Source organism: Pseudomonas sp. Ost2 (assembly GCF_018326065.1).
GTDB classification, from domain to species: domain Bacteria; phylum Pseudomonadota; class Gammaproteobacteria; order Pseudomonadales; family Pseudomonadaceae; genus Aquipseudomonas; species Aquipseudomonas gingeri.
On the sequence record NZ_AP021904.1, the window covers coordinates 6,878,923 to 6,991,363 of the forward strand.

Consider the following 112,441-nt stretch of genomic DNA (forward strand, 5'->3'; position numbering starts at 1 on the left):
GTTCGACCTGTCAGGCTCGGATGGGGCGTTGTTCGCTCAGGTTCACCTGCACGGACACTAAACGCACAACGGCGCCCATTCGCATACTACGAATGGAGGCTCTTCATGAGCGCTGTCAACACGCCTGCAGATTTCACCGACTACAAAGTCGCCGACATGTCCCTGGCTGCCTGGGGCCGTCGTGAAACCATCATCGCCGAATCGGAAATGCCGGCCCTGATGGGTCTGCGTCGCAAGTACCTGGCCGAGCAACCGCTCAAGGGTGCCAAGATCCTCGGCTGCATCCACATGACCATCCAGACCGCCGTGCTGATCGAAACCCTGGTTGCCCTGGGCGCCGAAGTTCGCTGGTCGTCCTGCAACATCTTCTCGACCCAGGACCAGGCCGCTGCCGCCATCGCCGCCGCCGGTATCCCGGTGTTCGCCTGGAAAGGTGAAACCGAGCAGGAGTACGAGTGGTGCCTGGAGCAGACCATCCTGAAGGACGGCGCGCCTTGGGATGCCAACATGATCCTCGACGACGGCGGTGACCTGACCGAGCTGCTGCACAAGAAATACCCGGCCGTCCTGGAAAAAGTCCACGGCGTCACCGAAGAAACCACCACCGGCGTACACCGCCTGCTGGACATGCTGGCCAAGGGCGAACTGAAGATCCCGGCCATCAATGTCAACGACTCGGTGACCAAGAGCAAGAACGACAACAAGTACGGCTGCCGTCACAGCCTGAACGATGCCATCAAGCGTGGCACCGACCACCTGCTGTCCGGCAAGCAGGCGCTGGTCATCGGCTACGGTGACGTGGGCAAGGGTTCGGCCCAGTCCCTGCGTCAGGAAGGCATGATCGTCAAGGTTTCCGAAGTCGATCCGATCTGCGCCATGCAAGCCTGCATGGACGGCTTCGAACTGGTTTCGCCGTTCATCGACGGTATCAACAACGGCACCGAAGCCAGCATCGACAAGGCCCTGCTGGGCAAGATCGACCTGATCGTGACCACCACCGGCAACGTCAACGTCTGCGACGCGAACATGCTCAAGGCCCTGAAGAAGCGCGCCGTGGTCTGCAACATCGGTCACTTCGACAACGAAATCGACACCGCTTTCATGCGCAAGAACTGGGCATGGGAAGAAGTGAAGCCACAGGTGCACAAGATCCACCGCACCGGCCACGGCGATTTCGATCCACAGAACGATGACTACCTGATCCTGCTGGCCGAAGGCCGCCTGGTGAACCTGGGCAACGCCACCGGTCACCCGAGCCGCATCATGGACGGTTCGTTCGCCAACCAGGTCCTGGCCCAGATCTTCCTGTTCGGCCAGAAGTACGCCGACCTGTCGCCAGCCCAGAAAGCCGAGCGCCTGACCGTTGAAGTACTGCCGAAGAAACTCGACGAAGAAGTGGCCCTGGAAATGGTCCGCGGCTTCGGTGGCGTGGTCACCCAACTGACCAAGACCCAGGCCGACTACATCGGCGTGACTGTCGAAGGCCCGTTCAAGCCGCACGCCTATCGCTACTGATCGGCCTGGTTGCCTGCTCTCCCCGTGGGAGCAGGCTTTTGTGGAAGCCGGCTTGCCTGCGACACGCTCTTGCTGAACGAGCAAGGTGCCTGCATCGCGGGCAAGGCCGCTCCCACACCGGTATTCTGAGCTTCCATAGGTATTACCATGTCTCAAGATCGTCGCTACAGCTTCGAGTTTTTCCCGACCAAGACCGACGCTGGGCATGAAAAGCTGCTTGCCACTGCCCGTCAGTTGGCCAGTCACAACCCCGACTTCTTCTCCTGCACCTACGGTGCCGGTGGCTCGACCCGCGACCGCACGATCAACACCGTGCTGCAGCTCGAGAGCGAAGTGAAGATTCCCGCCGCACCGCACCTGTCCTGCGTCGGCGACAGCAAGGACGACCTGCGCGGCCTGCTGACCCAGTACAAGGCCGCGGGCATCAACCGCATCGTCGCCCTGCGCGGCGACCTGCCGTCCGGCATGGGCATGGCCAGCGGCGAACTGCGCCACGCCAATGACCTGGTCAGCTTCATCCGTGAAGAGACCGGCGCCCATTTCCATATCGAAGTCGCCGCCTACCCGGAAATGCATCCGCAGGCGCGCAATTTCGAAGACGACATCCAGCATTTCGTGCGCAAGGCCAATGCCGGTGCCGACAGCGCGATCACCCAGTACTTCTTCAACGCCGACAGCTACTTCTACTTCGTCGAGCGGGTACGGGCGATGGGCGTGAATATCCCGATCGTGCCGGGTATCATGCCGATCACCAACTACAGCAAGCTGGCGCGCTTCTCCGACGCCTGCGGCGCGGAGATCCCCCGCTGGATCCGCAAGCAACTGGAAGCCTACGGCGATGACAGCCAGAGCATCCAGGCGTTCGGCGAACAGGTGATCAGCGAAATGTGCGAACGCCTGCTGCAAGGCGGCGCCCCGGGGTTGCACTTCTACACCCTGAACCAGGCCGAGCCGAGCCTGGCGATCTGGAACAATCTGAAGTTGCCGCGCTGACTTCCAGCCCGGACAGCGACAAGGGTCCTCGCGCAAGCAGGACCTTTTTTTATGGGTAAAACCTTGAGCCAGAGCCTTTCCGATCTAGCCATTGGCCGGGTTCTCGTCGTAATCTCCAACGATGCCCGTCATTGCCCAGCTTCTGACAGCCGTACTCTTCGCTTGCCTGAGCTTTGCGGCTCGAGGTGAAAAGCTGCGTATTGTCACAGAACCCTGGGCGCCCTACGTGTACGAAGAGAACGGCCGGGCGGTGGGACTCGATTACGAAACCACGGCGATCGTCTTCCAGCGCCTGGGCATTGAAGTGGAGTGGCAGTTCCTGCCCTGGAAGCGCTGCCTGGCGATGCTCGAACAGGGCCAGGCCGATGGCGCCCTGGATATCTTTCACAACAGCGAGCGCGACGCGACGCTGCTGTATCCCGAAGAACCCCTCTCCGAAGTGGAGTTCGTGCTTTTCTACGCCAAGGCCCGTCCGCACCCCGTCAGCACCCTCGACGACCTCAAGGGACTGACCGTGGGGACCTCTCCCGGCTACTTCTACGGTGAATCATTCAACGACTCGCCCCAGTTCCGGCGCGAACCGGCGCCCACCCACGAGGCCAATTTCGGCAAACTGGACCTGGGCCGCATCGACCTGTTGATCACCGACCGCCGGGTGGGCCAGCGCATACTTGAGGAACTGCACCTGCAAGAGCGGATTGCCCAGTACCCGACGGTGATCCGCCAGGGCAGCCAGTACCTGGCCCTGCGCCGCAACGCCGGCATGGACCTGCTGGTGCAGCGCTTCAACGCCGAACTCAAGCGCTTCAAGCGCGAGCCGGCCTATGCCGAACTCGCTGCCCGCTATGGCGGAATCACCCCGACGGCAAAACCGCCGGCGACCTCGGGAAAGCAAAAGCAGTAAACCGTTGAGCAGCAGGAAAGCGGCACGCGTCGATTGCTCTGTTATACTCCGGCGTTCCCGCCAGGCTTACGCCCGGACGCTCGACCTTGCATCAGGTATTCCGACACTGTGACCAGCGCCGCCCAATGGCCCGCGCGCGCCGTGCGTAGAGCCTCAAGATCCAGCAGGACCGGACGGGATTGCGTCCTCCAGGACTGAACGAAAAAGCGCCGTGCGATATGCCGGCCGCTCTCGTCCAGCCCCCAAACGCCATTCGCGCCAGGCAAGATTCCCATCGGGCTATGCCCTAACTGAACAGGATTACTCATGTCCTTTGCTTCCCTCGGTCTCTCCGAGGCTTTAGTCCGCGCCATCGAGGCAGCGGGCTATACCGAGCCTACTCCGGTGCAACAGCGGGCCATTCCCGCCGTGTTGCAAGGTCGCGACCTGATGGTCGCGGCACAGACAGGTACTGGTAAAACCGGCGGCTTCGCCCTCCCGATTCTGGAGCGGTTGTTCCCCAACGGTCACCCGGACAAGTCCCAACGTCACGGCCCGCGCCAACCCCGCGTGCTGGTCCTGACCCCGACCCGCGAACTGGCCGCCCAGGTGCACGAGAGCTTCAAGCTCTATGCCCGCGACCTGAAGTTCGTCAGCGCCTGCATCTTCGGCGGTGTCGGCATGAATCCACAGGTCCAGGCCATGTCCCGTGGTGTCGACGTACTGGTTGCCTGCCCGGGTCGCCTGCTCGACCTGTGTGGCCAGGGCAGCGTCGACCTGTCCCACGTGGAAATCCTCGTGCTGGACGAAGCCGACCGCATGCTCGACATGGGCTTTGTCCATGACGTGAAGAAGGTCCTGGCGCGGTTGCCGGCCAAACGGCAGAACCTGCTGTTCTCGGCGACCTTCTCCAAGGACATCACCGACCTGGCCGGCAAGCTGCTGCACAACCCCGAGCGCATCGAAGTCACGCCACCGAACACCACCGTCGAGCGTATCGAACAGCGCGTGTTCCGCCTCGCGGCCAGCCACAAGCGTTCGCTGCTGGCGCACCTGATCACCGCCGGCGCCTGGGAACAGGTCCTGGTGTTCACCCGCACCAAGCATGGCGCCAACCGCCTGGCCGAGTACCTGGACAAGCACGGCCTGAGCGCCGTCGCGATCCACGGCAACAAGAGCCAGAACGCCCGCACCAAGGCCCTGGCCGACTTCAAGGCCGGCGACGTGCGGATCCTGGTCGCCACCGATATCGCCGCCCGCGGCCTCGATATCGACCAGTTGCCCCATGTGGTCAACTTCGAACTGCCGAACGTCGATGAAGACTACGTGCACCGTATCGGTCGTACCGGTCGTGCCGGTCGTTCGGGCGAGGCGATCTCGCTGGTCGCGCCGGACGAAGAAAAACTGCTGAAAAGCATCGAGCGCATGACCAAGCAGAAAATCGCCGACGGCGACCTGATGGGCTTTGACGCCAGTGCGGTGGAAGCCGAGAAACCGGAAGTCCGCGAGCGTCCGGATGTGCGTAACCCGCGCAACCCACGTGGCCCGCGCGGCGACGGTCCGAATGGCGGCGGTGGTGGTGGCGGTCGCAAGGACAAGGGCAAGGACAAGGGCGGCAAGGAAAAACCGGCGGCCAACGCTCGCGGTGAGCGCCCGGCCCGCGAGCAGAAGCCCCGTGAAGGCACGCCTCGCGAGCAGCAACGTCCAGTGCCACGTCCGGCAGCCGACCGTGCTCCGGACGAGTTCCTCGACGACGATGTGGATAACTTCGGTAACCGCGTCGACTACGTGCCCCAGGCCAAGCCGGCACCGGGCCGTGGTCGTCGTCCTGGTGCCCCGGCCCAGGGTGCGGGTGCTCCGCGCACGGGTCAGTCGCAAGGTCGCCAGAATGGTCCGCGCAACAGCAACGGCGCGACCACCGGCACCCCGCCGGCCAAGCGCAACGGTCCACGCAACGGTGCTCCACGTGACGGCCAGGCCCGTCGCGAAGACTCGCGCAACCGCCGTCCATCCCGTGATGATCAGCCACGTGAAGAGCCGGCCGTGCAGAACCCGCGCGGCCCGGCCCCGAAGATCATTCACAAGGAATCCAAGAGCGATCGCGCCCTGACGCCTGAGCAGCTGGATCAGTTGCCGAACCGCCCTCGCGGCGAGAAACCGGCGCTGCTGACACGCAATCGCTGAGTTCCAGACGGCAATGAAAAACGCCCCCGGTTCGTGAGAGCCGGGGGCGTTTTTCATGGGGGTATCACGGATGATGCCCGCTTATTTCGCCTGCACACCTTCAAACGAGATATCCAGGTCCAGGGTCTGGGAAGTAGGACCTGGGCCCTTGATGCCGAAATCGTTCAGGTTGAGGGTGGTGGTGCCGTTGAAGCCGGCACGGTAGCCGCCCCATGGATCCTTGCCTTCGCCGTTGAACGTGGCCTTGAAGGTGACCGGCTTGGTCACGCCGTGCAGGGTCAGGTCGCCGGTCACGTCAGCTGTTTTCTCGCCAGTGGACTTGACGGCGGTGGAGACGAACTTGGCTTCCGGGTACTTGGCCACGTCCAGGAAGTCTTTACTGGAGATGTGCTTGTCACGCTCGGCGTGGTTGGAGAACACGCTGGCGGTTTTCAGTTCGACTTCGATCTTGCTCGCTTCAGGGGTCTTGGCGTCGAAGCTGAACTTGCCGCTCCAGTCCTTGAAGGTACCGTGTACGAAGCTGTAGCCCAAGTGGCTGATTTTCCAGTCAACGAAGGCGTGCTGGCCTTCCTTGTCGATCACATAGTCAGCGGCCATCGCCTGACCGGCAGACAGAAGAGCGGTACCGATTGCCAGAGCGGCGAGAGTCTTTTTCAACATGCTTCTATTCCTTTTGAGTCGAGGTTGAACATCAGGCTTTGCGACCCAACATGCGGGTCAGCGTCGCATCACGGTCGATAAAATGGTGCTTGAGGGCAGCCAGGCCATGGAGAACGGCAAAGATCACCACCGTCCAGGCCAGGTACAGATGCACCGTACCCGCCACATCCGCCTGGTCGGGGATGCTGGAAATCCAGGCAGGCACATCGAACAGGTTGAACACCGGAATCCCGACACCTTCTGCGGTGGAAATCAGGTACCCGGAAAACATCAGGGCGAACAGGCCGAGATAGAGAAAGCCATGGCCCAGCTTGGCAGCCACGCGGGTCAGCCGGCCGTGGTTGGACGGTGCCGGCGGCGGCGGGCTGACAAAGCGCCAGAGCAGTCGCAGGACCATCACCGCGAACAGGGTCAGGCCAATACTTTTATGCAGGTCCGGAGCAGCCTTGCGCCATTCGCTGTAGTAGTCGAGACCGACCATCCACAAGCCCAGCGCAAAAAGACCGAAGACCACCAGAGCCACGCCCCAGTGCAGGAACATGCTGACTGCACCGTAGCGAGAAGAGGAATTACGTAGCTGCATGGCCGGATCCTGTAAGTATTGCGTCAAAGACTAATGGTTTACCTATCGAATTAAAGCGGAAAATTTCGCTTTGAAATATCGAGAAATACGATCATAAGTCTGAGACGAGCGGGTTAAGAAAATATTAAGGTCGTCGCTCAGGTAGAACAGCCCGGCAAGCGGTTTTATTCGAGTCGCCAGGGCCATGATCGCAAAAATCGTCCATGCCGCCGCCGGACGACCTCATCGTTCGATTCCTGGTCGGGTAAATGCCCCAATGGGTTGTCCCGCGGCCACGCATTGCATAGGCTTGCGGATTGTTTGCCCGCGCCTGTAGCGAGCCGCCCGTGGGAGAGTGGAAATGAGCCTGAACAACCAGTGGATGAAACGCGACCTCGAGGTCGTGTGGCACCCCTGCACCCAGATGAAAGATCACGAACTGCTGCCGCTGATCCCGATCCGGCGCGGCGAAGGCGTCTGGCTGGAAGACTTCGACGGCAAACGCTATCTCGACGCCGTGAGTTCGTGGTGGGTCAACGTGTTCGGCCACTGCAATCCGCGCATCAACCAGCGTATCAAGGACCAGGTCGATCAACTGGAGCATGTGATCCTCGCCGGCTTCAGCCATCAGCCGGTGATCGAGTTGTCCGAACGCCTGGTGAAGATGACGCCCGAAGGCCTGACCCGCTGCTTCTATGCCGACAATGGCTCGTCCTGCATCGAAGTCGCGTTGAAGATGAGCTTTCACTACTGGCTCAACCGTGGCCGGCCGGAAAAGAAGCGTTACGTCACCCTGACCAACAGCTATCACGGCGAGACCGTCGCGGCGATGTCGGTGGGCGATGTGCCGTTGTTCACCGAAACCTACAAGGCGCTGCTGCTGGACACCATCAAGGTGCCCAGCCCGGACTGCTACCTGCGCCCGGAAGGCATGGGTTGGGAAGAGCATTCGCGCAACATGTTCCTGGTCATGGAGCAGACCCTGGCCGAGCATCACGACAGCGTCGCCGCGGTGATCGTCGAGCCGCTGATCCAGGGCGCCGGCGGCATGCGCATGTACCATCCGGTCTACCTCAAGCTGCTGCGCGAGGCCTGCGACCGCTACGGCGTGCACCTGATCCACGATGAAATCGCCGTGGGCTTCGGCCGCACCGGAACCATGTTCGCCTGCGAACAGGCCGGTATCCGCCCGGACTTCCTGTGCCTGTCGAAAGCCCTGACCGGCGGCTACCTGCCGCTGGCGGCCTGCCTGACCACCGAAGAGGTGTACAGCGCCTTCTACGACGACTATCCGACCCTGCGCGCGTTCCTCCACTCCCACAGCTACACGGGCAACCCCCTGGCCTGCGCGGCGGCCCTGGCGACCCTGGATATCTTCGAGCAGGACAACGTCATCGAGAACAACAAGTCCCTGGCCCGGCGCATGGGCAGTGCTACCGCGCACCTGGCGGACCATCCCCATGTGGGCGAAGTACGGCAGACCGGCATGGCCCTGGCCATCGAGATGGTCCAGGACAAGGCGGGCAAGACCACCTACCCATGGCAGGAACGCCGTGGCCTGAAGGTCTTCCAGCATGCGCTGGAGCGCGGCGCCCTGCTGCGCCCCCTGGGCAGCGTGGTGTATTTCCTGCCGCCGTATGTGATCACAGCGGAGCAGATCGACTTCCTCGCCGAAGTCGCCAGCGAAGGGATCGATATAGCGACCCGCAGCGATATCAGCGTGGCGGTGCCGGCCAACTTCCATCCGGATTTCCGCGATCCGGGCTAGGATATTGCGGCGTCCGTGATACCGCCTTCGCGGGCAAGCCCGCTCCCACGGGTCCGAGGTCGTGCCTCGGACGCTTGGCCAGGCACGGACACCATGGGAGCGGGCTTGCCCACTCCCGGGTCCGAGGTCGTGCCTCGGAAGCCTGGTCAGGCACGGACACTGTGGGAGCGGGCTTGCCCGCGAAAAGCCCCTCCCAGGCAAAACATCATTCAGTTATTCAGAGACTCACCATGCGCCTGTCCCGCTTCTTTATCGACACTCCCCTGAGCCTCGGCGAACACGAACTGCCAGAGGCCCAGGCGCACTATATCGGCCGCGTGCTGCGCATGAGCGAAGGCGACGTGCTGCAAGTGTTCGACGGCTCGGGCAGCGAATTCCTCGGCACCCTTCTGGAAGTCGGCAAGAAGCGCGTGCGCGTGCAATTGAATGAACGCTTCGCCGGCCAGGCGGATTCCGCGCTGCATATCCACCTCGGCCAGGGCCTGTCCCGTGGCGAACGGATGGACTGGGCGATCCAGAAAGCCACCGAGCTGGGCGTCAACGCGATCACCCCGATCGTCAGCGAGCGCTGCGAGGTTCGTCTCAAGGATGAACGCGCCGACAAGCGCCTGGCCCACTGGCGGCAGATCGCGATCAGCGCCTGCGAACAGTGCGGTCGCTCCACCCTGCCGGTGATCCACCCACCGCTGTTGCTGGCCGAGTGGCTGAAACAGACCGAAGCCGACCTCAAGCTGGTGCTGCATCCGGTGGCCGAACCCCTGACCAGTCACCCGAAACCGGGCACCCTGGCGTTTCTGATCGGTCCGGAAGGTGGCCTGTCCGACAGCGAAGTCGAGCAGGCGGCCAAGGCCGGCTACCTGCCGGCGCGCCTCGGCCCGCGAGTCCTGCGTACCGAAACCGCGCCGGTGGTGGCGCTGGCGGTCGCCCAGCAGTTGTGGGGCGACTTCTGACAGACAGCGCAAAACCTGAGCTGGCTTGCCAGCGATGAGGCCAGCCGGCCTTGCATCGCCCGATCGCCCGCCTTCGCCGGCAAGTCGGCTCCCACCAAGGTCCGCGCTCGACCTTAGGTCAGATCACGAACCACGAGATCGCCACGAAATGCAGGACACTGCCGGCGATCACGAACAGGTGCCAGATCCCATGGGAATGGCGCAGCCGGTGATCGAGGGCAAAAAAGATGATCCCCAGCGTATACAGCGCGCCGCCCGTGGCCAGCCAGATAAAGCCGGCCATACCCAGCGCGGCCAGCAGGGGCTTGATGGCCACCAGCACGATCCAGCCCATTACCGCATAAATCACGATCGACAGGATCCGGGCCTCGGAGCGCGGCTTGATCTCCTGCAACATGCCGATCACCGCCAGCCCCCAGACGATGCCGAACAGGGTCCAACCCCAGGGACCGCGCAAGGTGACCAGGCAGAACGGCGTATAACTGCCGGCAATCAGCAGGTAGATCGACAGGTGATCGACCTTCTGCATGATCACCTTCGCTCGTCCGCGCACACTGTGATAGACCGTCGACACGCTATACAGGGCCAGCAGCGTGACGCCGTAGATCGCCACGCTGACAATCTTCCACGGGCTGCCGTCCAGGCTCGCCATCACCAGCAGCCAGATGGCGCCGATGCACGCCAGCACCGCCCCCACCAGGTGGGTCCAGGCGTTGAATCGTTCCCCGTGATACATCTGCCGCCTACCTCCGTTGATCAGAATACCGCCCACTAGGCTCAGGCCTCGCGGCGCGGAATGCAATGCCCGGCGCCCGGCAATTTCTCGACCGGCCTCTGGTGTGCCGGGCCCGAACCGGCTTTACTGATGGCCCACCGCCAAACCCGCAACGGCCCCCGCCTGTTCCAAGGAGCCCATCGATGTCCGCCACGGCGCCAACCACCGCCCTCGCCCCTTCGCCCAGCCTCTGGCAACTCTTCTACAACTTCGCCATGGTCGGCCTGTTCGGCTTCGGCGGCGTGATGCCCTGGGCCCGGCAGATGATGGTGGACCGCCGGCGCTGGGTCGACGAACAAGGCTTCAACGAACTGCTGACCACCGGCCAGTTTTTCCCGGGACCGAACATCGGCAACGTCAGCATCATCTACGGCCGCCGCCAGCAGGGTCTGCCGGGGGCCTGCGTGGCGCTGCTCGGACTCTATCTGTTCCCCTCGATCATCACCGTGCTGGCAGGCTTCGCCTACGCCCGCTGGTGGAACAATGACGCGGTGCAACAGGTGTTCGGCGCCATCATGCCGATCGCCACCGGGCTGATGCTCGGCAGCACCCTGCGCCTGCTCAGGGCCATGCCGCGCAACCTCGCCAACTACTGCGCCTTCGGCCTGACCTTTATTCTGATGGGCGTGCTGGTCCTGCCGCTATGGAGCGTCCTGCTGATCTGCATCCCGCTGTCGATCGCCCTGCGTTTTGTCGACCCGCGGGCCTGAACCATGCAGACCGTACTGTTTCATCTGATGATCCAATGCGCGCTCTGGTCGTTGATGGCCATCGGCGGCAACACCGTGGCCCTGGGCGACATCCATCGCTACACCGTGACCCAGATGAACTGGATCAGCGACGCCCAGTTCGTCGCCTTCTTCGCCCTGTCCCAGGCACTGCCGGGCCCCAACGGCATGTTTCTGGTGTTTATCGGCCAGCAGGCGGCCGGCCTGCCCGGAGCGCTGGTGGCGCTGACGGCCAAGCTGCTGCCCTGCTCGATGCTCACCTGGTTCGGCGCCGGCTGGCTGGAGAAACACACCGCAACGCCGTGGGTCCAGCGGATCAAACGCGCCCTGCTGCCGATCTCGGTGGGGTTGATCCTCGCCGCCAGCTACATCCTGATCCGCAGCATGGAAACCAGCGCCTTGAGCCTGCTGCTGACACTGGTCAGCGCCGCCGTGGTGTATTTCAGCCGGGTCAACGCCATCTGGCTGATCATCGCCGGCGTCGCCCTCGGCTTGCTGAGCAGCACCCTGGGAGCCAACTGGTTCTGAAAAAGCCCCAGCCAAAACCCCGGGACTTGGGCACAATCGAGGCATTCGAAAAAGAGCCCGCGCCATGCTGATCGACGAAGAGCTGACCCTGAAAAAACTGGAAGTGTTCCTGGCCTTCATGCGCACCGGCAACCTGGCGCGGGCGGCGGCCGAGTTGCAGACCAGCAATGTCAGCGTGCATCGGGCCATCCACTCCCTGGAAAACGCCCTGCGCTGCCCGCTGTTCAAGCACGAGGGCCGCAACCTGACACCGCTGGAAAGCGCCTACGTGCTGGAAGAGCGCGCGCAGAAGCTGATCCAGGACGTCGTCGAAAGCGTGCGCATGACCCGCGAGGCCGCCGGTTTCTCCGCCGAGCGGTTCAAGCTCGGCTCGCTCTATTCGCTGACGGTGAAAACCGTGCCGCAACTGATCATGGGCCTGAAGATCCGCCGCAGCGAACTGAACATCGACCTGATCCTGGGCTCCAACTTCGACCTGCTGTACAAGCTCAAGAACATGGAAGTGGACGCGATCCTGGTGTCACTGGACGACACCACCAACGACCCGGACTGCGAACACCTACCGCTGTTCGCCGACGATATCTTCCTGGCGACACCCGCCGACTCGCCCTTCGCCCAGCAGGACGAAGTCGACCTGGCGGACCTGCGGGACATGACCTTCATCACCCTGACCCAGGGCTTCGCCACGCACCGCGACGGCAACCGGGTGTTCGAGCAGGCGGGGTTCGAGCCGAAGGTGGCGATGCAGGTCAACGATATCTTCACCCTGCTGAGCATGGTCAGTTCCGGCGTCGGATACGCCTTGCTGCCAGGGCGGATCGCCGCGGTGTACGAGAACCGGGTGAAGCTGATCCCGCTGCAGGTGCGCTATCACCTGCAACAGCATATCGGCGTGGTGTTTCTCAAGGCCAAGGAACGTGATCCCAACCTGTTGGCACTCCTGGCGGAATGCCGGATGTATGCCAACAGGTTGAATTGATGGCTCAGCCCACCAGGCCGCGCACGATGAAGAACAGCACCGAAGGTCCGAGCAGGCAGCCCAGCCCGGTGTGGAAGGTTGCCGTCAGCGCGCCATAGGGCACCAGCCGCCGATCCGTCGCCGCGAGGCCGGCGGTCACGCCGCTGACCGTGCCTGCCAGGCCGCCGAAGACCATCGCCGAACGCGGGTTGTCGAGGCCCATCCAGCGCGCCGCCACCGGCGTGCCGACCATCACGATGATCGCCTTGATCAACCCCGTCGCGATCGACAGCGCCACCACATCGGAACTCGCGCCAATCGCCGCACCGGTCACCGGCCCGACGATATAGGTCACCGCGCCAGCCCCGATGGTGGTCATGCTCACCGCATCGCGATAACCGAAGGCCCAGGCCATGCTCGCCCCGACGATAAACGGCAGCACCGTGCCCAGCAGCAGCGCCAGGGCACCGATCAACCCGGCTTTCTTCGCCTCGGTGGCCTGCACTTCAAAGGCCGTGGCAACGATGGCGAAGTCCCGCAGCATCGCCCCGCCCATCAGGCCGATGCCGGAGAACAGCGTCAGATCCGCCAGGCCCTTCTGTCCGCCGGTCAGGGTGCCGCCGACCCAGGCCAGCACCAGGCCGATCACGATGGCAATCGCCGAGCCGTGGATCCGGCCAAAGGTCAGGCGCCTGGACAGCACCACCGACACCCACATCACCACGCCGACAAAGGCGAACGCGGTGATCAGGCCATTGTGTTCCAGGCCTTTCTCGATGAGATCCCACATATCAGCGACCTCCCGCGACAGGAGTGACCGGCACGATATCGGCCGGTTCGTCCGGCAATGGCTCGCCCTTGTGGGTCCGACTGATCAGGGCAATGGTGCAGCCACAGACCACCACCGAACCGATCGCCGCCAATACCGCCACCGGACCGCCGTGCAGCGCCGTGACCACGTTCTGGTTGGCGGCCATGGCGACCACCACCGGAATGTACATGGCGCCCCAGAAACCGACACCCATCTCGCAGTCCCTGGTCATGCAGCCGCGCCTGTGCATCCACAAACGCGCGCAGATCAGCAGGATCATCGCGATCCCGACCCCGCCGACATTGGACTTCACCCCCAGCAACACGCCCAGCATGTCACCCAGAATCACCCCTGCCAGCGTACAGATCGCCAACAGTGCCACACCGTAAATAATCATTCTTGTTGTCCTCGCATCGCATTGTCGAAGTTGTTGTTTTTGTCCTTCGAAGCAGCAGCCGGTGTTTATCGGTGACGGCGTCCCTCCTCATCCATCAGCGCCTTGAGGCTGTCCAGCCGGGCACCGTCGAAGGCAATGACGGTGCCTTGCTCGAACACCCGGCGCGCCAGGCCGGTCAATACCGAACCCGGTGGCAGTTCGATCTGCAGGCGGCTGCCGCGCTCATAGGCGCTTTGCACGGTGCCGCGCCAGTCGACGACCCGGCACATGTTGAACGCCAGGTCATCGCGGATCTGTTCAGCGGTACGCAGCAGCCGCGCGCTGCTGCCGCTGAGGTAGCCCAGCCGCGGCGCGCGCAGCGCCACCGTGGCGAACGCGGCGGCCAATGCCCGGGCCGGTTCGTCCAGCAGCGGACAATGAGAAGGCACGCTGACCGCCAGGCGCCGGGAGGCGCCGTCCTTTCTCATCAGGGCAACCAGCGCGTTCATACCCGCCTCGCTCCCGGCGATCACACACTGGTTGTCGGCGTTGATGTTCGCCAGGTAGACCGGGGTGCGCTCGCTGTGCACCTGGGCCAACAACTTATCCACAGCCGCCAGTTCCAGCCCGATCAGGGCGGTCATGCCATAGCCCTGTGGATAAGCCCGTTGCATCAGCTCACCACGCAGGCTCACCAGCCGTACGGCATCGTCGAAGTCCAGCGCCCCGGCCACCACCGCCGCCGGATAGGCGCCGATGGACAGGCCGGCGACATGGCTCGGCGCCTCCGTGTTCTCCAGCAACAAGCGGGCAGCGGCCACCCCGGCGAGCAGCAGGCAGAGCTGGACCGCACGGGTCGAGGCCAGGGCCTGTGGCGTATCCAGGGTCGCGACCTCCTCGCCCAGGACTTCGCTCGCTTCGCGCAGGCAATCGCGGACCACGGCGGCATCGGGCAGCCGCTGCAACATGCCGGGCTGTTGTGCACCCTGGCCGGGAAACACCAGCAGGCTGCTCATGCCGCCTGCTCCTGGTCGGCCCAGGGATCGAGCACCAACAGCGCGCCCTCGGCCCGCTTGAGCAGGACCCGGCGTGCCGGGCCCGCCCACTCGGCCAGCGCCACCGCGCCTTGTGGCGTCTGCACCTGCAGGTCGACGCGGCAGAACGGATTGTCCAATTGCTGCAACAGGCCGGCGGCCTGACGACGCGACAAGGCTTGCGGCGCCCGCAGGATCAGGTCCAGGTCACTCTGCTGATGCAGGGTCGGCAAGCCGGTGGCCAACTCGAAACCGGCACTGCCGCCGACGCCCCAGGCCAGGCCCGAAGCGTTCAGCAAGGGCCGCAGATAATGCAGCGCCTGCAAGGCCGGCCAGTCGCGTCCCCAACCGATACTCGCGATCAGGGCTTCGGGGCGTACCCGACGCTCGACCAGCCGCCGGGGCATCAGCGTGGCAAAACGCTGTTCACGCAGAACCCCGCGCACCCCCACCGGCACCTGGCCAGCAGACGCCAACGCACGCCGCACCACCACCGGCTGGCCGTGGCTCAGCGCCTCGGCAACCCAGCCCGGTGCGTCCTCCGGCAACTGCGCCGGGGTCAGTCCCCAGAGCAAGTCATGAGGAAGGAGTTCGTCGTCAGCCTGCATCGCCATTCACCACTGCTCGCGCAACAGTTGCCGAACCCGGCTCGACGCCGCCCGATTGCTCGCGCCCAGGCGCCCGCTCAGGTCCGTGCCCTTGTGCGCCACATCGTGGATGGCTTCGACCAGACAGTCCTGCACCTGCGCCATGTCGACGGCCGTCGGCTGTTCGATCTGTTCCACGCCCAGGGTTTTCCACAGCAGGCCAAGACTGGCGTAGCTGTCGATGTCATAGGCCATCGGCGGCACACTGGCGGCCAGGGCTTCCAGCTCTTCGACGCTGCGCAAGGTCACCCGTGCCGCCGAGGCCTTGCCCATGGCGTGGACCATCACCCCCGGATCGCGCAGGGCGATCAGCCGGTTGGCCTGGTAACCGTGGGCGAGAAAGGCCCCGGACATCGCCTTGCCCACCAGCAGGGCAATCACCGCGTGCCCCGCGAGGCGGGCGCGGGCATAACTGTCCGCCGCTCCGGCCAGGGCCTGGTGGATGCCCAGGGCTTCCTCACGACGCCCGTAGGCCTGGCTCGGTACATCGACAATGGCGATCAGGGCCCGTTTGTCCGTGCGTCCGCTGTCAGCCTCGATCACTTCATCCACGGCCTTGGCCAGGCCCCAGCCCTCCAGCAGGCCGACCTCACCATTGCGGGCACGGACAAAGCGATTGGCCGGGTCCGCCACCACTGCCAGGAAGCGCACCGGGTGGCCGCCGAGCTCGGCATCCGCGACCTTCAGTGAAGGCGGCAGGCCGGACACTTCGCCGACACCGGCGGTCAGGGCCTGGAACCAGTGCAAACCGCGCAGGGAATAAGCGCTCATGGGCGATCTCCTTGGAAAAGACGACGAACCGTGGCGGGATCGATCTGCGGCCCGGCATCCAGTTCGGCCAGCCTCTGCAGGTACCAGTGCGCCTGCCGGCTGCGTTGCGCTTCGGGCACACCGGCCTCGAGCAAGGCCGCGACCTGCTCCCGGACCTGTGCCACATCATCGGCCACGTAACGATCCACCAGGCCGCTGGCGAAACGCTGTTCGCCGCCGGTCAGGCTCCAGATGAACGGACGGTCGCGGGAGTCGTATTCCTCCAGTCCGGCTTCCTGTTCGATCACCTGCGGGCCGTTGAGGCCCAGCCGCGCCTCCTGGGTCACCAGCAGATAACTGCACAACGCCGCCGCGATGGACATGCCGCCAAAGCAACCAACGCTGCCGGCCACCACGCCGATCACTGGCTGATAACGCCGCAGGTCGACAATCGCCGCATGGATATCGGCAATGGCCGCCAACCCCAGGTTGGCCTCCTGCAACCGCACGCCGCCGGTTTCCAGCAGCAGCACGGCGCGGGTCGGGATGCCCTTGCGGTTGTCTTCGGCGGCCAGTTCCAGGGCACCGGCGATTTTCGCCCCGCCCACTTCACCGAGGCTGCCGCCCTGGAAGGCGCCCTCGATGGCAGCTACCACCACCGGCAGGCCATCGATGCTGCCCTTGGCGATCACCACCCCGTCATCGGCCTGGGGCACCACGCCCTGGCGTTCGAGCCAGGGCGACATGACCCGCGCAAAGGGGTCGAGCAGTTCGCGAAAACTGCCACTGTCGAGCAACGCTCGCGCACGCTGGCGGGCGCCGAGTTCGACGAAGCTGTGCTTGTGCAACAACTGCTCGCTGTCAGTCATGGCCGATCTCCTCGAAGCCTTGTTCCAGGCGCAGGCGGACCACACCGGGAGTCGCCCCGAAATCGTGGATATCGATGCTCAGCGCGGGCGGCAGCTGGCCATCGAACAGTCGCTCGAACAGATGCTGCCAGCGCGCCGAACTGCCGTTCACCGAAGTCGTCACCTCGATCGACAGGCGGCCCGGATGGCCGGGTTCCAGTAGCACTTCCAGATCGCCCGAGCCGACGCAACCCACCAGGGCACGGCCTTTGGGCGGTTGCCCGGCGGGGAATTCAAAGGACAATTTTTCCATCACAAGGCTTCCTGTTCGAGGCGGTCGATCAGCAGGCAGGCGGCGAGCAGATCCGCCGCGCCACCCGGTGAAGCGTTCATCGCCAACAGCTGTTGATCCAATTCATGCAGGCTGCGCCGTCCGGCCAGGCTGGCGCTGCCGCCCGCCTCCAGCACGGCGCGGGCGCCCTGTTGCATGGCCTGCAGACCCGGCACGCCGGCGCGGTAGAGCACGCAGGTGTCGGCCAGGCTGGTCATGATCGCGAGCAGGGCATCCAGCCGGGCGTTCTGTTCGCCGTGGCCGGCCAGCCGGCTGCGCTTGAGTTGTGGCAGGCCGAGACGGGTCACCGCCGGAAAGCCCAGTTGCGCTTCTTCCCGGGCCCCGCGCGCGCCGTAGCGCTGGGCGACCTGGCTGCCGTGGCTGCTGCCGTTGGGCGCATGACGGTCTTCCAGCAAGGCCAGGCGCGCGGCGCGCAGGGTCAGGGCATTGGCCATCACCGCGCGCGGCTCGAGCGCCGCCGCCGCCACCAGCAAGCCCAGGGCCCAGATCGCGCCGCGATGGGTATTCACCCCGCCGGTGGTCTGCAGCATGGCCTGCTCGCCTTCACGGCCGATACGGCCGAGGGCTTCACGCAGCGGCAGGTCGACGGTGCCGCTGGCGGCCGCGGCTTCCGCCATTTCCCTGAACATCGGCCACAGCGACAAGGCCGAGGCATGCATCAGCCCCAGGTGCAGATCGCTGTGGGCACCGTTGCCGCGGCGATCCACCAGGGCCGGCTTGGGCGACAGGTCGGCTTCGTCGATCAGCGCTTCCACCGCGAAGTCCGCCAGGCGCTCGGCCAGGGACAGGGGTTGGGCTTGCAGATTGAAGGCGTGCATTTACCAGCTCCTGAACTTGGCGGGCGGGTTGTAGAGGCCACCCGACCACTCCACCAGGTCGGCCACACTCTTGGCCGCCAGCAGTTCGCGGCTGGCATCGGTGCGACGGATACCGAGGTCTTCGGGCAAGGCGATCAGGCCTTCGCGACGCATCCGCGCGGTGTCCTTGGGGTTATGCCGCAAGCCGATGGCTGTGACACCGGCCACGGCGGCGATCATCGCCTGGCGCTCCTCCAGGGAACGGGCCTTGTACAGGTAGGCGATACCCTCTTCGGTCAGCAGGTGGGTGACGTCATCGCCATAGATCATGATCGGCGCCAGCGGCATCCCGCTTTTCCTCGCCACATCCACGGCATCGAGGGTCTCGACGAAGGTCGGTTTGCCGCCCTCCTGGAAGGTCTCGACCATCTGCACCACCAGCTTCTTGCCGCGTTCGAGCAACGCTTCGGGCGCATCGCCGCCATCGAGGCGCATATCGAGCCAGGCCGGGGTGCCATGGCGACGGCCGCGTGGATCATGCCCCATGTTCGGCGCCCCGCCGAAACCGGCCAGGCGACCGCGGGTCACCGTGGAAGAATGACCGTCGCCGTCGACCTGCAGGGTTGCGCCGATAAACAGGTCCACCGCGTATTGCCCGGCCAACTGGCAGAACATCCGGTTCGAACGCAACGAACCGTCGCGCCCGGTGAAGAACACATCCGGCCGGGCGGCGATGTAGTTTTCCATGCCCAGTTCAGTGCCGAAACAATGCACGCTCTCGACCCAGCCACTCTCGATGGCGGGAATCAGGGTCGGGTGCGGGTTGAGAGTCCAGTTGCGGCAGATCTTGCCCTTGAGACCGAGGGATTCGCCGTAGGTCGGTAGGATCAGCTCGATGGCGGCGGTGTTGAAACCGATCCCGTGGTTGAGGGACTGCACATTGTGTTTCTCGTAGATCCCGCGGATCGCCATCATCGCCATCAGCACATGCACCGGCTTGATATGGCGCGGGTCGCGGGTGAACAGCGGCTCGATATAGAACGGCTTGTCGGCCACCACCACGAAGTCGACCCAGGACGCCGGAATATCCACCCGGGGCAGTTCGCTGACGTCATCGACCAACTGATTGACCTGGACGATGACGATGCCGTCGCTGAACGCCGCCGGCTCGATCAGGGCCGGGGTGTCCTCGGTGCTGGCGCCGGTGTAGATATTGCCGGCACGGTCGGCCATGAAGCCGGCGCTGAGTACCACGTTGGGGATCAGGTCCACCACCAACCGGGCGTAGAGTTCGATATAGGTGTGAATCGCGCCGATTTCCAGCAGGCCGTCTTCCAGCAGCTGGCTGATGCGCAGGCTCTGGGTGCCGGCGAAGGAGAAGTCCAGCTTGCGGGCGATGCCGCGCTCGAACAGGTCCAGGTGCTCGGCGCGGCCGACGCTGGGCATGATCATGTGCAAATCGTGGAGTTTGGCCGGGTCGGCTTTCACCAGCGAGCGCGAGAGGAAATCCGCCTGCTTCTGGTTGTTGCCTTCCAGCACCACCCGGTCGCCGGGCATGATCAGGGCTTCCAGGGCGGCGACGATCTTGTCGGTGGGCAACACCACGCCATCGGCGAGGGCCCGCACCTGCTCGAGACGGCGCTGCTTCTCGGCACGCCGCCGGGTCCAGCGCGAGTCGGGGGAATTGGGGGTTGTCATGCTCACTCCACGGGTTCGCTTTCGTGGAGTAGACAGTAGGAGCGAATCGCCGGGGCATCAATCAAGCCCGGCGCTGGACTGTTACGCTCAGGTTAATGGTTCTACTAAATTCAACTGTAATAGAGCCCGACCATTGTTTGCTCGACGACCGACTTCAACGCAGTGGCGTTGTCGATCAACTCCGCCAGCAATCCCTCGTCTTCATCCATGTAACCTTCATATTCCGCCAGATTCCGTCGTTCATGACACAACGCAAACAAGCGAACCTGCAACTTGTTGACTCCGGCGGTATGAGCAAGACACTGGAACACCAGATAACGTCGATCCGAGCGGTATCCGCTGAGGCGTAGCGCCGTGAGCGCAATGCCATGGGCAGCGTTGTAGGCCAGGTCGAAACGACTGGCAAAGGACAGTTGTGTGGCACGCGCATCGCGCAAACGGTCAGTCGCCGAACGCATCAAGCCTTCGCACTCCTTGTGGTCAGGGGGCTCCGCCTTCAGGCCACCACTACGTTGCAGGTTTTCCAGACTCTCGTTTCTGTCCATCCTTAGACTCCAGGGGATTGCGTCCCATGATGTTGAGCTTGTCCTGCGTCACCACCCGCTGAACGAAGCTGTTGCCGGCGGCGAGCTTTTCACTCCAATCCTCCAGGCTGTAAAGCGTCGGGTTGATAGCGCGGCCCAGTTGTTCCTCAATGGGCAATAGTCGCTCCATCACCTCGCTATAGTGCAGGGCACTACCGATCAGCATCAGATCGATATCGCTACCGGCATGGGCCTCATCCTTGGCGATAGAACCGTAGACAAATGCCCAGTTCAGTTGATCCGCAAATGGTTCGAGCGCCACGCGCAAAGGTTCGCTAATACCGAATGTCTTGCGCACGATACCCAGCAGTTCCTGGTAGATAGGGCACGCCGGATTGGCCTGATAATGCGTCTGGTTGCCTTGCCGACTGAGGGTCAGGACGCCTGCCAATTGCAGGCGTTCCAGTTCACGCATCAGACTGCCTTTGCCAACCTTTGCCCAACGGGCTATCTCATTGGCATAGAAACTATGGTCCGGCTTGCCGAAGAGCAAGCCCAGGATTCGCTGTTGTGTTGCAGTAAATAACGCATCACTGAGGGAGAGGGTTTGCATGGTTGCGCCAAAGAGTCCCAAAAAGGGAACGATAGGTCCCTTTTTGGGACTTATCAAGAGCTAGTGATAGAGAGCGCGCTGGACGAGCGGATGACGATCAGTTGAGCAGAATCTGCGAAGTCTGACCGGTTCTATTGGCTTCGGTGCGGCGCCCCGACAAGCCACTTCCTACAGGTTCAGGACTGTCTCGCAATCGTGGAAAAGACACGGACATTGTAGGAGCTGGCTTGCCAGCGAAGAGGCCGGCCGCCGCCACGCAATCGCTCAGGCCAGCCCCGACTCCAGCACCAGGCGCTCCAGCCCCAGCAGATCCGGCACTTTTGCCACCAGGTCGGCGACCTGGACCGCGGCCTTTTCCAGGTGGCACAGCGGCACGTCGACAAAGCTCAGCTGGCTGTCGAGCTTGTACGAGCGAGGAATGCCCTGGATCACCAGGGCGATGAACTTCAGTTCCGGCCGCCCGCCCAGGGCATTGAGAACGACGATCCGCGACCGGTCGCCGACTGCAATGGCCCCGCCACAGGCGGCCTCGAAGCTGATCAGCGGCAACTGCCGGTCACGCCAGGTGACTTGCCGCAGGTACCACGGCGGCGCATCGCTGGCCGGTTCGCCGCGCTGGTAATCGATCAGTTCGGCCACCGCCACGTTCGGCAGCAGCAGGTAGCGGTCGGCCAGTGGCAGCATCAGCCCGGTCAGGCTGCTCGCACGATGTTCATGCATGCACATGGCTCCAGTGGGCGATGCTCTCCAGCAGCACCGATTCCTGGTACGGCTTGCCCAGGTAGTCGTTGACGCCGATGGCCATGGCCCGGTCGCGGTGCTTCTGGCCGGTACGGGAAGTGATCATGATGATCGGCAAGTCCTTCAGGCGCGGATCGTTGCGGACCTGGGTCGCCACTTCGAAGCCGTCCATGCGCGGCATTTCGATATCCAGCAGCATCAGGTCCGGGGTGTGTTCCTGCAGCAGGGTCATCGCGTCCACGCCGTCCTTCGCGGTGATCACGTTCATGCCGTTGCGCTCCAGCAGCCGGCTGGTGACCTTGCGCACGGTGACCGAGTCGTCCACTACCATGACCAGCGTCGGTCGCATCGGCGTGAAGTCCACCGCCAGGTCGCTCAGCGCCCGCGGCACCGGCACCCAGGCCTGGGAAGTGCGCACATGGGCCAGCAGGTCGAGAATCAACACCACCCGGCCATCGCCGAGAATCGTCGCGCCGGACAAGCCCGACACGGCGGCAAACTGCGGCCCCAGGCTCTTGACCACGATTTCCCGGGTGCCGGCCAGGGTGTCCACCTGCAACGCCACCCGCTGCTCGTTGCAATGCACCAGCAGCACCGGCAGCGCCTGGCTCAGCCCGAGCAGCTTGGGCTTGCTGACGGTTTGCAGCAGTTCGCCCAGGTAGCGCAATTCGTAGGTCTGCCCGGCGTATTCGTAACGCGGCGGGTTCATCTGGTAATAACCTTCCAGCTCGCCGGGCAGGACCCGCACGATGCCTTCGACGGTATTCAACGGGATCGCATATTGCTCCTCGCCACACTGCACCATCAGCGCGCGGTTCACCGAGACGCTGAATGGCAGGCGGATCTGGAAGTGCACGCCCTGTCCCTTGATCGAGTCGATGGTCATGGTCCCGCCCAGTTGCCGCACTTCCTCGTGGACCACGTCCATGCCGACGCCGCGCCCGGAAATCTGGGTGATGCGCTCGGCGGTGGAGAAGCCCGGCTGGAGGATGAACTGCAACACGTCGCGGTCGCTGATCAGCGTGTCTTCCTCGATCATCCCGCGCTTGATCGCCTTGCGCCGCACGGCATCGAGGGGAACACCGGCGCCGTCGTCGCGGATATCGAAGACGATGTCGCCGCCTTCATGGGACAGGTCCAGGGTGATCCGTCCCTGTTCCGGCTTGCCGGCCGCCAGCCGCACCTGGGCACTTTCCAGGCCGTGGTCAACGGCGTTGCGCAGCATGTGTTCCAGGGGCGCGATCATGCGTTCGAGGACATTGCGGTCCATCTCGCCTTCGGCATTGCCGACAATGAAATCGACGTCCTTGCCCAACTCTCCGGCCACCTGCCGGACGATGCGCTTCAGGCGTGGCACCAGGCGTTCGAACGGCACCATGCGCGTGCGCATCAGGCCTTCCTGCAACTCGGTATTGACCCGCGCCTGTTGCAGCAACAGGTTCTCCGCGTCCTGGTTACGGCCGGCCAGGGTTTCCTTGAGGTCGAGCAGGTCGGAGGCCGACTCGAACAAGGCCCGCGACAGTTGCTGCAACTGCGAGTGGCGATCCATTTCCAGCGGGTCGAATTCTTCGTAGCCCAGGCGCTCGGCTTCCACCTGCTGACGGCTGAGGATCCGCCCCTGGGTTTCGATATCCATCCGCCGCAGTTGGTCGCGCATCCGCGAGAGGGTGGTTTCCATTTCGTTGAGCGCGACCTTGGCGTCATTCACCTGCTGCTCGATGCGCCCACGGAAGATCGAGGTTTCCCCCGCCAGGTTGACCAGGTCCTCCAGCAGATCCGCGGAGACCTTGACCATGTCCTGGGGCGGACGCTCGGCTTCGGGCAGCACCGCCTCGCTCTTGGACGGCAGCGAAGGCGCAGGCTCCGGCGTCACCGGCAGCTCGACCACGGGCTGGCGACCAAAGGCCTGGATCTCGGCAATCAGGGCATCGGCCGGGACCACCGGCTGTTCGTCGCGCACCGCATCGAGCATCTGCGCCAGACGGTCATGGCCGCTCTGCAACAGCTCGAACAGCGCCTCGCCAGGCTGCAGCAGCAGGGTCGACACGCCTTCGTAGAGAAACTCCAGTTCATGGGCCAGGTCGCCGATGGGCGCAATCTCGACCATTCGCGCACCGCCCTTGAGGGTGTGCAGGTCGCGCAGCAGGGTTTCCACTTCCTGGCGGCTCGACGGCTCGGCCTGCCAGCGCTGCAGCGCGGCGCCGGAGCTTTCGATGATGTCGAAGCCTTCCTCGAGAAAGACCTCCAGCAATTCCGGATCGCTGACCGCTGTCGGCAACTCGGCCGGCTCTCCCGGTTCGAGCGGTTCCGCCGCCTGCTGGCGAAACGCGCGGATGCCGTCGATCAGCGCCGCCGGATCGCTCAGGGGTTGCTGGCCTTGCAGTTGCTCCAGCAACACGGCGAGGTGGTCATGGCTCTTTTGCAGCAGCAGCGCCAGGGCCGGGGAGTGGCTGAAACGCCGGTCCACCAGGCCTTCGTAAAGATTTTCCAGTTCGTGGGCCAGGTCGCCGACCGGACCGATCTCGGCCATCCGCGCGCCGCCCTTGAGGGTATGCAGGTCGCGTTGCAGGGACAGCAGCGGCGCGGCGTTGTCCGGCTCGTCGAGCCAGCGCTGCAGGGCCAGCCCGGCGCTGTCGAGAATATCCGCCGCCTCTTCGAGAAAGATCGTCACGATCTCGTCATCCAGATCGACGCCGCCGGCCACCCCGGCCGCGTCAACCCGGGCCGCCTCGGCGGTGGCCGTGGTCAGCTCGGTGATGCTCAGGGTGCGGCTGCCGTCGGTCTTGATCAGCCCGGTGGCGGACGGGTCGAGGGCTTCGTCGAGCAACTCGCGCAGTGCCTGGACGCGGGCCGGCTGCGGGTTGATTGCCTGGCCGGCGGCCAGTTCGTCGAGCATGTTGATCAGCGCTTCATGGGCCTGCTGGGCCTCATGGAAAAACCGTTCGCTGACCGCCAGGCTGCTCTCTTCGACGGCGCCGTAGAGATCCAGCAAGGCTTCGCACAACTCGTCCACCGGCTCCAGGTCGGCGATATGCGCGCCCTGGCCGAGGGTGGTCAGTTCGTCCAGCAGGTCGTTGAGTTCCTGGCGCTCGCCGGGATGCTGCTGCCAACGCAGCAACAGGTTCTCGGCGTCCAGCAGGATATCCATGCCCTGGGCAAGGAAGTTGTTGATCAGTTGCGGGTCACGCCGGGGCCGCAGGGCACTGCTGGGCTCGCTCAGCAACGCGTCGAGACGGCTCGCCAGCAGGGCCTCGGTGCGCTGGATCAGCTCCGGCGCGCCGCTGATGGCGGCCAGCGGATCGTTGTCCAACTGCTTCAGGCCACGGCGAAACAACCCTTCGGCCTCGAACAGCAGTTCGATCTCGTCCAGGTCCAGCGCCAGCAGGTGAGCCTTGAATTCCCGGGCCAGATGGTCAAGCGGCGCGGCCAGTTCGGCCATCGGCAGGACCCCGGCCATATAGGCACTGCCCTTGAGGGTGTGCAGGGCCCGTTGCAGTTCGTCGCTGGCCTGCAGCGGCAGGTGTTCGGCGGCCTGCTCGAGAAAGCGGTTGAGGCTGTCGAGATGGGTTTCGCCCTCGTTGCGGAAGATTTCCAGCAACTGCGGGTCAAGGCCCTCGGCCTCGCCAGCGACGTCAGCCTCGTCGTCATCCGAACTGGCCAGCTCATGGGCCCGGGCGGCTATCCAGTCGACATCGTCACGCTGGCGCTGGGCATTGGCGGCGAACTCGCCGATCAGCTCCGGCAGCAAGGCCACCACATCGGCGATCAGTTGCTGCACCGCCGGCTCCGGTTCGACGCTGCGCTCCAGCACTCGGTTGAGCAGGTTTTCCACGGCCCAGGCCAGTTCGGCCAGCACCAGCGCACGCACCATCCGACCGCTGCCCTTCAGGGTATGGAAGGCCCGGCGCAACTCGGCCAGGGCCGATTTGCTCTCGAGATCGGCGAGCCAGCGTGGCAGGTAGTCGCGCAAGGCATCGAGGACTTCCTCGGTTTCCTCGAGGAAGACTTCGCGCAATTCGTCATCGACCGGCGCTTCATCGGACGGCGGCGGCAGCAGGCTCCCCGGCATCTGCCGGGCCGGCGGGTTGAGCGCCGAGACCGGGCTGGCCAGGACATCGGCCAGGGACTGCACCACCTGGGGGTCGTCCAGCGCCTGCAAATCGTGCATGACCTGGGCCTCACTGGGGCTCAGGATTTCTTCGAGCAACGGCACGTCCAGTTCGACCGGCGCATAGCCCAGCGCATCGAGGCTTTCCTCGGCCTTGTCCAGCACCCGCTCGCCAGGCGCCTCATGGTCTTCGGCCAGGCGCTCGAGGTAGTACTCGATGCTGGTCAGCGCGTCGGCAAGCCGATCGAGTTGTTGCCAGGACGGTGGTGCCGGGTCTACCAGCAGGTGTTCGCGGACATAGCGGTTGCAGGTTTCCAGCAGGCTCGCGGCGCGGCCCAGGGGAATCATCGCCAGGGCGCCACGGACCTGGGTCAGCAGCTCGGGCAGCGGCATCAGGCGCTCGCGGTCCCAGTCGGCATCGATGTAGTCGACGATCAGGTCCTTGGCCTGCTGCAGGCAGATCCGCGCTTCCTTGATCACGATCTGGTGAATCTGGGTCAGGTCGGTGGTCGGCAGGCGGCTTTCTTCGCGGCTTTCCGGCTCCACCGTGCCGATCATCCCGGCCAGCGTCGCCTCGACATAGAGCAAGGCCCCGGCGACATCCATCAGCACCGCGTCATTGGGTTCGCGCTGCCCCTGGGCCAGGCCCTGGACCACCGCCAGTTGATCGATGATGACCTTGCGCGGCTGGCCGAAACCGAGCACCGCCAGGGTATCAGCGATCTGCCGCAACGGCGCCAGCAGGCTGGCCAGGTCGTCGGTGTGCTGGCGGTCGCTGCGCACGAACAGGTCGAGCCGCTCCTTGACCCGCACCAGCTCTTCACAGAGCGCCGAGACCACCGAACGCATGGCATCCCGGTCGGGGCCGGCCAGGCGCGCGCGCTCTTCGTCGACCACGGAAGTCGCGGGCAAGGCCTCGTCGAGACCGTAGCGCGCCTTCAGGGCGAGCATCTGCGCGGTGGGCCGCTCGGCCTTGGCGATATAGAACAGCAGGCTCTTGAGCAATTCGTCCGGCGCGGCCTGGTTGATGCCGGCCATGCCCTGTTCCAGCAGGCGCTTGAGTTCCTTGTCGGAATCCTTGAGCAGGCTGCGCAGGGCCGGGCTGTTGCCGATGGCACCGCTGAGCATGCCTTCGACCAGCGCCGAGCCGACCTGCCAGAGCTGGCCCAGCGGAGCGTTCTGGCACAGGCTTTCGAGACGGGCGAAGACCTTGGCCATGTAGCCGAGGTTGGTCTGATCGTCCTGTTCGCGCAGCAAGCCGACCAGCGCGGTCTGCAGCATCTGCCGCAGTTTGCGCAGCAGGTTGGGCAGTTCCGCCGGGGCCTGGCGGGCCAGGGCCGCGTCGTCGAGGGCGGGCAGTTCGAGCAGGGTCGGACTGAACAGGCTGGTTTCCGAGAGCAGGCTTTCGCCGCGGGCACTGCGCAGGTCGTTGAGCAGCGGCAGCACCACCAGCGGCAGGTCGCGGCGGGCGCTGTGCACACGGTCCAGGTACAGCGGCAGTTGACCGAAAGCCTGGTGCAACAGGCTGATGGCCTCTTCCTGCTCGCCGACCCGGCCCTGCTGCATGGCCAGCACCAGTTGTTCCATCTCTTCGGCCAGCAGGGCCGCGCCGTAGAACTCGACCATCTGCAAGCTGCCATGCACCTGGTGGATGCAGGCCAGGCATTCGGCGATGTCCTGGCTCGAATGCCCCGGTTCGTCGAAGGCATCCAGGGCCTGGCGGGCCTGCTTCAGGGTGTCGGCGATTTCGCCCTTGACCCATTCGAGGGCCACATAGTCGTGGTGGTCGCTCATGCTTGCACTACCGGGTTTCACGCGCATCTTGCGCCTGGGGCAAGGTGAAGCCGGAGACCGAGCGCCGCAGCTGGCTGGCCATTTTCGCCAGGTTGCCAATGCTGTCGGCGGTGGCGGTCGAGCCGGATGAGGTCTGGGTGGTGATCTGCTGGATCACGTTCATGGTCAGCGAGATCTGCCCTGCCGACGAGGTCTGTTGCTGGGCTGCGTTGGAAATGCTCTGGATCAGCGCCGCCAGGGTCTTCGAGACGCCTTCGATTTCCTCCAGGGCCACACCGGCGTCCTGCGCCAGGCGGGCGCCACGCACCACTTCGGTGGTGGTCTGCTCCATGGAAATCACCGCTTCGTTGGTATCGGCCTGGATCGCCCGCACCAGGGTCTCGATCTGCCGGGTGGCGGCGGAAGAGCGTTCGGCCAGGCGCTGGACTTCGTCGGCGACCACCGCGAAGCCACGCCCGGCATCGCCGGCCATGGACGCCTGGATCGCCGCGTTGAGGGCGAGGATATTGGTCTGGTCGGCAATGTCGTCGATCAGGTTGACGATATCGCCGATCTCCTGGGAAGACTCGCCGAGCCGCTTGATGCGCTTGGCGGTGTCCTGGATCTGCTCACGGATATTGTCCATGCCGTGAATGGTGTTGTGCACCACCTCGTTGCCCTTGTTGGCGATTTCCACCGAGCGCTCGGCCACCGCCGAGGATTCAGCGGCGTTGGCCGATACCTGGTCGATGGACTCGGCCATGTCGCTGATGGCGGCGGACGCCTCGCTGATCTGCTGGGCCTGGTGCTCGGAGGCTTCGGCCAGTTGCATCGCGGTGGCCTGGGTTTCCTGCACGGCGGCGGCCACCTGGCCGGCGGTGAGGTTGATGGTCGCGACCAGATCGCGCAACTGGTCCACCGAATAGTTGATCGAGTCGGCGATAGTCCCGGTGAAGTCTTCGGTCACCGAGGCGGTCACGGTCAGGTCACCGTCGGCCAGGTCCTCTATTTCATCCAGCAGGCGCATGATCGCGTGCTGGTTGCGCTCGTTCTTTTCCGCGGTCTCATGCAGTTGCCGGTTGGTCTCGCGCACCATCACCAGGCCGATCAGGATGATCGAGGCCAGCGCCAGCAGGCCCAGGACATAACCGCCGATGGTGTCGAGGGAACGCCCGCCCGCCAGGTTTTCAAAACCGTTGGCCAGGTGCGAGGCCTCGTCCAGCAGGGTCTGCGAAAGGCTGAAGATATTGCTGGCGGACTCGCGGACCTGGAACAGTTCCGGCGACGTCTCGAGAATTTCGTCGACGGAACCGGAGACGAACTGGAAGAGTTCGGCAATATCGCCGAGACGGGCGCGGGCGTCCTTGTCTTCGACCTGGGAAATCTTCAGCGCCGCATTGCCCTGCAGCATGCCATTGAGCACCTGGCCGAAGCGCGCCGCGTCACGCCCGAAGGCATCGGCGGCCTGGGACGCGGTTTCATCCCCGGCCAGCACGGTATTCACCGCGCCGAGAATGCGCTCGGCGAGCAACGACTGGCGCTGGGCCATGGCCACCTGGGCCGCCGGCGCACCGCGTTGCAGGAGGATTTCCACGACCTTTTCGTACTCGACCTGCAGCTGCGGCACCGTTTCGGCCAGGGTCGCGGCCACCTGGTGCAGGGACAACACGGTCTGTTCGCTGGCAAGGATCGCATCGGTGTTCTTCAGCAGGCTTTCCCAGTCCTGCTGCACCGCGTGCATTTCGCTGCGCACCACCGGTGGCGCGGCGGGCAGGCCGGTGGCCGGGTCGCCTTTCTTCAGGTAGCCCCAGCGCTGGGCGAAGTCGTTGCGTGCATCGCTGAGCAGCTTGAACGCCGCGGCCTTGCCGGAAGCGGCCTCGGTGGCGTTCTTGGCGATACGCTGGGACAGCACCCGCAGTTCGCCGGCGTGGCTGATGTACTGCTTGTCGTAGTTGGACTGGGTGTTCAGGTACGCGAAGTTGGCGAACAACAGCATGATGAACACGATCAGCGCGATAAACAGCACGATGATCTGCGAACGACTGCGCGAAGCCTCTTCCGGCTTGCTGGTTTTGGCTTTAATCATCGATCAGACCGCCACTTCGAGAAAACCCGGCGCCTGTGCCAGGACAAACGGGCTGAACACCCACCAGCTGCGCCCACGTTCGAAACAGCCCTGCACAAAGGGCGCCACCACCAGTTCCGGGCGCTCGACCGAATGCATCTGCCGGCTGCCCTGGGGAAAGTGCTGCATGCCCGCCACCTCATCCACCAGCAGGCCGGCGAACACCTCCTTGTACTCCAGCACCAGTACCCGCCGCTGCTTGCGCAACGGCGACAACTCATGCCCGAAGAAACCGCACAGGTCCATGATCGGCAACAACCGCCCGCGCAGGTTGGCGACGCCCCTGACCCAGGGCTTCACCCCCGGCAGCAGGGTGTAGCGCGGCTCATGGAGAACCTCGGCCACTTCGCCCATCGGCGCCACGTACCATTGCTCGCCGAGCCGGAAACCGATGCCGCTCCAGGTGTCCTGGCGGGTTTCCTGGGACGGCAGGTCCGCCGCCAGCAGCCGGCAGCGCTGGTCGATTTCCAGCAACAGCTGGAAGGCGGTCTGCGATTCAGCCATGGGCGCCGGCCGTCAACCGGCCAGGACGTTGTTCAGGGTCTTGAGCAGGGTCTCTTCGTCGACCGGCTTGGTCAGGTAGTCCCTGGCCCCCTGGCGCGTACCCCAGACCTTGTCGGTTTCCTGATCCTTGGTGGTGATGATGATCACCGGGATCGCCGCGGTTTCCGGGTCCTTGGTCAACTGGCGGGTCGCCTGGAAACCGTTGAGGCCGGGCATGACGATGTCCATCAGGACCGCGTCGGGCTTTTCCTGGCGGGCCAGGGCCACGCCGTCGGCGCCGTTCTCGGCCTTGAGGACCTCATGGCCGTGCTTTTCCAGCATGCCGGTCAGTTTGTACATTTCAGTCGGCGAATCATCGACGATCAGGATGCGTGCCATGGTGTTCCCCATTTCTTATAAAGAGGGCGGCCCACCGGCCACCCGTCAATGTGCTTGTTCCACTGCCGCGAATCCCGGCACATGGGCCTTGATCGCATCCAGCAGCTCTTCCTTGCTGAAGGGCTTGGTCAAGAAGCGGTCGGAGCCGACGATGCGCCCCTTGGCCTTGTCGAACAGGCCGTCCTTGGACGACAGCATGATCACCGGCGTCGACTTGAACGCACTGTTGTTCTTGATCAGGGCGCAGGTCTGATAACCATCCAGGCGCGGCATCATGATGTCGACGAAGATGATGCCCGGATGATGATCGGCAATCTTGGCCAGCGCATCGAAACCGTCGATGGCCGTGATGACTTCGCAACCGACATGCTTGAGCAGCGTTTCGGCCGTGCGACGAATCGTCTTGGAGTCATCGATGACCATGACTTTCAAGGCTGTGGAATGCTGTTCCATATCTGCTCTACCATCGCCACAGCGACTCGTTTTCTACGGATACCCGGTTTCCGGGCGCGAAACCCTTGATGTGGAAGGATTTCGTACAGGATGCGAACCTTTTTAGCACAGTCTCCCCACGCAATCCATGAGCGGCCTCGGCGCGGCTGCCAGAGGCGGTTTTTCCTTGACCGGGAATCGGTGTAGCGCCACTCTGACGCCACTTTTTCAAGCCATCGCGGCCTTCACGGCCAACAGAGGATATAGCCCATGAGCGTTCGTCTCGGGATTGTCATGGACCCCATCGCCAGCATCTCCTATAAGAAGGACAGCTCGCTGGCCATGTTGCTGGCCGCCCAGGAGCGCGGCTGGACGCTGTTCTACATGGAACAGCAGGACCTTTATCAAGATGCTGGCGTGGCCCGGGCACGGATGAAACCCTTGAAGGTGTTCGCCAACCCCGAGCACTGGTTCGAGCTGGAAGCCGAGACCGACGCAGCCCTGAGCGATCTGGACGTGATCCTGATGCGCAAGGACCCGCCGTTCGACATGGAGTTCGTCTACTCCACCTACCTGCTGGAACAGGCCGAGCGCGCCGGCGTGCTGGTGGTGAACAAGCCCCAGAGCCTGCGCGACTGCAACGAAAAGCTGTTCGCCACCCAGTTCCCGCACTGCACGCCGCCGACCCTGGTCAGCCGTCGGGCCGATGTCCTGCGCGAATTCGCCGCCAGGCACGGTGACGTGATCCTCAAGCCGCTGGACGGCATGGGCGGCACCTCGATCTTCCGGCACCGTGTCGGCGACCCGAACCTGTCGGTGATCCTCGAGACCCTGACCGCCCTCGGCACCCAGCAGATCATGGCCCAGGCCTACCTGCCGGGGATCAAGGACGGTGACAAGCGCATCCTGATGATCGATGGCGAACCGGTGCCGTATTGCCTGGCGCGGATCCCGGCTGCCGGCGAAACCCGCGGCAACCTGGCGGCCGGCGGTCGTGGCGAAGCCCGTCCGCTGACCGACCGCGACCGCTGGATCGCTGCCCAGGTCGGCCCGACCCTGCGCGAAAAAGGCCTGCTGTTCGTCGGCCTCGACGTGATCGGCGAGCACCTGACGGAAATCAACGTCACCAGCCCTACCTGCATCCGCGAAATCGACAATGCCTTCGGCACCAATATCGGCGGCCTGCTGATGGATGCCATCGAGCAGAAGCTCAAAAGCCGTTGATGTAGAACAGCCGAGATGAAACCAACATTGCGTTATCATGCATCGCCTCTGATACGCGTGATGTTGGTTTCCTGGTCATGACACTCCCCGCCGATCTGCCCCCCGAACTCTCCCGCACCGGCGTGCGCCCGGCCGATCGGCTCGGCTTTACCCTGTTTCTCGCCGCCCTGATCCACCTGGCGCTGATCCTCGGCATCGGTTTCAGCTTCGTCGAGCCCAAGCAGATCAGCAGGACCCTGGAAATCACCCTGGCCACCTTCAAGAGCGAAACCAAGCCTGCCAAGGCCGACTTTATCGCCCAGGAAAACCAGCAGGGCAGCGGCACCCTGGACAAGAAGGCGATCCCCACCACCACCGAGGTCGCGCCGTTCCAGGACAACATCGTCAACAAAGTGACCCCGCCGCCACCGGCCAAGCAGGAAATCAAGGAAGCCGCGCCCAAGGCCGCTGTCGCCACCGTGGCGCCAAAACCCAGGAAAACCGTGACCAAACGCGAGGAAACCCGGACCGAAGTCACGCCCAAGGCCGAAACACCGACCTTCGACAGCTCGCAGCTGTCCAGCGATATCGCCAGCCTGGAGGCGGAACTGGCCAAGGAACAGCAGTTGTACGCCAAGCGCCCGCGCATCCACCGCCTCAGCGCCGCCTCGACCATGCGCGACAAGGGCGCCTGGTACAAGGACGAGTGGCGCAAGAAGGTCGAGCGGATCGGCAACCTCAACTATCCCGAGGAAGCACGGCGCCAGCAGATCTACGGCAACCTGCGGCTGATGGTCTCGATCAACCACGACGGTTCGCTGTATGAAGTGCTGGTCCTGGAATCCTCCGGCCAGCCCCTGCTGGACCAGGCGGCCCAGCGCATCGTGCGCCTGGCGGCCCCCTTCGCGCCCTTTACCGGCGATCTGTCGGATATCGACCGCCTGGAAATCATCCGCACCTGGCGTTTTGCCCGGGGAGACAAGCTGTCCAGCAACTGAGAACCCGTGAGAATCTGCAGGAAAACCTGTGGGAGGGGGCTTGCCCCCGAAGCTGTCGGCGCCTGCAAGGTCCTGCGTGGAGCAACAAGTCCGCGCACGCCGCTTGTCAGCTTGCCCGCCCAACGCCACACTAGGGCTCATGAAAAACCTCACCCCGACTTACCTCAAGCATCACTTCCTGATCGCCATGCCGCATATGGCCGACCCGAATTTCGCGCAGACCTTGACCTACATCGTCGAGCACACCGCGAACGGTGCCATGGGACTGGTTATCAACCGCCCACAATCGCTGAACCTGGCCGATATCCTCGAACAGTTGCGCCCGGACATTGATCCGCCCGGCCTCTGCCAGCATGTGCCGATCTACTCCGGCGGCCCGGTGCAGACCGATCGCGGCTTTGTCCTGCATCCGATCGGCAAGACCTACCAGGCCACCGTCGAACTCGAAGGCCTGGCGCTGTCGACGTCCCAGGACGTGCTGTTCGCCATCGCCGACGGCATCGGCCCGGAGCGCAGCCTGATCGCCCTCGGCTATGCCGGCTGGGAAGCCGGGCAACTGGAAGCCGAACTGGCCGATAACGCCTGGCTGACCTGCCCGTTTTCCCCGGACATCCTCTTCGAAACCGACAGCGATGCACGCCTGGCCGCCGCCGCCGCCCGGCTGGGCGTCAATCTCAGCCTGCTCACCAGCCAGGCGGGCCACGCCTGATGGCCAATATCCGCCTGCTGCTGGGCTTCGACTACGGGACCCGGCAGATCGGTGTCGCCGTCGGCCAGATGATCACCGGCCAGGCCCGCGAGCTTTGCACCCTCAAGGCGCAGAACGGCATTCCCGACTGGAACCAGGTCGAAGCCCTCATCAAGGAGTGGAAACCCGATGCCGTAGTGGTCGGCCTGCCCCTGAACATGGACGGCACCCCCAGCGAAATGTGCGCCCGGGCGGAAAAATTCGCCCGCCGGCTCAACGGTCGCTACAACGTGCCGTTCTTCACCCAGGATGAACGCCTGACCACGTTCGAGGCCAAGGGCGAGCGCATGGCCAAGGGCGGACAGAAAGGCACCTATCGCGACAACCCGGTGGACGCCATCGCCGCCAAGCTGCTGCTGCAAAGCTGGATCGAAGAAAACCCTGCACCCCCAGAATCCTGAAGGCGTTTCACGCCCCACCGTTTCAGCCCTCGCCGCGCTTGCCGGGCGGGGCCCTTGAAGGAGCCACCATGAGCCTGCCCAATCCCGCCGAACTGATCGACCAGATGGCCATCCGCCTCAAGGCCCACCTGCAACAGCGCGCCATCGACACCCCGCGCTATATCGGCATCCGCACCGGTGGCGTGTGGGTCGCGCAGGCGCTGCTCAAGGCGCTGAACAGCGATTCGCCGCTGGGCACCCTGGACGTTTCCTTCTACCGCGACGACTTCAGCCAGAACGGCCTGCACCCGCAGGTACGCCCCTCCGAGCTGCCGTTCGAGATCGAAGGCCAGCACCTGGTGCTGATCGACGATGTGCTGATGAGTGGCCGGACCATCCGCGCCGCCCTCAACGAACTGTTCGACTATGGCCGCCCGGCCAGCGTGACCCTGGTCTGCCTGCTGGACCTGCACGCCGCCGAGTTGCCGATCCGGCCGAATGTGGTGGGCGCGACCCTGTCACTGGCGCCCACGGAACGGGTAAAATTGTCCGGCCCCGCACCGCTCCAACTTGAACTTCAAGACCTGGCCCTTTAAGCACCTAAAAAGAGTCCCTTGCGATGACGCCTCCAGACGCCAAGCGCCCCCTGCAGCTCAATGATCAGGGCCAGCTGCGCCACTTCCTGTCGCTTGACGGTTTGCGCCGCGAGCTGCTGACCGAGATCCTCGATACCGCCGACTCCTTCCTCGAAGTTGGCGCCCGGGCGGTGAAGAAAGTCCCGCTGCTGCGCGGCAAGACCGTGTGCAACGTGTTCTTCGAGAACTCCACCCGTACCCGCACCACCTTCGAACTGGCGGCCCAGCGGCTGTCGGCGGACGTGATCACGCTGAACGTGTCGACCTCGTCCGCGAGCAAGGGCGAAACCCTGCTCGACACCCTGCGCAACCTCGAGGCCATGGCCGCCGACATGTTCGTGGTACGCCACGGCGACTCCGGCGCCGCGCACTTCATCGCCGAACACGTCTGCCCGCAGGTGGCGATCATCAACGGCGGCGACGGCCGCCATGCCCACCCGACCCAGGGCATGCTCGACATGCTGACCATCCGCCGGCACAAGGGCGGCTTCGAAAACCTCTCCGTGGCGATTGTCGGCGACATCCTGCACTCGCGGGTCGCGCGCTCGAACATGCTCGCGCTGAAGACCCTGGGCTGCCCGGATATCCGCGTGATCGCCCCGAAAACCCTGCTGCCGATCGGCATCGAGCAATATGGCGTGAAGGTCTACACCGACCTCGCCGAGGGCCTGAAGGATGTCGACGTGGTGATCATGCTGCGCCTGCAGCGTGAACGCATGACCGGCGGCCTGCTGCCCAGCGAAGGCGAGTTCTACCGCCTGTTCGGCCTGACCACCGCGCGCCTGGCCGGTGCCAGGCCGGATGCCATCGTGATGCACCCGGGCCCGATCAACCGCGGCGTGGAGATCGAGTCGGCGGTGGCCGACGGTCCGCGCTCGGTCATCCTCAATCAAGTCACCTACGGTATCGCCGTGCGCATGGCCGTGTTGTCCATGGCCATGAGCGGACAGACCGCCCAGCGCCAATTCGAGCAGGAGAACGCCCAGTGAAGCTCAGCATTCTCGGCGCCCGCGTCATCGATCCAAGCAGTGGCCTGGATCAAGTTACCGATCTGCACCTGGAAGCCGGCAAGATCATTGCCATCGGCGCCGCCCCGGCGGGCTTCGCCGCCAGTGAAACCATCGACGCCAAGGGCCTGGTCGCCGCCCCCGGGCTGGTGGACCTCAACGTCGCCCTGCGCGAGCCGGGCTACAGCCGCAAGGGCAGCATCGCCAGCGAAACCCGGGCCGCCGCCGCCGGTGGTATCACCAGCCTGTGCTGCCCGCCCCGGACCAAACCGGTGCTGGACACCTCGGCCGTGGCCGAGCTGATCCTCGACCGTGCCCGCGAGGCCGGCAATACCAAGGTGTTTCCGATCGGCGCACTGAGCAAGGGCCTCGACGGCGAGCAACTGGCAGAGCTGGTTGCCCTGCGCGATGCCGGCTGCGTGGCCTTCGGCAACGGCCTGGACAGTTTCCGCAACAGCCGCACCCTGTGCCGGGCGCTGGATTACGCGGCAACCTTCGACCTGACGGTGGTGTTCCATTCCCAGGACCATGACCTGGCCGAAGGCGGCCTGGCCCACGAAGGCGCGACCGCCAGCTTCCTCGGCTTGCCGGGGATCCCGGAAACCGCGGAAACCGTGGCCCTGGCCCGCGACCTGCTGCTGGTGGAACAGACCGGCGTACGGGCGCACTTCAGCCAGCTGACCAGCGCCCGCGGCGTGGCGCTGATCGCCCAGGCGCAGACGCGGGGCCTGCGGGTCACCGCCGATGTGGCGCTGTACCAGTTGATCCTGACCGACGAAGCGCTGATCGATTTCTCCAGCCTCTATCACGTGCAACCGCCGCTGCGCACCCGCGCCGACCGCGACGGCCTGCGCGAAGCGGTGAAATCCGGGGTGGTCCAGGCGATTTCCAGCCATCACCAGCCCCATGAGCGGGACGCCAAGCTGGCCCCGTTCGGCGCGACCGAGCCGGGTATCAGCAGCGTCGAGCTGCTGTTGCCGCTGGCGTTGACCCTGGTGGAAGATGGCCTGCTGGACCTGCCGACCCTGCTCGCGCGCCTGAGCGCCGGCCCGGCCGACGCCCTGCGCCTGCCGGCGGGCAAGCTGACGGTGGGTGCGGCGGCCGACCTGGTGTTGTTCGATCCGAGCGCTTCGACCGTGGCCGGCGAACACTGGCTGTCTCGCGGCGAGAACTGCCCGTTCATCGGTCACGCCTTGCCGGGAACCGTGCGCTACACGCTGATGGACGGACGGATCACCCACCAGGCCTGACACCGGAGCAGCGCTGCGGCGCAGAGGTCGATCGTTCCCACGCTCTGCGTGGGAGCGCCTCTCAGGACGCTCTGCGTCCGCTTGTGTGACGCAGAGCATCACGATCTGCATTCCCACGCGGAGCGTGGGAACGATCCCAGGCCCGGCTGCCACGGACTCCCGGGGTCAGCCCCGCCCGCTGTTCTTCAGCGACACCTGGTCGTTCAGCGTCCAGAAGTCATACAAGACCCCCAGGAAGAACAACCCGCCCGTCACCAGGTACAGCAAGCCGGTCAGCCACTTGCCCTGGTACATCCGGTGCACGCCCAACACACCAAGGAAGGTCAGCAGCAACCAGGCGACGTTGTAGTCCAGCTGACCCGGGGTGAAGCGCAGGTCGGCTTCACGATCCATGGCTGGAATCAGGAACACATCGATCAGCCAGCCGATACCCAAGAGACCCAGGGTAAAAAACCAGATCGTGCCGGTGATCGGCTTGCCGTAATAGAAGCGGTGAGAACCGGTAAAACCGAAAATCCACAGCAGATACCCGAGTAAAACGTTGTGGGTACTCGCCGGCGCGCCATCCTGCCGATAGCTGTTCATAAGTGACCTCTCTGAGCCCGATAGATAAATTTTTCGTCATTTCGTGTGACTTTTTTACTGTCTCAAAACATGTAACAAACTCTTGCTGAAAATGGCTGAAAGCCTTGTGGGGCCTGACTTGCGCGTGACCCACCGGTCTGTTTTCGCTGTCCCGGAGCGGTTTTGCCCCCTGTATAGAATCGACAAACGGCCTCGGAAATGACCAAAAAGCTGTTATAAAGTTGCGCGCTAACCCATATGAGCCTTGCCTAATGCGACCATTTTTCAAGACATGGCTGACCATTTGCCTTTTGATGCCACTGGCCGCCCACGCCACCAATCGTGAGCAACGTCTTCCCAACGTCAACGGTCATACCGCAAAGTCACCTGCAACCGTTGCCACGCTGTCCGAGATCAGCGTTCCCTCCGCCAAGCACCCGGGCAAGCATGCCAGCTCGCTCAAGGTGAAGCACGGCGTGGTCACCACCACGGCTGTGGCCGGGGCACCGAACGCCAAACAGAGCAGCGCCGTGCTGAGCCGCGCGGTGAACGTGCTGGGCACCCCTTACCGCTGGGGCGGCAGCAGCCCGAGCAAGGGCTTCGACTGCAGCGGACTGGTCAAGTATGCCTTCAACGGCGTGGCCGCCGGCGACCTGCCGCGCACGTCCAACGCCATGGCCGCCGGCCACGGCCTGAAAGTCGATCGCAAGGACCTGAAGCCGGGCGACCTGCTGTTCTTCAACATCAAGAGCCGCAAGGTCAATCACGTCGCCATCTACCTGGGCAACGACCGCTTCATCCATGCCCCGCGTCGCGGCAAGGCCGTGACCATCGACACGCTGAAGAAACCCTACTGGGACAGCCACTACGCGATCGCCAAGCGAGTGATCCCGAAAGAACAGAACAGCCACCTGCGGGTTGTTCAGCGCTGATCCCATGATCGTTCCCACGCTCCGCGTGGGAACGCAGCCCGTGACGCTCCGCGTCACAGATCCAGGGCGGACCCAGAGCGTCCCGTGAGATATTCCCACGCAGAGCGTGGGAACGATCAATACGCTCAATGCCTCATCACCTCGCTTACTCCGGGTTCAGGCTCAAGTCAGCCGATGTCTCGCTACCCGCGCCCTTCTCCAGCTTGATCATCAACCGCAGGTCATTGGCCGAATCCGCATAGGCCAGCGCATCGCGGTAGCTGATCGCGCCCTCCTGGTACAACACGTACAACGCCTGGTCCAGGGTCTGCATGCCCTGTTCGGTCGAGCGTTTCATCAGCGACTTGAGCTCCTTGATCTCGCCCTTGCGGATCAGGTCGGCCATCAGCGGCGTGTTCAACAGCACTTCCACCACCGCCCGCCTGCCGGTGCCGTCCCGCGTCGGAATCAGTTGCTGGGCGACGATGGCGCGCAGGTTGAGGGACAGTTCCATCCAGATCTGCGGATGCCGGTCCACCGGGAAGAAGTTGATGATCCGCTCCAGCGCCTGGTCGGCATTCGGCGCGTGCAGGGTCGCCAGGCACAGATGCCCGGTTTCCGCGAAGGCCAGGGCATGGCCCATGGTTTCGCGGGTGCGGACTTCACCGATCATGATCAGGTCCGGTGCCTGGCGCAGGGTATTTTTCAGCGCCACCTCGTAGGAATCGGTATCGATGCCCACTTCGCGCTGGGTGATGATGCAGTTCTGGTGTTCGTGGATGAATTCGATGGGGTCTTCGACGGTGACGATATGACCGCTGCCCTGCTGGTTGCGGTGACCGATCATCGCCGCCAGGGACGTCGACTTGCCAGTGCCGGTGGCGCCGACGAACATCACCAGCCCGCGCTTGAGCAGCGCCAGTTGTTCGATGACCTCCGGCAGCTTCAGGTCGGCCAGTTGCGGAATCTGCGTTTCGATCCGCCGCAGCACCATGCCCGGTTGGTTGCGCTGGTAGAAGGCGCTCACGCGGAAGCGGCCGATGCCCTTGGGATGGATGGCGAAATTGCACTCGTGCAGGTGGGTGAAGTCGAGCTTCTGGCGCTCGCTCATCAGTCCGAACACCGCGTCGTGGGTCTGTTCCTGGGTCAGCGGGTTGCGGGTCACCGGCAGGATCTGGCCGTTGACCTTCAGCGACGGCGGCAGTCCCGGGGTGATAAACAGGTCGGAACCGCCCTTCTCCACCATCAGGCGCAGCAGTTTCTCGAACTCCATGAGCTTCTCCGCGTCAGTTCAGGCATTACCTGTGTGACAGCGTAGAAGCTCCAGCGTCTTCGGGCCTGACAAAAACTCGCCGGGCGGCGATCAGGCAGTTTTCGTCAGGGCCTAGAAGTTGTCGGGAATCTTTGCCTTCTCCCGGGCGTTATCGCGGGTGATCAGGCCCTTGGCCAACAGATCCTTGAGGCACATGTCCAGGGTCTGCATGCCCAGGGAGCCGCCAGTCTGGATCGACGAGTACATCTGCGCCACCTTGTCCTCGCGGATCAGGTTACGGATCGCCGGGGTGCCGAGCATGATTTCATGGGCCGCGACCCGCCCGCCGCCGACCTTTTTCAGCAGGCTCTGGGAAATCACCGCCTGCAGGGATTCGGAGAGCATCGAGCGGACCATGGATTTCTCTTCCGCCGGGAACACGTCGACCACCCGGTCGATGGTCTTCGCCGCGGAGGTGGTGTGCAGCGTACCGAACACCAGGTGGCCGGTTTCGGCGGCGGTCAGTGCCAGGCGAATGGTTTCCAGGTCGCGCATCTCGCCCACCAGGATCACGTCCGGGTCTTCCCGCAGGGCCGAGCGCAGGGCGGCGGAGAAACTCTGCGTGTCGCGGTGCACTTCACGCTGGTTGACCAGGCACTTCTTCGACTCGTGGACGAATTCGATCGGGTCCTCGATGGTCAGGATATGGTGGTGCTTGTTGTTGTTCAGGTAGTCGATCATCGCCGCCAGGGTGGTCGATTTACCCGAACCGGTTGGGCCAGTCACTAGCACCAGGCCACGAGGAACCTCGGTAATCTTGCGGAACACCTCGCCCATGCCCAGGTCGTTCATGGTCAGGACTTTCGACGGAATGGTCCGGAACACCGCGCCCGCACCACGGTTCTGGTTGAAGGCGTTGACCCGGAAACGCGCCACGCCCGGCACCTCGAAGGAGAAGTCGGTTTCCAGGAACTCCTCGAAATCCTTGCGCTGGCGGTCATTCATGATGTCGTAGATCAGGTCGTGGACCTGCTTGTGGTCCAGCGCCGGCAGGTTGATCCGGCGCACGTCACCATCGACCCGGATCATCGGCGGCAGCCCGGCCGAGAGGTGCAAGTCCGACGCGCCCTGTTTGGCGCTAAAGGCCAGCAGCTCGGTGATATCCATGAGACTCCCCAATACAGGTAGAATGCCGCAGACTTTTGACCTGCTGGCGAAATTGAATGACCACGATAGCAGACAACATTGCCTCCGTTGCAGCCCGTATCAGTGCCGCCGCCCTGGCCTGTGGCCGCGATGCCGCCGATATCCACCTGCTCGCCGTGAGCAAGACCAAGCCCGCCGCGGCCGTGCGTGAAGCCCATGCCGCCGGCCTGCGGGATTTCGGCGAGAACTACCTGCAGGAAGCCCTCGGCAAGCAGGCCGAATTGACCGACCTGCCCTTGTGTTGGCACTTTATCGGCCCCATTCAATCGAACAAGACTCGAGCCATTGCCGAGCATTTCGACTGGGTGCACTCCGTGGATCGCCTGAAAATCGCACAACGCCTGTCCGAACAGCGTCCGCCCGAACTGGCGCCGCTGAATATCTGCATCCAGGTCAATGTCAGCGGCGAAGCCAGCAAGTCCGGCTGCGCACCGGCCGACCTGCCGGCCCTGGTCGCGGCCATCGGCAGCTTGCCGAACCTGGTCCTGCGCGGGCTGATGGCGATTCCCGAACCCACCGAAGAGCGTGCCGCACAAGACGCCGCGTTCGCCACCGTGCGGACTTTGCAAGACAGCCTGCACCTGCCGCTAGACACACTTTCCATGGGCATGAGCCACGATCTCGAATCGGCCATTGCCCAGGGCGCCACCTGGGTGCGGATCGGTACCGCGCTGTTTGGTGCCCGCGACTACGGCCAGGCCTGAAATGGCCTTACACACTCGTTCAAAGGATCCGTCATGAGCAATAATCGAATCACTTTCATCGGTGCCGGCAACATGGCGGCCAGCCTGATCGGCGGCCTGCGGGCCGAAGGTCTGGATGCCGCGCTGATTCGCGCCAGCGATCCGGGCGCCGAGACCCGCGCGCGGGTCCAGGCCGAACATGGTATCGAGGTGTTCGCCGACAACGCCGAGGCCATCGAAGGGGCCGACGTGGTGGTGCTGGCGGTCAAGCCGCAAGCCATGAAAGCCGTGTGCGAGGCCCTGCGCCCGCACCTCAAGCCCCATCAGCTGGTGGTGTCCATTGCCGCCGGCATCACCTGCGCGAGCATGAACAACTGGCTCGGCGCCCAGCCGATCGTGCGCTGCATGCCCAATACCCCGGCGCTGCTGCGCAAGGGTGTCAGCGGCCTGTTCGCCACCGGGCAGGTCTCCGCCGGGCAGCGCCAGCAGGCACAGACCCTGCTGTCAGCCGTCGGCACCGCCCTGTGGCTGGACGAAGAGCAGCAACTGGACGCGGTCACCGCGGTATCCGGTAGCGGCCCGGCGTACTTCTTCCTGCTGATCGAGGCCATGACCGCCGCCGGCGAGAAACTCGGCCTGTCCCGCGAGGTCGCCACCCAGCTGAGCCAGCAGACCGCCCTGGGCGCCGCCCACATGGCTGTCGCCAGCGATGTCGACGCCGCCGAGCTGCGCCGTCGGGTGACCTCGCCGGCCGGCACCACCGAAGCCGCGATCAAGACCTTCCAGGCCGGCGGCTTCGAAGCCCTGGTAGAACAGGCGCTCGGCGCCGCCGCCCGGCGTTCGACCGAAATGGCCGAGCAACTCGGCCAGTAATCCTCGAGGGAACACTTAATGTTTGCACTCAATAGCGCTGCCATTTTTGTCATCCAGACCCTGGGCAGCCTGTACCTGTTGGTGGTTCTGCTGCGTTTCATCCTGCAACTGGTGCGGGCGAACTTCTACAACCCGCTCTGCCAGTTCACCGTCAAGGCCACCCAGCCGCTGCTCAAGCCACTGCGCCGGATCATTCCCAGCCTCTTCGGCCTGGACATGTCCTCGCTGGTGCTGGCGATCATCGTGCAGATGCTGCTGATGGCAGTGATCCTGCTGCTGAGCTACGGCGTGACCGGCAATATCGGCTACCTGCTGATCTGGGCGATCATCGGCGTCACCTCGCTGTTCCTCAAGGTGTTCTTCTTCGCCATGATCATCAGCGTGATCCTCTCCTGGGTCGCCCCGGGCAGCCACAGTCCGGCGGCCGAACTGGTGTTCCAGATCAGCGAACCGGCCCTGGCGCCGTTCCGCAAGATCGTGCCGAACCTGGGCGGGCTGGATATCTCTCCGATCCTCGCGTTCCTGGTCATCCAGTTGCTGCAGAGCTACGTGATTCCACCGCTGGCGGTGATGAGCGGCATGCCCGAGGTGTTGTTCCGGTTGATCTGACCCCACCCTGCTTCGTGGGAGCCGGCTTGCTGGCGATTGCGGTCTGACAGCCGACATCATTGTCGCCTGACGCGCCGCTATCGCCAGCAAGCCGGCTCCCACGATGTTCATACAACCGCCAGCGATACACACCGCGGTCTCGCTGCTTGCCGCTGATCCCCCCGCTCATTAGACTTACGCCTCATTCAAGCGTGAGCAGGGTTGATGTCCACTGTCTTTCCCCACGATTCCGTCGGGCTGGTCGTGCCGCAAACGGCACATTTCAGCGAACCCCTGGCCCTGGCCTGCGGTCGCTCCCTGCCCGCCTACGACCTGATCTACGAAACCTACGGCAGCCTCAACGCCACGGCGAGCAATGCCGTGCTGATCTGCCATGCCCTGTCCGGCCATCATCACGCGGCGGGCTATCACAGCGCCGACGAGCGCAAGCCCGGCTGGTGGGACAGTTGCATCGGTCCCGGCAAGCCCATCGACACCAACAAGTTCTTCGTCGTCAGCCTGAACAACCTCGGCGGCTGCAACGGTTCCACCGGCCCGAGCAGCCTCAACCCCGAGACCGGCAAGCCCTTCGGCGCCGACTTCCCGGTGCTGACCGTGGAAGACTGGGTCCACAGCCAGGCCCGCCTCGCCGACCGCCTGGGCATCGGCCAATGGGCCGCCGTGATCGGCGGCAGCCTGGGCGGCATGCAGGCGCTGCAATGGACCATCACCTACCCGGATCGCGTACGCCATTGCCTGGCGATCGCCTCGGCACCGAAGCTGTCGGCACAGAACATCGCCTTCAACGAAGTGGCGCGCCAGGCGATCCTCACCGATCCGGAGTTCCACGGCGGTTCTTTCCAGGAACGCGGTGTGATCCCCAAGCGCGGCCTGATGCTGGCGCGGATGGTCGGGCATATCACCTACCTGTCCGACGACTCCATGGGCGAGAAATTCGGCCGGGGGCTCAAGAGCGAGAAACTCAACTACGACTTCCACAGCGTCGAGTTCCAGGTCGAAAGCTACCTGCGCTACCAGGGTGAAGAGTTTTCCGGGCGCTTCGACGCCAATACCTACCTGCTGATGACCAAGGCCCTGGACTACTTCGATCCGGCGGCGAACTTCGACGACGACCTGGCGAAGACCTTCGCCAACGCCCGAGCCAAGTTCTGCGTGATGTCCTTCACCACCGACTGGCGCTTCTCCCCGGCCCGCTCGCGGGAACTGGTCGACGCGCTGATGGCGGCGCGCAAGGACGTCTGCTACCTGGAAATCGACGCCCCGCAAGGCCACGACGCCTTCCTGATTCCGATCCCGCGTTATCTGCAGGCGTTCGGTAACTACATGAACCGAGTTGAAGTGTGAGAACGCCATGAGAGCCGACCTGGAAATCATCCAAGAGTGGATCCCCGCCGGCAGCCGCGTGCTCGACCTCGGTTGCGGCGACGGCGAACTGCTGACCTGGCTGCGCGACAACAAGCAGGTCACCGGCTACGGCCTGGAAAACGACCCGGACAACATCGCCGAGTGCGTCGCCAAGGGCATCAACGTCATCGAGCAGGACCTGGACAAGGGCCTGGGCAACTTCGCCAGCAACAGTTTCGACATCGTGGTCATGACCCAGGCCCTGCAGGCCGTGCATTACCCGGACAAGATCCTCGACGAAATGCTCCGGGTCGGCCGCCAGTGCATCATCACCTTCCCCAACTTCGGACACTGGCGCTGCCGCTGGTACCTGGCGAGCAAGGGCCGGATGCCGGTCTCGGAATTCCTGCCGTACACCTGGTACAACACGCCGAACATCCACTTCTGCACATTCGAGGACTTTGAAGAACTGTGCCGCGAACGTGAAGCCAAGGTCATTGATCGGCTGGCCGTGGATCAACAGCACCGCCACGGGTGGGCGAGCAAGCTATGGCCTAATCTGTTAGGTGAGATCGGCATCTACCGCGTCAGCAGCCCCGGCCTGCTGGAACACCAGATCGCGGTGTGAATCACCACATTTCGAGGAGAACGATCATGGGTCGTTTAGCGTTGTTGTTAACCGCCTGCCTGAGCCTCGGCGCCATGGCGGCGGATGTCATCAAGAGCGAACGCCAGGAAACCTTCGGCGACGTGACGGTGCACTACAACACTTTCAACTCCACGTACCTGCAGCCGGACATCGCCAAGGCCGCCGAGCTGATCCGCAGCAAGAACCAGGGCGTGATCAACGTCTCGGTGATCAAGGGCGGCAAACCGTCGGTCGCCAACGTCACCGGCACGATCAAGGACCTGACCAGCAAGACCGTGACGCTGAACTTCCGCCAGGTCACCGAACAGGGCGCGATCTACTACATCGCCCAGTACCCGGTGGAGCAGCAGGAAACCCGCACCTTTGAAATCAAGGTGCAGAACGGCGACAAGGTCAACACCATCAATTTCAACCAAGAGCTTTTCCCCGGCGAATGATGAACCTCAAGCAGCTCGTATTGGCCAGCCATAACGCCGGCAAACTCAAGGAACTCCAGGCCATGCTCGGCGACTCGGTGCAACTGCGCTCGATCGGCGAGTTCAGCAGCGTCGAGCCGGAAGAGACCGGCCTGTCGTTCGTCGAGAACGCCATCCTCAAGGCCCGTAACGCCGCGCGTATTTCCGGCTTGCCGGCGCTGGCCGACGATTCCGGCCTGGCGGTGGACTTCCTCGGCGGTGCGCCGGGGATCTACTCGGCCCGCTACGCCGACGGCCAGGGCGACGCGGCGAACAACGCCAAGCTGCTGGACGCCCTCAAGGATGTCCCGCAGGCCGAGCGCGGCGCCCAGTTCGTCTGCGTCCTGGCCTTGGTGCGGCACGCCGACGATCCGCTGCCGATCCTCTGTGAAGGCCTGTGGCACGGGCGCATCCTGACCGCCGCCAGCGGCGAACACGGTTTCGGCTACGATCCGCTGTTCTGGGTACCCGAGCGCGACTGCTCCAGCGCCGAACTGAACCCGGTGGAAAAGAACCAGCTCAGCCACCGCGCCCGCGCCATGGCCCTGCTGCGGCAACGCCTGGGCCTGAAATGACCCGGACTTCTTCCGCGCAGCCGCTGATCCATGGCGGTGCGCAACCTCCTCGGGCGGCGTTGCCGCAGTTGCCGCCCCTGGCGCTGTACATCCATATTCCCTGGTGCGTGCGCAAATGCCCGTATTGCGACTTCAACTCCCATGCCGCCAGCCCGGTGCTGCCGGAAGAAGAGTACGTCGACGCGCTGCTGGCCGACCTCGACCAGGACCTGCACGCCGCCCATGGCCGTGAACTGAGCTCGATCTTCTTCGGTGGCGGTACGCCGAGCCTGTTCAGCGCCCAGGCGCTGGGACGCCTGCTCAAGGGCGTCGAGGCGCGCATCCCGTTCGCCGGCGATATCGAAATCACCCTGGAAGCCAATCCCGGGACCTTCGAACAGGAAAAATTCGTCGCCTACCGGCAACTGGGGATCAATCGGCTGTCGATCGGCATCCAGAGTTTCCAGGAAGAAAAGCTCAAGGCCCTGGGGCGCATCCATACCGGCGGCGAAGCCGTGCGGGCGGCGGACATGGCGCGCCAGGCCGGCTTCGACAACTTCAACCTGGACCTGATGCACGGCTTGCCCGACCAGTCCCTGGAGGACGCCCTCGACGACCTGCGCCAGGCCATCGCGCTGAAGCCGACGCACCTGTCCTGGTATCAGTTGACCCTGGAGCCCAACACCGTGTTCTGGAACCAGCCGCCAACGCTGCCCGAGGACGACACCCTGTGGGATATCCAGGAAGCCGGGCAGGCCCTGCTGGCCGAGCACGGTTACGCCCAATACGAGGTCTCGGCCTATGCCCAGCCCGGACGGGCGGCGCGGCACAACCTCAATTACTGGAGCTTTGGCGACTTCATCGGCATCGGTGCCGGGGCCCACGGCAAGCTCAGCCACCCGGACGGACGCATTGTCCGTACCTGGAAAACCCGCCTGCCCAAGGACTACCTGAACCCGGCCAAGAGCTTCAAGGCCGGAGAGAAAGCCCTGGGCAACGACGAGTTGCCGTTCGAGTTCCTGATGAATGCCCTGCGGCTGACCGAGGGTGTCGATGCGGCCCTGTTTGCCCAGCGCACCGGGCTTGCCCTCGACAGCTTGAGCGAAGGGCGGGCCGAGGCAGAACAAAGCGGCCTGTTGCAGGTCGAACCCACACGCCTGGCGGCGACCGCCCGTGGCCAGCTGTTTCTCAATGACCTGCTGCAATACTTCTTGACCTAAGGAACCCCCATGGACCTGGTACTCGACCTGCTCGCCACGGTGTCACGCTGGAGCCGCAGCAACCTGTCAGAAATTTCCCTGGCGCTGGTAGGCTGCCTGCTGGTGCTGTTTGGCGCGGATATCAAGGGTTGGGTCGATCAGCGCCTGGGCAGCATCGCCGGCGCCCTGCGCGTGCCGCTGATGGCGCTGCTGTGCATGATCGGCAGCGGCCTGGCCTTGATCTATGCCACGCCCTGGGTGGTACGCGGCCTGAGCCAGTTCAACAACTACAGCCTCGCGCCGGTGCTGCTGGTGGTACTGGTGCTGATCGGGGTGGTGGCGGACCGGCGCTGACTCTGAGGGTTAACGCGGTCACTGTGGGTGGCTTGCCGGCTCCCACAAGGAACCGGACTTGACGGTATTTCGCGGTGAAACGCGGTTCTGTGGGAGCCGGCTTGCTGGCGATGAGGCCAGTGGGTTTGGCGTTGATCTTGCGGACGCCATCGCCGGCAAGCCGGCTCCCACAAAGGTTGCGGTGTGGGTGAGTGCGGGCTCCGGCTCACCTCGCCGCCACGGGTCTCAGGCCAGCTTCTCGAACTTCAGGTCCCAGACCCCGTGTCCCAGGCGCTCGCCACGGCGTTCGAACTTGGTGATCGGGCGCTCGGCCGGACGTGGTACACATTTGCCGTCTTCGGCCAGGTTGCGGTAACCCGGCGCGACATTCATCACTTCCAGCATGTATTCGGCATAGGGCTCCCAGTCGGTGGCCATGTGCAGGATCCCGCCGACTTTCAGCTTGCTGCGCACCAGTTCGGCGAAGGAGGCCTGGACGATACGACGCTTGTGATGACGGCTCTTGTGCCACGGATCCGGAAAAAACAGCATCAGCCGGTCCAGACTGTTGTCCGCCACGCAGCGGTTGAGCACTTCGATGGCGTCGCAGTCGTAGACCCGCAGGTTCTTCAGACCCTGGGTCAGCACGCCATTGAGCAGCGCGCCAACGCCCGGACGATGCACTTCAACGCCGATAAAGTCCTGCTCCGGCGCAGCCGCCGCCATTTCCAGCAGGGAATGGCCCATGCCGAAACCGATTTCCAGGGAACGCGGCGCGGAACGGCCGAACACCTGGTCGAAATCCACCGGCGCATCGGCCAGCGGCAGGACGAACAGTGGCGCACCCTGCTCCAGGCCCTTCTGCTGGCCTTCGGTCATGCGTCCGGCGCGCATCACGAAACTCTTGATGCGGCGGTGTTGGCGCTCTTCGCCGTCTTCCGTGGAAACTGGCGTGTCGTTCGATTCAGTCATCAAAGGCTCTTACTTGATCAGACCATCCAGCGGCGAGGAAGCGCTGGCATAGAGTTTTTTCGGCATGCGGCCGGCGAGGTAGGCCAGGCGGCCGGCAACGATGGCGTGCTTCATGGCTTCGGCCATCAGGATCGGTTGCTGGGCATGGGCGATGGCCGAGTTCATCAGCACCGCTTCGCAGCCCAGTTCCATGGCGATGGTGGCGTCGGAAGCCGTACCGACGCCGGCATCCACCAGCACGGGGATCTTCGCTTCTTCCAGGATGATCTGCAGGTTGTACGGGTTGCAGATCCCCAGGCCAGTGCCGATCAGGCCGGCCAGAGGCATGACCGCGATGCAGCCGATTTCCGCCAGCTGGCGGGCGATGATCGGGTCATCGCTGGTGTAGACCATCACGTCGAAGCCTTCCTTGACCAGCACTTCGGCGGCCTTGAGGGTTTCGATCACGTTGGGGAACAGGGTCTTCTGGTCGGCCAGGACTTCCAGCTTCACCAGGTTGTGCCCATCCAGCAGTTCACGGGCCAGGCGACAGGTGCGCACGGCCTCGATGGCGTCGTAGCAACCGGCGGTGTTCGGCAGGATGGTGTAGCGATCCGGTGGCAGGATATCCAGCAGGTTCGGTTCACCCGGGTTCTGGCCCAGGTTGGTGCGGCGCACGGCCACGGTGACGATCTCGGCCCCCGAGGCCTCGATGGCAAGGCGGGTTTCTTCCATGTCGCGGTATTTGCCGGTGCCGACCAACAGGCGGGACTGGAAGGTACGGCCGGCCAGCACGAAGGGCTTGTCGCTGCGAACGGTGCTCATTCGGAAATCCTCTTGAAAGGTTGAGGGCTTGCAGGGTGGATCAGGACGCGGGACCGCAGGCGGGCTCAACCGCCACCGATGGCGTGCACCACTTCGACCTGATCGCCTTCACGCAGGGCGGTGTCGGCATGCTGGCTGCGCGGGACGATATCCAGGTTCAGCTCCACCGCTACCCGCCGCCCGGTCAGGTCGAGCCGGGTCAGCAATGCCGCGACGGTTTCGCCGTCGGGCAGTTCAAAGGATTCACCGTTCAATTGAATGCGCATGCGCCGGGCTGCCATCATTTTTAGGGGCCAGCATTCTAGCCCGATCAGTCCGGGCGACCCAAGCCATTCGTCTTGAAATGGACCCGGCAGTCAAGCCAGGCGCCAGGCGGCGAGGCCCAGGCAGAACCAGCCGAGCAGAAACGCCAGGCCGCCGAACGGGGTAATGATGCCCAGCTTGCTCACGCCGGTCAGGGTCAGCAGGTACAGGCTGCCGGAAAACAGCAGGATACCCACCGTGAACGATACGCCGGCCCAGGTCACCAGCCGCCCCGGGATATGCGTGGCCAGCAGGGCGACGCCGAACAGCGCCAGGGCATGGATCAACTGGTAGCTGACGCCGGTATGGAAGATCGCCAGGTAGTCCGCGCTCAGGCGGTTCTTCAGGCCATGGGCGGCGAAGGCGCCGAGGGCGACACCGGTGAAACCGAAAAACGCGGCGAGCAGCAGAAAACCACGCAGCATGACGAACTCCATTCAGGGGGCACAGGGTCTGTATAATGGCCCGCTCCCACGCCCCGGCCAAGCCATCTCTATGCTGCGTTTTCTTTTCCGTCGCCTCACCACCGCCCTGAAGTGGTTCGCCATCGCGAGCGTACTGCTGGTGTTGCTGTTCCGCTGGGTGCCGCCACCGGGCACCGCGCTGATGGTCGAGCGCAAGATCGAATCGTGGACCGACGGCGAGCCGATCGACCTGCAACGCACCTGGAAACCCTGGGACCAGATCTCCGACGACCTCAAGGTGGCGGTGATGGCCGGCGAGGACCAGAAGTTCCCAGAGCACTGGGGCTTCGATTTCGGCGCGATCCAGGCCGCGTTCGCCCATAACGAGCGCGGCGGCTCGATCCGCGGCGCCAGCACCCTCAGCCAGCAGGTGTCGAAGAACCTGTTCCTCTGGTCCGGCCGCAGCTACCTGCGCAAGGGGCTGGAAGCCTGGTTTACCGCGCTGATCGAAGTGATGTGGCCCAAACAGCGGATTCTCGAGGTGTACCTCAACAGCGTCGAGTGGGACGAAGGCGTGTTTGGCGCCGAGGCGGCCGCACGACATCACTTTGGTATCAGCGCCGCGGCCCTGTCGCGCCAGCAGGCCAGCCTGCTGGCGGCGGTACTGCCCAATCCCCGCGAGTGGAGTGCCAGCCATCCGAGCACCTACGTGGCGCGCCGCGCCGGCTGGATTCGCCAGCAGATGAGCCAGCTGGGCGGCGATGAGTACCTGGTGGGATTGAATAACTCGCGCAGGGCGCCCTGGGCGCTGTAGCCCGGATAGAGGCGGTGACTGGAAGGACGCCTTCGCGGGCAAGCCCGCTCCCACGGGGGCGTGGGCGTACACAAAACCTGCGTTCGACACTCCCCATGTGGGAGCGGGCTTGCCCGCGAATGGGCCTTCAGCCGCACCACAGGACTTGACCCTTGCATACAAAAACGCCCCGATCAGATCGGGGCGTTTTTTATTGCCTTGAGTGCTTACGCGGCAATCGACAGCTTGAGCTTGTTCATCGCGCTCTTTTCCAGCTGGCGAATCCGCTCGGCGGAGACATTGTACTTCTGCGCCAGGTCGTGCAGCGTGGCTTTATCTTCCGCCAACCAGCGCTGGTAGAGGATGTCGCGGCTACGCTCGTCCAGGACTTCCAGGGCCTCGTGCAGGTTGCTGTTGGAGTTTTCGCTCCAGTCGGCATCCTCCAGCTGGCGTGCCGGATCGTAGCGATGGTCTTCCAGGTAGTTGGCCGGAGACTGGAACGCGCTGTCGTCGTCGGCTTCCGCCGCCGGATCGAACGCCATGTCCTGGCCGGTCAACCGGCTTTCCATCTCGCGCACTTCACGAGGCTCGACCCCGAGGCTTTCCGCCACGCGGTGGACTTCCTCGTTGTTCAACCAGGCCAGGCGTTTCTTCTGGCTGCGCAGGTTGAAGAACAGCTTGCGCTGCGCCTTGGTGGTCGCCACTTTGACGATCCGCCAGTTGCGCAGGATGAATTCGTGGATTTCCGCCTTGATCCAGTGCACGGCGAACGACACCAGGCGCACGCCCATTTCCGGATTGAACCGTTTCACGGCCTTCATCAGGCCGACGTTGCCTTCCTGAATCAGGTCAGCCTGGGCCAGACCGTAGCCGGAATAGCTACGGGCGATATGAACGACAAAACGCAGGTGGGCGAGCACCATCTGCCGAGCCGCCCCCAGATCCTGCTCATAATAGAGACTCTCGGCCAGTTCACGCTCCTGCTCCGGCGTCAGCAGTGGAATGCTGTTCACCGTATTGACGTAGGCCTCCAGGTTCGCACCCGGGACCAGCGCATAGGCAGGTTGCAAAGAAGTGGTCATACGAAAAAACCTCCGACTCACATGACTCGTGCAGTGAAGCACTGCGAAAATTGACCGGGAACCGCAGAACAAGTTCCATGAACAGCCACTACGGTCAATACCAACAAGAACACATTAATTTGACATTAATTACTTCGGCGCCAGCTCGCGAAGATGCCGTGCGACCGCAATCCAAGCACCGATATACCCCAACAGCACCGCGCCAAGCAAGAGCGACAGACCATCGGCAGACGGCACGCCCGCCAGGGCGAAATCGCTGCCGTACAGGCCGGCCAGCCCGACAACCGCCTCGTTCAGCCAGTTGAGGCCGAAAGCCAGGACGCCCCAGGAAAGAATTCCCGCGCCGAAGCCATAAAGCGCGCCCATGTACAGAAACGGCCTACGCACGTAGCTATCCGTGCCGCCCACCAGTTTAATCACTTCGATCTCGGTGCGGCGGTTTTCAATATGAAGACGAATGGTATTGCCTATCACCAAAAGTAATGCAGAAACCAGCAGCACCGTCAGGCCGAAGACAAACCGGTCGCCCAGCTTGAGAATCGCCGCCAGGCGTTCGACCCAGACCAGGTCCAGCTGGGCCTGTTGCACCTTGGGCAACTCGGCCAGGCGCTGGCGCAGGGCTTCCAGCGTCGCCTTGTCGACCTCGTTCGGGGTCACCAGGACCACGCCCGGCAGCGGGTTCTGCGGCAGTTCCTTGAGCGCCTCGCCCAGCCCGGACTGCTGCTGGAACTCGTCCAGGGCCTTTTCCTTGCTGATGAACTCGGCATCTGCCACACCCGGCATGGCCTTGATCTGCTCGCTCAGGCTCTCGCCTTCCGTCGGGCTGGCGTCCAGTTGCAGGTACAGCGAAATCTGTGCCGCGCGCTGCCAGGAACCGCCCAGGCGCTCGACGTTGTTGAGCAGCAGCGACAAGCCCATCGGCAGGCTCAGGGCCACGGCCATCACCAGGCAGGTAAAGAAGCTGCCGATCGGCTGCTTGCCCAGGCGGCGCAGGCTGTCCAGCAGGCTGGCACGATGGCTTTCGATCCAGGCGTGCAGCAGGGTGCTGAAGTCCGGGCCGTCGTCTTCGTCGCGTTTCTTTTTCGGTGGCGGCTGATCGGAGGCTTTCGGGGCCACGCGTTCGGCCACTTTCGGGCTGCGGGTCGCACTCATACGCCGGCCTCCCCGTCGCCGATCAATCGGCCGCGTTGCAGGGTCAGCATGCGGTGGCGCATGCGGGCGATCAGCGCCAGGTCGTGGCTGGCGATCAGCACGCTGGTGCCGAGACGGTTGATATCCTCGAACACCCCCATGATTTCCGCCGCCAGGCGCGGGTCGAGGTTACCGGTCGGTTCATCCGCCAGCAGCAATGCCGGACGGTGCACGATGGCCCGGGCAATCCCGACGCGCTGTTGCTGGCCGGTGGACAGGTCGCCGGGGTAGAGGTCGGTCTTGTCCGACAGCGCCACGCGCTCCAGGGCCGAATCCACGCGCTTGGCGACTTCAGCCTTGGACAGGCCGAGGATTTGCAGCGGCAAGGCGACATTATTGAACACCGTGCGATCGAACAGCAGCTGGTGATTCTGGAACACCACGCCGATCTGCCGGCGCAGGAACGGAATCTGCGCATTGCTGATCTGGCCCAGGTCCTGGCCGGCCAGCAGCAGCTTGCCGGTGGTCGGACGCTCCATCGCCAGCAGCAGGCGCAGCAAGGTACTTTTGCCCGCGCCGGAATGCCCGGTCACGAACAGGAATTCACCACGACGCACCCGAAAGCTCAGCTCATGCAAGCCGACGTGACCGTTCGGATAGCGTTTACCGACCTGTTCGAAACGAATCATGAACGCTCCCGCTCGGCGAAAAGGGCTTGGACAAAGGGCTCGGCTTCAAAGGTACGCAGATCGTCGATGCCTTCACCGACACCGATGTAGCGGATCGGCAGGCCAAACTGCTTGGCCAGGGCGAAGATCACCCCGCCCTTGGCGGTGCCATCGAGCTTAGTCAATGCCAGGCCGGTCAGCTGTACCGTCTGGTTGAATTGCTTGGCCTGGTTGATGGCGTTCTGCCCGGTACCGGCATCGAGCACCAGCAGCACTTCATGCGGTGCGTCGGCATCCAGCTTGCCGATCACCCGGCGAACCTTCTTCAGTTCTTCCATCAGGTTGTCTTTGGTGTGCAGGCGACCGGCGGTATCGGCGATCAGCACATCGATGCCGCGGGCCTTGGCCGCCTGCACCGCATCGAAGATCACCGAAGCCGAATCGGCGCCGGTGTGCTGGGCGATCACCGGAATGCTGTTGCGCTCGCCCCAGACCTGCAATTGCTCCACCGCGGCGGCGCGGAAGGTATCGCCCGCCGCCAGCATGACCTTCTTGCCTTCCAGTTGCAGCTTTTTGGCCAGCTTGCCGATGGTGGTGGTCTTGCCCGCGCCATTGACGCCGACGACCAGGATCACGAAAGGCTTGTGCCGCGTGTCGATCTGCAGCGGCTGCTCGACGGGCTTGAGCATGGCGGCCAGCTCGGCCTGCAGCGACTTGTAGAGCGCATCGCTGTCGGTCAACTGCTTGCGCGCGACCTTCTGGGTCAGGCTCTGGATGATCACGCCGGTGGCTTCGACGCCGACGTCGGCGGTCAGCAGGCGGGTTTCGAGTTCTTCGAGCAGGTCATCGTCGATGGCCTTCTTGCCGAGGAACAGGCTGGCCATGCCTTCGCCAAGGCTGGCGCTGGTCTTCGACAGGCCCTGCTTGAGACGGGCAAAGAAACCGGCCTTGGTTTCCTCCGCGGCGGGCTTGACCGGCTCCGCGGCCACGGGCTCGACAACCACCACTGGCGCGGGGGCGGCAGCCACAGGAGCGATGACCGGCGCAGATGCAGGCGCCTCGACCACAGCCGGTTGCACGATGGGCGCAATCGCAGGCTCGGGCTCGGCGACCAACGGCGTCGGCGCGACGACTTCGGCCACCGGCGGAATCGGCGGCGCGACATGCTCGGCCTGCACATCTTCCACCAGGGCCACCGGCTCTTCGGCCACGGGCAGGGTCAGCCACGGCTCGGGCGCCGCAGCGGCCTCGATCGGCGCTTGTTCGATCAGCGGCGCGACCACCGGCAACGGCTCGACGGCGACCGGGGCGGTCTCGACCAACGCTGCCGGCGCGGCTTCAGGCTGGGCTTGTGGCTGTTCGACGACGGCTTCCTGCGGCTTTTTGCGCAGCCATCCGAACAGGCTTTTTTTCTCGCCAGCCGCAGCTGGGGTCTTCTTGTCGTCGTTGGAACCAAACATGGAGGACGGCTATCTCAAGGTAGCGACGCGCCAAGGGGGCGCTTCGGCAAATAATATTCTGATGCGTAACAGACTGCTTTTTGACCAGATTGTTCGCGCGCAACACAGTATCCTAGCACCTCCTCGCCCGCCTACGCTAAGACCAAGCGGGCCGTCCTACAGGTTTAAAAACGAATGAATGCTCTAGCCCGCCGCGCTGCTGGCCTGTTGCTCAGCACGCTCTGTCTGCCGCTTTCAGCCCTGGCTGCCGATCCACAACCGACCCACGAGTTCACCCTCGACAACGGCCTGAAGGTCGTCGTCCGTGAAGATCACCGCGCGCCCGTGGTGGTTTCGCAGATCTGGTACAAGGTCGGCTCGAGCTACGAGACGCCGGGCCAGACCGGCCTTTCCCATGCCCTGGAACACATGATGTTCAAGGGCAGCGAGAAAGTCGGCCCCGGCGAAGCCTCGCTGATCCTGCGGGACCTGGGGGCCGAGGAAAACGCCTTCACCAGCGACGACTACACGGCCTATTACCAGGTCCTGGCCCGTGATCGCCTGGGTGTCGCCTTCGAACTGGAAGCCGACCGCATGGCCAGCCTGCGCCTGCCGGCCGACGAGTTCAGCCGCGAGATCGAAGTGATCAAGGAAGAACGCCGCCTGCGCACCGACGACAAGCCGATGGGCAAGGCCTACGAGCGCTTCAAGGCGATGGCCTACCCGGCCAGTGGCTACCACACGCCGACCATCGGCTGGATGGCCGACCTCGACCGCATGAAAGTCGAGGAACTGCGCCACTGGTATCAGTCCTGGTATGTGCCGAACAACGCCACCCTGGTGGTGGTCGGCGACGTGACCCCGGATGAAGTGAAGAACCTGGCCCAGCGCTACTTCGGCGCGATCCCCCGGCGCGACACGCCGCCGGCGAAGATTCCGCGTGAGCTGGACGAACCCGGCGAACGGCTGATCACCCTGCATGTGAAGACCCAGCTGCCGAGCCTGATGCTCGGGTTCAACGTACCGAGCATCGCCACCGCCCAGGACCCGCGTTCGGTCAACGCCCTGCGCCTGATCGCCGCCCTGCTCGACGGCGGCTACAGTGCCCGCCTGTCCTCCCAGCTGGAACGTGGCGAAGAGCTGATCTCCGGCGGTTCGGCCAGCTACGACGCCTACACCCGTGGCGACAGCCTCTTTACCCTGTCGGCGACGCCGAACACGCAGAAGAAGAAAACCCTGGCCGATACCGAAGCCGGTCTCTGGCGCCTGCTGGACCAGCTGAAGACCAAGCCGCCCACCGCCGAGGAACTGGAACGCGTGCGCGCCCAGGTCATCGCCGGGCTGGTCTACGAGCGTGACTCCATCACCAGCCAGGCCACCGCCATCGGCCAGCTGGAAACCGTCGGCCTGTCCTGGAAACTGATGGACAGCGAACTGGCCGAACTGCAAAGCGTGACGCCGGAGGATATCCAGAAGGCCGCTCGCACCTATTTCATCCGCGAACGTCTCAGCGTCGCCCATGTATTGCCCGAGGAGACCCGCCCATGAGCAAGCCCAAGGGTTCCTGTTTCACCCTGCTCGGCCTGGCCCTGATCGTGACCGCCGGCAGTCTCGGCCTGTCCCTGCTCGGCACCCGCGTCGCCCTGGCCAGCGAGGCGCTGGAAGAGGCCAGGTCGGGCCACAAACTGCAATCGCTGGCCGAACTCGATGACAAGGCCCCGGCGCGGCGCACCTTGAACGTGCAGACCTGGAACACCGCCGAAGGCGCCAAGGTGCTGTTCGTCGAGGCCCATGAGCTGCCGATGTTCAACCTGCGCCTGACCTTCGCCGCCGGCAGCAGCCAGGACGGCAAGACCCCCGGCCTGGCCGTGCTGACCAACGCCATGCTCAATGAAGGCGTGGCCGGCAAGGACGTCGGTGCCATCGCCCAGGGCTTCGAAGGGCTCGGCGCAGACTTCGGCAACGGTGCCTACAAGGACATGGCGATTGCTTCGCTGCGCAGCCTCAGCGCCGCCGACAAACGCGAACCGGCACTCAAGCTGTTCGCCGAAGTCGTCGGCAAGCCGACCTTCCCGGCCGGCTCGCTGGCGCGGATCAAGAACCAGTTGCTGGCCGGCTTCGAGCTCCAGAAGCAGAACCCCGGCAAGCTGGCGAGCCAGGACCTGTCCCAGCGCCTGTATGGCGAGCATCCCTATGGCCATGCCAGCGAGGGCACGGCGAAAAGCATCCCGCCGATCACCCTCGCGCAACTGCGGGCGTTCCATGCCAAGGCCTATGCCGCCGGCAACGTGGTGATCGCCCTGGTCGGCGACCTCTCGCGCAGCGAAGCCGAAACCCTGACCGCCCAGGTCTCGGCCGCCCTGCCGAAAGGCCCGGCCCTGGCGAAAATCGCCCCGGCCAAGGACCCGCAACCCAGCACAGGGCATATCGAGTTCCCGTCCAAGCAGACCACCATTCTGCTGGCACAGATGGGTATCGACCGCGCCGACCCCGACTACGCGGCCCTGTCCCTGGGCAACCAGATTCTCGGCGGCGGCGGCTTCGGCACGCGCCTGATGAGTGAAGTCCGGGAAAAGCGCGGCCTGACCTACGGGGTCTACTCTGGGTTCAGCCCGATGCAGGCCCGCGGCCCCTTCATGATCAACCTGCAGACCCGTGCCGAGATGAGCGAAGGCACGCGCAAGCTGGTCGAGGAAGTCCTGGCCGACTACCTGAAGTCCGGTCCGACCCAGAAGGAACTCGACGACGCCAAGCGCGAAATGGCCGGCAGCTTCCCGCTGTCCAACGCCAGCAACAGCGATATCGTCGGCCAACTGGGCTCCATCGGTTTCTATGACCTGCCGCTGAACTATCTGGAAGACTTCATGCAGCAGACCCAGGCGCTGACCGTCGAGCAGGTCAAGGCGGCCATGAACAAACACCTGGATGTCGACAAGATGATCGTCGTCACCGCAGGTCCCACGGTGCCGCAAAAGCCGCTGCCGCCGCCGACTGACAAACCCGCCGAGCAGCCACTCGGGGTTCCGGAGCACTAATGGCCAGTTCATCACGTCCCAGCAAGAAACCCGCGCACACGCATAACGGCGTGAACCAGTTGCGTATCATCGGTGGCGAATGGCGCAGTCGGCGCCTGAGCTTTCCCGATGTCCTGGGCCTGCGGCCGACCCCGGACCGCGTGCGCGAAACCCTGTTCAACTGGCTCGCGCCCTATGTGGCCGGGGCCAAGGTGCTCGACCCGTTCGCCGGCAGCGGCGCCCTGTTCCTCGAGGCCCTGTCCCGTGGCGCCGCCATGGGCCAGGCGCTGGATGCCAGCAATGTGGCGGTGTCGAGCCTGCGCGAACACCTGGGCACCCTGCGTTGCAGCGTCGGCCAGGTCCAGACCGCCGACGCCCTGCGCTACCTGGAAACCCAGGCGGCCACGGCATTCGACCTGGTGTTCCTCGACCCGCCGTTCAACCAGAACCTGCTGCCGGGCGTCTGCGCCCTGCTGGAAGAACGCCAGTGGCTGGCCGATGACGCCTGGGTCTATACCGAAAGCGAAACCGCGCCCTCGACCCTCGGCCTGCCGGGCAACTGGCGCCTGCACCGCGAGCAGAAGTCGGGGCGGGTCTACTACGCGCTGTGGCAACGCAGCGTAGCGGCGCTGTAGACCGCTCCCCGATGACGGCCCGGTGATCCCCGGGCCGTCATCACTATTCCTGTACCGCCATCGCCCCCGCCAGCCGGATCACTGTGTGCCTTCGAAAACCGCAAGGACACAAGGATCCCTCACCGATGAAACGCCCCACCCTGCGCCTCGCGCTCGGCCTGCTCCTGCCGCCGGCCGTCGCCCTCGCCGCCCCTCCCATGCCCGACACCCACGAACTCAGGCTGGACAATGGCCTGAAAATCATCGTGCGCGAAGATCATCGGGCCCCCGTCGTGGCCGCCCAGCTCTGGTACAAGGTCGGTTCCAGCCACGAACCGCCGGGAGCATCAGGCCTCTCCCACGCGCTGGAGCACATGCTGTTCCAGGGCAGCAGCAAAGTCTGTCCCGGCCAGGCGCTCCAGGTCATGGAGCGCCTGGGGGCCGAGATCAACGCCTTCACCAATCATGACGCCACCACCTACGAATACCTGATGCCGCGCCAGGTCCTGGGCGTCGCCCTGGAAATCATGGCCGATCAGATGAGTTCCGCACGACTTTCGCCTGCCGCCTTTCGACGGGAAATCGAGGTGATCAAGAACGAGCGGCTGCAGAACATCGATGATGTCCCCTGGGCAATACTCGACGAGAAGATGCGCAGCCTCGCCTTTCCCACCAGCGGCTATCGCACCTCGACCGTCGGTTGGCAACACGACCTGCACCGCATGAATACCCGGCAACTGCAAGGCTGGTACGCCAGTTGGTACGCGCCGAACAACGCCACCCTGGTAGTGGTCGGCGATGTCACCCTCAAGGAGGTCGAGCCCCTGGCCCGGCGCTACTTCGCCGACCTGCCCAGCCGGGCCCTGCCTGAGACCAGGCGTCCGCTGGAGCTGAACGAGCCGGGTGAGCGACGGATTACCCTGCAGACCCACAATGAGTTTCCCAGCCTGATCATGGCCTTCAACGTGCCCAGCCTGGTGACCGCCAGCGATCCGCATACCGCGCACACCTTGCGCCTGCTCAACGAACTGCTCGGCGTCGGCCCAGGCTCGCGGATTTTCAGACAGCTGAAGTTCCGTGAAGAGCTGATCACCCGCGCGCACTCCCGCTACGAGGCCTTCAACCGCGGAGATGCCTTGCTGAAGATCGCCGTCGACCTGGATACCCAGAAAAATCCTGGCCTGGATGACATCGAGGCACGCCTGTGGCAACTGCTCGACGAACTCAAGCAATCGCCTGTCAGCGCGCAGGAACTCGAGCGCGCGCGGACCCGGATGATGGCGCAACGCGTCTTTGCCCTCGACGCGGTGGAAAACCAGGCACAGAAACTCGGGGCCCTGGAAAGCGTCGGCCTGTCGTGGACCCTGGAAGAACGCGAACAGGAACAACTGAAGGCCGTCACGCCCCTGGATATTCAACGCGCCGCACAAACCTATTTCACCCGCGAGCGGCTCAGCGTCGCCCTGGCCAGCCCTGGGAAAAACCCTAATGAATAAGGCTCATCCACTGTTATCGAGCGTCCTGCTGACGCTGCTCGCCGCCCTCCCTGGCCCCGGTTCGGCAGCGCCTGCCGGCGTCGACCTGACGAGCGTCGATCCCCTGCAATCGCTGGACGAGGTCCGGCAGCTGGCGCCCTCCCCCACTACCCGCGTCGTGCGCGGCTGGAAAACCCTCAACGGGACCAAGGTGCTGTTCGTCGAAACCCATGGCCTGCCGTTGCTCGATGTGGCCGTGAGCTTTGCCGCGGGCAGCCGCTACGACGGCGAACAACCCGGCCTGGCGGCCATGACCCTGAGCCTGCTCAACGAAGGCTCCGAGGGTAAAGATGTCGACGCGATAATGACCGCGTTCGACAGCCTGGGAGTGAAGGTCAGCAATGGCATCGACCGCGATCATGGATTTTTCACCCTGCGCAGCCTCAGCGACGATTCCATCCGCACAGAGGCCCTGCAATTGTTGAGCGAAGTGCTGAGCAAGCCCAGCTTCGGCAGCGATGCCATTCGCCGGGTAAAGAGCGAGATCCTCGACCAGCAAATGCGCCAGGATATCGCCTTCGACACCTGGATCAGTCACCGCTTCACACCGCCGCTCTACTCACGACATCCCTATGCCCAGCCGCTCTATGGCACCCGGGAAAGTATCGGGAATATCACTGTCGAGCAGCTACGGGCCTTTCACAAGAAGGCTTACAGCGCGGGCAATGCAATCATCGTGTTGGTCGGCGATCTCTCGCTGGAGCAGGCACAGCGCATCAGCGTGCAGATTTCCGACGCCTTGCCCAACGGCCCGGCATTGCCACAAACCGCCAGCGCCCGGTCTGAAGACAGCACCGTCGGCACCACCCATATCGAACGGCCGACCACCCTGGTGCACCTGGATTTCGCCCAGATCGCCGCACCGCGCAGCCATCCCGACTACGTCGCCCTCTATGTGGCCAGCCTGATCTTTGGCGGCGGCTTCGACAGTCGCCTGATGACGGTATTGCGCGAACAGCATGGCGTCACCTACTCGGCGCTGGCCCAGCTCAAGAACTGGCAAGCCCGCGGCCCGTTCCACATCAGCCTCTCGACTCCTCCCGAATACCGTGAAGCGGTCATTGAGCGGATCAAGCAGATGTTCGAACAGCTACTGAGGGAGGGCCCGACCGAGCAGGAACTGCAGAATGCCCAGCAGAGCCTGCGCGGTGACATGACGCTGGATGGCGCCAGCAATGCGGATATCCTCCAGGCGCTGCTGGTGATCGCCCGTCACGACCTGCCCCTGAGCCTGACGGACTACGCCGAACAGGCGCAACAACTGACCCGCGAAACCATCAGGAGCGCCTTGAACGCGCATTTCGCCGCCGACAGCTGGGTGGTGACCAGTACCGGCCCCAGCGTCCCCCAGCAAGCCTTGCCCGATCTTCAGGTACAAGGGCCCACCTGCCAGCCCCGCGCCCTGCCGTCCGGATAAAAAGCTGCGGGAATGGACGGGACTGTGGCAATTTAGACGTATTGCACGCGCAAGCGTGGCTGCCATGGCGACTGGCATATGTCAGCGCCGGTCCCGTCCATTCCCACTCCGAGATTCGCTGCGTTGCCGTCACCTTCCCAGCCCATTCATTTGCCGGGCTTCACTCCCGCCCCAGGCCTGGGCAATCCGCACCTGCAGACCCTGTGGGGCCCTCTCTGGCGCAAGACCGTGCACCTGGACCGCCAGCGCGAACGCCTGTGGCTCGAAGACGGCGACTTCCTCGACCTCGACTGGCACGGCCCGCACGCCGCCGATACCCCGCTGGTGCTGATCCTCCACGGGCTGACCGGCTCGTCGAACTCGCCCTATGTCGCCGGCCTGCAACAGGCGCTGGCCAACCAGGGCTGGGCCAGCGTGGCGCTGAACTGGCGCGGCTGCTCGGGGGAACCCAACCTGCTGGCGCGCAGTTATCACTCCGGGGCCAGCGAGGACCTGGCGGCGACGATCGCCCATCTCAAGACCCTGCGCCCGCTGGCGCCCCTCTATGCCGTGGGTTATTCCCTGGGCGGCAATGTGCTGCTCAAGCATCTCGGGGAAAGTGGCGGGGACAGCGGCCTGCAAGGCGCCGTCGCGGTGTCGGTGCCGTTTCGCCTGGACCAGTGCGCCGACCGCATCGGCCAGGGGTTTTCGCGGATCTATCAGGCGCACTTCATGCGCGAGATGCTGGCTTATATCAAGAACAAGCAGCGCCAGTTCCAGCACGACGGCCGGATCGACGGCCTGGCGACCCTGAGCGATCTGGGACCGTTGACGGGCATGCGCACCTTCTGGGATTTCGATGGCCGGGTCACCGCGCCCCTGCACGGCTTTGCCGATGCCGAGGATTATTATCGCCGCGCCTCCAGCCGCTATTTCCTCGGTGAGATCCGCACCCCGACCCTGATCATCCAGGCGGCGGACGATCCCTTCGTGTTTCGCCACAGCCTGCCGGAACCCGGCGAGCTGGCGCCGGGCACCGAATTCGAACTACAGGCCAAGGGCGGCCATGTGGGGTTCGTCGACGGCTCGCTGGGCAAGCCGGGGTACTATCTGGAGCGACGCATTCCGCAATGGCTGGCCGCCCGGGAAGGTTGAGCGCAATGCGCGGGGTCTTTCTATCGACCCGATGATCGATCAGGCATATTCCTGGTAGGTGACAAAGCCCACCGGGGTGGCGATATCATTCAATAGCGGCACGGCTATCTGCCCATTCCCATAGCCTTCCGGCTGATCATGGGCCCAGGCAAACACCTCGGCTTCGAGATTCGCATCCACCTGCCAGTCTTCCAGCATTTCAATGTCGCGGTCCTGCAAGGGCTTATCGGCGAAACTCAGGGTTTCCATGCCTGTTTCGTTGCCCTCGGCATCGAACCAGACCCATTCCGATTCCGGATCGAGCTTGTCGGTCAATCCAGCCCGGGGGCCGACGGTGTCCCGGGCGCTGTCTGCCAGCTCGTTGTACTCGGGACCTTGCAAGGCCCATGTCTTCATGTCCAGGGCGACGCCTATGTCCACGCCATGGTGCGGGTCTATGTCCCTGGCATAGATCTGATCCAGCACATCGGCGAGCGGCCCGACCTTGCCCTTGAGCGAGACCAGCGATTCGACGATCTCTGTCTCGGCCGCTGCCAGAAAACCTGCGAAATCGCTCATCCCCGCCTCGTGAACCAGGCGCAGGCCGAGCTCACGGATGTTGAAAAAGTTGCTGCCCGCGACCAGGCTGAACAGGTGGTCGATGCTGTCTGAAAACAGACCCAATTGTGCATCGGTCAGTTGGTCGAGCGTACCGGAATCAAGATGACGGAAGATAAGCTGCGCCTGAGTCGAGATATTCGAGGTGGGGTGCAGCGCATCCCGAACAAGCTGCAGGGAAGCCTGATGCAGTTCGAACGCCCGCTCCTCGAAGACCTTGCCGACCTCGACGTCTTTGTCCGGCAACACGCTGCGACCGAGGGCGAGCATCTGCTGATGGCTGTTGTTCGCCAGGGCCTCGAAGTGCCTGGCCAGAGGCTCCATCTGCCCGCTGTAGCGTGGCTCGGCAGGGATTGCCCCTGCCCGTTCGGCCACGGCCCCTGGCGGTCCCGGATCGAACGGGTTATCCAACACGACCTGTCCCATAAAAATCTCCTGTCTGCGTTCTATCAAAGAGCTTTCTACAGCGTGGATAGCTCCACGCTCACAGGGGATTAGGCCCGCCAGGGAGTCAGGCGTGTATATAGATAAATATTGATCGCCGCGGCAATCAGTCGCCCGTCGCCACCGCTCGTTGCGGATCGGTGATCCACTCGCTCCACGAGCCGGCATACAGCGTCCCCAACGGATAACCCGCCAGGCTCAAGGCGAACAGGTTGTGGCAGGCCGTCACCCCGGAGCCGCAGTACGCCACCAGCTCCCGCGGCGAACGGTCGCCCAGTTGCCCGGCAAATCGCTGCCTGAGCTGCTCGGCCGGCAGAAAACGCCCATCGGCACCGAGGTTCTCGCTGAACGCCGCGCACTGGGCGCCGGGGATATGCCCGGCAACCGGGTCGATCGGCTCGACCTCGCCACGAAAACGCGGCTGCGCGCGCGCATCGAGCAAGGTCAGGGAGGCCTGGCCGAGACGCTCTTGCAATTGCTGCGCGCTGATCTGCAACGAAGGGTCGGCCGTGCCGCTGAAGGTCCCGCGGGTGGCCGGCGGCGGGTTCAGGCTCAGCGGCTGCCCGGCGCCATGCCAGGCCTTCAGGCCGCCATCGAGAATGAATACCCCGTCGCGCTTGCCCAGCCAGGCCAGCAACCACCAGGCCCGCGCCGCGTACATGCCGGGACCGTCGTCATACAGCACGATCTCGCTGTCGACGCTGACGCCCCAGGCTTGCAGGCGCTGCACCAGCGCCGTCGGCTCTGGCAGCGGATGGCGGCCGGTCACGCCCCGGGTCACCGGGCCGCTGAGGTCGCGCTCCAGGTCGGCGAAGTGCGCGCCCTCGATATGCCCCTGGGCATAGCTGCGCTGGCCGTAGTCCGGGTCTTCCAGGGCGAAACGACAATCCAGGATCACCAACCCCGGCCGGGCCTGGCGCTCGGCCAGTTGCTGCGGGCTGATCAGTTGCGCAAGGGGCATGATGCATTCCTCGTAAGTGGGTAAAGAACAACGTTCATGATCATTCCTGCACGTCCTCCAGCGCCTGGGCCAGCGGGACGTAGAACTCGTTCAGCAGCTTGTCCACCGCCGCCCGGGCCTGGGCCGTGACAAATCCCGACTCCAGCACCAGCACCTGATACACCCCGCGCTTGATCGACTCCTCGCTCAAGTGATTGGCGTTTTCCCGGGTGGTGCTCAGGAACCGGACCCAGGACGTCAGGATGATCCAGGCATTGAGGGTCAGGGACTCGGTCTGCACGGCGTCCATGGCCAGGATCCCGGCCTCGACGAAGCCGCCGTAGATAGCCTGCCCCTGGATCAGGCAACGCTGGGAAAACCGTCGATAACGGGCCGCCAGTTCGGCATCGCTTTCCAGCAGGTGTTCGAGATCGCGGTGCAGGAAACGATAGCGCCACATCGCCGCCAGCAGCGCCTTGAGATAGAAGCGCTTGTCGTCGATGGTCGCGACGCGGCCCTGGGGCGGGCGCAGGAAGCTGTCCACCAGCGCTTCGTACTCGGCGAACAGCACGGCGATGATCGCCTGCTTATTGGGGAAGTGGTAGTAGAGGTTGCCCGGCGAAATATCCATGTGCGCCGCGATGTGATTGGTGCTGACACTGCGCTCGCCCTGCTGGTTGAACAGATCCAGGCTGTTCTGGACGATGCGCTCACTGGTTTTTATTCGTGGGGCCATGACTTCAGCTTTACTTCAAGAGTGCGGTGCCAGGCATCTTACGACCTATCCGGCAGCGGATAAACGGTCGGCGTCGAACACGGCTGTTGACTTTTTGGAGTACAAGCTCTAAACATTTGTTTAAAAATAAAAACACATTTAATGGAGCGCGCCATGTCTGCCGAAATTGCCTACCTGCAGGAGTCACAGCAGCAACTGGGCGAGCTCCAGCGTCTGTTTCAGGTCCAGCGCCAGGCCTATGCGGCGCATCCGATGCCGCCGGCCGAACAACGCCGGCAATGGCTCGACAGCCTGCGCCAGTTGCTGAGCGACGAACGGCAGGCCCTGGTCGAGGCCATCAGCCACGATTTCGGCAACCGCAGCGCCGACGAAACCCTGCTCGCCGAGCTGATGCCCAGCCTGCATGCTCTCCATTACGCCCGCCGGCATCTCAAGGGCTGGATGAAACCGGCGCGGCGCAAGGTCGGCCTGGCCTTCCAGCCGGCTTCGGCCAAGGTGGTCTACCAGCCACTGGGCGTGGTCGGGGTGATCGTGCCGTGGAACTACCCGTTGTTCCTCGCCATCGGCCCGCTGGTCGGTGCTCTCTCGGCGGGCAATCGGGTAATGCTCAAGCTCAGCGAGTCGACACCGGCCACCGGCCTGCTGCTCAAGGAATTGCTCGGCCGGGTGTTTCCCGAGGACCTGGTGTGCGTGGTGCTGGGCGAGGCGGAAGTCGGCATGGCGTTCTCCAAACTGCCGTTCGACCACCTGCTGTTCACCGGTGCTACCAGCATCGGCAGGCACGTCATGCGCGCCGCCGCCGAGAACCTGACCCCGGTGACCCTGGAGCTCGGCGGCAAGTCGCCGGCGATTGTCTCCAGCGATGTACCGCTCGAGGACGCCGCCGAACGCATCGCCTTCGGCAAGACCCTGAACGCCGGCCAGACCTGCGTGGCCCCGGACTATGTCCTGGTCCCCGAAGAACGCGTCGGCTCCTTCGTCGAGGCCTACCGCCAGGCGGTGCGCAGCTTCTACCCGAGCCTGGTCGACAACCCGGACTACACCAGCATCATCAACGAGCGGCAGTTGGCGCGGCTCAACGGCTACCTCAGCGATGCCACCAGCAAGGGCGCGCTGCTGATCCCGATGTTCGAGCAAGGCCAGCAACGCCGCATGGGCCACAGCCTGCTGTTGAACGTCAGCGACGACATGACCCTGATGCAGGATGAAATCTTCGGCCCGCTGCTGCCGATCGTCCCGTACAAGGGCCTCGATGAAGCATTTGCCTACATCAATCGGCGCCCTCGCCCACTAGCGCTCTACTACTTCGGATACAACAAGGCCGAGCAGGCCCGCGTCCTCCACGAAACCCATTCCGGCGGTGTCTGCCTCAACGACACCTTGTTGCATGTCCCCCAGGAGGACCTGCCGTTCGGCGGTATCGGGCCGTCGGGCATGGGCCATTACCACGGCCATGAAGGTTTCCTGACCTTCAGCAAGGCCAAGGGCGTGCTGACCAAGCAACGCTTCAACGCCGCACGGCTGATCTACCCACCTTATGGAAAATCGATCCAGAAGCTGATCCAGAAGCTGTTTGTCCGCTGATCCGTGTCCCTTGCGTCAAAAACAACCACTCAGGTGAATAACAATAATGATCCCAAGCCTGTCCGAGTCCCCCGCGCTGTCCCGGCGCGGCCTGCTGAAAATCGGCCTCTGCGCCAGCGCCTTCCTGACCACCGCCGGGCTCGCGGCCAGCCTCGGCGGCTGCTCGGCGAGCGGGCCGGCCAGCGGCTTTGCGGTGCTGCAGACGGCTGACCTGCCATTCCTGCGGGCGCTGATCCCGGTGATGCTCGAAGGGGCCGTCAGCGCCGACAAGATGCCCGGCGCCGTCGAGCAGACCCTGGCGAGCCTGGACAAGAGCCTCGACCACCTGTCCCCGGAAATGCTCAAGCTCACCCGGCAACTGTTCGATGTGCTCGGCATGGGACTGACCCGTGGCCCGCTGACCGGCATCTGGGGCAGTTGGGAGAATGCCGGTGCCGAGCAGATCCAGGCTTTTCTCCAGCGCTGGGAAAACAGCTACCTGAGCCTGTTGCGCATGGGTCACGCCTCGCTGCTGCAACTGGTGATGATGGCCTGGTACAACCGCTCCGAGTCCTGGGCCCGCTGCGGCTATCCGGGACCGCCGAAGGTCTGAGGCGTGCTGGCGATCCCGGCGATGCGATTCGAAAGGGGACCGCGTCGATATCATCGCCAGCAAGCCGGTTCCTGCAGCGTTCGTGTTGAACACAAAATAATATAAAAGAGGCGTCACATGCCCGTACCCGATCTGTTCCGCGAAGGCCTCGCCCGCGGCTGGAAAACCTACAACGGCTCGCAACTGGACCACGACCTGAACCTGGAAGCCGACGTAGCCATTATCGGCAGCGGCGCCGGGGGCGGGACCACCGCCGAGATCCTCAGCGCCGCCGGCTACAAGGTCCTGCTGATCGAGGAAGGCCCGCTGAAAACCAGCAGCGACTTCAAGATGCTCGAAGACGAGGCCTACACCAGCCTCTACCAGGAAGGCATCGGCCGCATGAGCAAGGATGGCGCCATCACCATTCTCCAGGGCCGTGCCGTCGGCGGCACCACCCTGATCAACTGGACCTCGAGCTTCCGCACCCCGGAACCGACCCTCGAACACTGGGCCAGGGAACACAACGTCAAGGGCCACGGCAGCGCCGAGATGGCGCCCTGGTTCGAAAAAATGGAACAGCGCCTCGGCGTCGCGCCCTGGCTGGTGCCGCCCAATGCCAACAACGACGTGCTGCGCAACGGCTGCGAAAAACTCGACTACAGCTGGAAAGTCATCCCGCGCAACGTGCGCGGCTGCTGGAACCTGGGCTATTGCGGCATGGGCTGCCCGACCAACGCCAAGCAGTCGATGCTGGTCACCACCATTCCAGCGACCCTGGAGAAAGGCGGCGAACTGCTCTATCTCGCGCGCGCCGACCGCCTGCTGCTCGACGGCGACAGGATCACCGGCCTGCAATGCCTCGGGATGGATGCCCGCTGCGTCGCCCCCAACGGACGCAGGATCAACGTCAAGGCCCGGCACTACGTGCTGGCCGGTGGCGGGATCAACAGTCCGGCGCTGCTGTTGCGCTCCAAGGCCCCCGATCCGCACGGGCGCCTGGGGAAGCGGACCTTCCTGCACCTGGTGAATTTCTCCGCCGGGCAGTTTTCCGAAGTGATCAACCCGTTCTACGGCGCGCCCCAGTCCATCTATTCCGATCATTTCCAATGGCTGGATGGCACCACCGGGCATATGTCCTACAAACTGGAAGTGCCGCCCCTGCAACCGGCCCTCGCCAGCACCCTCCTCGGCGGCTTCGGCCCGCAAAGCGCGCTGCGCATGGAACAGCTGCCGCACACCCATGTGATGCTGGCGCTGATGCGCGACGGTTTCCACCCGGACAGCCAGGGCGGCAGCGTAGAATTGCGCGGCGACGACACCCCGGTCCTCGATTACCCGGTCTCGCCGTACGCCTGGGACGGCCTGCGCCGGGCCTTCCACAGCATGGCCGAGATCCAGTTCGCGGCCGGCGCCAAGTCGGTGCTGCCGCTGCATGCCGATGCCGACTACGTGAACACCCTGGCCAAGGCCCGGGAACTGATCGACGGCCTGAGCCTGGAGCTGTACCGCACCCGCCTGGGCAGCGCCCATGTAATGGGTGGCTGTGCCATGGGCGAAGACCCGAAAACCGCGGTCACCGACAGCCTCGGCCGCCATCATCAACTGCGCAACCTGTCGGTCCACGATGGCTCGCTGTTTCCCACCAGCATCGGCGCCAACCCGCAGTTATCGGTGTACGGGCTGACCGCCCAGCTGGCCACGGCCCTGGCCGAGCGCTTGAAAAACCCATGAGAAAGAGGATTATTCACGGCGTCTATAGGGCTTTCTTCCGTACGTCCTGACTTGGCCGACAGGATAGGCTGCGATACCATCCGATTCCCCAACGGACTCCCGCCAGGACGACGCGATGAACCGAGTGTTGTACCCAGGTACCTTCGACCCGATTACCAAGGGCCATGGCGATCTGGTCGAACGCGCCGCGCGCCTGTTCGACCACGTCATCATTGCCGTGGCCGCCAGCCCGAAGAAAAACCCGCTTTTTCCCCTGGAACAGCGTGTGGAGCTGGCCCGCGAGGTCACCAAACATCTGCCCAACGTTGAAGTGATGGGCTTTTCCACGTTGCTGGCGCACTTTGCCAAGGAACAGAACGCCAACGTTTTCCTGCGCGGGCTGCGTGCCGTGTCGGATTTCGAGTACGAGTTCCAGTTGGCGAACATGAACCGCCAGTTGGCACCGGAGGTGGAGAGCCTGTTCCTCACGCCGTCGGAACGCTACTCGTTCATTTCCTCGACGCTGGTGCGGGAAATCGCCGCGTTGGGCGGAGATATCACCAAGTTCGTCCACCCGGCGGTCGCCGAGGCCCTGAACCTGCGCTTCAAGAAATAACCCGGTTGGCGGCTCCGCGCCGCCGCCACGAATGGCGCACCCGAGGCCGGTCTTGTCGTGCCCGCGTGCACTGCGCGCGTCAATGCGGCACAATTGGCCCATCAGTTTTCACGTTGCCCGGGCTCGCCGCCCTGGCCGGAGTGCCCATGTCCCTGATCATCACCGACGATTGCATCAACTGCGACGTCTGCGAACCCGAGTGCCCGAACGCCGCCATCTCCCAGGGCGAAGAGATCTATGTGATCGACCCGAACCTCTGCACCCAGTGCGTCGGCCACTACGACGAACCGCAGTGCCAGCAGGTCTGCCCGGTGGATTGCATCCCGCTGGATGAAGCCCATCCGGAAACCGAAGACGAATTGATGGCCAAGTACCGGAAGATCACCGGCAAGGCCTGACGGTGGGCGCCGGCTTGCCGGCTCCTGCGAAGGGCGTTATTGCTGCTGGTTGCCGTCAAACCCTTCCGCCGTGCAACCCAGGCAACGGGCGAACGCCGCCTTGCCCGGGTCGACCACCAATGCCTTGCCGGCCTTGCCCACGCCGCTGATACCACCGAACGCGGTAAACGGCAGCGACACCACGAAAGCCGCCGTACCGATCAGGGTCGCGCCCACCAGCAGCGGTCGCGCGATCAGCAGGTCGCCGATCATCGCGTAGGCCGGCGGGTTCTGGATCTGATAGGTCGGGTCGCCGCTGGTCCCGTCATCGGCCAGGGCCGGCAGCGCCTGCAAGCCAGAACTCAGGGCCAGCAACAAGGCCAGGGTGCGAAACGGGGTCATGGCTCTATCCTTCGGCTAAGCAACGGGAGGGCAAAGACTTACTATAGCGTCTGCGCACGGCCCAGGTCAGCTCTGACATTTCGGGCAATAGACACTGGCCCGCTGACCGAGCTTGATCTCGCGCAAACCGCTGCCACAGACCTTGCAGTGCTCGCCGCCGCGCCCGTAGACGAACAGTTCCTGCTGGAAGTAGCCGGGCTGGCCGTCGCCACCGATAAAGTCGCGCAAGGTGGTGCCACCCCGCTCGATGGCATGGGCCAGGATCCGTTTGATCTCGATGGCCAGCCTGAGGTAGCGCGCCCGGGAAATACCCCCGGCTTCGCGACGCGGGTCGATGCCGGCGGCGAACAGCGCTTCGGTCGCGTAGATATTGCCCACGCCCACCACCACCGCGTTGTCCATGATGAACGGCTTGACCGCCATGGAGCGCCCACGGGACAGCTGGAACAACCGCTCACCATCGAACAGGTCGGTCAGTGGCTCCGGCCCCAGGCGAATCAGCAGCTCGTGATTGAGCGGGTCGAGGCTCCAGAGCATCGCGCCGAAACGGCGGGGGTCGGTATAACGCAGGGCCAGGCCCGACTCCAGCTCGATATCCACATGCTCATGCTTGGCCGCCGGCATGCCGACTTCCACCAGGCGCAGGTTTCCCGACATCCCCAGGTGGCTGATCAGGGTGCCGACCTCGGCATTGATCAACAGGTACTTGGCCCGCCGCTCGACCTGGACGATGCGCTGCCCCGAGAGGCGTACATCGAGATCTTCCGGGATCGGCCAGCGCAGGCGCCGGTCGCGGACGATCACGCGGCTGACCCGCTGCCCTTCCAGGTGGGGCGCGATACCGCGCCGGGTGGTTTCGACTTCGGGTAATTCAGGCATGGTGATTCCAGGTCAGGAAGTAGCGTGCTCTGAACTAATGAGCACCCAACTCGCGGATGTTCTCTCTGAGCGTCTCGAAGTCGTAGTCGGACAGGCCGACGTAATCGAGCACCAGGTGGCCGATGGCATTCCACTCGTGGTCTTCGGTCTGGTTGCCCAGGACCCGATGGGACGCGCAGATGTGCTCGGCCATTTTCAGGATCGCCAGCAGATTCTTCAACTGGCTGTTGCGTGTGCTCTCGTCGCTGAAGATCGCCAGCGCGTTGTGGTGGTTGGCGATGGCGTTGGTCACGTGTTCCGGCAGGCGCCAGGACTTGGCGGTGTAGTAGCCGACTACCGCGTGGTTGGTGTTGAACACCTGGTTTTCCGTGTCCACCACCCGCTGCTCCGGACCGGCCTTGGCGTAGGCCTGCTCCAGCACCGTCATATAGTCGGGGAAGCGCTTGAGCATCAGCGGAATCCCGCAATCGTGGAACAGGCCCAGGGCGTAGGCCTCGTCGATGGCCTGGGAACCGGTGCGCTTGGCCAGGGTCAGGCTGGTCATCGCCACGTCCTGGGCGGTGTCCCAGAAGCGGTTCAGGGTAACGATGGTTTCATCGGCCATTTCACCCTTGATCGACTGCGCGTTGATCAGGTTGATGATCGAACGGCTGCCCAGCAGGTTCACCGCCCGCTGGATCGAGGCGATCTTGTTCGCCAGGCCGTAATAGGGCGAGTTGACGATTTTCAGCAACGCGCCGGAGAGACCGGGGTCCTGACTGATCAACCGGGCAATCACCTCCAGGTCCGGGTCGGGCATGTACTGCTCCATCTGCAAATCCACCATGATCTGCGGTTGAGGCGGCACGCTGATGCCTTGCAAGGCCTGTTGGATCTGTTCGGCTGAAAGTTCTTGGGACATGAGTACACACTCCGGGCGAGTCGGCGATTCTAGCGGAAAAGTTGTACCGGATGGGTGACCTGTACACTTCAATCACATGAAACATGACGACCCGGCGGCCGGCAACTCCCGCTATAATTCCGCTCTTTTTCCCGGAGCGACGTCATGTCCCTGCCTAGCCTACGCCTCAAAGCCAACGCCGACCGCCGCCTGCGCGCCGGTCACCTGTGGGTCTACAGCAACGAAATCGACGTGGCGGCGACTCCACTGCATGGCTTCAAGGCCGGCGACCAGGCCATCCTCGAAGCCGCCGGCGGCAAGCCCCTGGGCATCGTCGCCATGAGTCCGAACAACCTGATCTGCGCCCGCCTGCTGTCGCGCGACATCAAGTTGCCGCTGGACAAGTCGCTGCTGGTGCACCGCCTCAACGTGGCCCTGTCCCTGCGCGAGCGGCTGTTCGACAAGCCGTTCTATCGCCTGGTCTACGGCGATTCCGACCTGCTGCCAGGCCTGGTGGTGGATCGCTTCGGCGATATCCTGGTGGTCCAGCTCGCCTCGGCGACCATGGAACAGCACAAGGACAACGTGATCGCGGCGCTGATCCAGGTCCTGAAACCCAGCGGCATCCTGTTCAAGAACGATTCGGCGGCCCGTGATGCCGAAGGCCTGGAGCGTTATGTCGAAACCGTCTTCGGCCTGGTACCGGAGTGGGTGGCGCTGGAAGAGAACGGCGTGAAGTTCGAAGCGCCGGTGATGGAAGGCCAGAAGACCGGCTGGTTCTACGACCACCGCATGAACCGCGCGCGCCTGGCGCCCTATGCCAAGGGCAAGCGGGTCCTCGACCTGTTCAGCTACATCGGCGGCTGGGGCGTGCAGGCCGCGGCCTTCGGCGCCAACGAAGTGTTCTGTGTCGACGCCTCGGCTTTCGCCCTCGACGGCGTGGAGCGCAACGCCGCGCTGAACGGCTTTGCCGAGAAACTGACCTGCATCGAGGGCGATGTCTTCGAAGCCCTGAAGGAACTGAAGTCCGCCGAAGAACGTTTCGACGTGATCGTCGCCGACCCACCGGCCTTCATCAAGCGCAAGAAAGACCTGAAGAACGGCGAAGGCGCCTACCGCCGCCTGAACGAACAGGCCATGCGCCTGCTCAGCAAGGACGGCATCCTGGTCAGCGCCTCATGCTCGATGCATCTGCCCGAAGACGACCTGCAGAACATCCTGCTGACCAGCGCCCGCCACCTGGACCGCAATATCCAGCTGCTCGAACGCGGCGGCCAGGGTCCGGATCACCCGGTACACCCGGCGATCCCGGAAACCCGTTATATCAAGAGCATTACCTGCCGGCTGCTCCCCAATAGCTGAGTGATCGTCGACCCGCCCTGGAACAGGGCGGGTCGTGTAATACCTGGATATGACCGACATATAACTCGGACATACCCTACGCATATCTTAATTGCCAACTCATCCCACAAGACTATTATCACCATTACGTCACCTCGACAACCGAGATGATGTAGCTAATCCTTGATCTAGAATCCATGTGATATGCAGGAGATATGAAAATGGAGAAAGTAAAACTTGAGTGCAAAGTAAGTGCCGGTCATCACGCGATGCTCGGAAACTTGAAATAAGCCTCGAAACAGGTTGGGTCGGCCCCCATCTTCGGCCCAACCTCAAACAAGGGGTGGATATTCATGCATATCAATCCGGACTTGCTTATTCTGATAAAACCACCTGCACTTGTGATCTGGAACTACAAGTCACATGAGCAGTACTCGATGGACAGGCAGCATGCACACCGGCTGATCGAGTTGATTGAAACACCCTCGCATTTCGATCCACAGCAGCCTACCGACTCGACGTTCGTGGCAACCGGGATCATCAGTGAAACGCCCTTCGCCACCGAGCACTGGGGCTGGGATGACCTGTCGAGAATCTTCCATATCGGCACCCGGGACCTGCCCGTGGAAAATCCCCCGGCAAACACGGCGCAATGGGCGAAAGGCTATCTGTCACACTGCCAGGAGGTCATGAGCCGCACACTGCCCGTCGCCCATCGTTACGCCAACAACTTGCGCCAGGACCTGATTCATCTGCCACAGCCATTGCCCAGCGAATCCGGGAGCGACACCGTTGATTTCAGGAGCGTGCTGCTGGGACGAAAGACCTGTCGAAAATTTCTCGGCCAGAGTATTTCGCGAGAAGATCTCGGCACCCTTCTTTATCTGTCCCTGGGCTATCTGAAAGAAAGAGAAGTTGATTGCGCGCCAACAACACCGCAGGCATTCAAGGCTCGTCGCAGCAGTCCATCGGGAGGCGGCCTGAATTGCACCGAGGGCTATATCTACATTCACAATGTAGAGGGTATTGGTCCAGGCTTTTATTATTATCATCCCGACAAACATGCCCTGACTTATATAAAGCGCCTCGACAGTCCCTTGGCAGCACTTTTGCAAGAGCAACATTTCATAGGCAACTTGCCTTTTGGTGTATTCCTTACTTCCCGTTTCGACAAGATGTGGTGGAAATATCCACATTCCCAAGGCTACCGGGTTGCACTTCTCGAAGCAGGCCACGTTTCGCAGACCTTTCAACTGACCGCCACCGCACTGGGCCTGAAGACCTGGGTGACGGCCGCATTGACCGAACAGAAAATCGAGCAATCGTTGAATCTGAGCGATTTGTGCGAGCAGCCGCTGCTTTTTGTCGGTGCGGGCTACAGCAACGGAGAAGCGCTCTGCGACGAACTCAGCGCACTGCTCCCCCATCCGTGAACCCATTCCCTCGCGCACCGCACCACCAGGAGGAGTCCAACGATGCAAGGTTCCGCCCCCACGTCCGCCCTGCAATCACGCCACTACAAACGCTCCTGCATCCTGCTGGTCACTTGCATATCGCTCATCAGCTTTTTCCCGCTCAATGTCCTGTTGCCGGCTTTTCCGGCCCTGGCAGAGCAGTTCAATACCTCAACGGTGGATATCGCCCTGGCCATCAGCCTGTTCACGCTGGTCTTCGCTTTCTCGCAGTTGGTGGCGGGCCCGCTCTCCGACAGGTTCGGGCGCAAGGAGGTACTGCTGGGATGCCTGGCTATTTCCTTCGTCGGCGCCCTCGGCTGTACCCTCGCCACGGACTTCACGGCCTTTCTCTTCTTTCGCGGTGTCCAGGCGCTGGGCTGCGGGTTCTTTGTGCTGGGGCTGGCACTGGTCGAAGACCTGTTCGACAAGGAAGAGCGGGCCCCCGTGCGCATCTATTACATGAGTTTCAGCGGGCTGTTCGTGGCGCTGTCACCCCTGCTGGGCTCCTGGCTGCTGGAGTCCTTCGGCTGGAGGAGCAGTTTCCATGCCTTTGCCCTGATCGCAGCGGCCATTTTCCTGCTGGCGCTGGGGGTCCTGACGTCAAGGCCGAAGGCACAGCCCCGGGAACAGGAACCGATCATGAATTCGATCCAGGCGATCCTCGGGCACGCAGACTTCCGCCGGTACTGGCAGATCGCGGCACTGGTGTTTTCCGCCTACTTCGCGCTGATCAGCGTGTCGCCGCTGATTTTCATGGATCAGCTGAAACTCTCCGAGTACCAGTACGCCATCGTGCTGCTCGTCTATGGCGCGGCCTATCTGTCCGGCGGATTCCTCGCCGTGTGGCTGCAAAGGCGCCTGGGCGTCAGGGCCCAGATCGATACCGGCCTGGTACTGCTGGGTTGCTCCGGCCTCGTCCTGCTGCTGATCATGCAACTTCAGGCCGTGTCGACAGCCACCCTGCTCATCCCCATGTGCCTCAGCGCCGTGGCCGTGACCGTCACCCGACCGGCGGCCATCTCGGCGGCGATGCTGTTGTTCTCCACGAATGCCGGCACGGCGGCGTCGACGGGCAACACCCTCATGTTCCTCGCCGCCGCCGCGACCAGCGCGGCACTGGCCATGGCGGGGCCCCATCTGCTGCCGGCCATCGCCACAGGCCTGGTGGTCTTCAGCGTCGCCGGCCTGCTGAGCAGTGCCCGAGTCAGCCGCTGAGCCCCCGTTGCACACAAGCGGCGGCGGGAATCCATAGCCGCGTGCTGAACCCAGGCTTCACACCCTTGAGCGCCCGGCCCATTCCTTCCACGCGCCAGCGGTGTAGAATCGCGCTATTCATCGCCAGTCATCCCCCGGCGGGTTTATGAGCTCAAGCTGAAACGCACGGCGATCCCGTGCGGCTATCGGCAGCTTTCGGACACACGGCCATTTCTGAGTGTTCCCGAGGTCAATAGAAGCTCACTCCCCATTTGATACCTGATTAGCCGCCCGGAGTGCTCCATGCCTGATTACCGCTCGAAAACATCCACCCACGGCCGCAACATGGCCGGAGCCCGCGCCCTGTGGCGCGCCACGGGGATGAAAGACGCCGACTTCAAGAAGCCGATCATCGCCGTCGCCAACTCGTTCACCCAGTTCGTGCCCGGCCACGTCCACCTCAAGGACATGGGCCAGCTGGTTGCCCGCGAGATCGAACGTGCCGGCGGCGTCGCCAAGGAATTCAATACCATCGCCGTGGATGACGGTATCGCCATGGGCCACGACGGCATGCTCTATTCGCTGCCGAGCCGCGAGATCATCGCCGACTCCGTCGAATACATGGTCAACGCCCACTGCGCCGACGCCATCGTCTGCATTTCCAACTGCGACAAGATCACTCCCGGCATGCTGATGGCCGCCCTGCGCCTGAACATCCCGGTGATCTTCGTCTCCGGCGGCCCGATGGAAGCCGGCAAGACCAAGCTCGCCGCCCACGGCCTGGACCTGGTAGACGCCATGGTCATCGCCGCCGACTCCAGCGCTTCTGACGAGAAGGTTGCCGAGTACGAGCGCAGCGCCTGCCCGACCTGCGGCTCATGCTCCGGCATGTTCACCGCCAACTCGATGAACTGCCTCACCGAAGCCCTGGGCCTGGCGCTGCCGGGCAACGGTTCGGCCCTGGCGACCCACTCCGACCGCGAGCAGCTGTTCCTGCAGGCCGGCCGGACCATCGTCGAGCTGTGCCAGCGTTACTACGGCGACAACGATGACTCGGTGCTGCCGCGCAACATCGCCAACTTCAAGGCGTTCGAAAACGCCATGACCCTGGATATCGCCATGGGCGGTTCCACCAACACCATCCTGCACCTGCTGGCCGCCGCCCAGGAAGCCGAGATCGATTTCGACCTGCGCGACATCGACCGCCTGTCCCGCCATGTGCCGCAACTGTGCAAGGTCGCGCCGAACATCCAGAAGTACCACATGGAAGACGTGCACCGCGCCGGCGGGATCTTCAGCATCCTCGGCGAGCTGGCTCGTGGCGGCCTGCTGCACACCGACCTGCCGACCGTGCACAGCAAGACCCTGGCCGACGGCATCGCCAGGTGGGACATCACCCAGACCGACGACGAAGCGGTGCACACCTTCTTCAAGGCCGGCCCGGCCGGTATCCCGACCCAGACCGCGTTCAGCCAGTCGACCCGTTGGGAAACCCTGGACGACGACCGTGAAAACGGCTGCATCCGCAGTGTCGAGCACGCCTATTCGAAAGAAGGCGGCCTGGCCGTGCTGTACGGCAACATCGCCCTGGACGGCTGCGTGGTGAAAACCGCCGGTGTCGACGAGTCGATCCATGTGTTCGAAGGCAACGCGAAGATCTTCGAAAGCCAGGACAGCGCCGTGCGCGGCATCCTCGCCGACGAAGTGAAGGCCGGCGACATCGTGATCATTCGCTACGAAGGTCCGAAAGGCGGTCCGGGCATGCAGGAAATGCTCTACCCGACTTCCTACCTGAAATCCAAGGGCCTGGGCAAAGCCTGCGCCTTGTTGACCGACGGTCGCTTCTCCGGCGGTACGTCAGGCCTGTCCATCGGTCACGCTTCTCCGGAAGCCGCCGCTGGTGGCGCCATCGGCCTGGTGCAGGATGGCGACAAGGTACTGATCGACATTCCGAACCGCTCGATCAACCTGTTGATCAGCGACGAGGAAATGGCCGCCCGCCGTGCCGAGCAGGACAAGAAAGGCTGGAAGCCGGTGGAAAGCCGCCCACGCAAGGTGACCACTGCACTGAAGGCCTACGCACTGCTCGCCACCAGCGCCGACAAGGGTGCGGTCCGCGACAAGGCAATGCTGGACAAGCTGGTGCCGTAAGCACCGCGCCGTCCATGAAAAACCCGGCCGAGGCCGGGTTTTTTATTGCCTGTCTGATCAGCCGTGATGACTGGCTATCCCTGGGAGTGGGCAAGCCCGCTCCCACGGCAACAAGGCGTAGCCCCTACAGGAAGATCCGGGCTTACTGGATATCTTCAGGCTTGACGATCACCCAGTTCTTGTCCGCCGTCACCGGCAAGCCTTCCTTGGCCTGGGCCTCGGCGTAGGTCTTCATCATGCCGTTGAGCTGGGTCATGTACTTGTCCTTGCGGTTGACCCACAGGTGCACGCCGCCCTTGGCCACGTCGACGCTGTGGAACAGCATGTAGCCGTCGCTCGAAGGAGTGTCGCCGCCTACCAGCACCGGTTTCTTCCACTGGTCGATATAGGTCAGGATGGCCGCCTGCTTGCCGGCCATCCAGGTCGCCGGGGTCCACAGGTATGGGGTCAGTTCCAGGCCGAGGTTGGCCTTCTCGTCATACTTGCCGGCGCTGATCTGCTTGCGCGCGGTGGTCAGCTCGCCGGTCTTGCGGTCCTTGAGCAAGGTGGTCACGCCGATCACGTTCTGCGGCTTGACGTTGTAGCCGTACTTCGGATCCGCCGCGACCATGCGCACCAGTTCTTCCGACGCAGCGGTCATCACGTAGACCTCGATGCCGTTCTCCATCAGCTTGTTGTACAGCTCGGCCTGGCCGGTAAAGACCTTGGGCGGCTGGACCTCGATGTTCTTCACCACGTCGCCATCGTAGTAAGTGCTCGGCACCGGCTTGCCGGAGGCCATGAGCTCGTCGACGTAACCCTTGAGTTCCTTGAGGGTGAAGCCGGAGAACACCTGGGCCACCCAGGGGTAGCAGACCATGTCGTCGACTTCACAGAGGCGGTAGTAGTAGCTGAACAGGCTTTCCTTGTGGTCGGCGGTGTCCTTGAACGGGATCAGTTTCAGGGACGGATCCAGGGTTTCGCGGGTAATCAGCCCCTTGTTCTCCATGAACGGCAGCAGCGACTCTTCCAGGTCATAGCGATAGCTGGTGTTGTCCATGTCGAACACCGCGAAATTGCCCTTGTTGGCATTGGCGGCGATCATCGCGTCCAGCTGCTTGGCCTGAGCTTCGGGCCAGTGTTTCAGCTCGGTGGCGAACGCCTGGCCGGCAAGGCCCAGGCAGAGTGCGGCGGCGAGAAGTTTGGGGACGAATTTCATTGGCGGTATCTCCCTGACTGAAAGTCATCGACGCTAACAAATCTGTATGACAGTCCTCATCCGAGCGCGACCGCCTGCATCCTGATCACGTCACCGGCATTCGCCCCAGCGCCACCGGCTTATTCCAAAAACGACACACACCATTCCATTTAGATATTAAATTCATATATATCAAGCTGTTAGGCTTATCGGTTCACCATCAACCAGGATCGGTGCGAGAACTCGCCGAGCGGCGATCAGGCAAGCCTGTTTCTAACGCAGCATGATCGTCGCGCAGGCAGTTGCCGTACAGAGCCAGGAGTGATGGGCACCTATTGTTTTCGGAGTCTTCATGAACCTGCCGCTGATCCTCAATCTGCTGGTGTTCCTCGCCCTGCTGCTGGGCCTGGCACAAACCCGCCACACCGCCTGGAGCCTGGCGAAGAAGGTCCTGTTCGCCCTGGTACTGGGGGTGGTTTTCGGCGCGAGCCTGCATGCCATCTACGGTGATGGCAGCCCGGTACTCAAGGCCTCCATCGCCTGGTTCGACCTGGTGGGCAACGGTTATGTGCAGTTGCTGCAGATGATCGTCATCCCGCTGGTGTTCGCCTCGATCCTCAGCGCCGTGGCCCGCCTGCACAATGCTTCGTCCCTGGGCAAGATCAGCTTCCTGACCATTGGCACGCTGCTGTTCACCACCGCCATCGCCGCGCTGATCGGGATCGGCCTGACCAACCTGTTCGGCCTGACCGCCGAGGGCCTGGTCGCCGGCACCCAGGAAATGGCCCGCCTGCAGACCATCCAGACCGACTACGCGGGCAAGGTCGCCGACCTGAATATCCCGCAGCTGCTGCTGTCGTTCATTCCGCAGAATCCGTTCGCCGACCTGGCCCGGGCCAAGCCGACCTCGATCATCAGCGTGGTGATCTTCGCCGCCTTCATGGGCGTTGCCGCGCTGCAACTGCTCAAGGACGACGCCGAAAAGGGCCAGAAGGTGGTGAATGCCATCGATACCCTGCAAGCCTGGGTGATGCGTCTGGTGCGCCTGGTGATGAAGCTCACGCCTTACGGCGTGCTGGCGTTGATGACCAAGGTGGTGGCCGGTTCCAACCTGCAGGACATCATCAAGCTGGGCAGCTTCGTCGTGGTGTCCTATATCGGCCTGGGGCTGATGTTCGTGGTCCACGGCCTGCTGGTATCGCTGGCCGGGATCAACCCGCTGCGTTTCTTCCGCAAGATCTGGCCGGTGCTGACCTTTGCCTTCACCAGCCGCTCCAGCGCGGCGAGCATTCCCCTGAGCATCGAGGCGCAGACCCGCCGCCTGGGGATTCCCCAGTCCATCGCCAGCTTTGCCGCCTCGTTCGGTGCGACCATCGGACAGAATGGTTGTGCGGGGCTGTACCCGGCCATGCTGGCGGTCATGGTGGCGCCGACCGTAGGCATCAACCCGCTGGATCCACTGTGGATCGCGACCCTAGTGGCAATCGTGACCCTGAGCTCGGCCGGCGTGGCCGGTGTCGGTGGCGGCGCGACCTTTGCCGCGCTGATCGTGCTGCCGGCCATGGGCTTGCCGGTGTCCCTGGTGGCCTTGCTGATTTCGGTGGAGCCGCTGATCGACATGGGCCGCACGGCGTTGAACGTCAGCGGCTCGATCACCGCCGGCACCCTCACCAGCCAGTTCATGCAGCAGACCGACAAGTCCCTGCTGGATGCCGACGAGCATGCGGAGCTGGCTCAGGCCTGAGTCTCCCGGCGCTCGCTGGATCAGCTTCGGGGGCGAGTCCCCTCCCACAGGTGTGAAGGACATTGTGGGAGGGGGCTTGCCCCCGAAGCGTTCAGCTCCTTTCCCAGACCTCGAAGCTGAACGCCGGCTTGTCGTCCAGCGCCGGGTGCGGCTCGTTCGCCACCCGTTTCCACTGGTCTGGATCAAACTCCGGAAACCACGCGTCGCCTTCAGGGCTCAGCGCTACCCGGGTCAGGTACAAGCGGTCCGCGTGCTCCAGGCCCTGGCCATACAATTGCGCGCCGCCGATCAGCATCAGCTCGCTGGCGCCCTGTTCCAGCGCCCATTCCTCGGCCCGCGCCATCGCTTCTTCCAGCGACGGGAAAACCTCCGCGCCTTCCAGTCGCAGGCCCGCCTGGCGACTGACCACCAGGTTCAGCCGACCGGGCAATGGCCGGCCGAGGGAATCCCAGGTCTTGCGCCCCATGATGATCGGCTTGCCCAGGGTGGTGGCCTTGAAATACTTGAAATCCGCCGGCAAATGCCAGGGCATGCTGTTGTCGACGCCGATCACGCGGTTTTCACCGAGGGCCGCGATCAGGCTGAGGGGGAGTGTGTTTTTCATGCCGACGAGGATACCTGACACCTTGGTGCAGGCACTAGCCACAGCGGTTATGCTTCTGGCTCAACCCCGCAACAGGATGGCGCGTGACTGAACCGACTCCCCTGCAACGCCTCTGGCTGACCGAGACCGTGCGCCTGCGCGAAGAGCAGGCCGGTCCCCTGGAAGACCTCGAGGCCAACCGCCGCGCCCGGGCGGCCGGCGGCGACCTGGCGACCCGCATCCAGCACCGCGCCCTCTGGCTCGCCGAACGGGATGGCCAGCTCGACGCCCTGCGGCACTGGCTGCAAGGGGCGCGCCTGGCCCTGCTGCTGCTTGCCGTGCTGGTGATGCTCAGCGGTGCCGGCCTGGCCTTCGCCGCCCTGGGCAACGGGCAGGCACCGGTCAATGTGTTCTGGGCCCTGGGCAGCCTGCTCGGGTTGAACCTGCTGCTGTTGGCGAGCTGGGCCGCGGGCCTGTTGCTGGCGGGCGGCCATGGTGCCAGCCTGGGGCGATTGTGGCTCTGGCTCAGCGAAAAATTCGCCCGCGACGCCCAGGCCGTGCAACTGGTGCCGGCGCTGGCGCTCCTGCTGCAACGCCAGCGCCTGAACCGCTGGGCCATAGGCATCGTCGTCCATGGCCTGTGGCTGCTGGCCCTGCTCTGCGCGCTGGTGATCCTGCTGATGCTGATGGCGACCCGCCGCTACGGTTTTGTCTGGGAAACCACCATTCTCGGCGGCGACACCTTCGTCGGCCTGACCCAGGGCCTCGGCGCCCTGCCGGCCCTGCTGGGCTTCGACGTGCCCGGCGAAGCGATGATCCGCGCCAGCGGCAACAGCGCCCCCGACCTGGAAGGCGCGCGCCAGGCCTGGGCCGCCTGGCTGGTGGGAGTGCTGGTGGTCTACGGCGTGCTGCCGCGCCTGCTGCTGACACTGTTCTGCCTGTGGCGCTGGCATCGCGGCAGCCGCACCCTGCGGCTGGACACGAGCCTGCCCGGCTACGCCCACCTGCGCGAACGCCTGATGCCCAGCAGCGAACGCCTCGGCGTCAGCGATGCCGCCCCCGAGCACCTGCACAATGCCGCGGCCGGGGTCACCGCGCTCGACAGCGACGGCGCGCTGCTGGTGGCCATCGAGCTGGACGATCAACGGCCCTGGCCGCCGGCACTGCCCAAGGGCGTGAGGGACGCCGGTATCCTCGACAGCCGCGAGTCACGGCAGAAACTTCTTGAACAACTGACCCGCTTCCCGCCGGCACGCCTGGCGATCGCCTGCGACCCGCGCCGCTCGCCGGACCGCGGCAGCCTCGGACTGATCGCCGAACTGGCCCGCAGCGCCGCCGACACCCGCGTCTGGCTGCTGCAGGCACCGCTGGGCCAGGCATTGGACGCCGACCGCCTCGGCGACTGGCACAGCGCCTTGCGCCAGCTCGACCTGCCGTTCGCCGATTGCGCCCCGCTCACCTGGCTGGAGACCGGCCATGACTAAGCCGCTGAAACTGGCCGTGGTCGGCCACACCAATGTCGGCAAGACCTCGCTGCTGCGCACCCTGACCCGCGACGTGGGCTTTGGCGAGGTGTCCCATCGGCCCAGCACCACCCGCCATGTGGAAGGTGCCCGTCTGTCGGTGGACGGCGATGCCCTGCTGGAGCTGTACGACACGCCCGGCCTGGAAGACGCCATCGCCCTGCTCGACTACCTCGAGCGCCTGGACCGCCCCGGTGAACGCCTGGACGGACCGGCGCGGGTGGCGCGTTTCCTTGACGGCAGCGAAGCCCGGCAGCGTTTCGAACAGGAGGCCAAGGTCCTGCGCCAGTTGCTGGCGTCGGATGCCGGGCTGTATGTGATCGATGCCCGCGAACCGGTCCTGGCCAAATACCGCGATGAACTGTCGGTCCTCGCCAGTTGCGGCAAGCCGTTGCTGCCGGTGCTCAACTTCGTCAGCAGTGCTGCCCAGCGCGAACCCGACTGGCGTGAAGCCCTGGCCCGCCTCGGGCTGCATGCCCTGGTGCGCTTCGACAGCGTCGCACCGCCGCAAGATGGCGAGCGCCGGCTCTATGAAAGCCTGGCCCTGTTGCTGGAAGGCTCCCGCGCCCAGCTGGAGCGGCTGATCCTCGACCAGGAGGCCCAGCGCCAGGCACGCCGGCAAGGCGCCCACCGGCTGATCGCCGAGTTGCTGATCGACTGCGCCGCCTGTCGACGCCAGGTGGTCAGCGAGACCGACGCCGAAAGCCGCGCCATCACCGAACTGCACCAGGCGATCCGCCAACGCGAGCAGCGGTGCGTCGACGCCCTGCTCAAGCTCCATGCCTTTCGGGCCAGCGATGCGGCGGCGGCCGACCTGCCGCTGCTGGACGGGCGCTGGGGCGACGACCTGTTCAATCCAGAAACCCTCAGGCAACTGGGGGTGAAGGTCGGGGGCGGTATCGCCGCCGGCGCGGCGGCGGGGGCCGGAGTCGATCTGCTGGTGGGTGGCCTGACCCTCGGTGCCGCTGCCCTCGCCGGGGCCATCGCCGGCGGTGCGCTGCAGACCGCCCGTGGCTACGGCAGTCGCCTGCTCGGCAAGCTCAAGGGGCAACGTGAACTGACGGTCGACGACAGCGTGCTGCGCCTGCTGGCATTGCGCCAACGACAACTGCTGCGGGCCCTGGAGGCGCGCGGTCATGCCGCCATGGACAGCATCACCGTCGCGACGCCGCTGGACAAGACCTGGCGCGAAGGCAAGTTGCCTGACGTCCTGAACAAGGCCCGGGCGCATCCGCAGTGGTCGCCACTCAATCCCGGCATGAAGTTGAACCGGACCGAGCGCCAGGAGCAGATCACGGTACTGGCTCAACGAGTGGAAGAAACATGAAATCGCCCGGCGCATGGCCGGGCGATCCGCAGTACTCGACGGCAGGTGGCAACCCGCGGCTTATTGCTCGTGCCACTTGAATTGCAGGAAGGTGCCGGCCATTGTCCTGAGCAGTTCCTTGTCGGCCTTGTCGGCCATGCCGTTCCTGTCCAGATCGGTGTTGGTAAAGGAATCCGCTCGCCCGTTGCCGTCGCCGTCATAGGCGGTCGCACTGTAGACCAGCGACTGTTTGCCCCCGGCCTCGCAGCGATCGTGGAATTGCAGGCAAACGGCATTGGGCTTGCCGTTCTTGCCGTGATTGCCCACGAACATGCAAAGCACACGTTGCTCGCTCGCGCCCTTGTTGAACCAGTTCAATTTCAGGTAGGTGTTGGCAAACAGCTTGAGCAGGGCGATATCCGCCGGATCGATCCGGCCATCGTTGTTGATGTCCGCAGCAAAGGCAAAATCGCTCAGACCATCGCCAGAGATATCCAGGGCAATGGCCTCACCCACCACTTCATCGGGCTCGCACAGGTTTTTCTGGTAGAAGTGGAGCAGCACCGAATCGGCCTTTCCATTACCACTTCGATCCTGGGCAGTGACTCTCAAATAACGCATGACAAGTTCCTTTTGGTTAAGAGTCCGTCAAACTAAGCTACTGCCCTCAAGTTGGCGCCCACCCGTTTCCGGGGCGATCGTAAGAAACCACGCCGGCTCCTGAGGTCCACCAAAGCGTGTCGCCAATGCTCGATTCACGCCCGGCGGAGGGCATGAGCAGATCGCCCCCCTTGCCGCTTCTCGCCCGATGAGCATTGCCGCTGATGAAAAGCCTCCATCCTGGGCAGATACAACCAGTTCTGCGGGGCTTCGAGAATGAAACCTTCCAACGCCCCGATCCACTGCGCCAGCATCCGCTCGAAAGGGCCGTGGAGAATCCGCTCTATCACCTGCAACTCCCCGCGTTGCCCCAGGCGGACACGATGCCCCACCAGCAGAAGATCGCAGCCCAGCTTCGAGGCCAGGAACAGCGGGCCTTTGACAAATTGTGCATCCCGACCGAAGAACCGTCCCGCCATCGGCTCACCGAACCGAACACCGTCGAGGCTTACCGGCAGGTCGCAGAAAATGATCACCTGGTCACCGCGCTTCACCCCCCGGGCAATCGCCAGTGCCGTCTTCGGATCATTGCTGTCCAGAACCTCGATCACATGCCCCAGGCCTTCGAGGTTCTTGAGCGAGCCATGGGTAAACGGATCGCCGAAGTTCCAGATCGGAATAATGAACCGCGTGGGCGCGGTCCTGCGCTCGACCACGCAGGCCACGGCCATCCAGTACTCGCCACAATGGGGCAGCGCCATGATGGTCTGGCGCCTGGCCCCCCGTTGCCAGTGCCCGGCGGGATCGCACCACGGGATGGACCTGATCCAGGCCCGCAGATGTGCGGGCCGATGGCTCTGGTAAAGGTGTTGATAAATCCCCCGCTGGAACTGGATCGCGCTGTATTGGCAGGCCAGGACCCGGCAATGCCCGGGAGAAAAATCGAAGAGCTCCAGGTTCTGGCGACTGCGCCGGTATTCCACGCCTCGCCACCCCCGGGGCAAGTGGAGCAGGATCGTCGGCAACAGGGCCAGTAAACCGTGCACGGCATTGATCCGCAAAAGCACGGCCGTGATCGCCAGCAACTGCCTGCGCAGCCTGGCCTTGAACCTGGCCAGCCATAACCAGCGCTGCATCCGGCCACTCAGGCCACGGGGCATCATGGCTTCGCTGTCGCGCTGCTTTCGCCGTCAACCGGCACCAGACGGCCTTCGGACATCTGCAAGACCGTCGTACAGGCATCCGCCACCTCCCGGTCATGGGTGACCACGACACAGGCCAGGGGCAGCCGGCGAATCGTCTCGATCACCACATCGCGCGATGCCTGATCCAGATGGGCCGTCGGCTCGTCGAGCAGCAGCAACTGCGGCCGCCGATACAGCGCCCGGGCGATCAACAGGCGTTGCCGTTGCCCGGAGGACAACTGGATGCCCACCGAGCCCAGTTGCGTGTTGAAACCATTGGTCAGTTGCAACACGCACTGGAGCAAGCCCACCTGCTCGACACAAGCCTGTAGCCATGGGCCGTCCAGCTCGTCGTCCATCACGATATTGTCGACCAGGGTACCGTCGACGATCTCACCCTGGGCCATGACATAGGCCACGCTCTGGCGATAGCGGCGCAGGCCGAAATGTCGCAGCGCCTGGCCGTTGATGCGGAACAAGCCTGCATCCAGCGGATAAAAGCCGGCCAGGACCTTGAGGAAGGTGCTCTTGCCACAGCCGGAAGGGCCCAGGATAGCGATCTTCGCGCCCTGCCCCTCAAGGCTGAAATCCAGCTTGTCGAAGGTCGGGCGCTCGAACGAGCTGTAGCAGAACCGCGCGTCCTGCATGCGGATGGAGCCGATGGATTCGCGCTGTCCGAGCGGGCTGCTGCTGTAGACACAGGACTCGAACGGTTCCGGTTGCTCGTCGACGATGTCATCCAGCCGTCCCAGCTCGACCCTCACCAACCGCAGGTTCATGTAGCCATCCACCAGCTTGAAGGCGCATGCCATGAACATGTCCTTGTACAGTACGAAGGCAAACAGATCGCCGACGCTGTTCTCGCCATTCAACACCGCCAGGGCCCCCAGCGCACTGACCAGCAGCGAGTGGCCGTGGGACAGGCCCTCATGCACCACCTGGTTCATCGCCTGCATACGCTGGACCCCGGCGCGGGCCGTTTCGGTGTCCGCCTGTCGATTGCTCCAGGACGCCAGTTTCGCCGCTTCGTAGTGATAGAGCTTCATCGACTCGATGCCACCGAGGACTCCCAGCAACGTGACGTTGCGCAGGGTCTCGGCCTCGATCGAGGCCTTGTGGCGCTTTTCCATCGCCGGCAGAGTCAGACCCCGAAAGAGAAAAAACAGCAGACACAACGCCAGGGACAAACCCGCCAGCTTGAGATTGATCAGCGCCATCAGCAGCAGGAAGACCAGGGCGAACAGGCTGTCGATGCCGATGTCCATCCACCCCGCCGTGAACGGAAGATAGACCTTGTCTGCGGCCTGGGTGCGTCGCAGGAGATCGCCCGGGGCGCGACGCTCGAAATAGCCCAGCGGCAGGCGCAGCAAGCGGGCGATGACGCCGGTCGAGAGATCCTGGGTGAGCGCGACCCGCAGTTGCGCATCCAGCAGTGCCCGCAGCCAGGCGGCGACGGTCTTGAACAGAAAAATCCCGCCGAAGACATACAGGATCAGGTACAGGAAATCCTCATCGTTCTTGGCAACGACCTCATCGATCGTCAGCGAGAACAGCTTCGGCGCGGCGATCCCGCCCAGGTAGCCGACCACTGACAGCAGTCCCATGGGAATCAGGTAGCGCAAGAGCCACGGGTTCTTGCGCAGCAGGCTGGCAAAGCCCAGCGACGCCGGGACCCGGACGCCGGCCTGCAGGGTAAAGGCCAGGCCCGGGAGCATTTCCAGGGCGACACCACTGAACAGCGGCAAGGCTTCTTCCCAGGTGTAGAAACGCCGTCCCACCGCCGGGTCGACCAGGTGCAGGCCGGTTCTGCTCACCGCCTCCAGCACCACGAAATGCCGGTTGTTCCAGAACAGGATCGATGGCGTACGCAGTTGTCCGAATCCGTCGAGCAGGGTTTTCAAGGGGCGACAGGTAAACCCCAGCTCGTCGGCCACCTTGATGAGCTGGAACAATGACATGCCGTCCCGCGCCACGCGGTAGTCCCGTCGCAGTTGACGCAGGGCCAGGTGCTTGCCGTGGTAACCGGCGACCATGGCAAGGGAGGCCAGGCCGCACTCGGACATTTCGTCCTGCAGGATCACCGGCACGCGCTTGCGCAGCCTCTGCCCGGAGCGCGCCAGGGCATCGCGCAATACCGCCTTGAGCCCACTCATGTCGGCTCGTCCGTCACCGCCGGTGCAGGCCGGGCCGCCGGCCACACGCCGGGATTACGTTCCAGCCCCTTGAGCACGGGCAGGAACAGCCACTCCATCAGGCTCAGGCGCTCCAGGCTCAAGGAGCCCCTGAGGGTCATGCCGTCCTTGAGCCAGTCCTGGCGAATACGGGTGTGAGGAGCACTGAAATCCGGCTGTACCTCCACCAGGTAGGTGGGCGCCTCCCGCGCTTCATCGCCGGTCTCGCCGGGGATCGCCGCCCTGTAGGTGCTGGCGGAACTGTGCACGATGGCGCCTTTGACAACACCATGACGCTCATAGGGAAAAGCATCGAAACGCAAGATCACCTCGGTACCGGGTGTAGCGAAACCAATGGCCGACGGGCTGACGTCCAGCATGATCCGCAGCTGCGGATCCGCGGCCCGGGCGGCCCGCAGCAGCAACATCGGATGGCCCGCCTCGACCCGGCCGCCGGCAAATGCCGCCACGGTGTCCACGACGCCATCCACGGGAGAAAGCAGTACATATCCCTGGTTCTTGCCCAGGGATTCCAGGCGTTCCAGCCACTCGTTGCGCTGGCGGGCGAACTGCCCCAGGCGAGCCGCCAGGTCCTGGTCCGCCTGGCTGACGCGCTGCTGCAACTCCAGGCTCCGCTGCTGTGTGCTGGTCCTTGCCAGCTCGTTGCTGGCCTGGTCCTCGAGGGCCGACTCATGGACCACCACCGCCTGATCCCTGGCTGAGCCGGAAACCGCGCCCTCGCCCGCCAGTTGCTCATGGCGCTGTCGCTCGTCCAGGGCGGTGCGGACCCGGCGCTGGATCGATTGCCCGATGCGGCTGTTGAGCGCCAGATCCTCATCCAGTTGACGCAGTTGGCGTTGCAAAAGGTCCTGATGGGCGACGTGGGCGGAGCGGGCCAGGCTTTCTTCCGCCGCCAGCTCATCGAGCAGGTTGTTCAGGCGCTCGATATTTCTGGCGGAGAGGGCCCGGTCACTGTCGGCCTCGATATTTTCCGGGCCCACCGTGCGCAGGCGAATCAGCGGCTGGCCGCGCTTGACCGGGGAGCCGGCACCCACCAGCACCTCGTCGACATGGGCCGCCTTCTCATTGGCGATACGCACCACATCGCGGGTCATTACCCGCCCCTGGACCTCTTCCTTCCTGAGATAGCTTCCCGTCGACAGCAGCACCATCACCGCCACGACAAAAAGACCGAGCACCGCGCCCAACAGCAAGGGCCGCAACGCCGATCTCGGGGTGACCGTCCCCCATTCGAGCATAAGTAAATCCGTACAGGGGAAGTTCGCCGTGAATCAGGCATCGGACAAACGGGGCGAGGTCATCGACCTGCCCCGTCTGATGCTATTGCTTCAGCTCCATGGTTTGAGCGGAGTACTGAAAAAATCGCCCAGGTTGTTGAAGAAGTCGGCGAATACCGCGCCCGCATCGGCCCCCCAACCGGCCCCGCGGATATCCATGGTTTCATCGAGGGTCATTTCCTGCGGGGCATTGTCTTGCTGCTTAACATCTTCCATCGGGATACCTCACTGATCGAGTTATGAAAAACACATCAGGCCGGACACACTGTCCGGCTTGAATTTCATCGCACTCCACGGGCCCGGGGGCATTGCCGGAGTGCGCGATCATTCTCCCAAGCAGCCAGGAAGGGAACTATAAGACCGGCGAGTATCCGGTGCCTGAATCGGCACCAGCCAAACCAGAACTATGCCTCGCGAGCTGTAGTATCAATCACAGGTTTACTCAGCAGGTGTTGCGCCTTGTCTCTCAAAAGCTGCAAGTCGATGAGCGGAGTGTGGCGCTGCTTGGCCTGCTCGTCCCAATGACGCATCCGCAAACTCACGCCGCACAAGGGGTCCAGCTCGAAGGCCCGAGCCTCCTCCGGGCTCATGACACCCCCCTGGTACTCCAGCGTACGGCGACTGGCCTCGCTCAGGCGCTCGTAGTACCCGGGATCGGTCAATGTCAGATAACGCTTGGCCTGCACGTGATACTCCACCAGCCGGGCCAGCCGCTCGCTGAAACCGGCCCGGCGCAGATAATCCGCGCCCAGGCGCTCATGGCTGACAACGCCATAGCCGCCCATATCCCCCACGGGCTGCTCACCGGCCGGGCAGATATGCCCGATATCGTGAAAGAACGCCGCCAGCACCACTTCATCGTCGAAGCCTTCGGCCATCGCCAGTTGCGCGGCCTGGGACATATGCTCCAGCTGCGAGACCGGTTCGCCGATATAGTCCGCGTCGCCAAACCGCCCATAGAGGCCGAAGACCTCGTCCAGTACCCGTTCGACCTGGTTCATGCGGACTCTCCCAGCAAAGCGGCAAGGTTGTTTTCGGCCATCTGCGGGCCGACGCTCATGCCGACCCCGGTGTGCATCAGCGCGGCACTGACCCCCGGCGCCGCCCGCAGGAACGAGAACGGGCCCGGCCCCTTCGAACCGTAGACACCCTGCCACCGTTCCAGCACCTGGACCTTGCAGCCCAGGGTGTGCTCGGCCAGCTCCAGCATCCAGGTGTCCACCTGTTCGGCATTGAAAGGCGAAGCATCGCTGCCGTAATGGTGGGAGTCGCCGATGATCAGCTCGCCATGGGGCGTCGGACTGATCAGCAGATGGATACCGTGTTCCTGCAGGTGCGGGCTCTCGCGCTGGATCTGTTCCCGCACCGCCGCCGCCTCGGGCAGGTCGCAGAACGCCCCGTAGTGCACGCAGCTCAGGCCGGTCAGCACCGCGTGTTGCAGGTCCAGGCTGTTCGACAGCGGGCGCGCGCGAAGCATTTGCAGACGACAGATGCCCGGCTGCAACCGGGCCATCGATTCGGCCAGCAGCGTCTGATAGTCATGACCCGAACAGACGATGATCTGCTCGCCGCGAAAGCTGCCGGCGGTGCTGTGCAACCGGCCGGGCTCGACCTCGCGCACCAGCGTCGAGAAGTGGAATTCCACGCCCAGTTCGCGGCGCAGGTAGTCGATCAGCGTCGGGATCGCCTCGCGGGAATACAGTTGCTGGTCGTCCAGGCCATGCAGGGCGGCACGGTGATGACTGAACTGGCCGTCGTGCAGGGCGTGCAGGTCCTGGCCCCGCAGCAACTTCACCCGATAGCCGTGCTCCCCGGCACGTCTGGTACAGAACGCCTCCAGCAGATGTTCTTCCGCCTCGGTACGGGCGAAGAGCAGCGAGCCGTTGCGCTTGAGCTGAAAACCGGCCTGCCGTGACCAGTGGTCCCAGATGTCCCGGCTGGCACGCGCCAGGTCGAGCATCACGCCCGGCGGCTGGCCGGTGACCAGGGCCTGGCCGAAGTTGCGCACGGACGCGCCGAGGGGAGTCGCGCTGCGCTCGAAGACCTTGACCCGCAGGCCACGGCGGGCGGCGGCGTAGGCATGGGACAGGCCCAGGATGCCTGCGCCGACGATGAGAATGTCGTTGTGAGTTTCCATGGGTATTCCGTGGGGAATGGCCGCTACGCGGTTCGCGGGCAAGCCCGACTCCCACAGGACTCGCGTCGTTCACAAAAACAGGGATCGACACAACATCTTGTGGGAGCCGGCTGGCCCGCGATAGTGGTCCGGGGGTTATTGGGCGACTTTTTCCGACTTGCCGTCATAGCGCTTGCGCCACTCGGTGAGGATCTCGTCGCGGTTCTTCGAGGCCCAGGCGAAATCGTTCTTGATCAGGCGCTGTTCGTAGTCGGCCGGCAGTTCGGTCTGCGGCTTGGCGATTCCCGGCTGGGCCAGCACGGCGAAGTTTTCCTTGTACAGTTCCATGGCCGCCGGACTGGCGGAAAAGTCGGCGAGTTTCTTCGCCGCATCTTCATGCGGGGTGCCCTTGATCACCGCGGTGGCCTCGATTTCCCAGCCCAGGCCTTCCTTCGGCAGGATGATGTCCAGCGGCGCGCCCTGGCGCTTGAGCTGCACGGCCGGGTATTCGAAGGAAATCCCGATCGGGAACTCGCCGGAGGCCGCCAGCTTGCACGGCTTGGAACCGGAGTGGACGTACTGGCCGATGTTCTGGTGCAGGTCATCCATGTATTTCCAGCCCTGCTTCTCGCCGAAGGTCTGCAACCAGGCGCTGACATCGAGGAAACCGGTGCCGGACGAAGCCGGGTTGGGCATCACGATCTTGCCCTTGTACTCGGGCTTGGTCAGGTCCTGCCAGCTCACCGGCTTGGTCAGGTGCTGCTTCTCGGCTTCGACGGTGTTGAAGCAGATGGTCGCGGCCCAGACGTCCATGCCCACCCAGGACGGGGGGTTGGCGGCGTCACGATAGTTGCTGCCGATCTTGCCCAGGTCTTTCGGTGCGTAGCTCTGCAACATGCCTTGCTGGTCGAGGATCGCCAGGCTCGAAGCCGCCAGGCCCCAGACCGCGTCAGCCTGCGGACGGGCTTTTTCGGCCAGCAGCTTGGCGGTGATGATGCCGGTGGAATCGCGCACCCACTTGATTTCGACGTCCGGGTTGGTCTTCTCGAACGCGTCCTTGTAGCTCTTGAGCTGTTCGGCTTCGAGGGCGGTGTAGACGGTCAGCTCGGTTTTCGCGGCAAAGGCATTCAGGCTGAACGCCGAGAGGACAGCAGCGGCAAGAGCCAGTGGGGTGAACAGGCGTGACTTGGACATGGCGCGGTTCCTTGAGTGAGTGCGAGTTGATCGGGTGGGCGAATCAATGGCCGGGCGCGGTCTGCCGCCAGGCCTGGGAGCGTCGCAGCAAACCGCGCGAGGCCCAGGCCAGCAGCAGGGACACGCCCGCCGAGGTGAAGAGGATCAGGGTCGACATGGCCGCCGCGCCGCCGACATTGCCGGCGTCGTCCATGTTCAGCACCGCCACCGCCGCGAGGATGGTGTCGGGGCTGTAGAGGAAGATCGCCGCCGAAACGGTGGTCATGGCCGAGACGAACAGGTAGCGGATGATGTCCAGCAGCGCCGGCAGGCAGATCGGCACAGTCACCTTCAGGTAGTGCCGGTACAGCGGCGCCTTGAGCGACAGCGCGGCGGCCTCGAACTCCCCGTCGAGCTGACGCAGGGCGGTGGTGGCGGTCATCTGCGCGGTGGTCAGGTAGTGCGCGATGGTGCAGACCACCAGCAGCGTCATGGTCCCGTAGAACACATGCAGCGGGTTGCCGTTGAGGTTGAAGAAGAACACGTAGCCAAGGCCCAGGACCAGGCCCGGCACGGCCATCGGCACGAAGCTGAGCATGCGCAACGCCAGGTTCAGGCCGCGCTGGCCGCGGGTTTTCTCCATCAGGTAGGCGCCGGTGAAAATCAGCGCGCTGCCGATCAGCGCCGTGCACAGCGCCAGGGTCAGGCTGTTGCGATAGGCCAGCCAGCCGCCACCCGCCGTTTCATTGAACTGATAGTGGTTGAGGGACAGCGACAGGTTGTACGGCCAGAACTTCACCAGCGACGAGTACACCGCCATGCCGAACACCAGCAGCAGCGCGGCGCAGATCAGCAGGACAATCGCCAGGTAGCAGCCATCGCGCAGCGGCGAACGGGCCGGCTGGAACACCTGGGCACGACCGCTCATGGCCTCGCCATGACGCCGGCGCAACCAGGCATCGACGGCAAAGCTCAGCAGCGCGGGCAACAGCAGGATCATGCCGATCAGCGCGCCCCGCCCGAACTGCTGCTGGCCGACCACCGCCTTGTAGGCTTCCAGGGCCAGGACCTGGTAATCGCCACCGACGACCACGGGCACGCCGAAGTCGGTGATGGTCAGGGTGAAGACCAGGCAGAAGGCGGCGAACACCGCCTGCCGGGTCGCCGGCCAGGTGATGCTGCGAAAGGCTTTCCAGGGACCGGCGCCCATGCTCGACGCGGCGTCGAACAGTCGGGCATCGGCCAGGGACAAGGCCGACAACAGAATCATCAGGGCATGGGGAAAGGTGTAGATGACTTCGCCGAGGACAATGCCCCAGAAGCCGTAGATATTGTCCGGGAACAGCCCGCGCAACAGGCCCTGGTTGCCGAACAGGTAGACCAGGGCAATGCCCGGCAGCATCGACGGCGCCATCAGCGGCAACAGCGACAGACCGCGCCACAGGGTCTTGCCGGGAATCAGGGTGCGTTGCAACGCATAGGCGAACAGGTAGGCCAGCGGCACGACAATCGCCGCCACGCTCATGGACACCTTCAGGCTGTTACCCAGCAACCAGTGAAAGTTGTCGCTGTTCAGCAGTTCCTTCGCGGCGAGCCAGCCACCCCCCTGCCCGGCCTCGCTGCTGAAACCGCGCCAGAAGATCGCCAGCAGCGGCAGCAATACCGCGACACCCAGCAGGCAGAGCCAGAGCACCTTGCCACCGACCACGAACAGACGGTCACCCAGATCGCCGCGCAAGGGCTTCACGCTCGACTTGCGCGCCAGCGGCAGGCTGATTTCGCCGGCCATCTCAGGCAAACACCTGGAGGCTGCGCGGTGGCAGGGCGACCCAGATATCCGGCGAGCCGAGGCGCGGCATATCCTGCGGACCGACTTCGGCCAGCAGCGGATGACCGGGCAATTCGTTGAGTTCGAAGCTCATGCGACAGCGGTTGCCGAGGAAGGTGATTTCGCGCACCCGCGCCGGGAACAGGTTTTCCTCGTGCACCGGCGGATTGACGCTGATCGACTCCGGGCGGCAGAACAGCCGGCCGGAACCGGCCCGCGAGGCGCCTTCGGCGAGGCGCACATCCATATTGCCGACCCGCGCGTGATGGGCACTGCGATGCTGGAACGGCAGCCAGTTGCCCTGGCCGACAAACTCGGCGACAAACGGCGTGGCCGGTCTGTCGTAGATTTCCTGGGGCGTGGCGTACTGCTCGACCTTGCCGTTGTTCATCACGGCAATGCGATCGGCCATCAGCATCGCCTCATCCTGATTGTGAGTCACCATCAGGGTGGTGACGCCGAGGCTGCGTTGCAACTGGCGCAGCTCGGTGCACAGGTGCTCGCGAACCCGCGCATCGAGGGCCGACATGGGTTCGTCCAGCAGCAGCAACGACGGCGCCGGCGCCAGGGCGCGGGCCAGGGCGACACGTTGCTGCTGCCCGCCGGAGAGTTGGCCGGGATATTTTTTCTCGCTGCCGACCAGGCCCACCAGTTCGAGCATCTGACCGACGCGCTTGCGCACCTCATCACGGCCGCTGCCGGCCAGGCCGTAGGCGATGTTCGCTTCCACCGTCAGGTTGGGAAACAAGGCGTAGGACTGGAACAGGATGCCGTAGTCCCGCGCCTGGGGCGGCAGTTCGGAAACGTTGCGATCGCCGAGGAACAGCTCGCCGTCGTCCTGGCGCTCGAGGCCGGCGATGCAGCGCAGCAAGGTGGTCTTGCCGCAACCGGACGGCCCCAGCAGACAGACCAGTTCGCCGGCGGCGACATCGAGGGAGACATTATCCAGGGCGGTGAAGGCGCCGAAACGCTTCTGTACACCGCGCACTTTCATCGGTGCGCCCGGATTGGCCAGGACTGTGGCGATCGAGTTGTTCATGGACGGACCTCATCAAGCAGATGAGGGTCATGCTAGGGAGCGAATGCGTAGCCCGTGTGGCAATAAGGCAAAAGCTGCCGATAGTGGTATTGGCGGATTTGGGTTCAGACCGGCGCCATTTCCTGGGCCAGGCCCATGAACGCCGCCGGCAGGCGCGCCGACTTGCGCTCCTTGAGGCAATACAGGTACTCGGGAATCTGCGGCGCATTCTCGATGCTCAGCACCCGCAGTTGCGGATCGTGGGGCACTTCCTGGCGGGCAATGATGCTGATGCCGATATTGCGCAGCACCGCTTCGCGGATCGACTCGCGACTGCCGATTTCCAGCAGCGGGCCATGGCTGACCCGGGCATTGCGCAACAGCTCTTCCGTCAATTGCCGGGTGGTCGAGCCCGGCTCGCGCATCAGCAGGCAATGCCCGGCCAGCGCCGACAACGGCACATGCTCATGAATCGCCAGCGGATGATTGCGATGCACCGCCAGCACCAGCGGATCGCTGCCCAGCACCCGGCGGATCAGGCGCGGGTCCTCGAGCAACTGCGAAGATGCCGCGACATCGACGCGATAGTCCTCCAGGGCTTCCAGCACCTGCTGGGAATTGCCGATTTCCACCGACACCTCGACCTGGGGCAGACGTTCACGAAAGGCTTTCACCAGATCGAGAATGTAGTACGGCGCGGTCGCGGCGATGCGCAGGGTGCCCTGGACCTGGCCGCTGTTGCGCAGGAAAAACTCGATATCGGCTTCCTGCTGCAACAACGCCTTGACCATCGGCAGCAACCGCGCGCCCTCTTCGCTGACACTCAGGCGGCGCCCGCCGCGATAGAACAGCTCGACCGAGTACTGGCTTTCCAGGTGACGGATCTGGGTGGTGACCGTGGGCTGGCTGAGGCCGAGCTTTTTCGCCGCCTCGGTGATGCTGCCGAGGCGAGCGACCATGTAAAACGCCTTGAGCTCGGCACTCTTCAATTCGGCACTCGGCACATCACCCTCTCATCGTCTATTTGCGCAACAGGCGCAACCCATTGAACACCACCAGCAGGCTGACGCCCATGTCGGCGAACACCGCCATCCACATGGTCGCCATGCCGAGGAAGGTTACCGCAAGAAAGATCGCCTTGATGACCAGGGCCAGGGCGATATTCTGCTTGAGGATAGCCGCAGTCTGCCGTGAAAGGCCAATGAAAGCCGGGATCTTGCGCAGATCGTCGTCCATCAGGGCGACATCGGCGGTCTCGATGGCCGTGTCGGTACCGGCCGCCGCCATGGCGAAGCCGATCTCGGAGCGGGCCAGGGCCGGTGCGTCGTTGATCCCGTCGCCGACCATGCCGACCCGGTGCCCCTTGGCGTACAGGTCTTCGATGGCCTGCAACTTGTCGGTCGGCAGCAGGTCGCCACGCGCTTCGTCGATGCCCACCTGGGCGGCAATCGCGTTGGCGGTGTGCGGGTTGTCGCCGGTCAGCATCAGGGTCCTGATACCCATCTCGTGCAACTGGCGGATGGCTTCGCGGCTGGAGGCCTTGACCGTATCGGCAACGGCGAACAGTGCCAGCGGGCCGGAACGGTCGAGCAGCAGCACGACGGTCTTGCCCTGTTTCTCCAGGGCGAAGAGTTTCTCTTCCAGTGCCGGCGAGCACAGGCCGAGGTCTTCCACCAGACGGTGGTTGCCCAGGTGATAGCGCTGGCCGCCGATTTCACCCCGCACGCCGCGTCCGGCCAGGGCTTCGAAGGCCTCGACTTCCTGCAGCGGCAGTTGCTTGTCCTGGGCATCCCGGGCAATCGCCTGGGATACCGGGTGATCGGAACGGACCGCCAGGCTGGCGGCGATAGCCGGCGCGGATTCGCTCAGCAGCGGGTCCAGGGGCAGGAAGTCGGTCAGCACCGGCTTGCCGTGGGTGATGGTGCCGGTCTTGTCCAGGGCCAGGTAATCCAGCTTGTGACCGCTTTCCAGGTACACCCCGCCCTTGACCAGGATGCCCTTGCGGGCCGCCGCGGCCAGGCCGCTGACGATGGTCACCGGCGTCGAAATCACCAGCGCACACGGACAGGCGACCACCAGCAATACCAGTGCCCGGTAGATCCAGTCGAACCACAGGCCGCCCAGGAACAGCGGTGGAATCACCGCCACGGCCAGGGCGAAGGCGAACACCGCGGGGGTGTAGATCTTCGAGAAGCTGTCGACGAAACGTTGGGTCGGCGCCCGCGCGCCCTGGGCCTGCTCGACCGCGTGGATAATCCGCGCCAGGGTCGAATTGCCCGCGACCGCCGTTACCCGGTAGTCCATGGAACCGGCCTGGTTGATCGTCCCGGCGAACACCTTGTCCCCGGGGTTCTTCTCGATGGGCAGGCTTTCGCCGGTGATCGGCGCCTGATCGACACTGGAACTGCCATAGACCACCTCGCCATCCAGGCCGATGCGCTCGCCCGGCCGCACCCGCACCAGGGCGCCCAGTGCAATGCTTTTGACCTCGCGCTCGACCCAGCTACCGTCTTCCTCACGGACAGTGGCTTGCTCCGGGGTCATCTGCATCAGGCCGCCGATGGCGTTGCGCGCCCGGTCCAGCGAACGGGCCTCGATCAGTTCGGCGATGGTGAAGAGGAACATCACCATGGCCGCCTCCGGCCATTGCCCGATCAGCAAGGCGCCGGTGACGGCGATGCTCATCAGGGCGTTGATATTCAGGTTGCGGTTCTTCAGGGCGATCCAGCCCTTTTTGTAGGTGGTCAGGCCACCGCTGAGGATCGACACCAGGGCGATGATCGCCACCACCCAGTTCGGCGCGGCGCCGGTGAAGTGGATCACTTCGGCGCCCAGCGCGCCCAGCCCGGAAACGGCCAGCGGCCACCAGGATTTCCTGGCCGCAGGTGCACCCACGGCTTCGCTGCCCTCTTCCAGCGGGTCGGCCTGCATCCCCAGCGACTTGATGGCCTCGACAATCGGCGCGGTCGACGCTAGGTCGTGGGTCACGCCGAGAATGCGGTTGATCAGGTTGAATTCCAGCTGCTGCACACCCGCCAGCTTGCCGAGCTTGTTCTGGATCAGCGTCTGCTCGGTCGGGCAGTCCATCGCCTCGATACGGAAACGACTGAGCCGGGCCGTAGCGCTAGTGGTGGCGCTGAGCTTGATCAGCGCCGGCGCCTCGGCAGCGCCCGAACAGCAGCTGTGCTGATGCACGGCCTTCGCCGACGAGTGGTCATGAGCATGATCGTGGCTGTCGCCATGCTTGTGCGCGTGACCGGCATCAGCCGGCGCAGCCGCTTTGCCCGAGCAGCAGGCGTCCTGCTGGTGCACGACCTTTACCGACGAGTGGTCATGGGCGTGATCGTGGCTGTCGCCATGCTTGTGCGCGTGATCGGCATCAGCCGGCGCAGCCGCTTTGCCCGAGCAGCAGGAGCCCTGCGGTTGCACGGTTTTCACCGAGCCATGGACATGCTCGTGGTCGGTGTCGGTCTTGCGATGGATATGAATGGAGTCGCTCATGGGTGCGTCCCTGAAGGTGCTTGTTGCCAAGTGAACACCCTGTAGCCACTATAGGGTCAAGCACCCTTTTCGGAGATCGAACGATGAAGATTGGCGAACTGGCGAAACTCACCGACTGCCAGGTGGAAACCATCCGTTATTACGAGAAGGAAAACCTGCTGCCGGAGCCGGCACGTAGCGAGGGCAACTATCGCCTGTATACCCAGGCCCACGTGGAACGCCTGACCTTTATCCGCAACTGCCGCAGCCTCGACATGACCCTGGAGGAGATCCGCAGCCTGCTGAACCTGCGGGACAGTCCGCAGGATCAATGCGAAAGCGTGAATGCGCTGATCGACGAGCATATCCATCACGTCAAGGCGCGCATCGACGGGTTGCTGGCGCTGCAGGCGCAACTGCTCGACCTGCGCCAGCGTTGTGGCGAAGGGCCGGATGTCGATCAGTGCGGGATCCTGCAGCGGCTGGAAGTCAGCGGCAGCGTGCTGCCGGCTGAAGAGCATTCACATGTCGCGAGAAGTCACGGCCATTAGGGCCTCTTCGCGGGCAAGCCCGCTCCCACAACGGCGCAGGACCTGTGAAGAACGGCGCAGGACCTGTGGGAGCGGGCTTGCCCGCGAAGAACGATAACGCGGCCTGGAGCCGTGCTCAGACCGCCATCGGCGCCGTCATCGGCGCGTGGTGCTGGTAGCCTTCCAGGGAGAAGTCCCCCGGTTCCACCCGTTCCAGCCATTCCGGCTGGTACACGCCAGTCTTGGCGAACTCCGGCACGCGCTCGGAAATCACCAGCTTCGGCATCGGGAACGGCTCGCGGGTGAGCTGTTCGTTGAGCATGTCCAGGTGGTTTTCATACACATGGGCATCGCCGATGAAGTAGGTGAACCAGCGTGGCGTATAGCCGGTCAGGCGACCGATCAGGCTCAGCAGCGCCGCGCCCTCGGTCAGGTTGAACGGCGTGCCCAGGCCCAGGTCGTTCGAACGGATGTAGAGGGTCAGGGAAATCTCCCGGGTCTCCACGTTCGGGTGGAACTGATACAGCAGATGGCACGGCGGCAGGGCCATTTCATCCAGCTGCGCGCAGTTCCAGCCGTGGAACAGGATCCGCCGGCTGCCCGGGTCCTTGATGATGGTGTCGACGCACTGGCGCACCTGGTCGATAGCCTTGTACAGCACCACATAGGCCTGGCCGTTTTCCTCGCCCTCGGCGATCTGCCGGTAGCCCTGGCTCAGGGTCTGCTCGATGGCAGCGCGATTAGCGGTCGGGATCTGCTTGTACGCCGGCCACTTGCGCCATTGCACACCGTAGATCTCGCCCAGGTCGTCATCGCCCTGGCGGAACGGGTTGGCCAGCCACTGGGTGTTTTCGTTGGCGTTCTGGTCCCAGACCTTGCAGCCCAGTTCGCGGAACTCGGCGGCGTTGTTGACGCCACGGAGGAAACCGCACATCTCGCCGATGGCGGACTTGAAGGCCATCTTGCGGGTGGTGATCGCCGGGAAACCTTCCTTCAGGTCATACCGCAGCATCGCCCCGGGAAAGCTGATGGTGTTCACGCCGGTACGGTTGGCCTGCTTGGTGCCGTTCTTGATGACGTGGGCGACCAGATCGAGATATTGCTTCATGAATTACCTGCATCCTTGAATACGGGGCCCGCGGGCCCAGATCCGAATTTAAAGCGCGGCGTCTTTCGTTGCCGGAGTGGTCGAGGCGCGGTGATAGGCGAACCACAGCAGCGCCAGGCCGCCGATGATCATCGGTAGGCTGAGGATCTGCCCCATGGTCACCCAGCCGAATGCCAGATAACCGAGCTGCGCATCCGGGACCCGGACGAACTCGACGATAAAACGGAAGATCCCGTAGAACAACGCGAACATGCCGGAAACCGCCATGGTCGGCCGCGGCTTGCGCGAGAACAGCCAGAGGATCACGAACAGCGCCACGCCTTCAAGGGCGAACTGGTACAGCTGCGACGGATGGCGCGGCAACTGCGCCGGGTCGCTGAACGGCGGGAAGACCATCGCCCACGGCACGTCGCTCGGCTTGCCCCACAGTTCGGCATTGATGAAGTTGCCGATACGCCCGGCACCCAAGCCGATCGGCACCATCGGCGCGACGAAGTCCATCAGCTCGAAGAATGACTTGCCGTTACGTCGACCGAACCACCAGGCGGCCAGCATCACCCCGATGAAACCGCCATGGAACGCCATGCCGCCCTTCCAGACCTCGAAGATCAGCGTCGGGTTGGCGATATAGGCCGGCAGATCGTAGAACAGCACGTATCCCAGGCGTCCGCCGACGATCACCCCCATGGCGAGCCAGAACACCATGTCGGAGAGTTTTTCCTTGGTCCAGGTCGGGTCGAAACGGTTCAGGCGCCGGGAGGCCAGCAGCCACGCACCGCCGATGCCGACCAGGTACATCAGGCCGTACCAGTGGATTTTCAGCGGACCGATGGCCAGGGCCACCGGGTCAATCTGCGGGTAAGGCAGCATTGCGACTCCTCGATAGAGTAGAAAATTCAGGGTCCGTGCGGTGTATCGGCGCCCGGACCGGCGGGCCATGTTGCGGCTCGCGCATTAAGCCAATATTGCGCCCGGAAGACTGAACCGGACCTGAGACTCAGATCAGGAATTTTATCCCGACACAGAACAATAGCCCGGCAAACAACCGCTTGAGCAACAGCGGCGATAACTTGTGCGCCAACTGCACGCCGAAACGGGCGAAAAACATACTGGTCAGGGCGATGCCGAGCAAGGCCGGCAGATAGATAAAGCCCAGGCTGTGGGGCGGCAGCAACGGATCGTGCCACCCCAGGATCATGAAGCTCAGGGCACTGGCCACCGCGATCGGTAGGCCGCAGGCCGACGAGGTCGCCACCGCCTGCTGCATCGGCAGGCTACGCCAGGTCAGGAACGGCACGGTCAACGAGCCGCCGCCGATACCGAAAATCGCCGAAGCCCAACCGATAAAGCCGCCGGCAACGCCCAGCCCGAGCTTGCCGGGAATCCCACGGCTGCCCCTGGGCTTGAGATCCAGGGCCATCTGCGCGGAAACGATCAGCGCGAACACACCGATGATCTTCTGCAGGTTCGGCCCGGCAATCGCCTTGGCCGTCAGCGCGCCGAGGCCCGAGCCGAGCAGGATGCCCAGGGTCATCCAGGCGAAGATCGGCCAGCGCACCGCGCCCCGGCGATGATGGCCGCGAATGGTGTTGAACGAGGTGAAGATGATGGTCGCCAGGGAAGTGCCGACCGCCAGGTGCGTGAGGATCGAGGTATCGAACCCCTGCAAGGTGAAACTGAACACCAGCACCGGCACGATGATGATCCCGCCGCCGACGCCAAACAGCCCGGCCAGCACGCCTGCGCATGCGCCCAGTACCAGATAGAGCAGAAATTCCATGGGTGCCCCCGAAACAAGACCGGCATGGTAACGGAAGCATGCCGCTCGTCTCTACTGGATGACGACGGACACCCTGCGTAGAGTGGGCAAAAACACAGAAGGACCACCTGATGTGCCTGATTGTCTTCGCCTGGCGCCCGGGCCATGCCCAGCCACTGATCGTCGCGGCCAACCGCGACGAATTCTATGCCCGCCCCAGCCTGCCGCTGGCGCAATGGCCGGAAACACCGCAGGTTCACGCCGGACGCGACCTGGAAGCCGGCGGCACCTGGCTAGGCGTTGGCGCCGGCCAGCGCTTTGCCGCGCTGACCAATATCCGCAATCCCCATCAGCCGCCGGCCCGGCGCTCCCGGGGCGAACTGGTGGCGCGGTTCCTCGCGGGGGAAACGTCGATCGACGATTATCTCGCGGATATCTCCGCACGATCACCGGAATATGCCGGTTTTAACCTGCTGCTGGGTACGGCTGGAGAGTTGTGGCATTTCAACTCCCATGAGGCTCAGCCGCGCCAACTCGCGGAAGGCGTTTACGGCCTGTCCAACGCGGGACTCGATACACCCTGGCCAAAGTTGTTGAAGGCCAGGGCAGCGCTGGCGCAGACCCTCGACGATCCCCGACCGGAGAACCTGCTTGCCTTGCTGGCCGACCCGCAGACCGCACCCTTTGCCGAACTGCCGGATACCGGCGTCGGGCTGGCGACGGAGAGCCTGCTGTCGAGTGTGTTTATCGCCAGCCCGAGCTATGGCACGCGAGCCAGTACGGCGCTGATCGTCAATGCCGATGGCACGCGGCAACTGGTCGAGCGCAGTTTCGGGCCCTATGGCGGGCATCTGGGAGAGGTGGAACTGAAGGTCTGAAACACATCACGGGACTGACTGATCGTGCCCACGCTTTGCGTGGGTATGCAGCCCATGAAGCTCCGCGTCAGCTTCAAGAGCGGACGCAGAGCGTCCAGCGCGGCACTCCCACGCGGAGCGTGGGAACGATCATGTATGGAGGTCTGACGCCCCCCTGTAGGAGCCGGCTTGCTGGCGATTGCGGCCGGGTCGGCGATGCAAGGCTTGCAGGCCTCATCGCCGGCAAGCAGGCTCCTGCAAAGGACGCTGGGTCAGTCAGTGCTTGACCACCGGATTGGCCATCCGCGCCAGGCCGAGGTTTTTCAGTGCCAACTGCAAGGTACTGTGGATAACTTGCGGGTTGTCGATGGTCATCACCTGGGCCAGCAGTTCCTGGGACTTGCTCAGGCTGATCTGGCGCAGCATCCACTTCACTTTCGGCAAGTTGGTGGCGTTCATCGACAGGCTGTCGAAGCCCATCGCCATCAGCAGCACCGCTGCCGCCGGATCACCGGCCATTTCGCCGCAGATGCTCACCGGCTTGCCTTCGGCGTGGGCATCACGCACCACGTTCTGCAAGGCCTGCAGCACCGCCGGGTGCATGTAGTCGTACAGGTCGGCAACCCGCGGGTTGTTACGGTCAACGGCCAGCAGGTACTGGGTCAGGTCGTTGGAGCCGACCGAGAGGAAATCCACTTGCCGGGCCAGCTCGCGGGTCTGGTACACCGCTGCCGGAATCTCGACCATCACCCCCACCGGCGGCATCGGCACATCGGTGCCTTCGTCGCGGACTTCGCCCCAGGCCCGGTGGATCAGGTGCAGGGCCTCTTCCACTTCATGGGTGCCGGAGATCATCGGCAGCAGGATCCGCAGGTTGTTCAGGCCTTCGCTGGCCTTGAGCATCGCCCGGGTCTGCACCAGGAAGATTTCCGGGTGGTCGAGGGTCACGCGGATACCCCGCCAGCCGAGGAACGGGTTGTCCTCGACGATCGGGAAGTACGACAGCGACTTGTCGCCACCGATGTCCAGGCTGCGCATGGTCACCGGTTGCGGGTGGAACGCCGAGAGCTGTTCGCGATAGATCGCCAACTGCTCCTTCTCGCTCGGAAAGCGCTGGTTGATCATGAACGGCACTTCGGTGCGATACAGCCCGACACCTTCGGCGCCACGCTGTTGCGCACGGGCCACATCCGCCAGGAGGCCGGTGTTGACCCACAAGGGCATGCGGTGACCGTCGAGGGTCACGCAAGGCAGCTCGCGCAGGGCATCGAGCCCCTGGGACAGCTGGCGTTCCTCTTCGACGACACTGGCGTATTGCTTGCGCAGCAGTTCGCTCGGGTTGGTAAACACCTCGCCACGGGCGCCGTCGACGATCATTTCGATCCCGTCGACCTTGGAATACGGCAGGTCCACCAGGCCCATCACCGTCGGGATCCCCATGGCACGGGCCAGGATCGCGACGTGGGAGTTACCGGAACCGAGGACCGACACCAGGCCCTTGAGCTTGCCTTCCGGCACCTCGCCGAGCATGGCCGCCGTCAGCTCTTCGCTGACCATGATGGTGTTGTCCGGGTAGACCATTGCCTGCTGGCGTTCCGACTGCAGGTAGGCCAGCAGCCGGCGCCCCAGGTCCTTGACGTCCGAGGCCCGCTCGCGCAGGTAGGCGTCGTCCATCAGTTCGAAGCGATTGACGTGGTCGGTGACCACCTGGCGCAGCGCGCCCTGGGCCCACTGGCCGGTCTTGATGATATTGGTGACTTCACTGCCCAGGGACGCATCGTCGAGCATCATCAGGTAGACGTCGAACAAGGCGCGCTCTTCCGGGCGCAACTGGGTGGCGAGCTTGGCCGACAGGGTGCGCATGTCGCTGCGCACGCCTTCGATGGCGGTCTTGAACAGCGCCAGTTCGGCATCGATATCGCTGACCGCCTTGTCCGGCACCACATCCAGGTCCGCCGGCGGCAGCATGACCACCGCCGTACCCACCGCGGCACCGGGCGAACCCGGCACACCGATGAACTTGGCTTCCTGGATGCCCTTGCCTTCACGCCCCAGGCCGCGGATCGAACCGGTGGCCTCGGCATGGGCGATAACGCCGGCGAGCTGGGCGCTCATGGTCACCAGGAAGGCTTCTTCGCCCTCGTCGAACTGGCGACGCTCCTTCTGCTGGATGACCAGTACGCCGACGACGCGGCGGTGGTGAATGATCGGCGCGCCGAGGAAGGAGGCGTAGCGCTCCTCACCGGTTTCGGCAAAGTAACGGTAGCGCGGGTGGTCAGCGGCGTTTTCCAGGTTGAGGGGCTCTTCGCGCGTCCCCACCAGACCGACCAGGCCTTCGTTCGGCGCCATGCTGACCTTGCCGATCGAGCGCTTGTTCAAGCCCTCGGTGGCCATCAGCACAAAGCGATTGGTCTCGGGGTCCAGCAGATAGACCGAGCAGACCTGGCTGCCCATGGCCTCTTTGACGCGCAATACAATAATCCCCAACGCCGCCTTGAGATCCTTGGCGGCGTTAACTTCCTGGACGATCTTGCGCAGCGTATTGAGCATGGCTCGGGGTCGAACTCCGTGTCAGTCGCGCGCTAAAAGGCGCGGGGCAAGCTCTTTGAGCGCGCGACGATAAACCTCGCGCTTGAATGTCACCACCTGGCCCAACGGGTACCAATAGCTGACCCAGCGCCAGCCATCGAACTCCGGTTTACCGGTCAAATCCATCCGCACCCGCTGCTCGTTGGAGAGCAGGCGCAGGAGAAACCATTTCTGTTTCTGGCCGATGCACAGCGGTTGGCTGTGGGTACGCACCAGGCGTTGCGGCAAACGATAGCGCAACCAGCCCCGGGTACAGGCCAGAATTTGCACATCCTCGCGTTCCAGGCCGACTTCTTCGTTCAATTCGCGATACAAAGCCTCTTCAGGCGTTTCGTCCGGATTGATTCCGCCTTGCGGAAACTGCCATGCATCTTGATTGATCCGGCGTGCCCACAGGACCTGACCAGCATCATTCGTCAGAATTATCCCGACATTAGGACGGAAACCATCGGGGTCGATCACGGCAACCACCTCGCAAACGCATGTCGTCGCATTGTTCCACAAAGGTTGTGAAAGCAGCAACGAGCCTTCCTACCTTATGTGCACTCTTGTGAAAAGACCGTATTCTGGAGACCTTTTTACAGGCTTTTCAGCGAGTAACCGCAATGCGTCTGGCTTTATTCGACTTGGACAACACACTTTTGGGCGGCGACAGCGACCACGCCTGGGGCGATTACCTGTGCGAACGGGGAATTCTCGATCCGGTGGCCTACAAGGCGCGCAACGACGAGTTCTACCAGGATTACCTGGCCGGCAGGCTGGACAACGCCGAGTACCTGAACTTCTGCCTGGAAATCCTCGGCCGCACCGAGATGGCCCAGCTGGACGAGTGGCACCGCGACTACATGCGCGACTGCATCGAACCCATCGTCCTGCCCAAGGCCCTGGAACTGCTGGCACGCCATCGCGATGCCGGCGACAAGTTGGTCATTATCACCGCGACCAACCGTTTCGTGACCGGGCCGATTGCCGCACGCCTGGCGGTCGAGACCCTGATCGCCACCGAGTGCGAGATGCTCGACGGTCGCTACACCGGCCGCAGCACCGACGTGCCGTGCTTCCGCGAAGGCAAGGTGACGCGCCTGAACCGCTGGCTGGAAGAGACCGGGCACAGCCTGGAGGACAGCTACTTCTATAGCGACTCGATGAATGACCTGCCGCTGCTGGAGCAGGTGAGCCATCCGGTGGCGGTGGATCCCGATCCGAACCTGCGGGCCGAGGCCGAGAAGCGCGGCTGGCCGGTGATCAGCCTGCGCGGCTGATATTGCTTTCGCGGGCAAGCCCGCTCCCACGGGTTCTGCGCACTGCATAACGATTGCGCGCAGCCCGAGTCCGATGTGGGAGCGGGCTTGCCCGCGAATGAGGCCAGCAAGGCCCGCTCCGCCCTCAAGGACGCCTTCGCTGGCAAGCCAGCTCCCACAAGTTCTGCGCCCTGCATAACGATTGCGCGTAGCCCGAGTCAGATGTGGGAGCGGGCTTGCCCGCGAATGAGGCCAGCAAGGCCCGCGTCGCCCTCAAGAACGCCTTCGCCGGCAAGCCAGCTCCACAAGCAGCCAGCTCCCACAGGTCCCGCGTCAGACAGGCTTGGCGCCCATCAGGGCGGCGATCGCGACAAAACACAGGGCACCGAAGATCGCCAGCGCCAGGGTGAATTTCGCATTGCCGGAAACATCACCCCGACGCAGGCGGTTGAGCCGCACCACCAGCCACGCCCAGGCCAGGCAACCGACGGTGTAGAGCACGCTGGAGCCCAGCAGCCAGGTCTGGCCCAGGGGGAAACCGCCCAAGTGCACCAGCCACCAGCCACTGACCGGCTGTACCACCAGACACAGCGCCATCAGCCACCAGGCCAGGGCCCAGGGCATTTTCAACAGCCGGCCCGGGATCGTCGCATCCCCGCGCCGACGCCCACGCCAGAACCAGATGGCCACGGCCAGGGCACTGCCCAACAGCAACACCGTGACCACACTGTGAAGCACTTTCAGGGCCGTGAAGGTTTCCATTTCGTCTTTTCCTTAAGCGTTGCCCATCAGCGTAGCAGCCATCCGTCGGGTTTCAGCCGAGAAACAGCTGGTAGGCCGGGTTATCACTTTCGTCCCAGTACGGGTAGCCGATTTCCGCCAGCGCAGCCGGCACTAGGTGGCGTTCTTCGGCCGGCACCTGCAAGCCGGCGACCACCCGCCCATCGGCGGCGCCGTGGTTGCGGTAGTGGAACATCGAGATGTTCCAGCGCCCGCCGAGTTTGTTGAGGAAGTTGAACAGCGCGCCCGGACGCTCGGGGAACTCGAAACGCAGGACGATTTCATCGCTGACCCGCGCCGCATGACCGCCGACCATATGGCGGATATGCAGCTTCGCCAGCTCGTTGTCGGTCAGGTCGAGGACCGGGAAACCCTGCCCGGTCAGGCTCTCGATCAGGGTGCTGCGTGGATCGTTGTCCGGATGGGTCTGCACGCCGACAAAGATATGCGCTTCGCGACCGGTGTGGTAACGGTAGTTGAATTCGGTGATCTGCCGCTTGCCGATGGCCTCGCAGAAAGCCTTGAAGCTGCCCGGCTGTTCGGGGATGGTCACGGCGATGATCGCTTCACGCCCCTCGCCCAGCTCGGCGCGCTCGGCGACATGGCGCAGGCGATCGAAGTTGACGTTGGCCCCGGAGTCGATGGCGACCAGGGTCTGTCCGCTGACCTTGCGCAGTTCGACGTACTTCTTGATCCCGGCCACGCCCAGGGCGCCGGCCGGCTCGGTGATCGAGCGGGTGTCGTCGTAGATGTCCTTGATCGCCGCGCAGATTTCGTCGGTGCTGACGGTGATCACCTCGTCGACGTAGTCCTTGCAGATATCGAAGGTGTGCTGGCCGATCTGCGCCACCGCCACGCCATCGGCGAAAATCCCTACAGTAGGGAGGACCACTCGCTCACCGGCGGCCATGGCCTGCTGCAGGCAGTTGGAGTCGTCCGGCTCGACACCGATCACCTTGATCTCCGGGCGCAGGTACTTCACATAGGCCGCGATGCCGGCAATCAGGCCGCCGCCGCCGACCGGAACGAAGATCGCGTCCAGCGGACCCGGATGCTGGCGCAGGATTTCCATCGCCACGGTTCCCTGCCCGGCAATGGTGTGCGGATCATCGTAAGGGTGGATGTAGACGTAGCCCTTTTCCTCGACCAGCTTCAGCGAATAGGCCAGTGCTTCCGGAAAGGAGTCACCGTGCAGCACCACCTTGCCGCCACGGGAACGCACGCCTTCAACCTTGATTTCCGGGGTGGTCTTGGGCATCACGATCGTTGCCTTGACCCCCAGCACCTTGGCCGCCAGGGCCAGGCCCTGGGCATGGTTGCCGGCCGATGCGGTGACCACGCCGCGCGCACGCTCTTCATCGCTGAGCTGGGTCAGCTTGTTGTAGGCACCGCGAATCTTGAAGGAGAACACCGGCTGCAGGTCTTCGCGCTTGAGCCAGACCTGGTTGCCCAGTCGCTCGGAGAGCTGGCGGGCGGTCTGCAACGGGGTTTCCACGGCAACATCGTAAACGCGCGAGGTGAGGATCTTCTTGACGTACTGTTCGAGCATCGGAAAGCATCGCTGGCGGGTTGGGCAGGGACCGACGAGTCTAACCCAGCGCTTGCGACAACGACCACAGGGATCCTGCGGTTTTGATCGCCCCTTTGCAGGGCCCGCGATTATAATGCCGGCCTTTCGCCTACCCCCTGCCCGCTTCCGGAGCCCGCATGACCCAGGATCAACTCAAACAGGCCGTGGCCCAAGCCGCCGTCGACTTCATCCTTCCCAAGCTCGATGACAAAAGCATCGTCGGCGTGGGCACCGGCTCTACCGCCAACTGCTTTATCGACGCACTGGCGCAACACAAGGGCGCCTTCGACGGCGCGGTCGCCAGCTCCGAAGCCACTGCCGCGCGCCTCAAGGGCCACGGGATTCCGGTGTACGAGCTCAATACCGTCAGCGACCTGGAGTTCTACGTCGACGGCGCCGATGAAAGCGACGCGCATCTGAACCTGATCAAGGGCGGCGGTGCGGCACTGACCCGCGAGAAGATCGTCGCGGCCGTGGCCAAGACCTTTATCTGCATCGCCGACGGCAGCAAGCTGGTACCGGTCCTCGGCGCCTTCCCGCTGCCGGTGGAAGTGATTCCGATGGCCCGCAGCCACGTGGCCCGCCAACTGGTGAAGCTGGGCGGCGACCCGGTATACCGCGAAGGCGTGCTGACGGACAACGGCAACATCATTCTCGATGTGCACAACCTGCAGATCACCAACCCGGTGGAGCTGGAAGCGCAGATCAATGCGATTGTCGGCGTGGTCACCAACGGCCTGTTCGCCGCGCGTCCCGCGGACCTGCTGCTGCTGGGCACCAGCGAAGGCGTGAAGACCCTCAAGGCCTGAAACGCGTCACCCTTGCGGGAGCCGGCTCCCGCAAGGGTGATATCAGGGTCTAGTCCTGTGTGCGCTTGAAGACGTAGAACAGGTTCGGCTCGCTGACCATGTACACGGTCCCTTCCTCGTCCATGGTCACGCCCTCGGCGCGGGGAATGGTATTTTTCAAGCCGTTGAAACCGCCCAGCAAGGTCATGAAACTGACCTGTTCGCCCTTCTCGTCCAGCTCCAGCAACAGATGCGAGTCTGCCGACAACGCCAGCATATGGCGGGTCCGCGGATCGATCGCCAGCGCGGAAATATTGCGCATGGCCAGTTGATCGCTCGGCAGCTTCCGCTTCTCGCCGAACACCTGGATACCGTCGCTTTTCAGGCTGAACAAGGCGGGTGGCCGCTCTTCGCCCAACAGGATCTGCTGGTTGGCGGCGTCCCAGACCACGGCTTCGAAGGCCTTGTTCTGGTTCTTCGACGGGCCCAGGTCGTGCTGCTGGAAATCCTTGATGTTCAGTTCACGGGTATTGGCATCGACGGTGACGATGGTCAGGGTATGCATGCGCTCGTCGACGATCGCCATGCGCTCGCCTTCAAGCACCGTCACGGCTTCGGGATTGTTCCAGCCGACCAGCGGGATCTTGCGCAGGACATCGCCTTGCAGGGTCAGCTCGACCAGGAACGGATTCTTGCCCATGACCGAAAACAGCGTCCTGGTGCGCGGGTTGTAGCTGACATCGGAAGCTTCGTCCTTCTCCATGCCCGGCAGCAGCTTGGCATCGATCACCGCGCGATAACCCGGCAGCCAGATACTGTCCTTGCGCTCGGCCGGGGGCTCGAAACGCTCCTTGACCCACAGCACGCCGCGGTCCTCCCAGTGCATCGGCACAGACACGCCGGCACCGATCACGACCACCAGCAACAGCCAGTAATACCAACGCAACGCGAAACGGGAACG

108 protein-coding genes and 1 riboswitch (2 of these 109 running past the window's edge) are annotated in these 112,441 nt (G+C 63.9%); of the genes, 49 read left to right on the top strand and 59 right to left on the bottom strand.

Features of this window, described 5'->3' with window-relative positions:
- A riboswitch (S-adenosyl-L-homocysteine riboswitch) is annotated at positions 1-84 on the top strand; it begins 23 nt to the left of the window's first position.
- A 21-nt stretch (positions 85-105) separates the two neighbouring features.
- The 4 genes from ahcY (at position 106) to KI243_RS30560 (ending at position 5,575) form a co-directional block, all read left to right on the top strand.
- Complete coding sequence (gene ahcY / locus KI243_RS30545; RefSeq protein WP_177087024.1) at positions 106-1,515, top strand: adenosylhomocysteinase; 1,410 nt, start codon at positions 106-108, stop codon at positions 1,513-1,515.
- Positions 1,516-1,662: 147 nt separating this feature from the next.
- The gene (gene metF, locus KI243_RS30550) at positions 1,663-2,508 is read left to right on the top strand and encodes a methylenetetrahydrofolate reductase [NAD(P)H] (protein WP_017124814.1); all 846 of its coding nucleotides are present in this window, start codon (positions 1,663-1,665) and stop codon (positions 2,506-2,508) included.
- 121 nt (positions 2,509-2,629) lie between these two features.
- Entirely contained in the window at positions 2,630-3,412 is a 783-nt protein-coding gene (locus tag KI243_RS30555; protein ID WP_177087026.1) for a transporter substrate-binding domain-containing protein, read from the top strand.
- 306 nt (positions 3,413-3,718) lie between these two features.
- Positions 3,719-5,575, top strand: coding sequence for a DEAD/DEAH box helicase (locus KI243_RS30560; RefSeq protein ID WP_017124817.1), 1,857 nt, complete (start codon positions 3,719-3,721; stop codon positions 5,573-5,575).
- A gap of 81 nt (positions 5,576-5,656) precedes the next feature.
- On the opposite strand, the gene KI243_RS30565 is transcribed toward KI243_RS30560, so the two are convergent.
- The gene (locus KI243_RS30565) at positions 5,657-6,235 is read right to left on the bottom strand and encodes a YceI family protein (protein WP_017124818.1); all 579 of its coding nucleotides are present in this window, start codon (positions 6,233-6,235) and stop codon (positions 5,657-5,659) included.
- Positions 6,236-6,266: 31 nt separating this feature from the next.
- Positions 6,267-6,818, bottom strand: coding sequence for a cytochrome b (locus KI243_RS30570; protein ID WP_177128327.1), 552 nt, complete (start codon positions 6,816-6,818; stop codon positions 6,267-6,269).
- A gap of 340 nt (positions 6,819-7,158) precedes the next feature.
- Here KI243_RS30570 and KI243_RS30575 point away from each other — a divergent pair, with 340 nt between their 5' ends.
- Both KI243_RS30575 and KI243_RS30580 read left to right on the top strand, forming a co-directional pair.
- Complete coding sequence (locus KI243_RS30575) at positions 7,159-8,565, top strand: adenosylmethionine--8-amino-7-oxononanoate transaminase (RefSeq protein ID WP_212810237.1); 1,407 nt, start codon at positions 7,159-7,161, stop codon at positions 8,563-8,565.
- Between the two features lie 230 nt (positions 8,566-8,795).
- Positions 8,796-9,515 carry a 16S rRNA (uracil(1498)-N(3))-methyltransferase gene (locus tag KI243_RS30580; RefSeq protein WP_178992258.1) on the top strand — a complete coding sequence of 240 codons (720 nt, stop codon included), beginning with the start codon at positions 8,796-8,798 and terminating at the stop codon, positions 9,513-9,515.
- Between the two features lie 118 nt (positions 9,516-9,633).
- Here KI243_RS30580 and KI243_RS30585 read toward each other — a convergent pair whose 3' ends face one another.
- Entirely contained in the window at positions 9,634-10,251 is a 618-nt protein-coding gene (locus KI243_RS30585; RefSeq protein ID WP_017124821.1) for a hemolysin III family protein, read from the bottom strand.
- 182 nt (positions 10,252-10,433) lie between these two features.
- Between KI243_RS30585 and KI243_RS30590 the strand changes: the two genes are divergently transcribed.
- The 3 genes from KI243_RS30590 (at position 10,434) to KI243_RS30600 (ending at position 12,525) form a co-directional block, all read left to right on the top strand.
- Entirely contained in the window at positions 10,434-11,000 is a 567-nt protein-coding gene (locus KI243_RS30590) for a chromate transporter (protein WP_177087030.1), read from the top strand.
- A 3-nt stretch (positions 11,001-11,003) separates the two neighbouring features.
- Positions 11,004-11,546 carry a chromate transporter gene (locus tag KI243_RS30595; protein ID WP_017124823.1) on the top strand — a complete coding sequence of 181 codons (543 nt, stop codon included), beginning with the start codon at positions 11,004-11,006 and terminating at the stop codon, positions 11,544-11,546.
- 64 nt (positions 11,547-11,610) lie between these two features.
- On the top strand, positions 11,611-12,525 hold the full coding sequence (locus tag KI243_RS30600; RefSeq protein WP_017124824.1) for a LysR substrate-binding domain-containing protein: 915 nt from the start codon (positions 11,611-11,613) through the stop codon (positions 12,523-12,525).
- Between the two features lie 4 nt (positions 12,526-12,529).
- Here the strand turns inward: KI243_RS30600 and madM are convergent, their stop codons facing one another.
- From madM to pilG, 17 genes are all read right to left on the bottom strand, one after another.
- On the bottom strand, positions 12,530-13,294 hold the full coding sequence (madM, locus tag KI243_RS30605; protein WP_017124825.1) for a malonate transporter subunit MadM: 765 nt from the start codon (positions 13,292-13,294) through the stop codon (positions 12,530-12,532).
- A gap of 1 nt (position 13,295) precedes the next feature.
- Positions 13,296-13,712 (bottom strand): malonate transporter subunit MadL, encoded by a 417-nt coding sequence (gene madL / locus KI243_RS30610; RefSeq protein ID WP_212810238.1) that lies wholly within the window; start codon positions 13,710-13,712, stop codon positions 13,296-13,298.
- A 65-nt stretch (positions 13,713-13,777) separates the two neighbouring features.
- Positions 13,778-14,707 carry a malonate decarboxylase subunit epsilon gene (gene mdcH, locus KI243_RS30615; RefSeq protein ID WP_017124827.1) on the bottom strand — a complete coding sequence of 310 codons (930 nt, stop codon included), beginning with the start codon at positions 14,705-14,707 and terminating at the stop codon, positions 13,778-13,780.
- Complete coding sequence (locus KI243_RS30620) at positions 14,704-15,333, bottom strand: malonate decarboxylase holo-ACP synthase (RefSeq protein WP_042934828.1); 630 nt, start codon at positions 15,331-15,333, stop codon at positions 14,704-14,706. Before KI243_RS30620 ends, mdcH begins: the two co-directional genes overlap by 4 nt.
- A 6-nt stretch (positions 15,334-15,339) precedes the next feature.
- Positions 15,340-16,143, bottom strand: coding sequence for a biotin-independent malonate decarboxylase subunit gamma (gene mdcE, locus KI243_RS30625; protein WP_017124829.1), 804 nt, complete (start codon positions 16,141-16,143; stop codon positions 15,340-15,342).
- Positions 16,140-16,991, bottom strand: coding sequence for a biotin-independent malonate decarboxylase subunit beta (locus tag KI243_RS30630; RefSeq protein WP_177087040.1), 852 nt, complete (start codon positions 16,989-16,991; stop codon positions 16,140-16,142). The genes mdcE and KI243_RS30630 overlap by 4 nt, the downstream gene beginning before the upstream one ends.
- On the bottom strand, positions 16,984-17,283 hold the full coding sequence (locus KI243_RS30635; RefSeq protein ID WP_017124831.1) for a malonate decarboxylase subunit delta: 300 nt from the start codon (positions 17,281-17,283) through the stop codon (positions 16,984-16,986). The genes KI243_RS30630 and KI243_RS30635 overlap by 8 nt, the downstream gene beginning before the upstream one ends.
- A complete protein-coding gene (locus KI243_RS30640) occupies positions 17,283-18,140 on the bottom strand; it encodes a triphosphoribosyl-dephospho-CoA synthase (RefSeq protein WP_212810239.1) in 858 nt (285 codons plus the stop codon). Before KI243_RS30640 ends, KI243_RS30635 begins: the two co-directional genes overlap by 1 nt.
- Complete coding sequence (mdcA, locus tag KI243_RS30645; protein ID WP_177109206.1) at positions 18,141-19,817, bottom strand: malonate decarboxylase subunit alpha; 1,677 nt, start codon at positions 19,815-19,817, stop codon at positions 18,141-18,143.
- A 110-nt stretch (positions 19,818-19,927) separates the two neighbouring features.
- Positions 19,928-20,362: a hypothetical protein gene (locus tag KI243_RS30650; protein ID WP_212810240.1), complete on the bottom strand. Its 435-nt coding sequence runs from the start codon at positions 20,360-20,362 to the stop codon at positions 19,928-19,930.
- Positions 20,325-20,954 (bottom strand): nucleotidyltransferase domain-containing protein, encoded by a 630-nt coding sequence (locus KI243_RS30655; RefSeq protein ID WP_042934797.1) that lies wholly within the window; start codon positions 20,952-20,954, stop codon positions 20,325-20,327. The genes KI243_RS30650 and KI243_RS30655 overlap by 38 nt, the downstream gene beginning before the upstream one ends.
- A 264-nt stretch (positions 20,955-21,218) precedes the next feature.
- Positions 21,219-21,674, bottom strand: coding sequence for a chemotaxis protein CheW (locus tag KI243_RS30660; RefSeq protein ID WP_017124836.1), 456 nt, complete (start codon positions 21,672-21,674; stop codon positions 21,219-21,221).
- On the bottom strand, positions 21,667-27,597 hold the full coding sequence (locus KI243_RS30665) for an Hpt domain-containing protein (RefSeq protein ID WP_212810241.1): 5,931 nt from the start codon (positions 27,595-27,597) through the stop codon (positions 21,667-21,669). Before KI243_RS30665 ends, KI243_RS30660 begins: the two co-directional genes overlap by 8 nt.
- 7 nt (positions 27,598-27,604) lie before the next feature.
- Entirely contained in the window at positions 27,605-29,662 is a 2,058-nt protein-coding gene (locus KI243_RS30670; RefSeq protein ID WP_017124838.1) for a methyl-accepting chemotaxis protein, read from the bottom strand.
- 3 nt (positions 29,663-29,665) lie between these two features.
- A complete protein-coding gene (locus tag KI243_RS30675) occupies positions 29,666-30,205 on the bottom strand; it encodes a chemotaxis protein CheW (protein WP_103032753.1) in 540 nt (179 codons plus the stop codon).
- A 12-nt stretch (positions 30,206-30,217) separates the two neighbouring features.
- Positions 30,218-30,583: a twitching motility response regulator PilH gene (gene pilH, locus KI243_RS30680; protein WP_042934830.1), complete on the bottom strand. Its 366-nt coding sequence runs from the start codon at positions 30,581-30,583 to the stop codon at positions 30,218-30,220.
- Between the two features lie 45 nt (positions 30,584-30,628).
- A complete protein-coding gene (pilG, locus tag KI243_RS30685; RefSeq protein WP_017124841.1) occupies positions 30,629-31,036 on the bottom strand; it encodes a twitching motility response regulator PilG in 408 nt (135 codons plus the stop codon).
- 249 nt (positions 31,037-31,285) lie between these two features.
- Between pilG and gshB the strand changes: the two genes are divergently transcribed.
- The 7 genes from gshB (at position 31,286) to KI243_RS30720 (ending at position 37,236) form a co-directional block, all read left to right on the top strand.
- A complete protein-coding gene (gene gshB / locus KI243_RS30690; RefSeq protein ID WP_042934799.1) occupies positions 31,286-32,239 on the top strand; it encodes a glutathione synthase in 954 nt (317 codons plus the stop codon).
- Between the two features lie 77 nt (positions 32,240-32,316).
- The gene (locus KI243_RS30695; protein ID WP_017124843.1) at positions 32,317-33,216 is read left to right on the top strand and encodes an energy transducer TonB; all 900 of its coding nucleotides are present in this window, start codon (positions 32,317-32,319) and stop codon (positions 33,214-33,216) included.
- Positions 33,217-33,355: 139 nt separating this feature from the next.
- Positions 33,356-33,925, top strand: a complete 570-nt coding sequence (locus KI243_RS30700) for a YqgE/AlgH family protein (RefSeq protein ID WP_017124844.1) — start codon at positions 33,356-33,358, stop codon at positions 33,923-33,925.
- Positions 33,925-34,365, top strand: a complete 441-nt coding sequence (gene ruvX / locus KI243_RS30705) for a Holliday junction resolvase RuvX (RefSeq protein WP_103032754.1) — start codon at positions 33,925-33,927, stop codon at positions 34,363-34,365. The genes KI243_RS30700 and ruvX overlap by 1 nt, the downstream gene beginning before the upstream one ends.
- Positions 34,366-34,433: 68 nt before the next feature.
- A complete protein-coding gene (gene pyrR / locus KI243_RS30710) occupies positions 34,434-34,940 on the top strand; it encodes a bifunctional pyr operon transcriptional regulator/uracil phosphoribosyltransferase PyrR (RefSeq protein ID WP_212810242.1) in 507 nt (168 codons plus the stop codon).
- 23 nt (positions 34,941-34,963) lie between these two features.
- Complete coding sequence (locus KI243_RS30715; RefSeq protein WP_103032755.1) at positions 34,964-35,968, top strand: aspartate carbamoyltransferase catalytic subunit; 1,005 nt, start codon at positions 34,964-34,966, stop codon at positions 35,966-35,968.
- Positions 35,965-37,236 (top strand): dihydroorotase, encoded by a 1,272-nt coding sequence (locus KI243_RS30720; RefSeq protein ID WP_212810243.1) that lies wholly within the window; start codon positions 35,965-35,967, stop codon positions 37,234-37,236. The genes KI243_RS30715 and KI243_RS30720 overlap by 4 nt, the downstream gene beginning before the upstream one ends.
- 165 nt (positions 37,237-37,401) lie before the next feature.
- Here the strand turns inward: KI243_RS30720 and KI243_RS30725 are convergent, their stop codons facing one another.
- Entirely contained in the window at positions 37,402-37,821 is a 420-nt protein-coding gene (locus tag KI243_RS30725; protein WP_212810244.1) for a TM2 domain-containing protein, read from the bottom strand.
- Between the two features lie 251 nt (positions 37,822-38,072).
- Here KI243_RS30725 and KI243_RS30730 point away from each other — a divergent pair, with 251 nt between their 5' ends.
- Positions 38,073-38,732, top strand: coding sequence for a C40 family peptidase (locus KI243_RS30730; protein ID WP_177087054.1), 660 nt, complete (start codon positions 38,073-38,075; stop codon positions 38,730-38,732).
- A gap of 145 nt (positions 38,733-38,877) precedes the next feature.
- Here KI243_RS30730 and KI243_RS30735 read toward each other — a convergent pair whose 3' ends face one another.
- Both KI243_RS30735 and KI243_RS30740 read right to left on the bottom strand, forming a co-directional pair.
- Positions 38,878-39,984: a PilT/PilU family type 4a pilus ATPase gene (locus KI243_RS30735; protein WP_017124852.1), complete on the bottom strand. Its 1,107-nt coding sequence runs from the start codon at positions 39,982-39,984 to the stop codon at positions 38,878-38,880.
- 111 nt (positions 39,985-40,095) lie between these two features.
- Complete coding sequence (locus KI243_RS30740; protein WP_017124853.1) at positions 40,096-41,130, bottom strand: type IV pilus twitching motility protein PilT; 1,035 nt, start codon at positions 41,128-41,130, stop codon at positions 40,096-40,098.
- A 56-nt stretch (positions 41,131-41,186) separates the two neighbouring features.
- On the opposite strand from KI243_RS30740, the gene KI243_RS30745 reads away from it, so the two are divergent.
- The 9 genes from KI243_RS30745 (at position 41,187) to KI243_RS30785 (ending at position 47,889) form a co-directional block, all read left to right on the top strand.
- Positions 41,187-41,873, top strand: a complete 687-nt coding sequence (locus KI243_RS30745) for a YggS family pyridoxal phosphate-dependent enzyme (RefSeq protein ID WP_212810245.1) — start codon at positions 41,187-41,189, stop codon at positions 41,871-41,873.
- A gap of 33 nt (positions 41,874-41,906) precedes the next feature.
- A complete protein-coding gene (gene proC, locus KI243_RS30750; RefSeq protein WP_212810246.1) occupies positions 41,907-42,725 on the top strand; it encodes a pyrroline-5-carboxylate reductase in 819 nt (272 codons plus the stop codon).
- An 18-nt stretch (positions 42,726-42,743) separates the two neighbouring features.
- Positions 42,744-43,334, top strand: a complete 591-nt coding sequence (locus KI243_RS30755; protein ID WP_017124856.1) for a YggT family protein — start codon at positions 42,744-42,746, stop codon at positions 43,332-43,334.
- Positions 43,335-43,538: 204 nt separating this feature from the next.
- Positions 43,539-44,678, top strand: coding sequence for a homoserine O-acetyltransferase (locus KI243_RS30760; RefSeq protein WP_017124857.1), 1,140 nt, complete (start codon positions 43,539-43,541; stop codon positions 44,676-44,678).
- Positions 44,679-44,685: 7 nt separating this feature from the next.
- Positions 44,686-45,306 (top strand): methionine biosynthesis protein MetW, encoded by a 621-nt coding sequence (gene metW, locus KI243_RS30765; protein ID WP_017124858.1) that lies wholly within the window; start codon positions 44,686-44,688, stop codon positions 45,304-45,306.
- 26 nt (positions 45,307-45,332) lie between these two features.
- Entirely contained in the window at positions 45,333-45,764 is a 432-nt protein-coding gene (locus tag KI243_RS30770; RefSeq protein ID WP_177087058.1) for a DUF4426 domain-containing protein, read from the top strand.
- Positions 45,761-46,357: an RdgB/HAM1 family non-canonical purine NTP pyrophosphatase gene (gene rdgB / locus KI243_RS30775; RefSeq protein WP_042934810.1), complete on the top strand. Its 597-nt coding sequence runs from the start codon at positions 45,761-45,763 to the stop codon at positions 46,355-46,357. The genes KI243_RS30770 and rdgB overlap by 4 nt, the downstream gene beginning before the upstream one ends.
- Positions 46,354-47,556, top strand: a complete 1,203-nt coding sequence (gene hemW / locus KI243_RS30780; RefSeq protein WP_244861793.1) for a radical SAM family heme chaperone HemW — start codon at positions 46,354-46,356, stop codon at positions 47,554-47,556. The genes rdgB and hemW overlap by 4 nt, the downstream gene beginning before the upstream one ends.
- Before the next feature lie 9 nt (positions 47,557-47,565).
- Positions 47,566-47,889, top strand: a complete 324-nt coding sequence (locus KI243_RS30785) for a DUF3392 domain-containing protein (protein WP_017124863.1) — start codon at positions 47,566-47,568, stop codon at positions 47,887-47,889.
- Positions 47,890-48,114: 225 nt separating this feature from the next.
- Here KI243_RS30785 and trmB read toward each other — a convergent pair whose 3' ends face one another.
- The 4 genes from trmB to KI243_RS30805 all read right to left on the bottom strand — a co-directional run bounded on the left by trmB (position 48,115) and on the right by KI243_RS30805 (position 50,372).
- A complete protein-coding gene (gene trmB, locus KI243_RS30790; RefSeq protein WP_103032759.1) occupies positions 48,115-48,840 on the bottom strand; it encodes a tRNA (guanosine(46)-N7)-methyltransferase TrmB in 726 nt (241 codons plus the stop codon).
- A gap of 9 nt (positions 48,841-48,849) precedes the next feature.
- Positions 48,850-49,644, bottom strand: coding sequence for a thiazole synthase (locus KI243_RS30795; RefSeq protein ID WP_017124865.1), 795 nt, complete (start codon positions 49,642-49,644; stop codon positions 48,850-48,852).
- A 65-nt stretch (positions 49,645-49,709) separates the two neighbouring features.
- Positions 49,710-49,910: a sulfur carrier protein ThiS gene (gene thiS, locus KI243_RS30800; protein WP_017124866.1), complete on the bottom strand. Its 201-nt coding sequence runs from the start codon at positions 49,908-49,910 to the stop codon at positions 49,710-49,712.
- A 90-nt stretch (positions 49,911-50,000) separates the two neighbouring features.
- Positions 50,001-50,372, bottom strand: coding sequence for a DUF423 domain-containing protein (locus tag KI243_RS30805; protein WP_177087060.1), 372 nt, complete (start codon positions 50,370-50,372; stop codon positions 50,001-50,003).
- A gap of 70 nt (positions 50,373-50,442) precedes the next feature.
- On the opposite strand from KI243_RS30805, the gene mtgA reads away from it, so the two are divergent.
- Positions 50,443-51,165, top strand: coding sequence for a monofunctional biosynthetic peptidoglycan transglycosylase (gene mtgA, locus KI243_RS30810; protein ID WP_017124868.1), 723 nt, complete (start codon positions 50,443-50,445; stop codon positions 51,163-51,165).
- Between the two features lie 206 nt (positions 51,166-51,371).
- Here the strand turns inward: mtgA and rpoH are convergent, their stop codons facing one another.
- The 4 genes from rpoH to ftsY form a co-directional block, all read right to left on the bottom strand.
- Positions 51,372-52,226 (bottom strand): RNA polymerase sigma factor RpoH, encoded by an 855-nt coding sequence (rpoH, locus tag KI243_RS30815; protein ID WP_017124869.1) that lies wholly within the window; start codon positions 52,224-52,226, stop codon positions 51,372-51,374.
- 129 nt (positions 52,227-52,355) lie between these two features.
- On the bottom strand, positions 52,356-53,378 hold the full coding sequence (gene ftsX / locus KI243_RS30820) for a permease-like cell division protein FtsX (RefSeq protein WP_017124870.1): 1,023 nt from the start codon (positions 53,376-53,378) through the stop codon (positions 52,356-52,358).
- Entirely contained in the window at positions 53,375-54,046 is a 672-nt protein-coding gene (ftsE, locus tag KI243_RS30825; RefSeq protein ID WP_017124871.1) for a cell division ATP-binding protein FtsE, read from the bottom strand. The genes ftsX and ftsE overlap by 4 nt, the downstream gene beginning before the upstream one ends.
- Positions 54,043-55,485 carry a signal recognition particle-docking protein FtsY gene (gene ftsY / locus KI243_RS30830; RefSeq protein WP_017124872.1) on the bottom strand — a complete coding sequence of 481 codons (1,443 nt, stop codon included), beginning with the start codon at positions 55,483-55,485 and terminating at the stop codon, positions 54,043-54,045. Before ftsY ends, ftsE begins: the two co-directional genes overlap by 4 nt.
- A gap of 174 nt (positions 55,486-55,659) precedes the next feature.
- Between ftsY and KI243_RS30835 the strand changes: the two genes are divergently transcribed.
- The 6 genes from KI243_RS30835 (at position 55,660) to KI243_RS30860 (ending at position 63,178) form a co-directional block, all read left to right on the top strand.
- Positions 55,660-57,012: a pitrilysin family protein gene (locus KI243_RS30835; protein WP_042934812.1), complete on the top strand. Its 1,353-nt coding sequence runs from the start codon at positions 55,660-55,662 to the stop codon at positions 57,010-57,012.
- Entirely contained in the window at positions 57,009-58,499 is a 1,491-nt protein-coding gene (locus KI243_RS30840; RefSeq protein ID WP_017124874.1) for a pitrilysin family protein, read from the top strand. The genes KI243_RS30835 and KI243_RS30840 overlap by 4 nt, the downstream gene beginning before the upstream one ends.
- Positions 58,499-59,113 carry a 16S rRNA (guanine(966)-N(2))-methyltransferase RsmD gene (rsmD, locus tag KI243_RS30845; protein ID WP_017124875.1) on the top strand — a complete coding sequence of 205 codons (615 nt, stop codon included), beginning with the start codon at positions 58,499-58,501 and terminating at the stop codon, positions 59,111-59,113. Before KI243_RS30840 ends, rsmD begins: the two co-directional genes overlap by 1 nt.
- Before the next feature lie 125 nt (positions 59,114-59,238).
- The gene (locus tag KI243_RS30850; RefSeq protein WP_212810247.1) at positions 59,239-60,588 is read left to right on the top strand and encodes a pitrilysin family protein; all 1,350 of its coding nucleotides are present in this window, start codon (positions 59,239-59,241) and stop codon (positions 60,586-60,588) included.
- Positions 60,581-62,044, top strand: a complete 1,464-nt coding sequence (locus KI243_RS30855) for a pitrilysin family protein (protein ID WP_212810248.1) — start codon at positions 60,581-60,583, stop codon at positions 62,042-62,044. Before KI243_RS30850 ends, KI243_RS30855 begins: the two co-directional genes overlap by 8 nt.
- A 123-nt stretch (positions 62,045-62,167) precedes the next feature.
- Positions 62,168-63,178, top strand: a complete 1,011-nt coding sequence (locus KI243_RS30860) for a hydrolase (RefSeq protein ID WP_244861794.1) — start codon at positions 62,168-62,170, stop codon at positions 63,176-63,178.
- Between the two features lie 39 nt (positions 63,179-63,217).
- On the opposite strand, the gene KI243_RS30865 is transcribed toward KI243_RS30860, so the two are convergent.
- From KI243_RS30865 to KI243_RS30875, 3 genes are all read right to left on the bottom strand, one after another.
- Entirely contained in the window at positions 63,218-64,201 is a 984-nt protein-coding gene (locus tag KI243_RS30865; RefSeq protein WP_177119780.1) for a hypothetical protein, read from the bottom strand.
- A 124-nt stretch (positions 64,202-64,325) separates the two neighbouring features.
- On the bottom strand, positions 64,326-65,180 hold the full coding sequence (locus KI243_RS30870; protein ID WP_212810249.1) for a sulfurtransferase: 855 nt from the start codon (positions 65,178-65,180) through the stop codon (positions 64,326-64,328).
- Positions 65,181-65,220: 40 nt separating this feature from the next.
- Positions 65,221-65,895, bottom strand: coding sequence for a TetR/AcrR family transcriptional regulator (locus KI243_RS30875; RefSeq protein WP_017124880.1), 675 nt, complete (start codon positions 65,893-65,895; stop codon positions 65,221-65,223).
- Between the two features lie 153 nt (positions 65,896-66,048).
- Here KI243_RS30875 and KI243_RS30880 point away from each other — a divergent pair, with 153 nt between their 5' ends.
- The 5 genes from KI243_RS30880 to KI243_RS30900 all read left to right on the top strand — a co-directional run bounded on the left by KI243_RS30880 (position 66,049) and on the right by KI243_RS30900 (position 70,777).
- Positions 66,049-67,479 carry a coniferyl aldehyde dehydrogenase gene (locus KI243_RS30880; protein WP_212810250.1) on the top strand — a complete coding sequence of 477 codons (1,431 nt, stop codon included), beginning with the start codon at positions 66,049-66,051 and terminating at the stop codon, positions 67,477-67,479.
- Between the two features lie 46 nt (positions 67,480-67,525).
- Entirely contained in the window at positions 67,526-68,071 is a 546-nt protein-coding gene (locus KI243_RS30885) for a twin-arginine translocation pathway signal protein (protein ID WP_177087079.1), read from the top strand.
- 117 nt (positions 68,072-68,188) lie between these two features.
- A complete protein-coding gene (locus KI243_RS30890; RefSeq protein ID WP_103032762.1) occupies positions 68,189-69,784 on the top strand; it encodes a GMC family oxidoreductase in 1,596 nt (531 codons plus the stop codon).
- A gap of 115 nt (positions 69,785-69,899) precedes the next feature.
- On the top strand, positions 69,900-70,379 hold the full coding sequence (gene coaD / locus KI243_RS30895) for a pantetheine-phosphate adenylyltransferase (RefSeq protein ID WP_017124884.1): 480 nt from the start codon (positions 69,900-69,902) through the stop codon (positions 70,377-70,379).
- Positions 70,380-70,525: 146 nt separating this feature from the next.
- Positions 70,526-70,777 (top strand): YfhL family 4Fe-4S dicluster ferredoxin, encoded by a 252-nt coding sequence (locus KI243_RS30900; RefSeq protein WP_017124885.1) that lies wholly within the window; start codon positions 70,526-70,528, stop codon positions 70,775-70,777.
- Positions 70,778-70,813: 36 nt separating this feature from the next.
- Here KI243_RS30900 and KI243_RS30905 read toward each other — a convergent pair whose 3' ends face one another.
- The 3 genes from KI243_RS30905 to KI243_RS30915 all read right to left on the bottom strand — a co-directional run bounded on the left by KI243_RS30905 (position 70,814) and on the right by KI243_RS30915 (position 72,884).
- Complete coding sequence (locus KI243_RS30905) at positions 70,814-71,158, bottom strand: hypothetical protein (RefSeq protein ID WP_017124886.1); 345 nt, start codon at positions 71,156-71,158, stop codon at positions 70,814-70,816.
- A gap of 66 nt (positions 71,159-71,224) precedes the next feature.
- On the bottom strand, positions 71,225-72,037 hold the full coding sequence (gene mutM, locus KI243_RS30910) for a bifunctional DNA-formamidopyrimidine glycosylase/DNA-(apurinic or apyrimidinic site) lyase (protein ID WP_017124887.1): 813 nt from the start codon (positions 72,035-72,037) through the stop codon (positions 71,225-71,227).
- Between the two features lie 34 nt (positions 72,038-72,071).
- A complete protein-coding gene (locus KI243_RS30915; RefSeq protein ID WP_177087447.1) occupies positions 72,072-72,884 on the bottom strand; it encodes an HDOD domain-containing protein in 813 nt (270 codons plus the stop codon).
- 198 nt (positions 72,885-73,082) lie between these two features.
- Between KI243_RS30915 and KI243_RS30920 the strand changes: the two genes are divergently transcribed.
- The 4 genes from KI243_RS30920 (at position 73,083) to ilvD (ending at position 79,057) form a co-directional block, all read left to right on the top strand.
- Positions 73,083-74,279 (top strand): class I SAM-dependent rRNA methyltransferase, encoded by a 1,197-nt coding sequence (locus KI243_RS30920; RefSeq protein WP_212810251.1) that lies wholly within the window; start codon positions 73,083-73,085, stop codon positions 74,277-74,279.
- A gap of 332 nt (positions 74,280-74,611) precedes the next feature.
- Complete coding sequence (locus tag KI243_RS30925; protein WP_042934825.1) at positions 74,612-75,691, top strand: SagB/ThcOx family dehydrogenase; 1,080 nt, start codon at positions 74,612-74,614, stop codon at positions 75,689-75,691.
- A 42-nt stretch (positions 75,692-75,733) separates the two neighbouring features.
- Complete coding sequence (locus tag KI243_RS30930) at positions 75,734-76,927, top strand: MFS transporter (protein WP_017124892.1); 1,194 nt, start codon at positions 75,734-75,736, stop codon at positions 76,925-76,927.
- A 282-nt stretch (positions 76,928-77,209) separates the two neighbouring features.
- A complete protein-coding gene (gene ilvD / locus KI243_RS30935) occupies positions 77,210-79,057 on the top strand; it encodes a dihydroxy-acid dehydratase (RefSeq protein ID WP_017124893.1) in 1,848 nt (615 codons plus the stop codon).
- Positions 79,058-79,199: 142 nt separating this feature from the next.
- Here the strand turns inward: ilvD and KI243_RS30940 are convergent, their stop codons facing one another.
- Complete coding sequence (locus KI243_RS30940) at positions 79,200-80,255, bottom strand: hypothetical protein (RefSeq protein WP_017124894.1); 1,056 nt, start codon at positions 80,253-80,255, stop codon at positions 79,200-79,202.
- 331 nt (positions 80,256-80,586) lie between these two features.
- Here KI243_RS30940 and KI243_RS30945 point away from each other — a divergent pair, with 331 nt between their 5' ends.
- A complete protein-coding gene (locus tag KI243_RS30945) occupies positions 80,587-81,978 on the top strand; it encodes an L-cystine transporter (protein ID WP_212810252.1) in 1,392 nt (463 codons plus the stop codon).
- A gap of 91 nt (positions 81,979-82,069) precedes the next feature.
- Here KI243_RS30945 and KI243_RS30950 read toward each other — a convergent pair whose 3' ends face one another.
- A complete protein-coding gene (locus tag KI243_RS30950; protein WP_017124896.1) occupies positions 82,070-82,582 on the bottom strand; it encodes a dihydrofolate reductase in 513 nt (170 codons plus the stop codon).
- Positions 82,583-82,665: 83 nt separating this feature from the next.
- On the opposite strand from KI243_RS30950, the gene KI243_RS30955 reads away from it, so the two are divergent.
- Both KI243_RS30955 and KI243_RS30960 read left to right on the top strand, forming a co-directional pair.
- Positions 82,666-84,045, top strand: a complete 1,380-nt coding sequence (locus tag KI243_RS30955) for a DUF2868 domain-containing protein (protein ID WP_212810253.1) — start codon at positions 82,666-82,668, stop codon at positions 84,043-84,045.
- Complete coding sequence (locus KI243_RS30960) at positions 84,038-85,411, top strand: DUF3482 domain-containing protein (protein WP_212810254.1); 1,374 nt, start codon at positions 84,038-84,040, stop codon at positions 85,409-85,411. Before KI243_RS30955 ends, KI243_RS30960 begins: the two co-directional genes overlap by 8 nt.
- A gap of 60 nt (positions 85,412-85,471) precedes the next feature.
- Here the strand turns inward: KI243_RS30960 and KI243_RS30965 are convergent, their stop codons facing one another.
- The 12 genes from KI243_RS30965 to KI243_RS31020 form a co-directional block, all read right to left on the bottom strand.
- Positions 85,472-86,011, bottom strand: a complete 540-nt coding sequence (locus tag KI243_RS30965; protein WP_212810255.1) for a hypothetical protein — start codon at positions 86,009-86,011, stop codon at positions 85,472-85,474.
- A gap of 134 nt (positions 86,012-86,145) precedes the next feature.
- Entirely contained in the window at positions 86,146-87,150 is a 1,005-nt protein-coding gene (locus tag KI243_RS30970) for a hypothetical protein (RefSeq protein WP_244861795.1), read from the bottom strand.
- Positions 87,150-89,327, bottom strand: coding sequence for a peptidase domain-containing ABC transporter (locus tag KI243_RS30975; protein ID WP_178991300.1), 2,178 nt, complete (start codon positions 89,325-89,327; stop codon positions 87,150-87,152). The genes KI243_RS30970 and KI243_RS30975 overlap by 1 nt, the downstream gene beginning before the upstream one ends.
- The gene (locus KI243_RS30980; protein WP_244861796.1) at positions 89,324-90,604 is read right to left on the bottom strand and encodes an HlyD family secretion protein; all 1,281 of its coding nucleotides are present in this window, start codon (positions 90,602-90,604) and stop codon (positions 89,324-89,326) included. Before KI243_RS30980 ends, KI243_RS30975 begins: the two co-directional genes overlap by 4 nt.
- A gap of 90 nt (positions 90,605-90,694) precedes the next feature.
- On the bottom strand, positions 90,695-90,859 hold the full coding sequence (locus tag KI243_RS30985) for a hypothetical protein (RefSeq protein ID WP_017124904.1): 165 nt from the start codon (positions 90,857-90,859) through the stop codon (positions 90,695-90,697).
- 188 nt (positions 90,860-91,047) lie between these two features.
- Positions 91,048-91,644: a phosphonate degradation HD-domain oxygenase gene (locus tag KI243_RS30990; RefSeq protein ID WP_177109105.1), complete on the bottom strand. Its 597-nt coding sequence runs from the start codon at positions 91,642-91,644 to the stop codon at positions 91,048-91,050.
- On the bottom strand, positions 91,641-92,780 hold the full coding sequence (locus tag KI243_RS30995; RefSeq protein WP_212810257.1) for a TIGR03364 family FAD-dependent oxidoreductase: 1,140 nt from the start codon (positions 92,778-92,780) through the stop codon (positions 91,641-91,643). Before KI243_RS30995 ends, KI243_RS30990 begins: the two co-directional genes overlap by 4 nt.
- 135 nt (positions 92,781-92,915) lie before the next feature.
- Positions 92,916-93,938, bottom strand: a complete 1,023-nt coding sequence (locus KI243_RS31000) for a putative 2-aminoethylphosphonate ABC transporter substrate-binding protein (protein ID WP_042934833.1) — start codon at positions 93,936-93,938, stop codon at positions 92,916-92,918.
- Positions 93,939-93,996: 58 nt separating this feature from the next.
- Positions 93,997-95,721, bottom strand: a complete 1,725-nt coding sequence (locus tag KI243_RS31005; protein ID WP_017124908.1) for a putative 2-aminoethylphosphonate ABC transporter permease subunit — start codon at positions 95,719-95,721, stop codon at positions 93,997-93,999.
- 1 nt (position 95,722) lies between these two features.
- Positions 95,723-96,799: a putative 2-aminoethylphosphonate ABC transporter ATP-binding protein gene (locus KI243_RS31010; protein WP_177087110.1), complete on the bottom strand. Its 1,077-nt coding sequence runs from the start codon at positions 96,797-96,799 to the stop codon at positions 95,723-95,725.
- Between the two features lie 104 nt (positions 96,800-96,903).
- A complete protein-coding gene (locus KI243_RS31015; RefSeq protein WP_042934834.1) occupies positions 96,904-97,767 on the bottom strand; it encodes a LysR family transcriptional regulator in 864 nt (287 codons plus the stop codon).
- 31 nt (positions 97,768-97,798) lie between these two features.
- Positions 97,799-99,928, bottom strand: coding sequence for a heavy metal translocating P-type ATPase (locus tag KI243_RS31020; RefSeq protein WP_244861923.1), 2,130 nt, complete (start codon positions 99,926-99,928; stop codon positions 97,799-97,801).
- A gap of 434 nt (positions 99,929-100,362) precedes the next feature.
- On the opposite strand from KI243_RS31020, the gene cadR reads away from it, so the two are divergent.
- Positions 100,363-100,809: a Cd(II)/Pb(II)-responsive transcriptional regulator gene (gene cadR, locus KI243_RS31025; protein WP_017124912.1), complete on the top strand. Its 447-nt coding sequence runs from the start codon at positions 100,363-100,365 to the stop codon at positions 100,807-100,809.
- Positions 100,810-100,924: 115 nt separating this feature from the next.
- On the opposite strand, the gene KI243_RS31030 is transcribed toward cadR, so the two are convergent.
- The 3 genes from KI243_RS31030 to KI243_RS31040 form a co-directional block, all read right to left on the bottom strand.
- On the bottom strand, positions 100,925-101,896 hold the full coding sequence (locus KI243_RS31030) for a thymidylate synthase (protein WP_212810258.1): 972 nt from the start codon (positions 101,894-101,896) through the stop codon (positions 100,925-100,927).
- A 48-nt stretch (positions 101,897-101,944) separates the two neighbouring features.
- Positions 101,945-102,766, bottom strand: a complete 822-nt coding sequence (gene lgt / locus KI243_RS31035) for a prolipoprotein diacylglyceryl transferase (RefSeq protein WP_017124914.1) — start codon at positions 102,764-102,766, stop codon at positions 101,945-101,947.
- A 127-nt stretch (positions 102,767-102,893) separates the two neighbouring features.
- A complete protein-coding gene (locus KI243_RS31040) occupies positions 102,894-103,676 on the bottom strand; it encodes a sulfite exporter TauE/SafE family protein (protein ID WP_177087114.1) in 783 nt (260 codons plus the stop codon).
- A 110-nt stretch (positions 103,677-103,786) separates the two neighbouring features.
- Here KI243_RS31040 and KI243_RS31045 point away from each other — a divergent pair, with 110 nt between their 5' ends.
- Positions 103,787-104,533 carry an NRDE family protein gene (locus KI243_RS31045; RefSeq protein ID WP_017124916.1) on the top strand — a complete coding sequence of 249 codons (747 nt, stop codon included), beginning with the start codon at positions 103,787-103,789 and terminating at the stop codon, positions 104,531-104,533.
- Positions 104,534-104,788: 255 nt separating this feature from the next.
- On the opposite strand, the gene ptsP is transcribed toward KI243_RS31045, so the two are convergent.
- Together ptsP and KI243_RS31055 are read right to left on the bottom strand one after the other, a co-directional pair.
- On the bottom strand, positions 104,789-107,062 hold the full coding sequence (ptsP, locus tag KI243_RS31050; RefSeq protein WP_017124917.1) for a phosphoenolpyruvate--protein phosphotransferase: 2,274 nt from the start codon (positions 107,060-107,062) through the stop codon (positions 104,789-104,791).
- A gap of 21 nt (positions 107,063-107,083) precedes the next feature.
- A complete protein-coding gene (locus KI243_RS31055; protein WP_042934836.1) occupies positions 107,084-107,563 on the bottom strand; it encodes an RNA pyrophosphohydrolase in 480 nt (159 codons plus the stop codon).
- 143 nt (positions 107,564-107,706) lie between these two features.
- Between KI243_RS31055 and KI243_RS31060 the strand changes: the two genes are divergently transcribed.
- Positions 107,707-108,363, top strand: a complete 657-nt coding sequence (locus tag KI243_RS31060) for an HAD family hydrolase (protein ID WP_017124919.1) — start codon at positions 107,707-107,709, stop codon at positions 108,361-108,363.
- 312 nt (positions 108,364-108,675) lie between these two features.
- Here the strand turns inward: KI243_RS31060 and KI243_RS31065 are convergent, their stop codons facing one another.
- Both KI243_RS31065 and ilvA read right to left on the bottom strand, forming a co-directional pair.
- Positions 108,676-109,104, bottom strand: coding sequence for a DUF2269 domain-containing protein (locus KI243_RS31065; protein ID WP_017125377.1), 429 nt, complete (start codon positions 109,102-109,104; stop codon positions 108,676-108,678).
- Positions 109,105-109,156: 52 nt separating this feature from the next.
- Positions 109,157-110,671 (bottom strand): threonine ammonia-lyase, biosynthetic, encoded by a 1,515-nt coding sequence (ilvA, locus tag KI243_RS31070; RefSeq protein ID WP_177087118.1) that lies wholly within the window; start codon positions 110,669-110,671, stop codon positions 109,157-109,159.
- 158 nt (positions 110,672-110,829) lie between these two features.
- On the opposite strand from ilvA, the gene rpiA reads away from it, so the two are divergent.
- Complete coding sequence (rpiA, locus tag KI243_RS31075) at positions 110,830-111,501, top strand: ribose-5-phosphate isomerase RpiA (RefSeq protein ID WP_177087120.1); 672 nt, start codon at positions 110,830-110,832, stop codon at positions 111,499-111,501.
- Between the two features lie 49 nt (positions 111,502-111,550).
- Here rpiA and KI243_RS31080 read toward each other — a convergent pair whose 3' ends face one another.
- A protein-coding gene (locus tag KI243_RS31080) for an SdiA-regulated domain-containing protein (protein WP_212810259.1) crosses the window boundary here: on the bottom strand, positions 111,551-112,441 show its 3' portion. 39 nt of this gene lie beyond the right edge of the window; only the last 891 of its 930 coding nucleotides appear in the window; its start codon lies beyond the right edge, outside the window; it ends in the stop codon at positions 111,551-111,553.

What these genes read in the sequence shown, in the direction of transcription:
- KI243_RS30945 (WP_212810252.1), top strand. Translation starts at nt 80,587, where the DNA reads ATGAACCTGCCGCTGATCCTCAATCTGCTGGTGTTCCTCGCCCTGCTG.
- pyrR (WP_212810242.1), top strand. Translation starts at nt 34,434, where the DNA reads ATGAGCCTGCCCAATCCCGCCGAACTGATCGACCAGATGGCCATCCGC.
- KI243_RS30835 (WP_042934812.1), top strand. Translation starts at nt 55,660, where the DNA reads ATGAATGCTCTAGCCCGCCGCGCTGCTGGCCTGTTGCTCAGCACGCTC.
- KI243_RS31040 (WP_177087114.1), bottom strand. Translation starts at nt 103,676, where the DNA reads ATGGAATTTCTGCTCTATCTGGTACTGGGCGCATGCGCAGGCGTGCTG.
- KI243_RS31005 (WP_017124908.1), bottom strand. Translation starts at nt 95,721, where the DNA reads ATGGCCGGCGAAATCAGCCTGCCGCTGGCGCGCAAGTCGAGCGTGAAG.
- ptsP (WP_017124917.1), bottom strand. Translation starts at nt 107,062, where the DNA reads ATGCTCAATACGCTGCGCAAGATCGTCCAGGAAGTTAACGCCGCCAAG.
- KI243_RS30735 (WP_017124852.1), bottom strand. Translation starts at nt 39,984, where the DNA reads ATGGAGTTCGAGAAACTGCTGCGCCTGATGGTGGAGAAGGGCGGTTCC.
- KI243_RS30570 (WP_177128327.1), bottom strand. Translation starts at nt 6,818, where the DNA reads ATGCAGCTACGTAATTCCTCTTCTCGCTACGGTGCAGTCAGCATGTTC.
- KI243_RS30730 (WP_177087054.1), top strand. Translation starts at nt 38,073, where the DNA reads ATGCGACCATTTTTCAAGACATGGCTGACCATTTGCCTTTTGATGCCA.
- KI243_RS30960 (WP_212810254.1), top strand. Translation starts at nt 84,038, where the DNA reads ATGACTAAGCCGCTGAAACTGGCCGTGGTCGGCCACACCAATGTCGGC.
- gshB (WP_042934799.1), top strand. Translation starts at nt 31,286, where the DNA reads ATGAGCGTTCGTCTCGGGATTGTCATGGACCCCATCGCCAGCATCTCC.
- KI243_RS31010 (WP_177087110.1), bottom strand. Translation starts at nt 96,799, where the DNA reads ATGAACAACTCGATCGCCACAGTCCTGGCCAATCCGGGCGCACCGATG.
- ilvA (WP_177087118.1), bottom strand. Translation starts at nt 110,671, where the DNA reads ATGCTCGAACAGTACGTCAAGAAGATCCTCACCTCGCGCGTTTACGAT.
- coaD (WP_017124884.1), top strand. Translation starts at nt 69,900, where the DNA reads ATGAACCGAGTGTTGTACCCAGGTACCTTCGACCCGATTACCAAGGGC.
- KI243_RS30880 (WP_212810250.1), top strand. Translation starts at nt 66,049, where the DNA reads ATGTCTGCCGAAATTGCCTACCTGCAGGAGTCACAGCAGCAACTGGGC.
- KI243_RS30640 (WP_212810239.1), bottom strand. Translation starts at nt 18,140, where the DNA reads ATGCACGCCTTCAATCTGCAAGCCCAACCCCTGTCCCTGGCCGAGCGC.
- hemW (WP_244861793.1), top strand. Translation starts at nt 46,354, where the DNA reads ATGACCCGGACTTCTTCCGCGCAGCCGCTGATCCATGGCGGTGCGCAA.
- KI243_RS30635 (WP_017124831.1), bottom strand. Translation starts at nt 17,283, where the DNA reads ATGGAAAAATTGTCCTTTGAATTCCCCGCCGGGCAACCGCCCAAAGGC.
- KI243_RS30995 (WP_212810257.1), bottom strand. Translation starts at nt 92,780, where the DNA reads ATGGAAACTCACAACGACATTCTCATCGTCGGCGCAGGCATCCTGGGC.
- KI243_RS30675 (WP_103032753.1), bottom strand. Translation starts at nt 30,205, where the DNA reads ATGGCTGAATCGCAGACCGCCTTCCAGCTGTTGCTGGAAATCGACCAG.
- KI243_RS31065 (WP_017125377.1), bottom strand. Translation starts at nt 109,104, where the DNA reads ATGGAAACCTTCACGGCCCTGAAAGTGCTTCACAGTGTGGTCACGGTG.
- thiS (WP_017124866.1), bottom strand. Translation starts at nt 49,910, where the DNA reads ATGCGCATTCAATTGAACGGTGAATCCTTTGAACTGCCCGACGGCGAA.
- KI243_RS30600 (WP_017124824.1), top strand. Translation starts at nt 11,611, where the DNA reads ATGCTGATCGACGAAGAGCTGACCCTGAAAAAACTGGAAGTGTTCCTG.
- KI243_RS30585 (WP_017124821.1), bottom strand. Translation starts at nt 10,251, where the DNA reads ATGTATCACGGGGAACGATTCAACGCCTGGACCCACCTGGTGGGGGCG.
- KI243_RS30870 (WP_212810249.1), bottom strand. Translation starts at nt 65,180, where the DNA reads ATGCCCCTTGCGCAACTGATCAGCCCGCAGCAACTGGCCGAGCGCCAG.
- KI243_RS30975 (WP_178991300.1), bottom strand. Translation starts at nt 89,327, where the DNA reads ATGAGTGGGCTCAAGGCGGTATTGCGCGATGCCCTGGCGCGCTCCGGG.
- KI243_RS30560 (WP_017124817.1), top strand. Translation starts at nt 3,719, where the DNA reads ATGTCCTTTGCTTCCCTCGGTCTCTCCGAGGCTTTAGTCCGCGCCATC.
- KI243_RS30740 (WP_017124853.1), bottom strand. Translation starts at nt 41,130, where the DNA reads ATGGATATCACCGAGCTGCTGGCCTTTAGCGCCAAACAGGGCGCGTCG.
- KI243_RS30850 (WP_212810247.1), top strand. Translation starts at nt 59,239, where the DNA reads ATGAAACGCCCCACCCTGCGCCTCGCGCTCGGCCTGCTCCTGCCGCCG.
- KI243_RS30590 (WP_177087030.1), top strand. Translation starts at nt 10,434, where the DNA reads ATGTCCGCCACGGCGCCAACCACCGCCCTCGCCCCTTCGCCCAGCCTC.
- KI243_RS30805 (WP_177087060.1), bottom strand. Translation starts at nt 50,372, where the DNA reads ATGCTGCGTGGTTTTCTGCTGCTCGCCGCGTTTTTCGGTTTCACCGGT.
- cadR (WP_017124912.1), top strand. Translation starts at nt 100,363, where the DNA reads ATGAAGATTGGCGAACTGGCGAAACTCACCGACTGCCAGGTGGAAACC.
- KI243_RS30875 (WP_017124880.1), bottom strand. Translation starts at nt 65,895, where the DNA reads ATGGCCCCACGAATAAAAACCAGTGAGCGCATCGTCCAGAACAGCCTG.
- KI243_RS30580 (WP_178992258.1), top strand. Translation starts at nt 8,796, where the DNA reads ATGCGCCTGTCCCGCTTCTTTATCGACACTCCCCTGAGCCTCGGCGAA.
- mutM (WP_017124887.1), bottom strand. Translation starts at nt 72,037, where the DNA reads ATGCCTGAATTACCCGAAGTCGAAACCACCCGGCGCGGTATCGCGCCC.
- KI243_RS30925 (WP_042934825.1), top strand. Translation starts at nt 74,612, where the DNA reads ATGCATATCAATCCGGACTTGCTTATTCTGATAAAACCACCTGCACTT.
- trmB (WP_103032759.1), bottom strand. Translation starts at nt 48,840, where the DNA reads ATGACTGAATCGAACGACACGCCAGTTTCCACGGAAGACGGCGAAGAG.
- madL (WP_212810238.1), bottom strand. Translation starts at nt 13,712, where the DNA reads ATGATTATTTACGGTGTGGCACTGTTGGCGATCTGTACGCTGGCAGGG.
- KI243_RS30760 (WP_017124857.1), top strand. Translation starts at nt 43,539, where the DNA reads ATGTCCACTGTCTTTCCCCACGATTCCGTCGGGCTGGTCGTGCCGCAA.
- KI243_RS30865 (WP_177119780.1), bottom strand. Translation starts at nt 64,201, where the DNA reads ATGGGACAGGTCGTGTTGGATAACCCGTTCGATCCGGGACCGCCAGGG.
- KI243_RS30755 (WP_017124856.1), top strand. Translation starts at nt 42,744, where the DNA reads ATGTTTGCACTCAATAGCGCTGCCATTTTTGTCATCCAGACCCTGGGC.
- KI243_RS30595 (WP_017124823.1), top strand. Translation starts at nt 11,004, where the DNA reads ATGCAGACCGTACTGTTTCATCTGATGATCCAATGCGCGCTCTGGTCG.
- rdgB (WP_042934810.1), top strand. Translation starts at nt 45,761, where the DNA reads ATGATGAACCTCAAGCAGCTCGTATTGGCCAGCCATAACGCCGGCAAA.
- rpoH (WP_017124869.1), bottom strand. Translation starts at nt 52,226, where the DNA reads ATGACCACTTCTTTGCAACCTGCCTATGCGCTGGTCCCGGGTGCGAAC.
- KI243_RS30670 (WP_017124838.1), bottom strand. Translation starts at nt 29,662, where the DNA reads ATGATTAAAGCCAAAACCAGCAAGCCGGAAGAGGCTTCGCGCAGTCGT.
- KI243_RS30950 (WP_017124896.1), bottom strand. Translation starts at nt 82,582, where the DNA reads ATGAAAAACACACTCCCCCTCAGCCTGATCGCGGCCCTCGGTGAAAAC.
- KI243_RS30990 (WP_177109105.1), bottom strand. Translation starts at nt 91,644, where the DNA reads ATGAACCAGGTCGAACGGGTACTGGACGAGGTCTTCGGCCTCTATGGG.
- KI243_RS30725 (WP_212810244.1), bottom strand. Translation starts at nt 37,821, where the DNA reads ATGAACAGCTATCGGCAGGATGGCGCGCCGGCGAGTACCCACAACGTT.
- ftsE (WP_017124871.1), bottom strand. Translation starts at nt 54,046, where the DNA reads ATGATTCGTTTCGAACAGGTCGGTAAACGCTATCCGAACGGTCACGTC.
- KI243_RS30620 (WP_042934828.1), bottom strand. Translation starts at nt 15,333, where the DNA reads ATGCAGGCTGACGACGAACTCCTTCCTCATGACTTGCTCTGGGGACTG.
- proC (WP_212810246.1), top strand. Translation starts at nt 41,907, where the DNA reads ATGAGCAATAATCGAATCACTTTCATCGGTGCCGGCAACATGGCGGCC.
- KI243_RS30555 (WP_177087026.1), top strand. Translation starts at nt 2,630, where the DNA reads ATGCCCGTCATTGCCCAGCTTCTGACAGCCGTACTCTTCGCTTGCCTG.
- KI243_RS30565 (WP_017124818.1), bottom strand. Translation starts at nt 6,235, where the DNA reads ATGTTGAAAAAGACTCTCGCCGCTCTGGCAATCGGTACCGCTCTTCTG.
- KI243_RS31030 (WP_212810258.1), bottom strand. Translation starts at nt 101,896, where the DNA reads ATGAAGCAATATCTCGATCTGGTCGCCCACGTCATCAAGAACGGCACC.
- ilvD (WP_017124893.1), top strand. Translation starts at nt 77,210, where the DNA reads ATGCCTGATTACCGCTCGAAAACATCCACCCACGGCCGCAACATGGCC.
- KI243_RS30920 (WP_212810251.1), top strand. Translation starts at nt 73,083, where the DNA reads ATGTCCCTGCCTAGCCTACGCCTCAAAGCCAACGCCGACCGCCGCCTG.
- KI243_RS30930 (WP_017124892.1), top strand. Translation starts at nt 75,734, where the DNA reads ATGCAAGGTTCCGCCCCCACGTCCGCCCTGCAATCACGCCACTACAAA.
- KI243_RS30695 (WP_017124843.1), top strand. Translation starts at nt 32,317, where the DNA reads ATGACACTCCCCGCCGATCTGCCCCCCGAACTCTCCCGCACCGGCGTG.
- rsmD (WP_017124875.1), top strand. Translation starts at nt 58,499, where the DNA reads ATGGCCAGTTCATCACGTCCCAGCAAGAAACCCGCGCACACGCATAAC.
- ruvX (WP_103032754.1), top strand. Translation starts at nt 33,925, where the DNA reads ATGGCCAATATCCGCCTGCTGCTGGGCTTCGACTACGGGACCCGGCAG.
- KI243_RS30785 (WP_017124863.1), top strand. Translation starts at nt 47,566, where the DNA reads ATGGACCTGGTACTCGACCTGCTCGCCACGGTGTCACGCTGGAGCCGC.
- mdcA (WP_177109206.1), bottom strand. Translation starts at nt 19,817, where the DNA reads ATGACAACCCCCAATTCCCCCGACTCGCGCTGGACCCGGCGGCGTGCC.
- mtgA (WP_017124868.1), top strand. Translation starts at nt 50,443, where the DNA reads ATGCTGCGTTTTCTTTTCCGTCGCCTCACCACCGCCCTGAAGTGGTTC.
- KI243_RS31045 (WP_017124916.1), top strand. Translation starts at nt 103,787, where the DNA reads ATGTGCCTGATTGTCTTCGCCTGGCGCCCGGGCCATGCCCAGCCACTG.
- KI243_RS30980 (WP_244861796.1), bottom strand. Translation starts at nt 90,604, where the DNA reads ATGCTCGAATGGGGGACGGTCACCCCGAGATCGGCGTTGCGGCCCTTG.
- mdcH (WP_017124827.1), bottom strand. Translation starts at nt 14,707, where the DNA reads ATGAGCAGCCTGCTGGTGTTTCCCGGCCAGGGTGCACAACAGCCCGGC.
- pilG (WP_017124841.1), bottom strand. Translation starts at nt 31,036, where the DNA reads ATGGAACAGCATTCCACAGCCTTGAAAGTCATGGTCATCGATGACTCC.
- lgt (WP_017124914.1), bottom strand. Translation starts at nt 102,766, where the DNA reads ATGCTGCCTTACCCGCAGATTGACCCGGTGGCCCTGGCCATCGGTCCG.
- KI243_RS30575 (WP_212810237.1), top strand. Translation starts at nt 7,159, where the DNA reads ATGAGCCTGAACAACCAGTGGATGAAACGCGACCTCGAGGTCGTGTGG.
- metW (WP_017124858.1), top strand. Translation starts at nt 44,686, where the DNA reads ATGAGAGCCGACCTGGAAATCATCCAAGAGTGGATCCCCGCCGGCAGC.
- KI243_RS30715 (WP_103032755.1), top strand. Translation starts at nt 34,964, where the DNA reads ATGACGCCTCCAGACGCCAAGCGCCCCCTGCAGCTCAATGATCAGGGC.
- KI243_RS30855 (WP_212810248.1), top strand. Translation starts at nt 60,581, where the DNA reads ATGAATAAGGCTCATCCACTGTTATCGAGCGTCCTGCTGACGCTGCTC.
- KI243_RS30745 (WP_212810245.1), top strand. Translation starts at nt 41,187, where the DNA reads ATGACCACGATAGCAGACAACATTGCCTCCGTTGCAGCCCGTATCAGT.
- KI243_RS30890 (WP_103032762.1), top strand. Translation starts at nt 68,189, where the DNA reads ATGCCCGTACCCGATCTGTTCCGCGAAGGCCTCGCCCGCGGCTGGAAA.
- KI243_RS30650 (WP_212810240.1), bottom strand. Translation starts at nt 20,362, where the DNA reads ATGGACAGAAACGAGAGTCTGGAAAACCTGCAACGTAGTGGTGGCCTG.
- KI243_RS30795 (WP_017124865.1), bottom strand. Translation starts at nt 49,644, where the DNA reads ATGAGCACCGTTCGCAGCGACAAGCCCTTCGTGCTGGCCGGCCGTACC.
- KI243_RS30665 (WP_212810241.1), bottom strand. Translation starts at nt 27,597, where the DNA reads ATGAGCGACCACCACGACTATGTGGCCCTCGAATGGGTCAAGGGCGAA.
- KI243_RS31060 (WP_017124919.1), top strand. Translation starts at nt 107,707, where the DNA reads ATGCGTCTGGCTTTATTCGACTTGGACAACACACTTTTGGGCGGCGAC.
- KI243_RS30985 (WP_017124904.1), bottom strand. Translation starts at nt 90,859, where the DNA reads ATGGAAGATGTTAAGCAGCAAGACAATGCCCCGCAGGAAATGACCCTC.
- KI243_RS30970 (WP_244861795.1), bottom strand. Translation starts at nt 87,150, where the DNA reads ATGCCCCGTGGCCTGAGTGGCCGGATGCAGCGCTGGTTATGGCTGGCC.
- KI243_RS30660 (WP_017124836.1), bottom strand. Translation starts at nt 21,674, where the DNA reads ATGCATGAACATCGTGCGAGCAGCCTGACCGGGCTGATGCTGCCACTG.
- mdcE (WP_017124829.1), bottom strand. Translation starts at nt 16,143, where the DNA reads ATGAGCGCTTATTCCCTGCGCGGTTTGCACTGGTTCCAGGCCCTGACC.
- madM (WP_017124825.1), bottom strand. Translation starts at nt 13,294, where the DNA reads ATGTGGGATCTCATCGAGAAAGGCCTGGAACACAATGGCCTGATCACC.
- KI243_RS30840 (WP_017124874.1), top strand. Translation starts at nt 57,009, where the DNA reads ATGAGCAAGCCCAAGGGTTCCTGTTTCACCCTGCTCGGCCTGGCCCTG.
- KI243_RS30905 (WP_017124886.1), bottom strand. Translation starts at nt 71,158, where the DNA reads ATGACCCCGTTTCGCACCCTGGCCTTGTTGCTGGCCCTGAGTTCTGGC.
- KI243_RS30900 (WP_017124885.1), top strand. Translation starts at nt 70,526, where the DNA reads ATGTCCCTGATCATCACCGACGATTGCATCAACTGCGACGTCTGCGAA.
- KI243_RS30885 (WP_177087079.1), top strand. Translation starts at nt 67,526, where the DNA reads ATGATCCCAAGCCTGTCCGAGTCCCCCGCGCTGTCCCGGCGCGGCCTG.
- KI243_RS30965 (WP_212810255.1), bottom strand. Translation starts at nt 86,011, where the DNA reads ATGCGTTATTTGAGAGTCACTGCCCAGGATCGAAGTGGTAATGGAAAG.
- KI243_RS30630 (WP_177087040.1), bottom strand. Translation starts at nt 16,991, where the DNA reads ATGACTGACAGCGAGCAGTTGTTGCACAAGCACAGCTTCGTCGAACTC.
- rpiA (WP_177087120.1), top strand. Translation starts at nt 110,830, where the DNA reads ATGACCCAGGATCAACTCAAACAGGCCGTGGCCCAAGCCGCCGTCGAC.
- KI243_RS30940 (WP_017124894.1), bottom strand. Translation starts at nt 80,255, where the DNA reads ATGAAATTCGTCCCCAAACTTCTCGCCGCCGCACTCTGCCTGGGCCTT.
- ahcY (WP_177087024.1), top strand. Translation starts at nt 106, where the DNA reads ATGAGCGCTGTCAACACGCCTGCAGATTTCACCGACTACAAAGTCGCC.
- KI243_RS30770 (WP_177087058.1), top strand. Translation starts at nt 45,333, where the DNA reads ATGGGTCGTTTAGCGTTGTTGTTAACCGCCTGCCTGAGCCTCGGCGCC.
- ftsX (WP_017124870.1), bottom strand. Translation starts at nt 53,378, where the DNA reads ATGAGTGCGACCCGCAGCCCGAAAGTGGCCGAACGCGTGGCCCCGAAA.
- KI243_RS30700 (WP_017124844.1), top strand. Translation starts at nt 33,356, where the DNA reads ATGAAAAACCTCACCCCGACTTACCTCAAGCATCACTTCCTGATCGCC.
- KI243_RS30655 (WP_042934797.1), bottom strand. Translation starts at nt 20,954, where the DNA reads ATGCAAACCCTCTCCCTCAGTGATGCGTTATTTACTGCAACACAACAG.
- pilH (WP_042934830.1), bottom strand. Translation starts at nt 30,583, where the DNA reads ATGGCACGCATCCTGATCGTCGATGATTCGCCGACTGAAATGTACAAA.
- ftsY (WP_017124872.1), bottom strand. Translation starts at nt 55,485, where the DNA reads ATGTTTGGTTCCAACGACGACAAGAAGACCCCAGCTGCGGCTGGCGAG.
- metF (WP_017124814.1), top strand. Translation starts at nt 1,663, where the DNA reads ATGTCTCAAGATCGTCGCTACAGCTTCGAGTTTTTCCCGACCAAGACC.